General features: G+C 36.8%; 106 protein-coding genes, 1 other RNA gene and 1 other annotated feature (1 of these 108 cut by a window edge). Of the genes, 60 read left to right on the top strand and 47 right to left on the bottom strand.

Features of this window, described 5'->3' with window-relative positions:
- Together BM260_RS06190 and BM260_RS06185 are read right to left on the bottom strand one after the other, a co-directional pair.
- Window positions 1-953, bottom strand: partial view of a solute symporter family protein gene (locus BM260_RS06190; RefSeq protein ID WP_093536165.1) — the 5' portion only. Its footprint begins 571 nt before the window's first position; the window shows 953 of its 1524 coding nt (coding positions 1-953); the start codon lies at window positions 951-953; its stop codon lies beyond the left edge, outside the window.
- The gene (locus tag BM260_RS06185) at window positions 950-1333 is read right to left on the bottom strand and encodes a DUF485 domain-containing protein (protein ID WP_093536163.1); all 384 of its coding nucleotides are present in this window, start codon (window positions 1331-1333) and stop codon (window positions 950-952) included. Before BM260_RS06185 ends, BM260_RS06190 begins: the two co-directional genes overlap by 4 nt.
- Window positions 1334-1595: 262 nt before the next feature.
- Here BM260_RS06185 and BM260_RS06180 point away from each other — a divergent pair, with 262 nt between their 5' ends.
- Together BM260_RS06180 and BM260_RS06175 are read left to right on the top strand one after the other, a co-directional pair.
- Complete coding sequence (locus tag BM260_RS06180) at window positions 1596-5414, top strand: DEAD/DEAH box helicase (protein ID WP_093536161.1); 3819 nt, start codon at window positions 1596-1598, stop codon at window positions 5412-5414.
- A 26-nt stretch (window positions 5415-5440) separates the two neighbouring features.
- Entirely contained in the window at window positions 5441-6205 is a 765-nt protein-coding gene (locus BM260_RS06175; protein ID WP_093536159.1) for a hypothetical protein, read from the top strand.
- 130 nt (window positions 6206-6335) lie between these two features.
- Here BM260_RS06175 and BM260_RS06170 read toward each other — a convergent pair whose 3' ends face one another.
- Window positions 6336-7133 carry a S1C family serine protease gene (locus BM260_RS06170; RefSeq protein WP_093536158.1) on the bottom strand — a complete coding sequence of 266 codons (798 nt, stop codon included), beginning with the start codon at window positions 7131-7133 and terminating at the stop codon, window positions 6336-6338.
- Window positions 7134-7216: 83 nt separating this feature from the next.
- On the opposite strand from BM260_RS06170, the gene ssrS reads away from it, so the two are divergent.
- The 5 genes from ssrS (at window position 7217) to BM260_RS06145 (ending at window position 11187) form a co-directional block, all read left to right on the top strand.
- Window positions 7217-7411, top strand: a non-coding RNA gene (ssrS, locus tag BM260_RS06165) — 6S RNA.
- Window positions 7412-8032: 621 nt separating this feature from the next.
- A complete protein-coding gene (locus BM260_RS06160) occupies window positions 8033-8638 on the top strand; it encodes an NADPH-dependent FMN reductase (RefSeq protein WP_093536156.1) in 606 nt (201 codons plus the stop codon).
- Window positions 8639-8799: 161 nt separating this feature from the next.
- On the top strand, window positions 8800-9405 hold the full coding sequence (locus BM260_RS06155) for a flavin reductase family protein (protein WP_093536154.1): 606 nt from the start codon (window positions 8800-8802) through the stop codon (window positions 9403-9405).
- A gap of 180 nt (window positions 9406-9585) precedes the next feature.
- Entirely contained in the window at window positions 9586-9987 is a 402-nt protein-coding gene (locus BM260_RS06150) for a MarR family transcriptional regulator (RefSeq protein ID WP_093536152.1), read from the top strand.
- Between the two features lie 9 nt (window positions 9988-9996).
- The gene (locus tag BM260_RS06145) at window positions 9997-11187 is read left to right on the top strand and encodes an MFS transporter (RefSeq protein ID WP_093536150.1); all 1191 of its coding nucleotides are present in this window, start codon (window positions 9997-9999) and stop codon (window positions 11185-11187) included.
- A gap of 77 nt (window positions 11188-11264) precedes the next feature.
- Here the strand turns inward: BM260_RS06145 and BM260_RS06140 are convergent, their stop codons facing one another.
- Window positions 11265-11651: an SLAP domain-containing protein gene (locus BM260_RS06140; RefSeq protein WP_175496214.1), complete on the bottom strand. Its 387-nt coding sequence runs from the start codon at window positions 11649-11651 to the stop codon at window positions 11265-11267.
- 700 nt (window positions 11652-12351) lie between these two features.
- Here BM260_RS06140 and BM260_RS06135 point away from each other — a divergent pair.
- Both BM260_RS06135 and BM260_RS18645 read left to right on the top strand, forming a co-directional pair.
- Window positions 12352-16797: a S8 family peptidase gene (locus tag BM260_RS06135; protein WP_093536146.1), complete on the top strand. Its 4446-nt coding sequence runs from the start codon at window positions 12352-12354 to the stop codon at window positions 16795-16797.
- Window positions 16798-16925: 128 nt separating this feature from the next.
- A complete protein-coding gene (locus BM260_RS18645; protein ID WP_245762647.1) occupies window positions 16926-18389 on the top strand; it encodes a hypothetical protein in 1464 nt (487 codons plus the stop codon).
- Between the two features lie 87 nt (window positions 18390-18476).
- Here BM260_RS18645 and BM260_RS06125 read toward each other — a convergent pair whose 3' ends face one another.
- From BM260_RS06125 to exaC, 5 genes are all read right to left on the bottom strand, one after another.
- Window positions 18477-19211 carry a glucose 1-dehydrogenase gene (locus tag BM260_RS06125; protein WP_093536144.1) on the bottom strand — a complete coding sequence of 245 codons (735 nt, stop codon included), beginning with the start codon at window positions 19209-19211 and terminating at the stop codon, window positions 18477-18479.
- Window positions 19212-19322: 111 nt separating this feature from the next.
- On the bottom strand, window positions 19323-19952 hold the full coding sequence (locus BM260_RS06120; RefSeq protein WP_093536142.1) for a TetR/AcrR family transcriptional regulator: 630 nt from the start codon (window positions 19950-19952) through the stop codon (window positions 19323-19325).
- Between the two features lie 299 nt (window positions 19953-20251).
- Window positions 20252-20752: a staygreen family protein gene (locus tag BM260_RS06115; protein WP_245762646.1), complete on the bottom strand. Its 501-nt coding sequence runs from the start codon at window positions 20750-20752 to the stop codon at window positions 20252-20254.
- 237 nt (window positions 20753-20989) lie between these two features.
- Window positions 20990-21322 (bottom strand): DUF779 domain-containing protein, encoded by a 333-nt coding sequence (locus BM260_RS06110; RefSeq protein ID WP_093536138.1) that lies wholly within the window; start codon window positions 21320-21322, stop codon window positions 20990-20992.
- A 1-nt stretch (window position 21323) separates the two neighbouring features.
- Window positions 21324-22844: an acetaldehyde dehydrogenase ExaC gene (gene exaC / locus BM260_RS06105; RefSeq protein WP_093536136.1), complete on the bottom strand. Its 1521-nt coding sequence runs from the start codon at window positions 22842-22844 to the stop codon at window positions 21324-21326.
- 419 nt (window positions 22845-23263) lie between these two features.
- Here exaC and BM260_RS06100 point away from each other — a divergent pair, with 419 nt between their 5' ends.
- Entirely contained in the window at window positions 23264-23497 is a 234-nt protein-coding gene (locus tag BM260_RS06100) for a hypothetical protein (RefSeq protein WP_093536134.1), read from the top strand.
- A gap of 91 nt (window positions 23498-23588) precedes the next feature.
- On the opposite strand, the gene qoxD is transcribed toward BM260_RS06100, so the two are convergent.
- From qoxD to BM260_RS06070, 6 genes are all read right to left on the bottom strand, one after another.
- Window positions 23589-23870: a cytochrome aa3 quinol oxidase subunit IV gene (gene qoxD / locus BM260_RS06095; RefSeq protein WP_093536132.1), complete on the bottom strand. Its 282-nt coding sequence runs from the start codon at window positions 23868-23870 to the stop codon at window positions 23589-23591.
- 1 nt (window position 23871) lies between these two features.
- Window positions 23872-24468, bottom strand: a complete 597-nt coding sequence (gene qoxC, locus BM260_RS06090) for a cytochrome aa3 quinol oxidase subunit III (protein ID WP_093536130.1) — start codon at window positions 24466-24468, stop codon at window positions 23872-23874.
- Window positions 24465-26414: a cytochrome aa3 quinol oxidase subunit I gene (qoxB, locus tag BM260_RS06085; RefSeq protein WP_093536128.1), complete on the bottom strand. Its 1950-nt coding sequence runs from the start codon at window positions 26412-26414 to the stop codon at window positions 24465-24467. The genes qoxC and qoxB overlap by 4 nt, the downstream gene beginning before the upstream one ends.
- Before the next feature lie 46 nt (window positions 26415-26460).
- Entirely contained in the window at window positions 26461-27378 is a 918-nt protein-coding gene (gene qoxA, locus BM260_RS06080) for a cytochrome aa3 quinol oxidase subunit II (protein WP_093536126.1), read from the bottom strand.
- 258 nt (window positions 27379-27636) lie between these two features.
- Window positions 27637-27942, bottom strand: a complete 306-nt coding sequence (locus tag BM260_RS06075; RefSeq protein WP_093536124.1) for a YunC family protein — start codon at window positions 27940-27942, stop codon at window positions 27637-27639.
- Between the two features lie 396 nt (window positions 27943-28338).
- Window positions 28339-28560, bottom strand: a complete 222-nt coding sequence (locus BM260_RS06070; protein ID WP_093536122.1) for a hypothetical protein — start codon at window positions 28558-28560, stop codon at window positions 28339-28341.
- Window positions 28561-28706: 146 nt separating this feature from the next.
- Between BM260_RS06070 and BM260_RS06065 the strand changes: the two genes are divergently transcribed.
- The 5 genes from BM260_RS06065 (at window position 28707) to BM260_RS06045 (ending at window position 33451) form a co-directional block, all read left to right on the top strand.
- Entirely contained in the window at window positions 28707-28964 is a 258-nt protein-coding gene (locus BM260_RS06065) for a hypothetical protein (protein WP_093536120.1), read from the top strand.
- 177 nt (window positions 28965-29141) lie between these two features.
- A complete protein-coding gene (locus BM260_RS06060) occupies window positions 29142-30104 on the top strand; it encodes an MBL fold metallo-hydrolase (protein WP_093536118.1) in 963 nt (320 codons plus the stop codon).
- A 61-nt stretch (window positions 30105-30165) separates the two neighbouring features.
- Window positions 30166-32205, top strand: a complete 2040-nt coding sequence (locus BM260_RS06055; RefSeq protein WP_093536116.1) for a Na+/H+ antiporter — start codon at window positions 30166-30168, stop codon at window positions 32203-32205.
- Between the two features lie 145 nt (window positions 32206-32350).
- Window positions 32351-33145 (top strand): VLRF1 family aeRF1-type release factor, encoded by a 795-nt coding sequence (locus BM260_RS06050; RefSeq protein WP_093536114.1) that lies wholly within the window; start codon window positions 32351-32353, stop codon window positions 33143-33145.
- Window positions 33146-33244: 99 nt separating this feature from the next.
- Entirely contained in the window at window positions 33245-33451 is a 207-nt protein-coding gene (locus BM260_RS06045) for an alpha/beta-type small acid-soluble spore protein (RefSeq protein WP_093536112.1), read from the top strand.
- Window positions 33452-33547: 96 nt separating this feature from the next.
- On the opposite strand, the gene BM260_RS06040 is transcribed toward BM260_RS06045, so the two are convergent.
- The 5 genes from BM260_RS06040 to hutU form a co-directional block, all read right to left on the bottom strand.
- The gene (locus BM260_RS06040) at window positions 33548-33682 is read right to left on the bottom strand and encodes a sporulation histidine kinase inhibitor Sda (protein ID WP_093536110.1); all 135 of its coding nucleotides are present in this window, start codon (window positions 33680-33682) and stop codon (window positions 33548-33550) included.
- 737 nt (window positions 33683-34419) lie between these two features.
- The gene (locus tag BM260_RS18380; RefSeq protein ID WP_175496213.1) at window positions 34420-34593 is read right to left on the bottom strand and encodes a hypothetical protein; all 174 of its coding nucleotides are present in this window, start codon (window positions 34591-34593) and stop codon (window positions 34420-34422) included.
- 121 nt (window positions 34594-34714) lie between these two features.
- Window positions 34715-36223, bottom strand: a complete 1509-nt coding sequence (hutH, locus tag BM260_RS06035; protein WP_093536108.1) for a histidine ammonia-lyase — start codon at window positions 36221-36223, stop codon at window positions 34715-34717.
- Between the two features lie 39 nt (window positions 36224-36262).
- Entirely contained in the window at window positions 36263-37522 is a 1260-nt protein-coding gene (gene hutI, locus BM260_RS06030) for an imidazolonepropionase (protein WP_093536106.1), read from the bottom strand.
- Between the two features lie 5 nt (window positions 37523-37527).
- Entirely contained in the window at window positions 37528-39195 is a 1668-nt protein-coding gene (hutU, locus tag BM260_RS06025) for a urocanate hydratase (RefSeq protein WP_093536104.1), read from the bottom strand.
- Between the two features lie 196 nt (window positions 39196-39391).
- Here hutU and BM260_RS06020 point away from each other — a divergent pair, with 196 nt between their 5' ends.
- The 4 genes from BM260_RS06020 to BM260_RS06005 all read left to right on the top strand — a co-directional run bounded on the left by BM260_RS06020 (window position 39392) and on the right by BM260_RS06005 (window position 45667).
- Window positions 39392-40276 (top strand): DUF4349 domain-containing protein, encoded by an 885-nt coding sequence (locus tag BM260_RS06020; protein WP_093536102.1) that lies wholly within the window; start codon window positions 39392-39394, stop codon window positions 40274-40276.
- 158 nt (window positions 40277-40434) lie between these two features.
- Window positions 40435-42330, top strand: a complete 1896-nt coding sequence (locus BM260_RS06015; RefSeq protein ID WP_093536100.1) for a PrkA family serine protein kinase — start codon at window positions 40435-40437, stop codon at window positions 42328-42330.
- 785 nt (window positions 42331-43115) lie between these two features.
- The gene (yhbH, locus tag BM260_RS06010) at window positions 43116-44273 is read left to right on the top strand and encodes a sporulation protein YhbH (protein ID WP_093536098.1); all 1158 of its coding nucleotides are present in this window, start codon (window positions 43116-43118) and stop codon (window positions 44271-44273) included.
- Window positions 44273-45667: a SpoVR family protein gene (locus tag BM260_RS06005; RefSeq protein ID WP_093536096.1), complete on the top strand. Its 1395-nt coding sequence runs from the start codon at window positions 44273-44275 to the stop codon at window positions 45665-45667. The genes yhbH and BM260_RS06005 overlap by 1 nt, the downstream gene beginning before the upstream one ends.
- 309 nt (window positions 45668-45976) lie before the next feature.
- On the opposite strand, the gene BM260_RS06000 is transcribed toward BM260_RS06005, so the two are convergent.
- Window positions 45977-46348 carry a winged helix-turn-helix transcriptional regulator gene (locus BM260_RS06000; protein WP_093536094.1) on the bottom strand — a complete coding sequence of 124 codons (372 nt, stop codon included), beginning with the start codon at window positions 46346-46348 and terminating at the stop codon, window positions 45977-45979.
- A 183-nt stretch (window positions 46349-46531) separates the two neighbouring features.
- Between BM260_RS06000 and BM260_RS05995 the strand changes: the two genes are divergently transcribed.
- On the top strand, window positions 46532-47716 hold the full coding sequence (locus BM260_RS05995) for an MFS transporter (RefSeq protein WP_093536092.1): 1185 nt from the start codon (window positions 46532-46534) through the stop codon (window positions 47714-47716).
- Between the two features lie 25 nt (window positions 47717-47741).
- Window positions 47742-48581 carry an aldo/keto reductase gene (locus tag BM260_RS05990; RefSeq protein WP_093536090.1) on the top strand — a complete coding sequence of 280 codons (840 nt, stop codon included), beginning with the start codon at window positions 47742-47744 and terminating at the stop codon, window positions 48579-48581.
- A 149-nt stretch (window positions 48582-48730) separates the two neighbouring features.
- Here the strand turns inward: BM260_RS05990 and BM260_RS05985 are convergent, their stop codons facing one another.
- Together BM260_RS05985 and BM260_RS05980 are read right to left on the bottom strand one after the other, a co-directional pair.
- Window positions 48731-48847 (bottom strand): YjcZ family sporulation protein, encoded by a 117-nt coding sequence (locus tag BM260_RS05985; protein WP_093536088.1) that lies wholly within the window; start codon window positions 48845-48847, stop codon window positions 48731-48733.
- Window positions 48848-49318: 471 nt separating this feature from the next.
- The gene (locus BM260_RS05980; protein ID WP_093536086.1) at window positions 49319-50197 is read right to left on the bottom strand and encodes an SDR family oxidoreductase; all 879 of its coding nucleotides are present in this window, start codon (window positions 50195-50197) and stop codon (window positions 49319-49321) included.
- Between the two features lie 159 nt (window positions 50198-50356).
- Here BM260_RS05980 and BM260_RS05975 point away from each other — a divergent pair, with 159 nt between their 5' ends.
- From BM260_RS05975 to BM260_RS05960, 5 genes are all read left to right on the top strand, one after another.
- Window positions 50357-51106: a gamma-glutamyl-gamma-aminobutyrate hydrolase family protein gene (locus tag BM260_RS05975; protein WP_093536084.1), complete on the top strand. Its 750-nt coding sequence runs from the start codon at window positions 50357-50359 to the stop codon at window positions 51104-51106.
- Window positions 51107-51135: 29 nt separating this feature from the next.
- A complete protein-coding gene (locus BM260_RS05970; protein WP_093536082.1) occupies window positions 51136-52224 on the top strand; it encodes a threonine aldolase family protein in 1089 nt (362 codons plus the stop codon).
- A 52-nt stretch (window positions 52225-52276) separates the two neighbouring features.
- Window positions 52277-52453 (top strand): hypothetical protein, encoded by a 177-nt coding sequence (locus BM260_RS18375; protein ID WP_175496212.1) that lies wholly within the window; start codon window positions 52277-52279, stop codon window positions 52451-52453.
- Between the two features lie 162 nt (window positions 52454-52615).
- On the top strand, window positions 52616-53488 hold the full coding sequence (locus tag BM260_RS05965) for a patatin-like phospholipase family protein (RefSeq protein ID WP_093536080.1): 873 nt from the start codon (window positions 52616-52618) through the stop codon (window positions 53486-53488).
- A gap of 78 nt (window positions 53489-53566) precedes the next feature.
- The gene (locus BM260_RS05960) at window positions 53567-53986 is read left to right on the top strand and encodes a pyridoxamine 5'-phosphate oxidase family protein (protein ID WP_093536078.1); all 420 of its coding nucleotides are present in this window, start codon (window positions 53567-53569) and stop codon (window positions 53984-53986) included.
- Between the two features lie 95 nt (window positions 53987-54081).
- Here the strand turns inward: BM260_RS05960 and BM260_RS05955 are convergent, their stop codons facing one another.
- A complete protein-coding gene (locus BM260_RS05955; RefSeq protein ID WP_093536076.1) occupies window positions 54082-54897 on the bottom strand; it encodes an EcsC family protein in 816 nt (271 codons plus the stop codon).
- A gap of 257 nt (window positions 54898-55154) precedes the next feature.
- On the opposite strand from BM260_RS05955, the gene BM260_RS05950 reads away from it, so the two are divergent.
- The 6 genes from BM260_RS05950 to ptsP all read left to right on the top strand — a co-directional run bounded on the left by BM260_RS05950 (window position 55155) and on the right by ptsP (window position 62450).
- Entirely contained in the window at window positions 55155-56579 is a 1425-nt protein-coding gene (locus BM260_RS05950; protein WP_093536074.1) for a PTS mannitol transporter subunit IICB, read from the top strand.
- Between the two features lie 138 nt (window positions 56580-56717).
- Window positions 56718-58820, top strand: a complete 2103-nt coding sequence (locus tag BM260_RS05945) for a BglG family transcription antiterminator (protein WP_245762645.1) — start codon at window positions 56718-56720, stop codon at window positions 58818-58820.
- A 15-nt stretch (window positions 58821-58835) separates the two neighbouring features.
- A complete protein-coding gene (locus BM260_RS05940; RefSeq protein ID WP_093536072.1) occupies window positions 58836-59273 on the top strand; it encodes a PTS sugar transporter subunit IIA in 438 nt (145 codons plus the stop codon).
- A gap of 1 nt (window position 59274) precedes the next feature.
- Window positions 59275-60441, top strand: a complete 1167-nt coding sequence (locus BM260_RS05935; RefSeq protein WP_093536070.1) for a mannitol-1-phosphate 5-dehydrogenase — start codon at window positions 59275-59277, stop codon at window positions 60439-60441.
- Window positions 60442-60465: 24 nt separating this feature from the next.
- On the top strand, window positions 60466-60729 hold the full coding sequence (locus tag BM260_RS05930; RefSeq protein ID WP_093536068.1) for a phosphocarrier protein HPr: 264 nt from the start codon (window positions 60466-60468) through the stop codon (window positions 60727-60729).
- A gap of 2 nt (window positions 60730-60731) precedes the next feature.
- Entirely contained in the window at window positions 60732-62450 is a 1719-nt protein-coding gene (ptsP, locus tag BM260_RS05925) for a phosphoenolpyruvate--protein phosphotransferase (protein ID WP_093536066.1), read from the top strand.
- A gap of 55 nt (window positions 62451-62505) precedes the next feature.
- Here ptsP and BM260_RS18175 read toward each other — a convergent pair whose 3' ends face one another.
- Window positions 62506-62661 carry a YfhD family protein gene (locus tag BM260_RS18175; protein WP_139219902.1) on the bottom strand — a complete coding sequence of 52 codons (156 nt, stop codon included), beginning with the start codon at window positions 62659-62661 and terminating at the stop codon, window positions 62506-62508.
- Window positions 62662-62868: 207 nt separating this feature from the next.
- Entirely contained in the window at window positions 62869-63300 is a 432-nt protein-coding gene (locus BM260_RS05920) for a hypothetical protein (RefSeq protein ID WP_093536064.1), read from the bottom strand.
- A 210-nt stretch (window positions 63301-63510) separates the two neighbouring features.
- Here BM260_RS05920 and BM260_RS05915 point away from each other — a divergent pair, with 210 nt between their 5' ends.
- Both BM260_RS05915 and BM260_RS05910 read left to right on the top strand, forming a co-directional pair.
- Window positions 63511-64497, top strand: a complete 987-nt coding sequence (locus tag BM260_RS05915; protein ID WP_093536062.1) for an SEC-C domain-containing protein — start codon at window positions 63511-63513, stop codon at window positions 64495-64497.
- A 185-nt stretch (window positions 64498-64682) separates the two neighbouring features.
- Entirely contained in the window at window positions 64683-66767 is a 2085-nt protein-coding gene (locus tag BM260_RS05910; protein WP_245762644.1) for a methyl-accepting chemotaxis protein, read from the top strand.
- A gap of 188 nt (window positions 66768-66955) precedes the next feature.
- Here BM260_RS05910 and BM260_RS05905 read toward each other — a convergent pair whose 3' ends face one another.
- On the bottom strand, window positions 66956-67150 hold the full coding sequence (locus BM260_RS05905; protein WP_093536058.1) for a hypothetical protein: 195 nt from the start codon (window positions 67148-67150) through the stop codon (window positions 66956-66958).
- 137 nt (window positions 67151-67287) lie between these two features.
- Here BM260_RS05905 and BM260_RS05900 point away from each other — a divergent pair, with 137 nt between their 5' ends.
- From BM260_RS05900 to BM260_RS05875, 6 genes are all read left to right on the top strand, one after another.
- On the top strand, window positions 67288-67515 hold the full coding sequence (locus BM260_RS05900; RefSeq protein ID WP_093536056.1) for a hypothetical protein: 228 nt from the start codon (window positions 67288-67290) through the stop codon (window positions 67513-67515).
- Window positions 67516-67601: 86 nt separating this feature from the next.
- A complete protein-coding gene (locus tag BM260_RS05895; protein ID WP_093536054.1) occupies window positions 67602-68039 on the top strand; it encodes a YusW family protein in 438 nt (145 codons plus the stop codon).
- 869 nt (window positions 68040-68908) lie between these two features.
- Complete coding sequence (locus BM260_RS05890) at window positions 68909-69754, top strand: general stress protein (protein WP_093536052.1); 846 nt, start codon at window positions 68909-68911, stop codon at window positions 69752-69754.
- A gap of 99 nt (window positions 69755-69853) precedes the next feature.
- Entirely contained in the window at window positions 69854-70771 is a 918-nt protein-coding gene (locus BM260_RS05885) for an exonuclease domain-containing protein (RefSeq protein WP_093536050.1), read from the top strand.
- A 71-nt stretch (window positions 70772-70842) separates the two neighbouring features.
- Window positions 70843-71691, top strand: coding sequence for an MBL fold metallo-hydrolase (locus BM260_RS05880; protein ID WP_093536718.1), 849 nt, complete (start codon window positions 70843-70845; stop codon window positions 71689-71691).
- A gap of 102 nt (window positions 71692-71793) precedes the next feature.
- Window positions 71794-72639 (top strand): DUF1028 domain-containing protein, encoded by an 846-nt coding sequence (locus BM260_RS05875; protein ID WP_093536048.1) that lies wholly within the window; start codon window positions 71794-71796, stop codon window positions 72637-72639.
- A 100-nt stretch (window positions 72640-72739) separates the two neighbouring features.
- On the opposite strand, the gene BM260_RS05870 is transcribed toward BM260_RS05875, so the two are convergent.
- The 7 genes from BM260_RS05870 to BM260_RS05840 form a co-directional block, all read right to left on the bottom strand.
- Window positions 72740-76459, bottom strand: coding sequence for a DUF6359 domain-containing protein (locus tag BM260_RS05870; RefSeq protein WP_093536046.1), 3720 nt, complete (start codon window positions 76457-76459; stop codon window positions 72740-72742).
- Between the two features lie 365 nt (window positions 76460-76824).
- A complete protein-coding gene (locus tag BM260_RS05865; protein WP_093536043.1) occupies window positions 76825-77739 on the bottom strand; it encodes a hydroxymethylglutaryl-CoA lyase in 915 nt (304 codons plus the stop codon).
- A gap of 18 nt (window positions 77740-77757) precedes the next feature.
- Window positions 77758-79113 carry a tripartite tricarboxylate transporter permease gene (locus BM260_RS05860; RefSeq protein WP_093536041.1) on the bottom strand — a complete coding sequence of 452 codons (1356 nt, stop codon included), beginning with the start codon at window positions 79111-79113 and terminating at the stop codon, window positions 77758-77760.
- Entirely contained in the window at window positions 79110-79556 is a 447-nt protein-coding gene (locus tag BM260_RS05855; protein WP_093536039.1) for a hypothetical protein, read from the bottom strand. The genes BM260_RS05860 and BM260_RS05855 overlap by 4 nt, the downstream gene beginning before the upstream one ends.
- A 1-nt stretch (window position 79557) precedes the next feature.
- The gene (locus BM260_RS05850) at window positions 79558-80826 is read right to left on the bottom strand and encodes a hydroxymethylglutaryl-CoA reductase, degradative (protein ID WP_093536037.1); all 1269 of its coding nucleotides are present in this window, start codon (window positions 80824-80826) and stop codon (window positions 79558-79560) included.
- 199 nt (window positions 80827-81025) lie between these two features.
- The gene (locus BM260_RS05845; protein WP_245762666.1) at window positions 81026-81571 is read right to left on the bottom strand and encodes a helix-turn-helix domain-containing protein; all 546 of its coding nucleotides are present in this window, start codon (window positions 81569-81571) and stop codon (window positions 81026-81028) included.
- A 269-nt stretch (window positions 81572-81840) separates the two neighbouring features.
- Window positions 81841-82338: a TspO/MBR family protein gene (locus BM260_RS05840; RefSeq protein ID WP_093536033.1), complete on the bottom strand. Its 498-nt coding sequence runs from the start codon at window positions 82336-82338 to the stop codon at window positions 81841-81843.
- A 134-nt stretch (window positions 82339-82472) separates the two neighbouring features.
- On the opposite strand from BM260_RS05840, the gene BM260_RS05835 reads away from it, so the two are divergent.
- Window positions 82473-83861: a bifunctional metallophosphatase/5'-nucleotidase gene (locus BM260_RS05835; protein ID WP_093536031.1), complete on the top strand. Its 1389-nt coding sequence runs from the start codon at window positions 82473-82475 to the stop codon at window positions 83859-83861.
- Between the two features lie 29 nt (window positions 83862-83890).
- Window positions 83891-84916 carry a DmpA family aminopeptidase gene (locus BM260_RS05830; protein WP_093536716.1) on the top strand — a complete coding sequence of 342 codons (1026 nt, stop codon included), beginning with the start codon at window positions 83891-83893 and terminating at the stop codon, window positions 84914-84916.
- A gap of 177 nt (window positions 84917-85093) precedes the next feature.
- On the opposite strand, the gene BM260_RS05825 is transcribed toward BM260_RS05830, so the two are convergent.
- Together BM260_RS05825 and BM260_RS05820 are read right to left on the bottom strand one after the other, a co-directional pair.
- A complete protein-coding gene (locus tag BM260_RS05825) occupies window positions 85094-87232 on the bottom strand; it encodes a type IA DNA topoisomerase (RefSeq protein ID WP_093536029.1) in 2139 nt (712 codons plus the stop codon).
- 443 nt (window positions 87233-87675) lie between these two features.
- A complete protein-coding gene (locus BM260_RS05820; RefSeq protein WP_093536027.1) occupies window positions 87676-88350 on the bottom strand; it encodes a Crp/Fnr family transcriptional regulator in 675 nt (224 codons plus the stop codon).
- 297 nt (window positions 88351-88647) lie between these two features.
- Between BM260_RS05820 and BM260_RS05815 the strand changes: the two genes are divergently transcribed.
- The 8 genes from BM260_RS05815 (at window position 88648) to BM260_RS05780 (ending at window position 95076) form a co-directional block, all read left to right on the top strand.
- Window positions 88648-89928: an SLC13 family permease gene (locus BM260_RS05815; protein ID WP_093536025.1), complete on the top strand. Its 1281-nt coding sequence runs from the start codon at window positions 88648-88650 to the stop codon at window positions 89926-89928.
- 61 nt (window positions 89929-89989) lie between these two features.
- On the top strand, window positions 89990-90877 hold the full coding sequence (locus BM260_RS05810; protein WP_093536023.1) for a DUF6282 family protein: 888 nt from the start codon (window positions 89990-89992) through the stop codon (window positions 90875-90877).
- A 51-nt stretch (window positions 90878-90928) separates the two neighbouring features.
- Complete coding sequence (locus BM260_RS05805) at window positions 90929-91312, top strand: cupin domain-containing protein (RefSeq protein ID WP_093536021.1); 384 nt, start codon at window positions 90929-90931, stop codon at window positions 91310-91312.
- Window positions 91313-91366: 54 nt separating this feature from the next.
- Window positions 91367-92140 (top strand): HpcH/HpaI aldolase family protein, encoded by a 774-nt coding sequence (locus BM260_RS05800; RefSeq protein WP_093536019.1) that lies wholly within the window; start codon window positions 91367-91369, stop codon window positions 92138-92140.
- 194 nt (window positions 92141-92334) lie between these two features.
- Complete coding sequence (locus BM260_RS05795; RefSeq protein ID WP_093536017.1) at window positions 92335-93105, top strand: isocitrate lyase/PEP mutase family protein; 771 nt, start codon at window positions 92335-92337, stop codon at window positions 93103-93105.
- Window positions 93106-93126: 21 nt separating this feature from the next.
- Window positions 93127-93699 carry a bifunctional transcriptional activator/DNA repair enzyme AdaA gene (locus tag BM260_RS05790; protein WP_093536015.1) on the top strand — a complete coding sequence of 191 codons (573 nt, stop codon included), beginning with the start codon at window positions 93127-93129 and terminating at the stop codon, window positions 93697-93699.
- Window positions 93699-94607, top strand: a complete 909-nt coding sequence (locus BM260_RS05785) for a DNA-3-methyladenine glycosylase family protein (protein ID WP_093536013.1) — start codon at window positions 93699-93701, stop codon at window positions 94605-94607. Before BM260_RS05790 ends, BM260_RS05785 begins: the two co-directional genes overlap by 1 nt.
- The gene (locus BM260_RS05780; protein WP_093536011.1) at window positions 94600-95076 is read left to right on the top strand and encodes a methylated-DNA--[protein]-cysteine S-methyltransferase; all 477 of its coding nucleotides are present in this window, start codon (window positions 94600-94602) and stop codon (window positions 95074-95076) included. Before BM260_RS05785 ends, BM260_RS05780 begins: the two co-directional genes overlap by 8 nt.
- A gap of 249 nt (window positions 95077-95325) precedes the next feature.
- Here the strand turns inward: BM260_RS05780 and BM260_RS05775 are convergent, their stop codons facing one another.
- The gene (locus BM260_RS05775; RefSeq protein WP_093536009.1) at window positions 95326-95646 is read right to left on the bottom strand and encodes a general stress protein; all 321 of its coding nucleotides are present in this window, start codon (window positions 95644-95646) and stop codon (window positions 95326-95328) included.
- Window positions 95647-95800: 154 nt separating this feature from the next.
- Between BM260_RS05775 and BM260_RS05770 the strand changes: the two genes are divergently transcribed.
- Together BM260_RS05770 and BM260_RS05765 are read left to right on the top strand one after the other, a co-directional pair.
- Window positions 95801-96298, top strand: coding sequence for a flavin reductase family protein (locus tag BM260_RS05770; protein WP_093536007.1), 498 nt, complete (start codon window positions 95801-95803; stop codon window positions 96296-96298).
- Window positions 96299-96756: 458 nt separating this feature from the next.
- Window positions 96757-97005 carry a hypothetical protein gene (locus BM260_RS05765; RefSeq protein WP_093536005.1) on the top strand — a complete coding sequence of 83 codons (249 nt, stop codon included), beginning with the start codon at window positions 96757-96759 and terminating at the stop codon, window positions 97003-97005.
- Window positions 97006-97201: 196 nt separating this feature from the next.
- Here the strand turns inward: BM260_RS05765 and BM260_RS05760 are convergent, their stop codons facing one another.
- The 3 genes from BM260_RS05760 to BM260_RS05750 form a co-directional block, all read right to left on the bottom strand.
- The gene (locus BM260_RS05760) at window positions 97202-97933 is read right to left on the bottom strand and encodes a metallophosphoesterase family protein (protein WP_093536003.1); all 732 of its coding nucleotides are present in this window, start codon (window positions 97931-97933) and stop codon (window positions 97202-97204) included.
- A 24-nt stretch (window positions 97934-97957) separates the two neighbouring features.
- Window positions 97958-98647 (bottom strand): TVP38/TMEM64 family protein, encoded by a 690-nt coding sequence (locus tag BM260_RS05755; protein WP_093536001.1) that lies wholly within the window; start codon window positions 98645-98647, stop codon window positions 97958-97960.
- Window positions 98648-98782: 135 nt separating this feature from the next.
- Entirely contained in the window at window positions 98783-99985 is a 1203-nt protein-coding gene (locus tag BM260_RS05750) for an MFS transporter (protein WP_093535999.1), read from the bottom strand.
- A 62-nt stretch (window positions 99986-100047) separates the two neighbouring features.
- Window positions 100048-100308: a binding site (T-box leader), on the bottom strand.
- A 122-nt stretch (window positions 100309-100430) separates the two neighbouring features.
- Between BM260_RS05750 and BM260_RS05745 the strand changes: the two genes are divergently transcribed.
- A complete protein-coding gene (locus BM260_RS05745; protein ID WP_093536714.1) occupies window positions 100431-101678 on the top strand; it encodes an erythromycin esterase family protein in 1248 nt (415 codons plus the stop codon).
- Window positions 101679-101728: 50 nt separating this feature from the next.
- Here BM260_RS05745 and BM260_RS05740 read toward each other — a convergent pair whose 3' ends face one another.
- The gene (locus BM260_RS05740) at window positions 101729-102394 is read right to left on the bottom strand and encodes a DUF1129 family protein (RefSeq protein WP_175496211.1); all 666 of its coding nucleotides are present in this window, start codon (window positions 102392-102394) and stop codon (window positions 101729-101731) included.
- Window positions 102381-102725, bottom strand: a complete 345-nt coding sequence (locus tag BM260_RS05735; protein ID WP_093535995.1) for a PadR family transcriptional regulator — start codon at window positions 102723-102725, stop codon at window positions 102381-102383. The genes BM260_RS05740 and BM260_RS05735 overlap by 14 nt, the downstream gene beginning before the upstream one ends.
- Before the next feature lie 215 nt (window positions 102726-102940).
- Here BM260_RS05735 and dacB point away from each other — a divergent pair, with 215 nt between their 5' ends.
- The gene (gene dacB, locus BM260_RS05730) at window positions 102941-104422 is read left to right on the top strand and encodes a D-alanyl-D-alanine carboxypeptidase/D-alanyl-D-alanine endopeptidase (RefSeq protein WP_093535993.1); all 1482 of its coding nucleotides are present in this window, start codon (window positions 102941-102943) and stop codon (window positions 104420-104422) included.
- Between the two features lie 146 nt (window positions 104423-104568).
- On the opposite strand, the gene BM260_RS05725 is transcribed toward dacB, so the two are convergent.
- Window positions 104569-105342 carry an SDR family NAD(P)-dependent oxidoreductase gene (locus BM260_RS05725; RefSeq protein WP_093535991.1) on the bottom strand — a complete coding sequence of 258 codons (774 nt, stop codon included), beginning with the start codon at window positions 105340-105342 and terminating at the stop codon, window positions 104569-104571.
- 225 nt (window positions 105343-105567) lie between these two features.
- On the opposite strand from BM260_RS05725, the gene BM260_RS05720 reads away from it, so the two are divergent.
- Both BM260_RS05720 and BM260_RS05715 read left to right on the top strand, forming a co-directional pair.
- Window positions 105568-106146, top strand: coding sequence for a TetR/AcrR family transcriptional regulator (locus BM260_RS05720; protein WP_175496210.1), 579 nt, complete (start codon window positions 105568-105570; stop codon window positions 106144-106146).
- Window positions 106147-106214: 68 nt separating this feature from the next.
- Window positions 106215-108341 carry an MMPL family transporter gene (locus BM260_RS05715; RefSeq protein ID WP_245762643.1) on the top strand — a complete coding sequence of 709 codons (2127 nt, stop codon included), beginning with the start codon at window positions 106215-106217 and terminating at the stop codon, window positions 108339-108341.
- Window positions 108342-108393: 52 nt separating this feature from the next.
- Here the strand turns inward: BM260_RS05715 and BM260_RS05710 are convergent, their stop codons facing one another.
- The 3 genes from BM260_RS05710 to BM260_RS05695 all read right to left on the bottom strand — a co-directional run bounded on the left by BM260_RS05710 (window position 108394) and on the right by BM260_RS05695 (window position 110471).
- The gene (locus BM260_RS05710; protein ID WP_093535987.1) at window positions 108394-108963 is read right to left on the bottom strand and encodes a manganese catalase family protein; all 570 of its coding nucleotides are present in this window, start codon (window positions 108961-108963) and stop codon (window positions 108394-108396) included.
- 15 nt (window positions 108964-108978) lie between these two features.
- Complete coding sequence (locus BM260_RS05705) at window positions 108979-109245, bottom strand: spore coat protein CotJB (RefSeq protein WP_093535985.1); 267 nt, start codon at window positions 109243-109245, stop codon at window positions 108979-108981.
- A gap of 338 nt (window positions 109246-109583) precedes the next feature.
- Window positions 109584-110471 carry an AEC family transporter gene (locus tag BM260_RS05695; RefSeq protein ID WP_322788065.1) on the bottom strand — a complete coding sequence of 296 codons (888 nt, stop codon included), beginning with the start codon at window positions 110469-110471 and terminating at the stop codon, window positions 109584-109586.
- Window positions 110472-110664: 193 nt separating this feature from the next.
- Here BM260_RS05695 and BM260_RS05690 point away from each other — a divergent pair, with 193 nt between their 5' ends.
- The 4 genes from BM260_RS05690 (at window position 110665) to BM260_RS05675 (ending at window position 114929) form a co-directional block, all read left to right on the top strand.
- Entirely contained in the window at window positions 110665-111231 is a 567-nt protein-coding gene (locus BM260_RS05690; protein WP_093535979.1) for an NADPH-dependent FMN reductase, read from the top strand.
- Window positions 111232-111339: 108 nt separating this feature from the next.
- Window positions 111340-112110 (top strand): 3-hydroxyacyl-CoA dehydrogenase, encoded by a 771-nt coding sequence (locus BM260_RS05685; protein WP_093535977.1) that lies wholly within the window; start codon window positions 111340-111342, stop codon window positions 112108-112110.
- Between the two features lie 507 nt (window positions 112111-112617).
- Window positions 112618-113769, top strand: a complete 1152-nt coding sequence (locus BM260_RS05680) for a thiolase family protein (RefSeq protein WP_093535975.1) — start codon at window positions 112618-112620, stop codon at window positions 113767-113769.
- Window positions 113770-113780: 11 nt separating this feature from the next.
- Window positions 113781-114929 carry an acyl-CoA dehydrogenase family protein gene (locus BM260_RS05675; protein WP_093535973.1) on the top strand — a complete coding sequence of 383 codons (1149 nt, stop codon included), beginning with the start codon at window positions 113781-113783 and terminating at the stop codon, window positions 114927-114929.
- Window positions 114930-115012: 83 nt separating this feature from the next.
- On the opposite strand, the gene BM260_RS05670 is transcribed toward BM260_RS05675, so the two are convergent.
- The gene (locus tag BM260_RS05670; RefSeq protein WP_093535971.1) at window positions 115013-115318 is read right to left on the bottom strand and encodes a hypothetical protein; all 306 of its coding nucleotides are present in this window, start codon (window positions 115316-115318) and stop codon (window positions 115013-115015) included.
- Between the last annotated feature and the right edge of the window lie 25 nt (window positions 115319-115343).

Below are 115343 nucleotides of genomic sequence, written 5' to 3'. Positions count from 1 at the left end.
CCACCTAAAGCCTGTGCTAATAAAGGAGCAGCCATATTTCCAGCCGGATTAGCTGCTATGATTGCATCAGAACCTACAAATGCAGCAGCACCAAATCCTAAGAAAATAGTTAATACATAGAAGATCCCTACAATCCAAGTAGCGTAAACAACGGAGCTACGAGCCGTTTTTGCATCTTTTACAGTAAAGAAACGCATTAGAATATGTGGTAAACCAGCAGTTCCTAGCACTAATGCAATCATCATAGATATCGTATCTAGTCCGTTTGTATATTTCACACCAGGATGTAAATATGCTTCACCATTAGCGGTTATGGATTTCATTTCTGTAAACATGCCTAGAATATTAAAGTTGAATTTCCACAATACTAGGACGGAAATAAGCACAGTACCGACCATCAACAAGGCAGCTTTTATGATTTGTACCCAGCTAGTTGCAGCCATTCCACCCCATAGTACATAAATAGTCATCATGACACCGACTAAAAGAACAGCAACCCAATAATCGATTCCTAATAATAATTGAATAAGTGCACCTGCACCTACAAGCTGTGCAATCATATAAAACAAAACAATAGTTAATGTACTTATAGCAGCCGCTGCACGAATTTTCTTTTGATCGAACCTAGCAGTAATCATATCTGCAAGAGTATATTTCCCGAGATTTCGTAGTGGCTCAGCTACAATATATAACACAACCAAGTAAGCTACTAAATAACCAATGCTGTAAAAGAAACCATCAAAACCGAAAAGTGCGATTGCGCCTGCGATACCTAAGAAAGAAGCAGCGGATAAGTAATCTCCAGCAATCGCAATTCCATTTTGCCAGCCAGTTAATCCGCCACCAGCTGTATAAAATTCACTGGCTGAGTTTGTACGCTTGGAGGCTATATATGTAACAAATAAAGTTAGTCCAACTATTGCTACAAAAAATGCCAATCCTATTACATTCATTTATAGTCACCAGCCTTTTCTTTTTCAAAAATAATCTCTGCTTCTTTATCAAAATCATTGGCACGGCGGACATAAACCATGCATAATACCCATGTCATTACAAAGAGTGAAAGGGCATAAATCCAAACCCAAGCGATATCACCAAATGCATTATTATTTAAAATAGTCGTATAAGAAGTCAAAATGGGAAGCAAAATATAACTCAGTAAGAAAAATATTGTTATTGGTAAAATAAATTTGTTTTTCTTTCTTTTCAGGGATTTGAACTCTGTACTTTCTGCAATCGCAGAATAATTAGGCGGACCCCCTTTTTGGGGTGTTGTTTTCTTTTTATCTAGAGGTTTCGTCTTATTTAAAGCAGTTTCGGTCTTAATCGCCATGCACGTTCCTCCTAAATTATATTCAATTTTTAGAATTTTCTATCTAAAAACTGTAAATCTATCATAATAAAGATTAATAGAGTAAGCAATTATTAATTCACAAAATATTCATATTTATGCCGTAACTCCTATTGATATTATTTAAAAATAGTATTAGCGAAAGATAGATAAGTCGGATTATGCAATTTCTCAGCTAAAAATGATAACATAGATAAGTTGAATAAATTACGTATTTACTTACGATAAAGAAGGAGGTTTGTTCATGAGCCAATCAGCAACCTTAGTTAAGACATTGCGCTGTAATTTAATGATTACTAATAAAGCGCGCAAAGGAATTCAGGAATGGTCAACTGATGAACATGCCTTTTTTAACATACAGAGTTCTTTTGAAGTACATATTGAAAAGCGCCCAGTAAATAATCATGGAAATACATCACTGTCCATATATTTTGATAATGTAGCAAACAATAAGCTCGCTGAAAAAATGGATAACCGTGTAGTAGTGATGGAGTGTATCCTGCAAAAAGACGGTTTACTTGCAACGGGTCTTTATGTGAGAGGTCCGAAGGTTCCTGTTCGTACTAATCGCCGTCTCCCGGTCAATTTAACATTTGTTACTGCTAAAAATAATGGTGCAGGCATGCCGCTAGCATTGCATACAAAAATTCAAGAACTCCCTGTAGCAGAAGAGCGTTCAGAGTATGTAAAAAAACGAATTTCTAGTTGGGAAGGTTATTTGAAGATTCAAGAGCGTAATGCAGATATTGCGGATATAACTAGTCCATACTCTAAACTTATCTTCAATGCAGATTTTAGTCGTATGAGCTTGCAAGGCTGTACGATGAATGCGAACGAATGGAAAAACTTAAGAGGTCTTAGTGTAACGTTAAAAGGTTTCCAAAATGACGTAGGCGATATATTGAAATCAGATCGAGCAAAACAAACAATTGAAATAGAAATCAAGCCAAAATATAGAGAACTTGCAAGGAAAAATCAATGGAATCCCAAATCGAAAGAGGCAGTTTTTAGTAATTTCGCCTCACTCAGTCAAATTAGACGTCTACGGAAGGGATTTGAAGATTTACAAAATGGGTTAGCTGCCAATCCAAATCTCGAGAAAATTTTATTCGAAGATCGGCCAACCATTCGTGTGAATGCAAAGCGTAAAGAATTAGAATTCCATAACCAGCTAAACGAATTCCAACAAGAAGCGGTAATTGGTGCGATGTCAGCGGAAGATTTATATGTGATTCAAGGTCCGCCTGGCACTGGAAAAACAACGGTCATCTCTGAAATATGTCAACAAAATGCAAAGGCCGGGTTACGTACTCTTGTAGCGTCTCAATCTAATTTAGCAGTAGACAATGCACTTAGTAGATTACTTTCAAACAAAGAAATTCGTATTCTGCGATTCGGTAGGACAGAAAGTATTGAAGAAGAGGGCAAAAGGTTTATCGAAGAAAACGTGGGGCAGTATTGGAAAGAACAAACTTTATCTGCCTTACAAAAAGAGTTGGATGAACACTCTTTAAGAGAAGGTCAGCTCCTTAAACAAATAGCTGGATGTAAGCTTCAAATTGAGGAACTTAGTAAAGAACAAATTTTATTGAAAAAAGCTATTGAACATAAAGCAGAAGCAAAAGTGGAGTATGAGTTAGGAATAGAAGAGATTAAAAAGTTAAAAAAAGCATTGGTTTTATTAAAAAAAGATCATGAAGAGCTAGAATCGAGATTATATGAAGTACGAGTAAAGTCGGAAGCTTTAGCGCATGAAGTAAATACTATGGAGCAATTCCTTGTGTCTAATCCGACAAAGCAAGAACTTGTCACCGAAATAGACTCTCTTATGGTAGAGATAAAGGGAATTCAAAATCACCTTGTATATAAGGACACGATAGCGTCCCTGCAACAAACAGAAACAAATGTAGAAACATATAGAGAGAAGTATCAAACCGTACTGACAAAGTTAAATCATCTTGAAACGTTAAAGACTGATATAGATTCTATCAAGAAGATAGATCAGCTAAAAAGTACAATGAAAGAGTATGGAATAGAACTTTCTTCGCAACTACAGCAACAGATGGCTGAATTAGATGAGCTAATAGACAAAATTAAAGCATTCAATGATTGGCAAGATTTAAACTCTCGCTTACACGCTGCTATAGATTATGTAGAAAAGTTACTTCTCAAGTATAAATTCCCTGTTGAAAATGTAAAAAATAACATGGGAAGAAGCGGTATTTTGTTTGATACTGAATATACGGTAAAAGAAATTCATCAGTTTATGAATCGGATGAAGCACATTATGACGGGTGATGATGAACTAACAACCGAAAAGTTAGCTATATTACTGGAAGGATTATATGTAAGAGAAAAATTTGTGATAAAGCAGAAATCAATGATTCAGTTAGTAAAAAATAGTTCCATTACTAAGTTTCAAACGATTAAGTCACAAGTGCTCAGTGATAGCAATAGAGAGTTTATATCACTTCAACATCTTCAAACTGATATAGCTAATAAGACCATAAATGAAAAGAAACAACTAGAGTTTCTTCAAAAGACAGTGAATGAGCTAAAGACGGAGATCGATACAACCAATCTACTCTTGATACACTCGGATTTAAGAGGCAGGAAATCGGAAATCGAGGTCTCTCTTGCCAAATTGAAGAAAACGAAAGAAACGGTTATAAGTTATATGGAACAACTGGAAATGAAAAAGAATCATTTTCAACAGCTAACCAAGGAACTAGAGGGAAAACAAGCTATTCTCCAAGACAACGATCAAAAAATTAAACAAGTGAATGCAGATGGTTTAGAGCAAGAGCGCAAACTAAAAGCTTTAGATGAAATTATACTTCAAAACCCTGAACATGCATTCGACAAAGTAGGGGAAACGATAAAAGAAACTAAAGAAGAAATAGTAAAGCTTCAACTAGAGAAGGATCGCCTTCCAATTACGCAAACAGTGCAAAAAGACTGGCACTCACTATTAAAGGATGCAAATGACCACGATTTAGATGAAATTCGTAAGTTATATGTTCGTCATGCCAATGTTATTGGAACAACATGTGTTGCATCTGCGCGTAAAGAATTTATGGAAAACTACCCTGTTTTTGATGTAGTTATAATAGATGAAGTTTCTAAAGCAACTCCACCTGAATTGCTTTTACCAATGTTAAAAGGCAAGAAAGTTATTCTAGTTGGTGATCATCATCAGCTACCACCTCTTGTTGGAGAGGATACTCTAGATGAAACACTACAGGCTATACTAGAAGAAAGTGAAAATCTAGAGGAAAAGGATGAGTTAAAAAAACTTTTAAAGGAATCATTATTTGAACGGTTATTCAAAAATTTACCTAAGACGAGTAAAACGATGCTAGCAATCCAGTATAGAATGCATGAAAGTATAATGCAGACAATCACTCCGTTTTATGAGGAAGAGAATTATCGACTCCAATGTGGGTTGGTTGATTCAGATTCTGCCCGAGACCACCTACTTGAATCGCGCTACGTGAATAGAAAAGACCATCTGTTATGGATAGATATGCCCAACCAAAAACCGTATTTTGAAGAGCGTATGAAGGATGGGAAAAGTCGTTTTAACCAAGCGGAGTTAGATACTATTCGTGACGTACTAATAGATTTAAATGAGGCTACGGCAATTGCTAAAAAAGAAGGAAGAATGAATCCTGATGAACGTAAAAGTATTGGGGTCATTAGTTTTTACGGAGAGCAGGTCAAGCGAATTGATCGACTTATTCAACAGCAGGTTAACTTAACTCATTTGACCTTTCGAACTGGAACTGTAGATAAGTTTCAAGGGATGGAGATGGATGTCATCTTACTAAGTATGGTAAGGAACAATCAAGAAAAGAGTGGAGACATTGGATTTGCTAATGACTACCGTCGCTTAAATGTGGCATTATCAAGAGCAAGAGAGCTGCTTGTTTTAGTAGGAAGCTCCGATATGTTCACTAAACGAGCAAAACAAAAAACTTCTAGAGAAATGTATGGTCGCTTGCTTCAAATTGTAAAAGATAAGAACGGATGGACTAACTTTCAAGGTGCCAGAAAGAAATAATGTTTAGGTTATAGGAGTATATTAAAATGATTGAACTAGAAAAACGCCTCAAAAAAGAGTTACTACAAAATGTTCAAGCTAAAGTAGTTTCATCCACAGCGTGGACGATTCCACTTCATACAATTGAAGTGGAATATAAACCTGTAAAACGTATAAAAATGGATGTTCTAATGAAAATGATGTTGATAACATGTCAAAAAGCAAAAGTAACAAGTGCTATGCAAATTAGTGAGTTACTACTTGTGGAGCAGTTATTTATGGAAGATTTGATCAACATTATGAAGAGAACTCAATTAATAGAAATAAAAAATCAAGTTTATACGTTAACTGAAAAAGGGATTAAACAACTCAACGATGGAATATTTGAAGAAGAACTAGATGCCCAAAGCCAGAATTTACTTTATAGCCCAAGCCACTCTACTTTTTTACAGGGAGAAATAAAACCGGCATTGGACGGCGAAGAAACGTTGAATCTTTTCCGATATGCCTCGGAGGAAAAAGTAAGATTTAAATGGGCAGAAGACGTACTAGTTGATGCACTTCAAGCAAATGGAATGGAAAAAGTGGATGGAGATCTTCAAACCGTTGTATCTGAAATTGTATCCAACACGGAACTATATGTAGATGATGTTCCTTGCTTTGAATTTATTTTATACAATCCATCAGAGGATCTTCTATACGCGAGAGTCTGGAATACATTTCTTGAACAATGGGATGAAACACTCGAAAATGAGCTGAATGAAAAAGAACGAGTTATTTGGCGAGAGAAATTTTTAAATGTGGGTACGTGATTATTTTTATGTGAGAGAGATTCATTGCTATACAAGAGAGAAATTAGCACGAACAAGAGGCATTTATTCCTATACGAGAGCAACAGGAAAAGCCCGATTAGCGAACCAATGCTAATCGGGCTTTCTGTAATCATTTCTGGGTATTATAATACTCTTTAATCGGTATAAAAAGTCCGACTTTACCATACTCATCATGATCTAGTGTAGCAAATACAACGCCAATTACTTTCCCTTTGTCATCCAATACAGGGCTGCCACTATTTCCTCTATACACTGGAGCTTCCATCATCATTACAGGGACTTCCCAATCACTTAACTGATAAAAATCGATTAATGTTCCTTCATTCGCAATACCTGTAAATTTAAGTGGATTGCCGATAAAGGTAATAGGATCACCAAATGAGTAAGATGGTTTTTCTGCAAGCTCTAAATAAGGGAGGTCTTTTTCATCTACTTGTAGAATTGCGAGATCTATAGATGGATAGGTTTGTATAACATCTGCTTTAAAACGTCCCGCTTCTGGAAACCCGACTATTACGCTTTTATTGTCATCGACTACATGATAATTGGTGAGAATTTGTCCTTCCTTTGAAATAGAGAATCCAGTTCCCTTGCTATCATTCGTTAAAACAACAACAACGGCTTCCTTATATCGTGCAATATCTTCCTGTGCTGATAACTTAGCGGAAGTTTTGATAAATTCAATGGCTGGAATGGAATAGATCTGAAAAATGATTGCAAATGTATTGACGAATAAGACAACAGCCATTGTCCAGAATATCCATTTTGGAAAAGGTCGCTTCGGTTTTGGTCTTGTTTTTTGTAACGCTTCTTTTTCTAATGCTTCTCTTTGTGCTTCTAGAACTAGTATCTGTAATTCTTCATCAGTAATGTCTTCGAATTCTTTCTCAATTGATTCCTTGTCCACATCATCACATCCTCTGTAGCTCTTTTTACATTATACCAAATCATTTCCATTGAAATTTAATCGAGAAGAGTATATTATATAAACATAAGCTGCATTGTACGTATGGATATTAAGTTTTAACCTTTAAGCTGTAATAGGGAGTTTTATATAGAGCTGGAATGACACGCCTTGTTCTCTTTTAGACAATAAGGACATGCAGGATAGTATCTGCGAACACCCACTTTGAGGAGTGGTGGTTTAAAACTTTCTAATGAATGTACGGCAAAGGCGGCTTACTTAAAAAGTCTAATATAGCAACACTAATAGAGCACCCTTGCCAGGAATGGTAAGGGTGTTTTTTTGTGGATTTTAAAATGGGGTTGTTCTGGGGTTGAAAATTCAAATAAACCATCAAGTTAAGGGAAGAAGAAAAGCGGTTTTACGCAGGATTGGTAGATATGTGTCCAGTCGATATATGGACTTACTAAAATAACGCTAAAACACTCATTCGACAATCACGGAGGAGTGTTTTTTATAGAAGGATAGCAACTATAAGCATCTAAACCCACGCAAGTGTGCTTGAAAGCTCCTATCATAGCCAAAAGAAACCTTGCACAGAGCGGTACGTTTAGGTAGGTTGGGAAAACTTTAACAAACCTTAATGAGCAGTTCAAAACACTTCATTTGACAATAATTTTCGATTTATGATATCATTATCTCGAATTAAAGATTTATTAATTAGAGATATAAAAGTCAAAATCAAATAGAGGATCTTTTTCTTAATTATCTCTACTTTTGATTATTTTAAGAAACTATAGGGAAAAGTAAAGCTATTACTTAGAAAAATATTCACTAAATATATGGTGAATAAAAACGGTATTAGTTTAGTAATACTTGCTACTAAGGTGGTGAAAAATAAATTGGGTTTTTTAAGTAAACTATTTGGAACGCAGGAACCACAACAAGAGGAGGAAAAAACAATGACAAAATTAAATATAGGTATCATTTTAGGATCAACACGTGAGGGACGCGTTAGTCCACAAGTAGGGGCATGGGTAAAAGAATTAGCTGATAAACGTGGAGATGCAAACTATACAATTATTGATATTGCAGAATATAAACTACCACTTTTAGGTGAAGCAGGCGGCGATGCATCAGGTGCAGCAGCATGGTCAGAAATTATTGCAAAACAAGACGGATTCGTATTTATCGTTCAAGAATACAATCACTCAATCACAGGAGCACTTAAAAATGCTTTAGATTATTTACGTGAAGAGTGGAATAACAAAGCAGCAGGGATCGTATCTTATGGTTCAGTTGGGGGAGCTCGTGCAACTGAACATTTACGTGGCATTTTAAGTGAATTATTAGTAGCGCATGTACGTGTACATCCAGCATTATCATTATTTACAGATTTTGAAAATGGTACAGACTTCAAACCAGCTGCGGTACAAGCAGATTCAGTAAACCAAATGCTAGATCAAGTTATCCCTTGGACAACAGCATTAAATACAATTCGTAAATAATTATTGTAAAACGATAAATCATAAAATGTACATGTTCGCATGTGCATTTTATAATTTACCAAATAAATTTTGTGCAAAACGATATCAAATAGATTGAAAGTTTTGCTCAGAACTTATTCCCATTAAGTGCTTGCAACCAGCTAATAGAGGAGTTGAAACTATTGATTTCGATTGATCCCAAACAAAATAGTGAGCGAGAGAATTATAAACTTTTAATAGGTTCTATTATTCCTAGGCCCATTGCTTTCGTTACTACACAATCTGGTGGTGGAATTGTTAATGGAGCACCATTTAGTTATTTCAATATTGTTTCGTCCAACCCGCCGATGGTGTCATTAGCTATCCAAAGACCAAGTGGTCGAGTAAAAGATACTGCTCGCAATATTTATGATAACCAACAATTTGTTGTCCATATTGTCGATGATGAGAATGTAGCGAAAATCAATGAAACAGCAGCTTCATTGCCTGCTTCAGAAAGTGAAATTGAATTAGCGAATCTAACTTTGGTAGCAAGCGATAATGTTAAGGTACCGGGCATAATGGAAGCAAAGGTTCGAATGGAGTGCAGGCTAATACAAGCAATTCCTCTAGGTGGAGAAGAACCTAGTAGTGATTTATTCATAGGGGAAGTAGTTCAGTTTCATATTGATGAAGGAATATATGAAGATGGAAAGGTAGATCCCAAAAGTTTAAATGCTGTCAGTCGTTTAGCAGGAACTAACTATGCGACAATTGGTAAAATATTTTCTCTTGAAAGACCTAAATAGTGAATTTCCTTATGTACTGTAATAACACTCTTGCCAATGATGGTGAGAGTGTTTTTTATATGAATCGACCAGCTGTTGAATGAATTATTAAATACTTTACAAATGCAGTAAAATGATATTTAATTAATTAGGCTAACTAACTAGTTTTATAATATGAAGGAGGATACTCATCTGAACTCGATGTTTGCTAAATTTAAAATACTGCAAAGACCCTATGCGAATGGTTTACAGCAAGTGTTAGGCCCATATCAAATGTCGGAAGCCCAATGGGGATTAATAAGATATATTTCTGAGGTTGGACCTGCGACAAATTCAGAAATCGCCCTCTACTGGAGTGTCGAGAAGCCATCTGTAACAGCGCTTGCTCAGAAACTTATTGACCAACATCTAATATATGTTGTTTACGGTACCGATAAACGAAAAAAAGTGATGCATTTAACAGAGGAAGGCATAGTTAAATATCAGCAATTAAAGAAAGTAGTACATGCTTTTCAAGCTTCCCTTTTAGTAGATATCACGGAGGAAGAGTGTGAGGTAGTGGAAAAGGTATTAGAAAAATTGCAGCAAAATTTTAGGAAGTAGTGGTAGTTTATGAACAAGGAAAAACTTTGGACAAAGGATTTTATAATCGTTTCAACTATAAATTTTTTAGCGACATTAGTATATTTTTTACTACTTGTAACAATCGCATCTTATGCAAAATCGGAATTTGAGGCATCCACCAGTACGGCAGGCTTAGTATCTAGTATTTTTATTATAGGTTCATTAATAGGGAGACTTGGTGCTGGACGTTTCATCGGAATAAAAGGACCGACTAATATATTGTGGGTAGGTCTATCTTTCTTTACTATTACTTCCTTATTTTACTTTTTAGCAAACAGTATCCCGCTACTATTAGTTAACCGTTTAGCACAAGGGGTTGCCGTTGGAATTATAGGTACAGCTACCGGTACCATTGTGGCTCATATATTGCCGAGAGCCCGTAAAGGAGAAGGAATTGGCTATTTTAGTCTAAGCGCTGTACTAGCTACTGCGATTGGTCCTTTTATAGGGATTCTACTATTGAAGATGGAAAATGGATTCACAATCATGTTCACGATGAACCTTGCTTTGTCTATCCTCTGTATATTATTTTTGGCAGCTGTGAAACTAAAATTAGCTCCAATTAAACAACCAGAGAAAACAGAAGTTAAAAGCTCCATTTTATCTCAATTTATAGAACCGAAGGCAGTGCCTATTTCATTTGTGGCATTAATTATTGGGTTTAGTTATTCGGGGGTTATGACATTTTTGTCATTCTATGCAGAGTCCATTAATCTAGTTAGTGTTGCTAGTTATTTCTTTTTAGTGTATGCAATTGTTATAATTATTTCTCGTCCCTTTACAGGTAAACTAATGGATACTAAAGGTGCGAACATAATCGTATACCCATGTATTGTTCTATTTGCTATTGGCATGCTGTTGTTTAGCCAGGCTTCAGCAGGGTGGATGTTACTCCTTGCAGCCGCATTTATAGGTATTGGTTATGGTAACTTTAATTCTGTGGCGCAAACAATAGCGGTTAAAGTAACAGAGCCCCATCGTTTTGGTTTGGCTACTGCAACTTATTTTATTTTATTTGATATTGGTTTAGGGGTAGGACCATATATTTTAGGTTTTATTGTACCTAACACTGGATACCGTACAATCTTTGTAGCAATGGTTGCGGTGATTGTTATTTGTATTCCCGTTTACTATTTATTACACGGAAGAAAAGATAGAGAATTGATGAAGATAGTATAAGTTTTTGTTACAAAAAGCATTAACTAGAAAACGCCTAACGTACAATTCGTTAGGCGTTTCGCTATTTTTTAATATACTCAATCGTTTAGTTTACATTCTAACTTTCCATTTCCATGGATTTTTTTCAGTAGTAAACTTTCAATAGGAAAGATAAATGTCCAAGGCATGCTGTTTCTTGGTTTAATAACTACCTGAGGAATAGTGAAAATATGTTCTGCAACAACTGTTTCGTTTTCCTGGTAGGTAAGTTTTTGATGTCGAAAAGTATGTGGTGTATCTGTAAAGTTGTGAATAAGAACAGTGATCAATACCTCACCTTTATAATTCATGGCTTCCCAAATGGGTACCAATTGTATACTCTCTTCACCTATTTTACTGCTAACTTGAAAAATATCGGTTATCAGTTTTCTATCATTGATAGCAATGGCCTTCTCCCATGATGCCTCAAATTGTAAACTTTGCAAATTCAAAACTCCTCCATTTAATATCATCTTCCTTAACCATACCAATAAATTTAATAGAATAATATCGTTCATTTTGAGCTGAAATAACCTCATAGTTATTCGACAATTTGGCAACTTTAATTAGTGTTATAACTTAAGGACTACTAGTTTATAGTGGTTTATGAGTATATTGTACTTTCAAATTAAATGTATTCAATAAAAAACGAAAAACACTGTAGATGTTGGTTTAAATGACGGTTATATAAAATAATAATGATAATAAAGACCTATTATTAAACAATGTTAGAAATGAGGGGACTTGCCCATTTTTTGCGACCGGGTACAATTGTTTATTTATTTAAAATGAAAAAAAAGTGGCGTAAAAAAACAAAAAGTTACCAATTCAATCGCCATATGGTTAAAAGTGGATTATAAAAGTGTTTTTTAGAATATTAAACTTGCAAAGTAATTACTATTAGCCTAGTGAAAAAATACTAAAAATAGTTTATTTTTATCATTTTGCAATATTCGGATTATTTATGTCAGAATTCGACATTATTTAAGTTTGTATTACTTTATTGTTGTATATACACCAAGAGAAATTTATATTGTCACCATTGATTCTATTTACCAAAATTTATTGGGAAGGAGGAGAGGGTGTTTTTTTGTGGGCTTTTGTTAGTTCAGTTGGTAAAAAAATCTTAATAAAATTCAGGGAGGAATGAAGTTGAGGAAGAAAAAGAGTCAAACTAAAGTTCTTAGTGTTGTTGCTAGTGTACTAATGACGTTTTCACTTGTTGCACCAAATGTAGTTAGTGCTGAAACGGCAAGCAAACTTCATCAATCGTTCAGGGATTCAAATTCCAATTCTATTTCTGCGAAGGACAAGCTAAACAGTCGATTACTTGAAAGTTTCAAAAGCGATGACAAAGTTACATTTCTAATAAAATTCAAGGAAAAATCAGATTCTTTACAAGTTGCTAGGGAAGCTAAGGAAAGAGCGGAAAAAGCAAATTTATCATCACATAATACCAAGCTTATTCAACGATCGGCAGTTGTATCAGAATTGAAGTCTACTTCCTTAGAATCTCAGCAAACTGTTACAGAATTTCTGGAGCAAGAAGTTGCTAAGGGAAATGCAAAGGATGTTGAGTCATACTATATAGTAAACGGAATGTCTGTTACAGCAACTCAGGAAGTTGCTGAAAAATTGGCTACATTCCAAGAAGTAGAAAAAATCTTACCAAATGAAACTCGTCAGTTATTTACTACAAAAACAGAGAACGCAGTCGTTCCAAAGGCAGAAACGGCTAATATAGAGTGGAATGTAGAGCGTGTTAAAGCTCCAGAAGTTTGGGAGATGGGCATAGACGGAGCAGGAACTGTTGTAGCTAGTATTGATACAGGTGTGCAATGGGACCATCCTGCGTTGAAAGAAAAATATCGTGGCTTCAACAAGGCAAGTGGAGCAGTTTCTCATGACTTCAACTGGTTTGATGCAACAGCAGGTCGCGCTACTCCATATGATGACCAAGGGCATGGGACTCATGTGACAGGAACTATGGTTGGTAGTGAACCTAATGGTGCGAACCAAATTGGGGTAGCTCCAGGAGCAAAATATATCGCTGTTAAAGCATTTACTGCAAGTGGTGGATCAGATACTGATTTACTCGAAGCAGCGGAGTGGATTCTAGCTCCAACAGATGCAGCAGGCAATACACGAGTGGATATGGCTCCAGATGTAGTGAATAACTCATGGGGTGGCGGAGCAGGACTTGATGAATGGTACCGTGATGTCGTGATCAATTGGCGTGCAGCAGAAATTTTCCCGGAATTTTCTGCGGGTAATACTACTCTAACAAATCCTGGTGGAGCAGGTTCTGTAGCAGCACCTGCAAACTATCCAGAATCATTTGCAACAGGAGCGACTGATATTAATAATGCAGTAGCAAATTTCTCGTTACGTGGACCTTCTCCGTATGCAGAGATTAAACCAGATGTCTCTGCACCTGGTGTAAATATTCGTTCATCTGTACCAGGTGGGGTTTATGAAGGTGGATGGAATGGTACATCGATGGCAGGACCAGCAGTAGCCGGTGTAGCAGCTTTGCTTAGACAAGTGGATGCTGACATAACTGTGAATGAGATGGAAGAGATTCTGCTTAATACAGCAAACCCATTAACAGATTCTGTATATACAGCAGTTCCGAATCATGGATACGGATATGGATTAGTAGATGCATATGAAGCAGTAGGATCTATTATTACAGGTCTTGGAACATTAAAAGGACAGGTTTCAAAAGAAGGCGATGATACAGAGGGTCCAGTATTTGAACATACTGCTCCGGCTGAGACGTATGAGGGAATGGCTTTACCTCTAACAATATCAGTTACTGATAATATCAGTGTTTCATCAGTTAACTTAAACTATAAAGATGGAAGCGGCGCATGGCAATCAATTGAAGCGGGGCGCACATCTGGAGACTATACGGATGGTGAATACACTGTAGTAGTACCTGGAGAAGTTATAACAGGGGAAACATTTACGTACAAATGGACGATAAATGATTTCGGTAACAATGAGGTAGTTAGTGAAGAATATGGAATCCAAGTTAACCCTGGTATAACAGTTGGTTATTCCCAAGATTTTGAAGCTACACCTGTTGGTTGGACTTCTTTTGGGGAGAAGAATAGCTGGGAATGGGGTATTCCAACAGTAGGTCCTGATGGAGCTTCATCGGGAGAAAAAGTGTACGCTACTAACTTAGACGGAGCATATGAGAGTTCTATGAATGCTACACTCGTTATGCCTCCAGTAGATTTACCAGAAGGAAACTCATACCTACAATTCAAACAATGGCACGAGTTTGAACAATCTTCAGCAGGAAGAGCTTGGGATTATGGTCATGTGTTTATCTCTACAGATCAAGTTGAATGGACACAACTTTTAATGATCCAAGGTACATCTAATGGTTGGATCGACGCAGAGGTTGACTTGACAGACTATGCAGGTCAGCGAGTATACATTGGTTTTAACGCTTTCTCAGACGGAAGTGTTGTAAAAAATGGTTGGTATTTAGATGATGTTGTTTTACAGGATACTTCTCAAACAGGAAAAGTATCAAAAGGTGCAAATAAAGGTAATAACGGCAATAAAGCAGGTAATAGTGGAAATAAAGCAAACAAAGATAATAATAAAGAAACGGATAAAAAATCTTTGAAAGAAGCAATTGACCCTAAAACGATTAAACCTATAGTGCCTACTAAAATAGCACCACCAGTAGTAGAGACAATTGTTAATCCGACACTTCTACCATTAGGTGCTCAAGTAAGCGTCTTAGAATCTGGTCGCTCGGTTTATTCGAACCCGGCAGATGGTACGTATTCGCTTATGCATGGCGCAGGGACATTTACAGCTAAAGCAGAGTCTTACGGATTTGAATCTGAAGAAAAATCTGTAACGATCGAAGCAGATGGCACTTCAACTGCTAACTTTACTTTATCGGAAATTGAAGAAAATACGATAAGTGGCGTAATCACTGATCAATCGACGGGAGAGGGAATTGAAGGAGCAACGATTATCCTTGTAGAAGATGCAAACGTAACTCCAGTAGTAACAGATGCATCTGGTAATTACTCTCTAACTGCTTACGAAGGAGACTACACAATAAAGATAATTGCTCGTGGGTACCATAGCCAAGAAGTTTCAATTACAATTGGTCCTGATGCAACTACACAAAATGTGGCTCTAGAACCCTTCTACACATATCCTGGTGGAGAAATTGGATATGATGACGGAACAGCAGAAAATGCCCGCGCTTTCAATGCAGCAGGAAATGCTTGGGCTGTGAAGATGTCAATGCCTGAAGGGAAAGAGAACGGGATTGTGACAGATGGTGTTTTCCGATTCTGGGATACAGCATGGCCAAACCCAGGTGGAACGGCATTTGCAGTAGAAGTTTGGGATGCTACTGGGGTAGATGGTACACCAGGGAAAAAACTAGCAGGTCCTATAGATGCAACAGCACTTCGTAATGGTGAGTGGACTGTAGTAGATCTTACAGAACATAATATTACGGTAAATGGTGACTTCTTCATGGTGTACGTTCAAACTTTTGCAAATCCAAATACACCTGGTCTTGCAACAGACGAAAATGGAGTAAATGCAGGAAGAAGTTATCAAGGAGTATCTGGAGCATGGTCCCCTTCTCCAGCAGAAGAAGGGAATTATATGATTCGTGCCCGTGTTAGTTATGAAGTTGTTGGTCCAATTATTACATCACCAGAGACTGGTTTAGTAACAAATGAAACGCAGTTTACTGTACAAGGAACTGCTTCACCAACAACTACAATTGAGTTAACACAAAACGGAGAAGATGCAGGCTCAGTAATTGTTGACGAGGCTGGTAAATTCTCTATAGAAACGGAACTGACGGAAGGATCAAATGAATTTGTAGCAGTTTCAGTACTAGATGGTCGAGTAACTGGTCAATCTGAGCCTGCCACTGTTGTTCTTGATACACTAAAACCTGTATTGACTATCGATAGCCCGATTGACGGAGAAAAAACGAATCGTGAAACTGTAACAGTACAAGGTACTATTGCGGATGAGAACCTAGATTTCGTTCATGTTAACGGTCAAGCTGCGGCGGTTTCGAATGGAAAATACTCTAAACGGATTCTTCTAGATGAAGGTGTCAATGAAATTCTAGTAGAGGCTAGTGACAAAGCGGGGAATAGTGAAAAGAAAAAAGTCACTGTTACAGCAGACTATAATGCCCCAGAAATTACAAATCTGAAGCCAGAAAATGATCTTTATTTGGCAACAGGTAGAAGCGTTAAAATTGAATTTGACAGCAGCCCTGGATTAAAACCTTCGTTTGTGATCCATATGCCATTAACTAATGTAGGACAAGTGACTAATGCAACTGAGCTACCTATGATGGAGCAAGGCAATGGACATTACGTTGGATATTGGACAGTGCCTGCGGATACTGTTGCGAATGGAGCAGTTGTCGAAGTGAAAGTGGTAGATGAATTCGCAAATGAAACAAGACAAAAAGCGACAGGTAAACTATTTGTCAATGTTCCTGCACCTGCGGGACAGTCCCAAGAAACTGAGACAGAAGTAAAGAAAGATGAACCGGTTCAAGATTCAAAAGAATAAATTTAGCAAAGGTGCCAAAGGGGAAAGTTCCTCTTTGGCATCTTTTTGCTTAGTAAAAGATACTTGTCTTTTCACTGATGGAAGGTTTTACTTTTCTTTTGCATATGATGGCTTAAAGGGGTGTAAAAGTGAAGGATTTTGTTAATGTGTTGTTAAATTTTCTACCACCCACCGCATCTATCCTTGAGTTGTCCGGACTGCCTAATAGTCCCGCGGTGTTGTTGGCTGATATCGATAATGACCAAATCAATGAATTAATTGGTGCCTATAAGTATAAAGATCAAAATTACTTAGTGATTTTAAAAAATGTGGATAACCAGTGGCTACCTTTAATACATATAAAAGGAAGTGGATATGGTATTTCAAGTTTAATGGCGGCACCGATTACAACTAATTGGGTGAATACACTTATTGTTGGCTGGCAAATAGGTAGCGAATGGTCCAAGTTAGATTTACTACAATGGATGGATGGAGGCATTATTCAATTGCCCACTTCGAATATAGCTTATAGTAAGTTAGAAGTAGAAGACATGCCTGGTCTATACGGTCCTGATGGTCAATATGAACTTGCGATATGGATACATGATACAGGCGAAGCCTACAAAGTAGATGTATATCGTTTTGAAGAAAACCAACTAGTTTTAGCTAAGGATGTATATCCATATTATTTTAAAAGGGTAGAAAGTTATTATGAAAGACTACTAAAATCTAATGATTTCTCCTACTATTGGTATTATTTAGCGGAAGCTCAAAAGAAGTCAGGGGATTTCGAGCAGTTTATGATTTCTATTGATAAGGCTCTATCTTTCAGTGAGCCGTACCCTTCACTCGAGTCTTTGTTAAATATGAGGAAGCAAGTGTTAGAGCATATGCAAAATAGTAGGAATAATAATGATGAAATTATTGTGTATTCTAGAGGGGACTTAACTGGGAATGGATTTTTGGACACTGTTTACTTAACTGGAGAAAAAACGGAAGGAAGCCCCTTTTGGCAGAACATCACTTTGAACGTTTTGTATCAACATGAAAATACGTTAGAAAGAATTTATTTAAATCAAAATGTTGGGTATAACCCCACCATTTTTCTTGGAGATTTTACTGGTGATCAAGTGGATGACATTTTAGTTGTTATTGATACTGGAGGAAGTGGAGGGACAATTTATGCATATGTCTTTTCTTTTACGGATGGGAGTATGCAACAAGTATTTGACGTAGAAGATTTTAACGAAACCTCCAAGTTTCAAGTGCTTTATGAAAATTACTACAAAGTTAAAGTAATTAGCTCTAATCCAAACAAGCAATACGTATTAGATTTAGCATATAAAGGAGAAGAATATTTATCGGAAATCTATGATGGAAATGGAATTTTAAAGGAACCAATTGAGGGGTGGGTTGACCCTGTTGGTGGATTGTACCCGATCGACTTTGCCAGGGACGGTACGTATGAACTGATGGCTTTTCAAGAAATTGCAGGAAGATACCATGCTGATGCAATTGGATATGTTCAAACAGTATTAAAATGGGATGGACAAAAATTTATAGTGGAGAGGCAGAATGTTGCCATCTTTGGAGAGAACTTGTCTATCAAATAGTGAAAGTAAATATAATAAAGGTCGATTTTCTAAGTTAATAGAAAATCGACCTTTACAAAATTTATATGAATTTTTCAGATGCTAATATTATTGTGCAGTTAATCCGCCGTCAATAATGAATTCTGACCCTGTTGAGTAGCTAGACTCATCAGAAGCTAAGAATAGTACCATGTTTGAAACTTCTTCTGGTTGCGCCACGCGTTTTAAAGGAATGTGTTTAGCAAATTCTTCTACAGCTGCTTTTGTATCTTCTTGAACAACCATAGGTGTAGCGATAACTCCTGGATGTACAGAGTTTACGCGGATTCCCATTGGGGCTAAGTTTATCGCAGCTGCTTTCGTCATACCACGAACTGCAAATTTTGTATCAGTGTAACCTACAGCACCGGCAACTAAACCATTCATTGAAGATATGTTGATGATTGAACCTCCACCAGTTTTCATCATTGAAGTTGCTGCAGTTTTCATACCCAAGAATACTGAGACTTGGTTAATGTCTACGATACGACGATATTCCTCAACTGTAATATCAAGCATATTTTTCGCCATTGTAATACCAGCGTTGTTTACTAATACGTTTACTGGACCGAAAGCTTCTTCCGTTTTTGCAATAACTGTTGTCCAATCTTCTTCTGATGTTACATTATGTTTAATGAAAAGGGCATTTTCACCTAATTCGGTAGCAAGTGCATTTCCTTTTTCCTCATTTAAATCTGTTAAAACAACCTTTGCACCATGCTCAATGAATAATTTTGCATGTGCTGCACCCATGCCTTGTGCTGCTCCTGTAATAACTGCTACTTTACCTGATAAACGACTCATATAAAATGCCTCCTAAGATAGATTGATATAATGTGATAGTTGACTATCATGTTTTACACTTTCTAGTAAACAGTTTTTTTATGACAATGTCAATCAATCCGTCCGTTTTAGTTATGCCTCAATATAGCGTAAAAATACATCCTTCATCATTGCAAGCTGCTTGTCCGAAGAAAGCAATGACGAAAGACTGGTACCATGCTTCGTTAAGCTAGATTTAAACGAAAATAAGCTGAAATTTTGCACCATTGTCAAGATAAATACATCCAAATCCACGTCCGATCTTAATGAGCCATCTCGCTGCCCCTGTTCACCTAATGTGAATAAAATGCCGGCTAATCTGCCTCTTGCAGATAAGTACTCCGCGTATTGCTCTGGCGATTCCTCTGCAATTTTCTCATATAAATCATAGGACTCGAAAAATTTTGCTAAGCGCAATTGTGGGTCGTTTGTCATTTCAATATAATAATCCAAAATTTGATCGATCTTTTCATATGCCGTCACAGTCTGCTCGATAATCTTTCCAATATCCGAGGCCATTTCATCTGTAATCGCATTCGTTGCCGCAATCATTAAATACTCTTTTTTGGGAAAATAGCGAAATAACGTCGCAATCCCTATATTAGCGGCTGTAGCCACATCTTGCATTTGTATTGTTTTTACACCGTGTTCCAAAAATAATTCCTTTGCAATCTGAATAATGTTTTGACGGCGTTGTTGTTTCTGTTGTTCTCGTTTACTCATATTCGTCACTCCACCTGTTCTTCATCCATTGATTGTAACATGTTTGATAGCTATCAACTTATATTCGTATCGTAGTATAGCATCAAGAAATTGCTGAAATGCAGTCATTAATATTGGATTTTTTATAGCCTAAAACTTTGGATAATACTATATGAAGGAAGTTTGTTACATTGATTGAAATATATCATTTATGTATTCAATGGCAAACAGTATTACAAATAGGGGAAGTTTATATAAATGAATAAGAGAGGAGGTGCCTATAAAATTTGGTCATCTCCTCTTTTTATTTCAATTATTCATTAAAATTGGTTTGCAAAAGTACCCCAATTTTCTACCTTGTTTAAGGGAGGGAATATGGATTGGAAGTGAACTATTATGGAGGAATTATTTAACGTAGGATATGAATGGAAAAGCCTCCTATCTCCATATCTGATTGCTTGAATGGCGAATGGTAATTCACGTCTGTATATGTCATTTCGTTTTGCTGCAACAGTCTGAGTAAATTGTCCATCTATATCCAAATCCACATATACATTATATACATAGGAACCTCCATGTTTAGTCCATTTACCGAGTACTTCATCTCTCATAAAGGTAATTTTATCGCGGGAAAATTTTAATCCAATTGTTAAAAAAAGGTCCGCAGTTATATCAGAATATGTCAGTGTGTGCCTCCTAAGATTTATGGGACCTGTAGAGGTAACTCCATCTCTGAACTCAACATAAAGTTTATCGGGGTTAAAAAGACTCAAGCAACCACTTCCTAATACTTTTTTCTTGATATTATGATATTTCTTCATCGTTAATACGTGGATATTTTTTTGTGTCATTGAACGTGGGGCATAATGAAGTTACTTGGCGGTAACAAAAGTAGCAGGAGCTACGAACTAAAGCATCGTTAAGTGATGAACTTGTAGTAAAGACATGGACCTTTTAGAAACATTTAAAATACACTTATGCAATTCAGGTGAAATATATCCTTTCATAAGAAAAACACACCGCATGGCGGTGTGTTTTTTCTTAGAGATAGTACTCTCTTATTTATTTTCCATTATTTTAGAGCGAATAATGAAGGACATATCATTTGAGCTTTCTAGTGAAAACGAATTTCCCATACCATTTTGCACGTCAATGACAATTTGGAGATGTTGCCAGTAAGAAGAGTTTGAAGCATGCATAAAATATGGTACGTTCATAACTTCACCTATTTTTTCATCTCGGCTACCAAGATAAAAGTCACCCTCTGTCATACAGATTGGTGAAGTCCCATCACAGCAACCTTCTGAATGAACAAATATAAGTTTGCCATGTTGTTTCTGTAGTTGCGTAATTAAGTCTTGAGCTGCAGTTGTCGCAATGACTTTTTCCATTTTAGAAGAAGCCCATTGATCCTTTATTGTAACCAACTAAAATACATTTAGTTTGTTGGTAATGAGATAGCATCATTAAGTGGTTTTCACGGCCGATACCGGATTGTTTGTAACCACCGAATGCAGCATGTGCAGGGTATTGGTGGTATGTGTTAGTCCAAACGCGACCAGCCTGTACAGCGCGACCTGCACGATAAGCAGTTTCGCCACTACGTGACCATACACCAGCGCCTAAGCCGTATACTGTATCATTTGCAATTTCCATTGCATCGTCAAAGTCTTTGAATGTTGTCACAGCTAGAACTGGACCAAATATTTCTTCTTGGAAGATACGCATTTTGTTATTACCTTTGAATACAGTCGGTGCTACATAGTAACCTTCTGCTTGATCGCCGTCTAATTTGTTTTGGTAACCGCCGATTAGTAATTCTGCGCCTTCTTGTTGACCAATTTCAATATAAGAAAGGATTTTATCCATTTGTTGTTTAGAAGCTTGTGCACCCATCATTGTTTCAGTGTCTAGTGGGTTACCAATTTTGATTGCTTTTACGCGTTCTAATACTTTTTCCATGAATTTTTCGTAGATGGATTCATGTATTAATGCACGTGAAGGAGCTGTACAAATTTCACCTGAGTTAAGAGCGAATAATACGAAGCCTTCAATTGCTTTGTCTAAGTACTCATCATCTGCATCCATTACGTCTTGGAAGAAGATATTTGGTGATTTACCACCAAGCTCTAACGTTACAGGAATGATATTTTCTGTTGCATATTGCATAATAGAGCGTCCTACAGCAGTTGAGCCAGTGAATGCAATTTTAGCAATACGTGGATTTGATGCAAGTGGTTTCCCAACTTCTAAACCTGTTCCTTGAACGATGTTGAATACACCTTTTGGTAAAAGATCTTGGATTAACTCGATTAATACACACATAGAAGCTGGTGTTTGTTCAGCAGGCTTCATTACGATACAGTTCCCTGCAGCTAAAGCCGGTGCGATTTTCCATGCAGCCATAAGTAATGGGAAGTTCCAAGGAATAATTTGACCAACTACTCCTAGTGGTTCGCTGTAGTGATATGCTACAGTATCGCCGTCGATTTCACTAATACCGCCTTCTTGTGCACGAATAACTCCTGCGAAATAACGGAAGTGATCAACTATTAAAGGAACGTCAGCATTTAATGTTTCACGTACAGCTTTACCATTGTCCCAAGTTTCAGCAACAGCAATTGTTTCAAGGTTTGCTTCAATACGATCTGCAATTTTATTTAAAATTTGTGAACGGTAAGAAACAGTAGTTTTACCCCAAGCATCTTTTGCAGCGTGTGCAGCATCTAGTGCTAGCTCAACATCCTCTGCAGTAGAGCGTGGTACTGATGTAAATACTTTGCCCGTTACTGGAGATATAACTTCAAGGTATTGTCCTTTAACTGGAGCAACCCATTCTCCACCAATGAAATTTTGATATTGTTCTTTAAAGTTTACTAAAGAACCTTCAGTATTTGGATTTGCATATATCATAATATAGTGCCTCCTAAGATGTGTTTTTGTCATGTAATTAACACGTAGTTAGCTAAAAGAAATTCACTACTATATTAGTATACTACTATATTTTTTTAAGAGCCTCTTTTTCAATTTTCGATAAATAGACACATCTAAATAATCTGAGTTAGCCATTTATATTAAAAGTGAATAATTAGTTATGCCGGTGAGCGTTCTTCTCGCCACACTGGTGAACACCAGAAGTTTAGAGTTATGAGCCCGAGCAAGTGGTCTATCCGCTCGCAAGCGAGGTACATACGCCCATCCCTGGGTCCTATCCGCCCATAGCTTTTTTAAAGTGAATTCTTTATACTTATTTTCCGTTCACAAAAATGACAAAAATAATTGACAACTTTGTGAACGTATTGGATAATATAAGTATAAAGGGGTGTTACAATATGGAATCTTACGTAAAAATGTTGCACGCTACTAAATTGGTCGGAGCTACTTTACTTACAATCGGAATTGCTATTTTTATATATGGATCATTAATAAGTGAGTTTAGTACAGTTATGGGCATTGGAATTGGCGTTGTCATGGGAGCAGTTTTTATCTTTTTAATCGGAATGATATTAGTGGCTTCTGAAGAAATGATTTTGAATTCGAGTAAATATAAAAAAGAGAGCGTTTAGTATAACGCTCTCTTTTGTTTTAATTAGTAAGCTACAAAAAAGGGGGATCCAGACTCTAGAGTCTAGATCCTCCTTTTTACTTTTCAAATACTTACATATCCCAAACCAATACAAGTAGCGTACCGAAGATAGTGAATAAAGCGATGATCAAAGCATAGTAAATATTAATGTAAATTGATCCTTTATCCTTGGTTTCTCCAGCATGCATGAAGACAACGACCTGTAATCCTGCTTGAACGAAAGCAGTTATTAGTAGCACAGTCATGCCCATAGTGTAGGACATGTCAGTAAAGTAAACCAAAAGTGCAACTGCAGTCAGTACGATTGAAAATGCAAAGCCCATTACTTGTTTAACAGGGAATAATTCTTTCATATTACATCATTCCTTTCAAGTAGATGAAGCTGAAGATGAAGATCCAAATGATATCAAGGAAATGCCAGTATAGAGAGAAAATAAATGATTTGTTGGCTGTTTCGGGAGTTAAGCCACGTTTTTTAATCTGGATTAGTATAAATAATCCCCAGAATAATCCCAAAGTTACATGTAAACCATGTGTTCCCAGAGTTGTTAGTAGAGCTGCAGTGAATGCACTAGTTTGAAGCCCAGCCCCAACATGTACATAATGGGTGAACTCATAAATCTCTACTCCTAGGAAAGCAGCTCCTAATATCAATGTAATGATAAAGAATCCCATTGTTGCTTTTTTCTTATTTAACCGCATAGCGTGAATACCAAGACCAATAGTAAAACTACTAGTCAAAAGTAAAATAGTTTCGATTAATACTGGTGTAATTTCAAAAATTTCAGCACCGGATGGTCCATTACCAATACGATTTTCTAATGTGAAATATGCAGTGAAGAGTGTTGCGAATAGCATAATTTCAGCACCGATGAAGATCCAAAATCCTAGTATTTTCAGGTTATTTTCTTCCGTACTATATTCAAGTGGAAGCGAGTTATCTACCTTCATTTTTTAGCACCTCGCAATCTTGTTTCCGTTTCTTTAATTTCTTCTACAGATATATATCTTCCGTGATCTTGCTCGAATGAACGGTAAACTAAACAAGCTAATATACCGATTAAGGAGACAATTACCACTGGCCATATACTAAATACCATAGCGAACCCAAATACAAAGAACATACAACTCATGATAAATGGTAAACCACTATTATTTGGCATATGAATCTTTTCTATCTCGCCTTTAAATAACTCATGACCGTTTTTCTTAGAATCCCAGAATGCTTGTGTAGAAGCAACCTGTGGTGTAATTGCAAAGTTATACTCTGGTATTGGGGTATGCGTCGACCATTCAAGTGAACGTGCATCCCAAGGATCATTACCGATATCTCTAGGTGAATAACGAATACTATAGTAAATATTATAAACAAGTAGAACAAAGGCAATTGCCATAATTGCAGCACCGCCAAATGAAACCATGTTCAGTAGACTAAAACCAGTCGATTCAGAGTACGTATACATACGACGTGCCTGACCATCTAAGCCAGTAATATACATTGGTATAAAGGCTAATACAAAGCCAATTGTAAGTAACCAAGCAGTCCATTTACCAAGTCTCTCATTCAACATAAAGCCAAAGATTTTTGGCCAATAGAATGTCATACCAGCCAGCATAGCGTAAACTACTCCAGGAATAATTACGTTATGGAAGTGGGCCACTAAGAACATCGTATTGTGATATTGATAGTCAGCTGCTGACATCGCAAGCATTACACCGGTAACTCCCCCTAATGTGAAGAGTGGAATAAAGAGCACCGAATAGAGCATTGGTGTTGTAAATTCGATTTTCCCTTTCCATAAGGTGAATAACCAGTTAAATATTTTAACACCGGTTGGAATAGCAATCGCCATCGTTGTAATAGAGAATATACTGTTTGCAAATGGTCCTTGACCCATTGTAAAGAAATGGTGAGCCCAAACGACGAAAGAAAGGACTGAAATAACGACCATTGATGCAACCATCGATTTATATCCGTACAGGTTACGTCGTGCAAATGTTGGAATGATTTCACTGTAAAGACCAAATGCAGGCAATATTAAAATGTATACCTCCGGATGACCCCAAACCCAGAATAGGTTAGCCCAAAGCATATCCATACCACCATTATCGGTAGTGAAGAAATTTGTGCCAAACAATCTATCCATCGTTCCCATTGCTAATAATACTGTTAAGACAGGGAAAGCAAAAACGATAATAACGTTTGCTATGAAAGCTGACCATGTGAACATTGGCATCTTCATAAGAGTCATGCCGGGTGCTCTCATTTTTAATATCGTTGTTATAAAGTTAATACCAGTCATTAGTGTACCGATACCAGCTATTTGAATAGCAATCATGTAATAGTTCGTCCCAACAGACGTACTAAACTCATTACCTGCTAGTGGGAAGTAGGATGTCCATCCTGCATCAGGTGAACCACCTATTATAAATGACAGGTTGAATAATCCCATACCCATAAAGAATAACCAAAAACTTAACGCATTTAAGCGTGGAAATGCAACATCTCGTGCTCCAATTTGTAGTGGAACAAGAAAGTTAAAGAAAAATATAATGAACGGCATAGCCATAAATAGGATCATTACAATTCCGTGCGTTGTGAAGACCTCATTATAATGTTGTGAATCTAAAAATGTATTTTCAGGCATAGAAAGTTGATAACGCATCATAATTCCATCTACGCCACCGCGGAATAGCATAAGTAATGCGGTTAATAAATACATGATACCAATTCGTTTATGGTCAACAGTAGTTATCCATTCACGCCATAGGTATCCCCATTTCTTGAAGTAGGTTATTCCTACAACAATCGCAAGCATAGTTAGTCCGATACCAACCATGGAAGCGTATATTAAAAAGCTTGGATGTGGTACTGCAAAACGATCAAAGAAATCCATACTTTTTGTAACTCCTTTCAAAAAAATAGTGTGTATTCATCGAGCATTAATGATTTGAATGATCTTGTGTTTCGTGTTCCTCATGGTGTTCGGAATCTACATCTTCTTCTGCATCCGTATCAGTAGAACCGTGATTATGTTCTGGAGGAGGAGCAAATTCTAAATGTGTTCCCGTATAAGTAGAACGTCCAAGATGCCCGGGTTCTAATAACTCTTCAAATTTTTCTTCTGTAAGAGGTGAAGCCGTTGCGTGTACTTCTTCTACCCATTCCATATACTCTTTAGGGGACATTGCAGTAACTTCAAATGTATTTTCTGCAAATCCAGCTCCACTAAAGTTTGCATTTCTACCCATAAATTCACCAGGTTGATCTGCAGCTAAGTGTAAAGTTGTAACCATGTCAGACATAGCGTATTTTTGACCGCCTAGCTGTGGAATCCAAAAGCTTGTGATTGGGCCATATGAATATAGTTTAAATTCAATAGCACGATCTTCAGGAATATATAAATAGTTAACTGTTTCAATATTTTCTTCTGGATAACTAAAATGCCATTTCCAGTTAGATGAAGAAGCATAAATAACTAAAGGCTCTTGATCTTCGTATCCCGCTGGAGTTGCTTCGACTTCATAGTTACTTTTCACAGAAACAATAGAAAGGAAGATAACGATAATAATAGGAATACCAATACAAATTGCTTCGACTATTGGGCTTCCTTCGATATGTGGTGGCTCGTAATCTTTTGGTTGTTTAGAAGCGCGGTATTTCAGTAAGACAAAAACTAGAATAGCTAAGACCACAATGACGATGCCTAACATAAGCCAAATTGATAGCATAATATCGTCAGCCTGTGTTTTTGCTTGAGGACCTTTTGGATCTAAGACTAATAATGGTTCACAACCTGTTAGCACGGTGGTAATAGTGATAACCATGGTTAAAAGAAGCCATTTCATTTTTAATTTCATTCTTCTACCCCTTCCAAAAATATTTATATAAACGAATAGAAAACAGATATGGTCTCTGTATGCCTCTATCTTATTACCAGTACTGCTAAAAACAAAATGATAAAATCCAACTTCACAAAACGTTCATTAAGATGTGAACAAATTAAAGTAAATTGGTAACGTAATTGTGAAGTGTGCGGAGATATAAGGAAATAGAGGAAAAGTGAGCATACTAAAAGGCGACAGAACAACTATATGTTGTTCTGTCGCCTTTACTTTTTACTCTATCATTTTTAAAAGGGCTTCTCTTCCAATCATGCCCGGAGTAATACCGAGTTCTTCTGCTTCATAGGTAATGGATTCGAGTGGTGCATCTAGAAGCTGGGTAATTGTTTTTACTCCAACAGCTCTTCCGGCAATAACCTTTCTATCCTTTAACTTTTCATTTAGCAGTGCAACGTCTAAGGCGCCACACATTATATATCCTTTGTCATTCGTGACAACGAGTAAGTTGGTTTTCGGCAGTTCCACAGAAATCGATAGAAACGTGTGTCCCTCGATATTAATTGGTTCTAGGTTAATCATGAACTAAGCAGTCCTCCTTTTACTATCTCTACAATTTATGTAAACGATAGAAAAAGCGTGTTTATTTTCGGTTCTTCTTAAAGAAAGCATATTAGAATGGACCGTATACTGGGTTAATGTTACTGAAAAGAATGAGTAATACTATTGCCATTCGGCCGCACTTTCATATTTTGAAGTGAGTACCGTAACGTCAATAGGGGGAAGAGCGTGACTCCACTCCTAAATGAGATACTTTAAGGGACAGGCTAAAGTAGACGTTCAAAGAAAAAGGGGAGAGGGCTATGACATTCACCGTCTCCCTTTCACTCTGTTCTGTCCAAAGCCATCGAAAATAATGGATGTATGAAACCGATGCCAACTGCTATATATATTCCATATCTAGTTGGTTACACTGTGTCATAGGTAACCTTTTAAGCCTGTTTTTTCTGCTGATTTTATTTCTTTTTCCAATTCTTCTATGCTTTCAGCACGATGTTCATTTTTCTTTTTAATGGCAGCCACATCTTCCTTCGGTGCATATTCCATTGCTATTTCGGCTGCTTCCATATGTCTGATTGTTTTCTTAAGCCTTTCTTCACTATTCGCCCGATCATTAGGACCACGTTTGGTTTTAGGCATATCTTTTCCTCCTTTAAATTGATGCTATCAAAAGATAGTGTTCCCGAACCTAACAAGACTATGAACTACCAAGTTAATCCACGAGTGAATAAATACAGGTTGAAGTTGCCATAGTAATCCTTAAGGCAAATGAAGGAGGACTTTAAATGGATCACACGCAAATGAGTTGGAAAGAAGATAATGTTATTGCACGTTTACACAATTCTGTGGATAATGTGACGCTTGCTGTTGGTCAAGCTTTGACTAATCCTACAGATCGGTCTATCCAAAATGCGGAGGACATGATTGAACGTGCCAATAAGTCGATTGCAATGGCATTAGAAAGTAGAGGGAATTTAGAGCCAATCAGTACGCTTCAGGAACAGCTACATCAAAATGTAGAGAAACTCCATACGTTACACTAATAAGTGGGATTTTTTAAATGCTAACCTACCGTCTTATCCAGGCAGTAGGTTTTTTTCTTAAGACCATGTTGATGTTATATTGTCGAAGTATTAAAGTCATTAATCTGACAGATAAATGTTAATATAATAGAAGGAAGTTATATTCTAAATATTCATGTAATTAAAGGGGAGAATACAATGACAAATAATTATCCGAAAAAGTTAAATGAGAGAATCTATTTAATCGATGGATTTGATATGGGAGAGTCAGAACGTACCGGTACATATGTCATCGATGAACTGGAACTTACTATTGTAGAAACTGGACCAAGCCCATCTGTAAAGTATGTGAAAAGTGGCTTAGAGTTATTAGGATTTTCATTAGACCAAGTGAAATACATAATCGTTACACATATCCATCTGGATCATGCTGGAGGAGCAGGCCTTTTAATGGAGGAATGTCCAAATGCTCAACTTGTGGTTCACCCAAAAGGAGTAAGACATCTGGCAGAACCAACGAGGCTAATAGCTGGAGCAAAGGCCGTATATGGGACTAAATTTGAGGAATTATTCAATCCAATTATTCCAATTCCCCAAGAGCGTATGGTTATAAAAAATGATGGGGATATATTGAAAATAGGAGATACGTGTATATTGAAATTTTTTGATACTCCTGGACATGCAAATCATCATTTCTCTATCTATGATCCTGTTAGCAATGGAATGTTTACGGGGGACACAGTTGGCGTTCGCTATGAGCAATTGGTATCAGATGGAGTTGACTTCTTCTTGCCATCGACTTCACCAAACCAATTTAATCCAGTCGCTATGCAAAGAGCAATAGAGCTTTTTGCACAAATGAATCTTCAATCTATTTATTATGGGCATTATGGAATGACTAATTCTCCTGAAGAAGCACTTTCTCAAGTATCGATGTGGTTAAATATATTTATGGCAGAAGCAGAAACTGTCTATGAGGAAGATAAAGGATATGAAGAACTAGCGAGTAGATTAGAAAAGTTAGTAAAAAAGCATCTAGGCAATGAAGGAATTTCTGAAAATCATGAAGTATTTAGATTAATTCAATTAGATCTGGAAGTAAGTTCCATGGGAATAATTGATTATTTGACGAAACAAGATAAGGCTAAAGCCGATTATTGAATTTGTATTTACGGAATAATCCCTATAGAATTGATATATATAAAGAAAAAGGGGACATTTGGTGGAATTTTTTTTAATTATCTTATTGTTGTTAGGCATTATTGGATTATCCAATTTTATTAATCACTTTTTTCCATTTATACCGGTACCACTAATTCAAATTGCGCTTGGAGTTTCGCTTGCTGCTGTTCCTTTAGGCATACATATTGAGTTAGAACCGGAGCTATTTTTTGTTCTATTTATTGCTCCATTACTGTTCTATGATGGAAAAAATGTATCGAGACATGAGTTATGGAAGTTACGCAAACCAATTTTCATGTTGGCGCTTGGACTTGTGTTCTTAACTGTGTTAGTCATAGGGTATTTAATACACTGGCTTATACCATCGATTCCATTATCTGCGGCATTTGCATTAGCAGCTATTTTATCTCCAACAGATGTTGTGGCAGTAGGCGCCATTTCTAGTCGGGTGAAAATTCCAAAAACAATTACGCATATCCTTGAAGGCGAAGGCCTTATGAATGATGCATCTGGACTAGTAGCATTTAAATTTGCGGTCGCAGCTACTGTAACAGGCGTTTTCTCGCTAGCAGAAGCAAGTGTGAGTTTTGTGGTAATAGCATTAGGTGGATTTCTTGGAGGTGCACTACTAGCCTATATAATCATTCGTTTGAAAGTGTTTATACGACGTTTGGGTATGGAAGATGTAACGCTGCATATGCTTATTCAACTGTTAACGCCTTTCGTTATTTTTTATATAATAGAGCATGTTAATCTTTCAGGAATTCTTTCAGTTGTAGCAGCTGGTATTGTACATGCCATATTCAAAGATCGTGAACAGTCACCAGCTATACAATTACAATTAGTCTCGAAAAGTACTTGGACGATTCTTATATTTATATTAAATGGACTTGTATTCGTGCTACTTGGATTACAAATTCCAAGTGTTTCTCAAGAAATATTTGATAGCCCGTTATTTGATAATTATCAGGTAATTATGTATATCTTCATTATAACTGCGGCTCTTCTAATACTTCGTTGGCTTTGGATTTATATAGCTTGGTGGATTGGTTGGTTTATGAAGGAGAAAAATCTAACTAAACCTTCTCTTCGTTACGTAGCTATTACAACTATTGCAGGAGTACGAGGTGCAGTTACTTTGGCCGGAGCTTTTACAATTCCGTATTTCCTAGCCAATGGTGATGTTTTTCCACAGCGTGCATTGATCATTTTCATAGCAGCAGGAGTCATTTTAGTAACACTAGTACTGGCAAGTATTGTCCTTCCTTTACTAGCGAAGTCAGAAAAAGCTGGTACGGAGGAAGCTAAAGAAGAGATGGAAAGATTGGCTATACTTCAAACAGCTGAGAGAGCGATTGATACATTGCGTGATCTGACAACCGAAGAAAATCATGGAGCAGCAGTCTCGATTATTGCTCAATACAATGAAATAAGAAATCAGCTTTTGTTTGTAAGTGAAGATGAAGCAGACCGTATAAAAGAACTAGAAACATACACTCGAATGAAAGTGTTAGAAGTCGAAAGTGATTTTATCGAAAAGTTAAAAACAAATAATAAAATTGATCGTGAATCACTAAACTTAATAGAAGAGCATATTCATCGTATGCGGGTGGCTGTGACTAATCGCTTATTATATCGTGGGTTACTTGTTTGGACCGTGATTAAAAGAGGATATTATAACATTTTAAAGATATTCACTAATAAAAAACGTGATTCCATTAAAATTCGTTTAGAAAAAGGACATGAAGTAGTAAGTTTTAAAGTGAAAATGGCAAAAGCTGCTATTAAGTACTTGAGAGAAACCATGACCCCAGAAAACGAGGTAGTTCATGTACAACTTATTGGAGAGTATAATGAAATGATAGTTAAATTTAAGCTAGCCAATAAATTGACTGATTCTGGTCATTATATAAGTGTACAAAGAGAGCTGCGTGATAAAGCTTTTCAGGCGGAACGAGATGAAATTCAACGCTTATATCAAAGTGGTGAAATAACTTTAGAAATAACTAGGAAAATGCGAAGACATATCAATATACGTGAAGCCTATTGGATGGAAGAAAATAGTATTCATACGCATTAATGAAAAACGTACTGACTAAACATAGTCGGTGCGTTTTTTTGTTACAGAAGTAAATTTATTTAACAAAATTTAATCATTATTTTTCCCGTGTAATCCTTTCTTGAAAGGTGATACTACGAAGAGTAAGACGAAGGAGGAAGGTAGAATGACGATAAACAAAGAAATTGAAGCGTTGAAAGCATACACCAGTATGGATCGAAGTGTTTTAAGTATTTATTTGAATACCAATCCTGCTGATCCTGAACAACTAAATGGTGCTTGGGCAATTCATCTGAAAAGTGGCTTAAAGCGTATCGGAGAGTATATAGAAGCTTCAGGTGATGAAAAAGAACTAAAAGCATTTAATAAGGTAAAGGAAAAAGTAAAAAATGAGATGGAAAAAAACTCACTAGAGTTACGTAAAGGCGCCGTCATTTTTGCCAGTGCAAATGAGGATTTATGGTCTGTTCATTATGTGCAGGTACCTGTAAAAACAAATTTCTATTGGGAAGACCATCCTGTTACAGAGCAATTGGAGTATATGTACAAAGCATATCCAGAAGCGGGTATAATCATGCCAAGCTTTGGGGAAGTTCGAATTTTAGACACAGCATTGGGATTTGTTCGTGATGATGTAACGTTCAAATATGACCCAGTTTCCGAAACATGGAATGAAAAGGTCAAAATAGATAGTAGAGGAAGGCGAGCCGTTGCTGATAGCAAAACTGCTGTATTAGATACACATTACAGAGTTAATGCAAGTACATTTTATAAAGGGATGAGGACAACCGTTGAACAGTTAAGGAAAAAAAGAGGTTGGCGAGAATATCATGTAGCGGGAGAAGCAGAAATGGCGAATGCATTTACAGATACACTAAGGGATTCTCCAGCAAGTTGCGTTTACAAAAATTTAAATAATAGTAAAGCAAACGAAGTGATCAATCAAATCCTTGAAAAGTAGCCAACAACAATTGAAAGATATTACCAAAATATCCTGTTGAATTTTCTAGTATAAATGATGAAAAAAAACACAATATAAGCTTACAAGGAGGTGAACAACATGCCAAACAGTAATTCAAATCAACTTCTAGTACCCGGCGTAAAACAAGCCCTTGATCAAATGAAATATGAGATCGCACAAGAATTCGGTGTTCAACTTGGAGGAGAAGCTTCAGCGCGTGCTAACGGTTCCGTTGGCGGAGAAATAACTAAGCGTTTAGTAGCTCAAGCCCAATCACAAATGAGTGGAAATCAATTTAGCAAATAATAACAATTAGGTCGGTGGAGAAATCCACCGACTTTTTTGTTGATCATTAAAGCTAAGGGATTCCGAAGTTTTTAACGATGAACACTTTACCTGTAATTAACTAGCATTTTGTATGGACAAACAACGGCGAGCTATTTCGGATTCTAACAGTTCCAGAAAATCTGGATTTAGTTTTAGTTTTTTTGCTGTTAAATAAGACTCGATTAGAAGATCATCAGACATTTTACTCATAACCCCTCGCACCTCCGTTTTATATTTATTATGTAATTTGCTTAACAACAATTAGAGATTAACACCATCATTTATTAATCCGTCAAAGCGATTAAGCTTTTATCTTTCACAAGACTAATTTAACAAACATTTCACTTGAGAACAACTGTTCTGTTATCCACAACGAAAAGTGGGTAATATGTTAGTAAGTTGTTAGTAATGTTAAAAAACCTATATATACCAGTGTGAATTTTGTGTATAAAGTTATGCACAATTTTGAAAAAATCGAATTTTGTCGAAACATTTTCCTTAAAAATCATTAGAAACGAGGTTCTAAAACATTTTTCTATGAAAAAAATCGAATTATTTTATGTTTTGTCTAAATAAATCCAAGTTCGGGTACCGTTAGTATATAAAAGAGGCAAAAATATTAATTATTTAAATTTTATCCACATCTTACAGTGGATAAGTTGTGAGTTACTAACAAATTAATGTCAAAATTGTTGTTATAACAACCTATTGGTTGTGCATAACTTTATCCACAGTCACTTTTTCGAACTGATGTCGAATAATAGGTGTAATAGGACAATCCAATAGCGACATATTTTGGTGTAAATCAATAAAAGGAAGTGAACAGGATATCCAATAAAAAGTGTAAAAAATGTAACAAACTAAATGGGAAAGGAACTTGTCCGTGTAAATAAAAAGGTCATGGCCCCCACAATAATTGTGGGGGTCATGATTTTTCCTAATAATATTTACTCACCGTCTTTATCTTCCTCTTCTAGTTCTTGTTCTACATCTTCTTCCATATTGTCATCTACATCGGATTCATTATCTCCATCACCACATCCAGCTAATAAACCAACAGATAGGAATGCTGCTGCACCTATCTTCCACCATTTTTGTCCTGCTATAGATTGTTCAGTCATGTTAAACTCCTCCATTTTCTGATTATTTGTTTATTAATAAGTACTTACCCCAAAAGTATTCTGTTATAAACATTTTATAAGAGGTGTTTTTACATTTTATAAAAAAAACTACCTCTTCGTGTTAAGAAGAGGTAGTAAACGCACGAGAAGTTTCCTTTTTTAAATACATATGCATTGTTTCTATATCCACACTAAAAATACGATCTTCTGTAATGGAGGGAACAATACTACGTATTGATTGCCATTTGTTTTGTAAAGCAGGGGACATGAGGATATTTCCTCTATATTCCACTCCTTGTGCCGCACAAATTGCCTCAATTGCTATGACCCTACGGCAATTCTGGATAATTTGATGAGCGTGTCTTGCCCCAATAGTTCCCATACTTACATGATCTTCCTGATTTGCGGAAGAGGGAATAGAATCGACGGAGGCAGGATGAGCCAGGGTTTTGTTTTCAGAAACGAGACTTGCTGCTGCATATTGCAAAATCATGGCCCCAGATTGTAATCCAGGTTCTGGACTTAAAAAAGGTGGTAGTCCTTCGTTTAAATAGGGATTTACTAAGCGTTCGATTCTACGTTCAGATACATTTGCAAGTTCAGCCATTGCTACTTTTAAGAAATCCATGGCAAATGCAATAGGTTGGCCGTGGAAGTTCCCTCCGGAAATAATTACTTCTCCATCCTCTAGGATTAACGGGTTATCAGTAGCTGCGTTCATTTCTATTTCAAGTTTTTCTTTTACATAAGCAAGGACCTGCCAGCTAGCTCCATGAATTTGAGGTATACATCTTATGGAGTAAGCATCTTGCACACGTTTTTCTCCTTGTTTAGTTACAAGTTGGCTGCCTTTGAGCCACTGGAGCATTCTTTTAGCAACTTCCACCTGTTCTGGATAACCTCGCGCTTCATGGATATCTGGGTGAAAAGCATCTGTAATGCCGTATAAAGCTTCCATTGTCATAGCAGCAATCCATTCGCTCTGATAGGCAAGTGTTTCCGATTCTAACCAATTGATAACGCCCTGGGCAGTCATTGCTTGCGTTCCATTGATCAACGCAAGACCTTCTTTAGCTTCTAGTACAATGGGTGATAAACCATGCTTTTCCCAAACTAGATGAGAGGGGATATGATTGTTACCATCCCAGACAAAGCCTTCTCCTATTAAAACAAGTGCTAGGTGCGAAAGGGGAGCTAAATCACCAGATGCCCCAAGTGAACCTTGTTGAGGAATTACAGGATGTATTTGATAGTTAACCATGTATGCTAGTCGTTCTAATACTTCTAAACGAATACCTGAAAAGCCTTTTAGTAATGCATTTAAGCGAAGTACTACCATTGCGCGTGAAACTATTTCTTCAAATGGTTCTCCCATTCCACACGCATGAGAACGAATAAGATGAAGTTGCAGGGCATGAACATCAGAATCGTTTATACTTACATCACTAAATTTACCAAAACCGGTGTTTATGCCATATACAGTTTGGCCAGTTTCTACAATCCGTTCAACAACTTTTCGGCTTTTCACAACATTTTCTTTTGCACTATTATCTATTATAATTTGTTCATTTTGATATAAAATTGCTCTCATATGTTCTAGAGTAAGACCATTTCCTTTTAAGTTTATCAAGACTCATCACGTTCTTTCCAAGTTGAATTTGTGTCATCCTTAACCGACCACTTTCACTCCTTTTTTCCAAACACTATTTACATGATTTACCCCAAATAAATACTGTAATTGCTGATAATTTGACACGTTCCAGAGCACAATGTCGGCTTGTTTTCCTACTTCTAACGAGCCAACTTTATCTTCTATTTCTATAGCGCAGGCCGCATTATAGGTGGCTGCACACAAGCTCTCTGCAGGAGTAAGCCGCATCGAAATGCAAGCTAAGTTCATTACAAGGGGCATGGACGTGGTAGGAGATGATCCAGGATTGCAGTCTGTTGAAATCGCTACAGGTACGCCAGCATCAATCATTTCTCGGCCCCTTGCAGCAGTCTCTCGTAAATATAATGCTGTTGCAGGCAATAGACAGGCGATAACTCCTTTTTTAGCCATTGCAGCAATTCCCATATCCGATACTTTCAATAAGTGCTCTGCTGAAATAGCACCCACCTCAGCTGCAAGTTCGGCTCCACCATATGATTCAATCTCATCTGCATGAATCTTAGGGGTTAACCCGAGAGTTTTCCCCGCCTCTAAAATTCGTTTTGATTGCTCCGGGGTAAAGACACCTACTTCACAGAAGACATCATTAAATTTAGCGAGTTTGTCATGGGCTACTCTAGGGAGCATTTCATTGACAACTAAGTCGACATATTGGTCTTCCTTTCCTTTAAAGTCAGAAGGGACAGCATGCGCTCCCATAAAAGTGGGAACAATATCTATTGGGTGTTCTTGTTGTAATCTACGCATAACACGAAGTTGTTTTATCTCTGTCTCTAGATTCAATCCATAACCACTTTTTCCTTCTATAGAAGTAACGCCATGAGCTAAAAAGGAGTCTAATCTTTTCTCTGTTTGTACAAAAATCTTTTCTTCCGTTGCTTCTCTAGTCATGCGGCTAGTCGCATGAATACCTCCACCAGCATTCATAATGTCCATATACGTTGCGCCTTCTAAACGCAACTCAAACTCCCGCTCACGACTTCCTCCATAAACGACATGTGTATGCGGATCAACGAGCCCAGGTGTGACAAGCTTTCCGGATGCATCAATAATTTCTGCTGAATCTATTCGATCTGCGTATTTTATTTGAAGCTCATCTGTTGTGCCAATAGCTTGAATTATTTCATTTTCCAACCATATACTTCCATCCTCAATGATGGAGAGCTCACTCATAGCCTCTTTGGTTCTTGGACCTCTATGTTCACTAGCCAGAGTAACTAACTGAGAGGCGTGTTTTATCCAAACTGCTTTACTCATTTGTTTTAGTCCTCCTTTTTCATCATTGGAATATGGATGTCTTTAGCACGAGCTGTTTTTTCTGCAAGCTCATAGCCAGCGTCAAAATGACGAACTATACCCATACCTGGATCTGAAGTGAGTACACGTTCTAATCTTGCTTCCGCTTCCTTTGTTCCGTCGGCAACTATGACCATACCAGCATGAATGGAATACCCCATTCCAACACCACCTCCATGATGCACGGAAACCCATGTTGCTCCACCGACTGCATTGATCATCGCATTTAGTATTGGCCAGTCGGCAACTGCATCTGATCCATCTTTCATCGCTTCAGTTTCACGATTTGGGGAGGCAACAGATCCTGAATCTAGATGATCTCTTCCTATTACAATTGGTGCACTTAATTCACCAGAAGCGACCATATCATTGATGATTTTACCGAAGCGAGCGCGTTCGCCGTAGCCTAACCAACATATACGAGAAGGTAAGCCTTGGAATTGAATTTTTTCACGCGCCATTTTAATCCAATTGCATAAGTGAGTATTATAGCTAAACTCACGTAAGATTACTTCGTCTGTTTTATATATGTCTTCAGGATCCCCAGATAATGCGACCCATCTAAATGGGCCTTTGCCTTCACAAAACTGTGGTCGGATGTATGCAGGAACAAATCCTGGGAAGCAAAAAGCCCGATCAAAGCCTTCATCCTTCGCAACTTGTCGTATGTTATTTCCATAATCGAATGTAACTGCACCTTTATCCATTAACTCGACCATTGCACGTACATGCGTAGTCATAGAAGTTTTGGAGAGGCTTATATATTCGTTAGGATTATTCTGGCGTAAATCCCTTGCTTCCTCTAGAGAAGTTTGAGAAGGGATGTAGCCATTTAAAGGATCATGAGCTGAAGTTTGATCAGTCAAAATATCTGGTGTAAAACCACGAGCTATCAGTTCAGGTAAAATATCGGCTGCATTTCCAACCAACCCTATAGAAAGAGGTTTCCCAGCCATTTTTGCTTCTTCCGCTAACTGAATAGCCTCGTCTAATGTATGCGCTTTCAAATCTGTGTAATGAGTTTCAATGCGTCTATCTATTCTTGTTTCATCTACTTCTATTGCAATGCATACGCCACCATTCATCGTAACTGCTAATGGCTGTGCAGCACCCATACCGCCTAACCCAGCAGTAAGTGTAATCGTATTTTTTAACGTTCCATTAAAATGTTGTTTAGCAAGTTCAGCAAACGTTTCGTAAGTCCCTTGTACGATTCCTTGAGAACCAATATAAATCCAACTGCCGGCAGTCATCTGTCCATACATCATTAACCCTTTTTTATCGAGCTCATGGAAATGCTCCCATGTAGCGTATGCTGGCACTAAGTTGGAGTTGGCTATTAATACACGTGGTGCATCCATGTGAGATTTAAAAACCGCTACTGGTTTCCCAGACTGGACAAGCAAAGTTTCATCATTTTCTAATTCCTTTAACGAGTGAACTATTGCGTCAAAAGCTTCCCAATTCCGAGCTGCCTTTCCGATCCCACCATAAACAACTAAGTCATCAGGATGCTCTGCTACCTCTGCATCTAAATTGTTCATAAGCATGCGAAGAGCTGCTTCTTGCAGCCAACCTTTCGTATTCAACTTGGTTCCTCTATAACGAATTACCTTATCGTTTGCTGTACCCATTTAAATACCTCCTCAATTCTTACTCCTATTCTATCTAAATATTTAAACTATTTAAGGGGTTTTGTGAAAAAATCGAAAATTTCTCCTCTGCTAACTGGGTACTTTACTAGTGTGCTAGTGTATTGAGAAGTTGGTATGAAACTCTTTTACACATAATTCGTCTGATTATTCAGATATATATAAGGGGGTAATTATATTGAAAAAAGCTTGGTTATTGTTGGTTACCATAAGTCTTTTCGTTATATTAACAGCCTGTAGTAGTAGCGATGAAGAGTTAGCTAAAATGAGTACAGAAGATAGAGCATCGGATTCGGCAGAATTTGAAACTAAAGAAGAGCAAAGTGTTGATGCGGAGAGGGAACAGGAAAGTGTAGCTGAAGAAACTGCGGCACCTAGCACTCGAATGATTATCCATCAGGCTAGAATTAGCACGAATGTAAAGGATTTAAAGAAGGCTCAGCATAATATGGAGCAAAGGGTGAAGGATTATGGAGGCTATATTGTAGAGTCCAACGTGTATTTGGAATCGGATGAAACAAGTTCAGGGAAAATGATAGTGCGAATTCCAGAGAAGCATTTTGAAACGTTTTTGTCTGAAGCGGAAGTAGAGGCATCTAAAGTTTTAGAAAAAAACGTCACTGGTCAGGATGTAACTGAGCAATATGTAGATCTAAGTTCTCGCGTGAAATCGAAACGTGCAGTGGAAGAACGTTTACTAGCATTTATGAAAGATGCAGAAAAAACAGAGGATTTACTAAAAATTTCTAGCGACCTTGCAAAGGTCCAAGAAGAAATAGAGGTATTAGTAGGGAAAATAAAATATTTGGAGAACCAAACATCTTTTTCCACTATCGAACTAACTATGTTTGAAAATCGAGTCATCATTCCAGAAATAGAAAACAAAGATCTGAACACATGGGAAAAAACGAAAAAACAATTTATAACAAGTACCAATGCACTGTTATCAATAGGCTCAGGAATAATCGTATTTATAGTAGGTAACTTACCAGTGTTAATACTTGTAACAATTATTGCAGTTGCAGTTTTTTGGATTATTAAGAAAAGGAAAATAAAAGAATAATAATTTTAATCGCTATTCTAACGGTGAGCATATCGTAAAACAATGAACAAAGCATCTCTTGATTTTCAAAGAGATGCTTTATTCGTGTAAAGAAAAAGGTATCATAATTTCTAAAACTTCATACTATGTATAAATAACTCCCATGAATGGAGGGAAACATGGACATTTTAAACAAGGTAAGAAATTATCGAGAAGAAGAGAACCAGCTCAAGTGGGAAGGTACGTTTAAAGAATTTTTAGCGATTGTGAAGGAACGTCCAGAGGTTGCCCAAACGGCGCATGCACGAGTTTATAGCATGATTAAAAATGCAGGTGTAACGGAACTAGATAACAAAAAAGAATTCAATTTTTTTGGAAATGAAATATTTGGAGTAGAAGATTCACTAGAGCGATTAGTAGAAGAATACTTTCATCCCGCTGCCAAAAGACTAGATGTTAGAAAACGAATTTTATTATTAATGGGTCCAGTAAGTGGTGGGAAATCTACTATTGTAACGCTTCTAAAAAGAGGATTTGAACAATACTCTCGTACTGATGAAGGTGCGGTTTACGCTATAAAAGGCTGTCCAATGCATGAGGATCCATTGCATTTAATCCCGCAGCATTTACGAAAAGACTTTTTTGATGAATATGGAATACGTATTGAAGGTAGTTTGTCACCATTAAACTCCATGAGGCTCGAAAGTGAGTACGGCGGGCGTGTAGAAGATGTCCTGGTGGAGCGCATTTTCTTCTCTGAGGATAAACGAGTAGGAATTGGTACGTTCACTCCTTCCGATCCTAAATCTCAAGATATAGCGGATTTAACGGGATCGATTGATTTTTCAACAATAGCAGAATATGGCTCAGAATCAGATCCTCGTGCATACCGCTTTGACGGAGAGTTGAATAAGGCGAACCGTGGAATGATGGAATTTCAAGAAATGCTCAAATTGGACGAAAAATTTCTATGGCACTTATTATCATTAACACAAGAAGGAAATTTTAAGGCAGGACGTTTTGCGTTAATCAGTGCAGATGAATTGATCGTAGCCCATACGAATGAAACGGAGTACCGTTCATTTATAGCCAATAAAAAGAATGAAGCATTGCATTCAAGAATTATTGTCATGCCGATTCCTTATAACCTAAAGGTCAGCCAGGAAGAGCGCATATATGAAAAGATGATTAGAGAAAGCGATATGACACATGTTCATATTGCGCCACATGCATTAAGAGCAGCAGCAATTTTTTCTATACTGACGAGACTGGAGATTCCGAAAAAAACAGGAATAGATATAGTCAAAAAAATGCGTCTATATGATGGAGAAAATGTGGAAGGATTTAACGACATTGATGTGGAAGAATTGAAGAAAGAATCGCAAAATGAAGGGATGAACGGTATTGATCCACGGTACGTGATCAACCGTATTTCATCTGCCATAATACGAAAAGAAATTCCATCGATTAATGCGCTAGATGTGTTGCGTTCTTTAAAAGAGGGGCTTGATCAACATGCATCGATCTCTGATGAAGACAAAGAAAAATATATGAATTATATAGCAATTGCTCGAAAAGAATACGATGAAATTGCTAAGAAAGAAGTACAGAAAGCATTTGTGTACTCGTATGAAGAGTCTGCCATTACACTGATGAATAATTATTTAGATAACGTAGAAGCATTTTGCAATAAAAACAAAATGAGAGATCCATTGACAGGGGAAGAGATGAACCCGGATGAGAAGCTGATGCGCTCCATTGAGGAACAAATCGGCATTTCCGAAAATGCGAAAAAAGCATTCCGCGAAGAAATCCTTATCCGATTATCGGCATACGCAAGAAAAGGGAAGCGTTTTGAATATAATTCGCACGAGCGTCTACGTGAAGCTATTCAAAAGAAATTATTTGCGGATTTAAAGGATGTTGTAAAAATTACTACTTCATCAAAAACACCAGATGAAGCCCATCTAAAGAAAGTAAATGAAGTAGTGGCAAGATTAATAGATGAACATGGATACAATTCCAATTCAGCTAATGAGCTATTGAAATATGTTGGTAGTTTGCTTAATCGATAGGCGCAGGTGAAGGACGAATAATATAACTAAAATTAATAAGAAAATAGTTTTTAAAAGAATAGGATTTTTCTCTTTCTAGTGATACTACTGATTTCCGTTTCAGGTGGACGCTTTCCGCGGGCTTGGCTTCAGCCTCCTCGTCGCAAGCTCCTGCGGGGTCTTCAGCTCAAGCTTATCCCGCTGGAGTCCCCACCTTCCACTACAATCAATATAAAGTGTAGTACTACACTTTAAGATTTAGCAAAGCATATCGCTGAGATAACAAGATTAATCAAAATTATTATAGGGATAAAAACTGTCTGCCCAATTAGGAATACTATTTTATAATGAAAGATGAAATTGGATTTTCTTTTTTCTGAGTCCATTTTATCCTTACTTATTTGAAGCGAAAACATATATATAGGTGGTTTTATATCGAACTATCCTATTATATAAAGTGGACGTAGTTGATTGGAGCGCAGAGCGGCGACTCCAGTGGGACAGCGCGAGCTGAAGACCCTGGACTGAGCGTAAGCGAGGGAAGCGGCTGAAGTCGTGCCCACGGAAAGCGTCCGCTCGGAGCAGAAATCAACGGCATATCTACGTTGCTGTTATTAAAGAATCGGACGTCTTCTACCCAATTTCTTATCTTTTGAAAGAGGCAATTCCATCACCGGCTTTTCGGTATATGGATGCCTTTTTTCTTATCTCTCAAAAACTAACTTAAACTGCTACATTTTTCGTTTTCATCTGCAATAAGAATGACAAACGGGCATATGATAAAAAATAGGTAGGTGTTGAGAAAAATGGAGAACAAAGAAACTAAACAATTTGTCGTCTCTCAGGAAAACTGGTCTTTACATCGAAAAGGACACCAAGACCAACAACGCCATATGGAGAAAGTGAAGGAAGCAATTCAAAACAATTTGCCTGATCTGATCAGTGAAGAAAATATCATCATGTCTAATGGACGAGAAGTCATCAAAATTCCGATTCGCTCACTAGATGAATATAAAATCCGCTATAACTATGATTCATCGAAGCATGTGGGGCAAGGTGATGGGGAAAGCCAAGTAGGAGACGTTATTGCTAAAGGTTCAGGTGATGAAGAGGGAAAAGCAGGTCAAGGGAAACAAGCTGGTGACCAGGCAGGTCAAGACTATTATGAAGCAGAGATATCCATTGCAGAAATAGAGCAGGAACTTTTCAACCAAATGGAGCTACCTAATTTAGAACAAAAGGAACAGACAGAAATAACAACAGAACATATTACATTTAACGATATACGAAAAAAAGGCCTAATGGGGAATATAGACAAAAAGCGAACGATTATATCTGCTATTAAGCGAAATGCAATGAAAGGGAAGGCAGAAATAATGCCTATTCATCAAGATGACTTGCGTTTTAAAACTTGGGATGAAGTAGTAAAACCTGAGTCGAAAGCAGTTGTATTAGCAATGATGGATACAAGTGGATCGATGGGCAACTTTGAAAAGTATTGTGCTAGAAGCTTTTTTTTCTGGATGACAAGGTTTTTACGCTCCCAATATGAAACAGTGGAAATTGAATTTATTGCCCATCATACAGAAGCAAAGGTTGTAACAGAGGAAGCATTTTTTTCTAAAGGAGAAAGCGGAGGGACAATTTGCTCTTCTGCTTATATGAAGGCACTAGAGCTTATAAAAGAGAAGTATAGTCCATCTAAATATAATATTTACCCTGTCCATTTTTCTGATGGAGAAAATATGACAAGTGATAATATGAGATGCATTGAACTAGTGAATGAACTGATGGAGGTTTCTAGTATCTTTGGCTATGGCGAAGTAAATGCGCATAGCAGATATTCTACGTTAATGAACACCTATAAAAAGATTGAAAGTCCTAAGTTTAGATACTATGTGTTGAAGGAAAATCAAGATGTTTACGAAGCGCTGAAGCATATTTTTCAAAAGGGAGCCAAGTAATGGAGAAAAAACTACAACATGCTATTGCGGAAATTACCGAAATTGCCACTGCATTTGGCCTTGATACGTATCCAATGAGATATGAGATTTGCCCAGCAGATATTATTTATACTTTCGGCGCGTACGGCATGCCCACACGTTTTGCCCATTGGAGTTTTGGTAAACAATTTCATAAGATGAAAATGCAATATGATTTTGGGCTTAGCCAAATTTATGAGTTAGTCATTAATTCGGATCCTTGCTATGCGTTCTTATTGGACACAAATAGCCTCATACAAAATAAGCTCATCATTGCACATGTACTTGCTCACTGTGACTTTTTTAAACATAATGTACGTTTTTCTAATACACGAAGAGACATGGTAGAGAGCATGACGGCAACTGCGGAACGTATTGCTGAGTATGAGAGACTGTATGGAAAAGATGAAGTAGAAAGTTTTTTAGATGCGGTATTAGCAATTCAGGAGCATATTGACCCTTCTATTATGAGACCTAAATTGCCAGTTTATGAGGATGAAGAAGAAGTCGATGTCATACGAAAAACAGATTATGATGATTTGTGGAAGTTGGATCATAGAGAAGATAAATCAAAATTGGTACTTCCGTATCGTAAAAAGTTCCCTCCGAAACCTGAAAAAGACTTGCTGTTGTTTATTGAGGAATATAGCAGTGAGTTAGAAGATTGGCAACGAGATATTTTAACGATGATGCGGGAGGAAATGCTCTACTTCTGGCCGCAACTAGAAACAAAGATTATGAACGAAGGCTGGGCTTCCTATTGGCATCAACGGATATTAAGAGAAATGGATTTAACGAGCGATGAAACAATAGAGTTCGCAAAGTTAAATGCAAATGTAGTGCAACCTTCCAAAACCGGCATTAACCCATATTATTTAGGTGTGAAAATTTTTGAAGATATAGAAAATAGATATAATAATCCAACAGCAGAAATGAAAGATTTAGGAATTAAAGCTAATTCGGGTAGGGAGAAAATGTTTGAAGTAAGAGAAATAGAATCGGACATATCTTTTATCCGAAATTACTTAACGAAGGATTTAGTGAAGCAGGAAGATTTATATTTATTTGAAAAAAAGAATGGGAACTATGAAATAACGGATAAGGATTATGAAAATGTACGTGATCAGCTTGTCTCCATGCGAGTGAATGGAAGCTTTCCATATATCGTAGTAGAAAATGGGGACTATATGAGGCTAGGAGAGTTGTATTTGCGTCATGGATTTGAAGGGACGGAACTCGATCCACATTATTTAGAAAACGTTCTGCCATATATTTACCAATTATGGGGGCGAACAATTCATATGGAAACAGTAGTAGATGAAAAACAGGTATTGTATACTTTTGATGGGAAAAAAGTTTCGAAAATGAACATGTGATAAAACGAGGTCCTATTGACATAGGATCTCGTTTTTTATGGCACGAGAAAATATAAAATGTAAGCACTCAAATAGACTGCGCAAAAGTACCAAGGCAGTATCTCTTCCAATACCAAGGTGCGTGTGCAGTTGATCCTAGGTCTGGGCGAATTCCTGTCGTTGGAGAGAAACTCAATTCAGCTTAGTGTAGAGAGATTCCGTTCTGCTCGACTAGTAAAAAATAGACATCAAAAAATGAGCCTGGAGAAACACTCCGGCCCATTTTTTTCTTTGAATTTTAAATTGGTCTTTCTACTTTTACATAGTCTTTTATTTTAAGCTTTCGTTCAAGATGCTATCTTCTAAAACGGAAAATTTATCCCCGTATACTTTTGTAATATGTTCTTCTCCCCATGAACAAAGGGCACTGAGTATACTTTCAAGACTTGTACCATACTCGCTCAATTCATATTCTACTTTTGGAGGGACTTGGTTATAGACGATTCTATTAATAACGCCATCACTCTCTAACTCTCTAAGTTGCTGCGTTAACATTTTTTGAGTTATATCAGGCATAAGCCGCTTTAATTCACTTGTCCGCTTTTTTCCGTGGGTTAAATGACACAATATGACGCATTTCCACTTGCCGCCAATGACCTCCAATGTAGCTTCCACTGATATATTATATTTTTTTTGTTTCATACTATTTCTCCTTTAGATAGGAACAAAAAAGTTCCTATAGTACTTTATAGTGCCTATATTACTTTAAAGTGCGTACTTTCCTTTTAAAACTCTATGAATCATAATAACATTTGCCGGTAGATTTACAATATAGTTTGGTCTCGCGGAATTTATTTATTCCGCATGAAGAAAGGTTGAGAAATAATGACTTTAGATAAAAACAGAAGTATGTTTGCATTATTGGCATTAGCAGTAAGTGCATTTGCAATAGGAACGACTGAATTTATCAGTGTCGGGTTATTGCCATTAATATCTAAAGACTTGGATATATCTTTGACAACTGCGGGGCTGACAGTTTCACTGTATGCCCTCGGAGTAACAGTGGGTGCACCAGTTTTAACAGCACTTACTTCAAGGATGCCTCGCAAATCCTTACTTCTTTGGATAATGATTGTGTTCATTATAGGTAATGGAATAGCCGCTAGTGCTACAAGTGTAACAGTGCTATTAATTGCACGTATCATATCTGCATTTTCACATGGTGTTTTTATGTCCATCGGCTCAACGATAGCTGCCGATCTAGTACCAGAGGATAAGAGAGCTAGTGCAATTTCTATTATGTTTACAGGATTAACAGTCGCAACCATTACAGGAGTGCCTTTTGGTACATTTCTTGGACAGCAGTTAGGTTGGCGCTTTGCCTTTATAGCAATTGTCGTAATAGGAATCATTGGGTTTATAGCAAATAGTATACTTATTCCTTCTGATTTACGAAAAGGTACAAGAACATCAATACAAGATCATGTAAAGCTAATAACAAATAGTAGATTATTATTAATCTTTCTAATTACAGCACTTGGTTATGGGGGGACATTTGTCGTATTCACGTATTTATCTCCATTGCTTCAGTCTGTAACAGGATTTAAACAAGGGACAATCGCCGTAATATTACTTGTTTACGGGGTTGCAATCGCAGTTGGGAATATGATTGGCGGAAAACTAGCCAATAAAAACCCAATCGGCTCACTCTTTTATATGTTTATTATTCAAGCGATTATACTACTTCTATTAACATTTACAGCCCCTTTTAAGGTTGTAGGATTAATAACGATTATTTTAATGGGAGTTTTTGCATTTATGAATGTTCCAGGCCTGCAGGTGTATGTTGTCATGTTAGCTGAGCGCTATGTTCCTAGTGCAGTTGATGTTGCTTCAGCTATGAATATTGCTGCTTTTAATGCCGGCATTGCAATTGGGTCTTATTTAGGGGGAATTGTCGCAGATTCTATTGGCCTTATCCATACTGCTTGGATTGGATCGATAATGGTTATGATTGCAGCAATATTAACTGGTATTAGTAGAATGTTGGAGAGAAAAGAGCAAATATAATAATTAACAGACGGAGGAATTCAAAATGGAAAATTTACAATCTATAAAAACATTACACAATGGGGTAGAAATGCCACTATTAGGGCTTGGCGTATTTAGAGTAGAGGATGGACAGGAGTTAATAGATGCAGTGAAAATCGCTATAAAAAATGGGTACCGTAGCATCGATACAGCAGCCATCTATGGAAATGAAGTAGGAGTAGGTAAAGGAATCCGAAAAGGGATAGAAGATGGAAATATTGCTAGAGAGGATCTTTTTATTACTTCAAAAGTATGGAATTCTGAGCTGGGCTATGAGGAAACAATTGCAGCCTATGAAGATAGTTTAACTAAACTTGGACTAGAATATTTAGATTTATACTTAATTCATTGGCCAGTGGAAGGGAAGTATAAAGCGGCTTGGAAAGCTCTAGAAACACTCTACAAAGAGGGACGTGTGAAAGCGATTGGTGTAAGTAATTTTCAAATCCATCACCTAGAAGAGTTAATGAAGGATGCGGAAATTAATCCAATGATTAACCAAGTAGAATATCATCCGCGTTTAACACAAAAAGAATTACACAATTTCTGTAGGGAGCATCAGATTCAATTAGAGGCGTGGTCACCACTAATGGCAGGGCAGTTACTCGACAATGAAGAACTTCAAGAAATAGCATCTAAATATGGGAAATCAGTAGCACAAATTATCGTGCGCTGGGACCTTCAAAATAATGTAATTACAATTCCAAAGTCTACGAAAGAACAACGCATAATAGACAATGCGAATGTATTTGACTTTAAATTAACAAAAGAGGACATGAAGCAGATTGATCTATTGAATAAAAATCACCGTGTTGGACCAGATCCAGATAACTTTGATTTTTAATTACTATAAAAACTAAACTCACAAAAAATAACCGAGATTCTTGAAGAATCTCGGTTATTTATAAATGCAATATTTAGACTGCACAGATTGTTTAAGAATCTGATTTACAATTTACTAAGATTGCCGGGTATGATTACCGGTATTTTAAATTAGTAACCGCCATCAACAAAAGCAGCGCCAACAATAATAAGTAAAATAAATAAAACAACAATCAGTGTAAAACCAGAACCGTATCCATATCCTCCAGCACTATCATTTCCAGACATATATTCATTCCTCTTTTCCTAGTAATACTATTAGAGTATTAATAAGTCTTAACATGAACAGGGCAACAAGGTAAAAATAATTGGTGCAAATAAAATAAATCAAAAATAATTGTTTAGGATATGAAAAATGCTCAGAGAAAACTCTGAGCATTTCAGTTTGACGACAAAGGTATTTTTATAAACCCTTATGAATAGTAATAAATATTCATAAGGGTTTTATTCATCCTATTAAAAGTAAGATATTGCATACTCTATTGGAACTGTTTATAAGGCAAGGTCCACCACGAAGACTCCTGTGGGAATAGCTTGAGCTGAAGACCTCGCAGGAAAGACATTGGTCGAACTTTGTTTGACCAATGTCTTTGCGACGAGTAACCGCAGGAGCATATGTTTTTAGTAGTGACGAGGAGGCTGAAGCCAAGCCCACGGAAAGCGAAGTGGTGGGCATTGCCGAGTTTAATGATTTTGCAATTAAGAACCTACAAAGTCCCCACCATCTACGTGAATCGTTTGACCAGTCATATAACTGGAATCAGTGGAAGCTAAAAATACATACGCTGGTGCGTTTTCAGAAGGTTGTCCACGACGACCGATTGGCGTACTAGCTCCATGCTGTTTCACTTTTTCTTTATCAAATGTTGCGGGAATAAGTGGTGTCCAAATTGGACCAGGTGCCACGGCGTTTACCCTAATTCCTTTTTCGATTAAGTTCAATGCCAACGAACGAGTAAAGGATGTAATAGCCCCCTTAGTAGAAGAATAATCGATTAACTCAGGGGAACCGTTGTAGGCTGTGATAGAGGAGGTATTAATAATCGTATCGCCTTTCTTCATATGCGGTAGCGCAGCCTGAGATAAATAAAACATCGAGTATATATTAGTAGAAAAAGTTTCCTGTAATTGATCTGGTGTAATAGCTAGAAAATCCTTTGTAGGGAATTGCTTACCTGCATTATTAACTAGTACATTCAGTTGTCCGAATTCCTGAATCACTTGCTCCACTGCCTGTTGACAGTTTTCATCATCACTTAAGTCCGTTTTGATCGCTAATGCTTTTCCGCCGTACTTTTCTATAAGTTTTATTGTTTTTTCTGCATCTGGTTGCTCATCTGCATCTAAATAGACGATAGCGACATTCGCGCCTTCTTTGGCAAATGCAATAGAAGCTGCACGTCCTATTCCACTATCCCCACCTGTAACTAAGGCAACCTTCCCGGTCAATTTCCCGGATCCTTTATAATTTTGGTCATCATAAATAGGTTCAGGAGTCATTTCTTCTTCAATACCTGGTTGCTGTTGTTGTGTTTGTCCTTTAACTTCTTTGTCTATTTTTTCGTATTTATCTGCCATGAAAATTTCCTCCTTAAACTTGGTTGATTTATTTATTCCCTAGATAAATAAAAACAAACGTATAAACTAAATATTTGTCGGAATAGTCGGTTACGTTTTTCCGGATTAATAAACGGGTATGTAAAAAGAAAACACTTAAAAAGAGAAGAGAGAATATATATGAAACCAATAATAGGAATTACAACAGAAGTACTAGAAGATGGCTGTTATTATATGCCTCCAGTCTATGCAAATGCAATTATACAAGCTGGTGGGATACCTATACTTATTCCTTTAGTACCGGAGGATGATATAGAAGAACTTAGTAGAAGATTAGATGGCCTTTTTGTTACAGGAGGCGAGGATATTGATCCAAGTTATTATAATGAAAATCCTCATGTACATTTAAAACAAATTACACCTGAATTGGATGAAATGGAGTATAAACTTATTAAAAAAATGTTGGATTTAGACAAACCTTATATTGGGGTATGTCGCGGTTTGCATATGTTGAATATTGTCCAAGGTGGTTCACTGTATCAGTCCATTCATTCACAGCGAGAAGAGCCGGTCATGCAGCATTTACAAAAGGCAGTTCGGACGCATAGATCACATCCTGTAACACTGAAAAAAGATAGTCGAATATATGACTTATTACAGGAAGAAGAATTTAGAGTGAATTCGTTCCATCATCAAGCAGTCAACAAAGTGGGTCAAGGATTGGAAGTTATTGCGAGAGCAACGGACGGGATTGTTGAATGTGTAGAAAGTAAGAATCATAGTTTCGTATTTGGCTTCCAATGGCATCCAGAAGAGTTTGCGGTTGACGGGGACGAGCCATCAAAACGCATTTTTAAAGCGTATATAAATGCAGCGATTGAACACAGAATAAGTAATGCTAATAATATTCCTGCTGTAGTGCTAAAATAAATAGACAATTGAGTTTCAGGAGGGGAAATATGACTGAAAGCATGTCGTTAGTGGAAGCATTTAAGCAAACGCAGTATCAAATAGCCGGAAATGGAAGAAGAAATATACAAATTCTAAAAGAAGCCTTTGAACACATAGATGACCAACAAGACAGTGATATGTACGGAAATGGTGAAATTATTGAGATGTTTCAAAAGAAAATGGCTACATATTTAGGGAAAGAGTCAGCCGTATTCTTCCCAAGTGGCACAATGGCTCAACAAGTAGCTCTACGAATTTGGTGCGATGAAAAGGGTATTAAGAGAGTAGCATACCATCCACTAAGTCATTTAGAAATTCATGAAGCAGATGGACTAAAGGAAATGCATCATATTGATACATTATTATTAGGTGATGAATCTGGCTTAATGGAATTAGAAGATGTTCTAAATTTAGATCAAGAAATAGCTTGTCTATTATTAGAACTTCCCCAACGAGAGATTGGGGGTCAGCTTCCTGACTACCAAACCATTGTTGAAATCTCCGAGTATTGCCAAGCAAAGGGAATTCGATTGCATTTAGATGGAGCAAGACTTTTTGAAATCCTCCCGTACTATCAGAAATCTGCGGCAGAGGTTTGTGGACTTTTTGATAGTGTATATATTTCATTTTATAAAGGAATTGGAGGAATAGCTGGAGCTATCCTTGCTGGAAATCAGGAGTTTACCCAACAATCGAAAGTCTGGAAACGACGACATGGTGGAGACTTAATAAGTTTATATCCGTACATTATAAGTGCAAATCACTATTTTGATCAGAGAATATCAAAAATGGAGCAGTATTATGAAAATGCAAAAGAGTTAGCAAGACTATTTAACTCATGCCCTTTCATACAAACTAAACCAGCTGTTCCCCAATCTAATATGTTTCATGTTCACATTACTAGATCAAAAGAACAAGTAGAGGCAATATTTAAAGAGGTTTACTATGAAACAGGTATAGGGTTGACTAGCTATCTCAGAGAAGAAAACCAATCAAGCGTTAGTTTCGAGGTTAGTGTCGGAGATCAATACAACTCCATCCCAAAAGATAAAGTACAGAAAGCATTTCAATCCCTACAAGTTAAGCTGACCGAATAAATGAATAAAACCTCCTAACTTACACAAGTTATTTTCATGGAGGTGAAATTTCATGACGAAGAAAAATAATAAAAACAACAAGAGTAATTCATTAGACCGAGAAGAATATGGTTTCGGTTATGACGTCAGTCCAGATGATTTAGAGGTATACGTACAAAATAATAATAGACAGAAAAAGAAAAACAATGAAATCAAAGATCAAGCTAATAACAAGCAAGAGAATAAATAACATATTACTAATCAACATACCCATTTACAAGACAGTTATTGTTTTGGAATGGGCTTTTTTTTGAAGTTTCAACACCTACTTTCGCCATAAAATGCTCGGAGGTTCTAATTCTCTCCTTTTTTTCTTACATTGTAACAATGGGTAGAAAAAGGAGGACGTTCATTGTTAATAGATGGTGTTTTTTCAGGAGGTGGATTAAAGGGATATGCACTAGTTGGTGCTTACCAAGTAATAGAAGAAAAAGGATATCAATTTAAGCGAGTAGCCGGTACGAGTGCAGGTGCTATCCTTGCTTGTTTTATTGCTGCTGGTTTTACAAGCAAAGAAATAGAAGAGTTATTAAGTGAACTAGACACATTAACCCTTTTAGATCCTCGAAAAACTATTCTACCAATTCCCTTCATGAAGTGGATAAATCTCTACTGGAGACTGGGATTATATCAAGGGAAAGCGCTTGAAAACTGGTTTTTAGAAAAGCTGGCTTTAAAGGGAGTATATACTTTTTCTGATATTGAGGCAGGTTCGCTGAAGTTAGTTGCCTCTGATCTTACGAACGGCAAAATAATGGTACTTCCTGATGATTTAGAGAGTTACGGGATATCAGCAGCTAGTTTTCCAATAGCACGGGCCCTACGCATGAGCTGTGGAATTCCATTTTTCTTTGAACCCGTCAAATTAAAAGTGACGTCGACTGATACGATAATTGTGGACGGTGGTGTATTAAGTAATTTTCCTATGTGGATTTTTGATAATGGAAACAAAGAGAGACCGATTTTGGGCTTAAAACTTAGTAGTAATTCAGAAGAGATGGAACCTCATAAAATAACAAACGGCTTAAACTTATTTGAAGCATTATTTTCTACTATGAAAAATGCCCATGATGAAAGATATATCTCCAGAAAAATTGAGAAAAACATAATATTTATTCCGGTAGAGGATTATAAAGCAACACAGTTTGATCTGAGCGAAGATATGAAAAACGAGTTACTGGAAAAGGGCAGAAGCCGTGCCAATCAATTTTTGAAAATGTGGTAGGTAATTTCGGGGTGAATGTTTAATTCCATCAGTCAAAGGAATAATAGAACAGAGAATACACTGAAGGAGAGGATATTCATGGCAAAGAACGCAAAAGAGGAAGCACTAAAAATCTTAGATAAAAATATGATTGGTACAATGGCAACAGTTCAACACAACAAACCACATTCTCGTTACATGACATTTTTTAACGAGGAATTCACTCTCTATGCAGCAACAAGTAAAAAAACACATAAAGCAGAGGAACTACAGCAAAACCCGAATACGCATATCTTGTTAGGTTATGATGGGCATGGATTAGGAGATAGCTTTTTAGAAATTGAAGGAACGGTTATCGAATCAGATGATGAAGCGATGAAAGAAAAAGTGTGGAACAAAGCTCTTAAAGGCTGGTTCGAAGGCCCAGAGGATCCGGACCTTTTAATCTTAAAAGTTACACCTACCCAAATGCGATTAATGAATACAAGAGGAGAAGAACCTCAAGTTATCGAACTTTAATGTTCCTCTTTATTTTCACGGAGACCTTTTTGATGTTAAAAAAGGTCTCTTTTTATGCGATTTAAACTGATGGGTAAAATAGTAGTAACAAAAGTTTAGCTTAATAAGTTGCTAGTATTATCTTTGTTTAATCTTTCCACAATTCTTCGTTTTCGATAAAGCATCATTCCAGCTTCACCTATATCATTTATCGCGGAACGATTAATAAATGCTCCAAAAACTAAGCCAGCAATTGGAATCATCTGAAACATTTTTTTCCATCCGAATTGATCTCTATAGGATAATACAACCTCACGCCAGCCTTGCACCTCCGATAAAACCTCCCGTTTTGTTTCTTCGTCTTGACTATCAAACTTAGAAAGCTGAGCCAAGATAACTTGTTTGCCAACAATGTCGGAAGAAATAAATTGAAGTGATTTAATAATGAACAACCGTTCCTTCTTATCATTCGGGTCATAGCCATAACAAATGGCAATATCCTGCAATGTTTTTAGTTGTAAACCTAACAGGAAAGGAATATCAAGTGACAATGTAAAAATACCTCCAATACCTGTTCCAGCACCTTGAATGGCAGCTATATTTTTTCTGTTTTTTGTTATACCTTTTACAGCCTTGTCCATTGTTGAAACAGGCAATCTGTTTACGTCCTCAACGCTATCAATACCCATATTTGGATAATAGGACTTGATCTTGGAAGTTGAACTCAAATAACTGCCGCCCGTTTGGATATATTGGCCAAGCTCATCAAGTAAAGTACCCATTTTTGTTTGTATAAATTTTGGAGTCCACTTGTCCATTATTTTAAAAGGTAATCGTCCAATTTTTTCCCAAAACCATAAATCGCCTTGATCCTTTTCCCAGGCCTCTATTCTTAAAAGCTCAGATTGTAACCAATCCTTTGAATCTATCATTACTATCACCTCGTTTATAATACGTCCGTTCAACAAAATAGTTTCAATTCAAGGTAGTTTAGGTTTTAATATAGGAAAAACAAAACAGTCTTTAGAGAAATCAGTGGTTTTAGATAATATGACAACCAATCAACTTCGATTTTGGCATCATTAAAGACGACATGATAGCGTTTTCATTTTATTGAATATTAAATGTAAACGCTTTAATATGAGAGACAACAAGAAACTTTAATAAAATCAAGGGGAGGATTGCTAAAATGAACACAGAACAGACAGGATTCAAGGTTAAAGTCCAGCGTTTTGGTAGTTTTTTAAGTGGGATGATTATGCCGAATATCGGCGCATTCATCGCATGGGGTCTTATAACAGCATTATTTATACCAACAGGATGGTGGCCTCGTGAAGATTTTGCAGAGCTAGTCGGTCCTATGATCAATTACTTATTACCAATCTTAATTGGGTTTACGGGTGGTCGTCTCGTTCACGGTATTCGAGGTGGTGTAGTTGGTGCAACTGTAACGATGGGAGTAATCGTTGGAGCAGAAATCCCAATGTTCCTTGGTGCGATGATAGTTGGTCCACTAGGTGGTTGGGTTATCAAGCAGTTTGATAAACTAGTAGAGGGTAAAATAAAAGCTGGTTTTGAAATGCTCGTAAATAACTTTTCAGCAGGTATTATTGGTGGATTCCTAACATTAGTTGCATACAAATTGATAGGGCCAGCAGTTAATGCATTAACAGATTTTCTTGCAGCTGGAGTTCAATTCATATTTGATGCAGGTCTCTTACCACTTGCAAGTATTTTCATAGAACCAGCCAAAGTATTATTCTTAAATAATGCAATTAATCATGGGATATTAGGTCCTTTAGGAATTGAGCAGGCTGCAGATGCAGGTAAGTCAATTCTATTCTTATTGGAGTCAAATCCAGGACCTGGTCTTGGAATTTTACTTGCTTTCATGTTCTTTGGAAAAGGAGCAGCGAAACAAACTGCACCTGGAGCAGTAATTATTCACTTCCTAGGTGGAATTCATGAAATTTACTTCCCTTATATTTTGATGAAGCCATTCCTACTTGTAGCAGCTATTGCCGGTGGAGCTTCTGGTATCTTTACACTGCAATTATTCAATGCAGGTCTAGTGGCAGCACCTTCACCAGGAAGTATATTCTCTATATTAGCGTTAACTCCAAAAGGAAGTCATATAGGAGTTATATTAGCCGTAGTAGTCGCAACTGCCGTATCCTTCCTAATCGCATCTCTTATTCTTAAAACGTCTAAAGATATAGCGGAGGAAGATTTAGTTAAAGCAACAGAAAAAACTTCTTCACTAAAAGGGTCAGAAAGTAGAGCAGCAGAATTTATAAAACCAACGACAACAGTTGACTCTATGCAAGAAACTTCCCTTGCAAATGTAAAACATATTATATTTGCGTGTGATGCGGGAATGGGCTCCAGTGCAATGGGAGCATCTATCTTAAGAAATAAAATGAAAAAAGAGGGACTTGATGTATCGGTAACAAATACTGCTATTAGCAACCTTCCAGCAGATGCAAAAGTAGTTATTACGCATAAGGATTTGACGAGTCGTGCAAAAGATCAAGTGCCAAATGCATACCATATTTCTGTAGAAAATTTCTTAAATAGTCCAAAATATGATGAACTAATTGAACAACTAAAATAAGAAAAGCGAAAGTGCTAGAGTCCTAAACAGATTCTAAGTAATGCATATACTTTCTTGTTAAAATAGAGACACATCCGAGACTCGGCCTATTTCATAGGCTGAGTTTTGCCAATGATTTGGATCGTTAGGAATGAGGTGTTGACAATATTTATTTCGAGCAGAGAAAAGATGATTATGGAAGCTTTGATAATAGAAAAGGAAGAAATAACGATTAAAGAATTATCTAAAAGAATAGATGTGAGTTCTCGAACTATTCAACGAGATTTAAATAATATCCAAACTATTTTAGACTCCTATCAACTTGAACTAGTTAGAAAATCAGGAGTCGGTGTACAGATTATAGGGGATGAACAAAGAAAGCATGAATTGGTTCAACAGCTTAAAAAGTTCACACAAAGAGAATATACACTGGAGGAAAGACTGACATTAATCCTATGTATTTTGTATGAATCAACTGAGCCTGTAAAGCTCTATTCACTCTCAAAAGATTTGGGCGTTTCCATTTCAACAGTCAGTGCCGATCTGATGAAACTAGAGGAACAATTACAGCCTATTCAACTTTCAATCTTGAAGAAAAGAGGATATGGAGTTGAACTATCAGGAACGGAAAAGGCAAAACGTAGAGCAATTAGTTATGCACTTTCGAAAACCTTGAAGGAAGAGGGATTATTTTCATTAATAAAAGAAAAGATTCATCAAAAATCAAGCAAGTATGAAGATCCAATTTCTGAAAGACTAATGCACCTTGTCGACCGAGAAAAGTTAGGGATGATTGAAGAGGCGATGAAGGACCTTTATCCAGACTTCTCTTTGTCGATGACAGATAGTGCGTATGTTGCGTTAATCGTTCACCTTGCACTCGCTATTGAACGTATTTTGCAAGGAGAAAACATTACGATCGATGAAGCGTATTTAAAGCAGATTTCGCTTGAGCCAGAATATCCTATAGCCCAAAAAATTATCAGTATGTTAATGGACCGTTTCCAAGTGGATATCCCAGAAGCAGAAGTAGGCTATATAACAATGCATCTTCAAGGCTCCAAACTTCGTCAACAAGAAGGGGTTTTAGTGGAGTCTTCCAATTTAGAGTTATATAGACAGGCTAAGAGTTTGGTCAGGGAGGTGGAAAAGCAAACTAGCTTTTCTTTATCTGACAATGCTTCCCTTCTGGAAGGTCTCGTTACTCATTTAAAGCCTGCAATCTATCGTATAGAGCAAAATATGGGCATAGCTAATCCCTTACTAGATGAAATACAAACGAATTATAAGGATTTGTTTGAGCAAGTAAAAACGGCTACTCGTAAAGTTTTTCCAAAGCTCCAAGTTCCAAACGAAGAAATTGGATACTTAGTAATGCATTTTGGATCTGCCTTAATTGGGGTATTAGGAAAGGGAGACCTAAAGGCATATATTATTTGTTCTAGTGGAATTGGAACCTCTAAATTACTAGCTTCACGATTACTTCGAGAAATTCAAGAAATTTCAGAGGTAGCTAATATTTCTGTATTTGACCTAAACAAGCTTGCCACTACTATAACGGATAGGGATCTTATCGTTTCCACCATCTACTTGCAGGATTTTCAAAGGGAGTATATTATGGTTAACCCTTTTTTAACAACAGAAGAGATTAACCAAGTCCAGCTATATGCAAGAAGGAAAATGCTCATACAAAAACCTTCTCCACTCGCAAAAGAAAGTAATCCAAATGCAGATGTACTAACAGAAAAAATAGCAAAGGTACACGAATACTCAGGTGTAATGTTAAACGTATTAACTAATTTTCAACTTACTTTGCTAAAAGACCAAACTACCGTAAAGCAATACATGCAGCAGATATGTGAGAACTTGGAGTCTAGACAAGTCATTACAGAAACAGAAATAGTAGTAGAAGCTTTACTCGAGAGAGAAAAAAATGGTGGTATTGGGATTCCAGGAACTAAACTTGCACTCTATCATACGCGCCATGAGAACGTACAAAAGCCATCGTTCACTATTCACAAACTTGACCACGTTATTTGTATAAAAGGCATGGATGGTAGTGATGTAGAAGTGGACACACTACTTGTATTATTAGCACCTAAATCATTTCTCACAGCAGGGTTAGAGGTTCTAAGTTTGATCAGTACTTTAATCATTCAGAATGAACAAAATATCCACTTGTTTGAAACAGGGGAAGAAGCTCAAATTCATTCATTTTTAGCAGAAGAATTTGAAGTATTTATTAAAGAAAATATAAACTAATGGAGGCGTAATACAATGACATTACCAATTTTATCAGCAGAAAATATTTTACTTAATCAACAAATAGCTACTAAGGAAGAAGCAATCCGACTAGCGGGTCAAATGTTAGTAGACAAAGGTTATGTGGAGTCTGGTTATATAGAAAAAATGTTAGAAAGAGAAGAAATGACCTCCACTTTTATGGGCAATTTCGTAGCAATTCCACATGGTACTGATGATGCAAAAAAAGAAGTGAAGGAAACCGGCATTACTATTATTCAAGTTCCAAATGGAGTAGATTTTGGAGATGGTAATATTGTGAAATTGATTTTTGGTATTGCTGGTAAAGGCAATGATCACTTGGATATACTATCTAATATTGCAATTACTGTATCAGAAGAAGAGAATGTAGAGAAGATAGTTAAAGCAACTTCACCTAACGATATTTTGTCCTTTTTTGAAGGAGTGAACTAATATGAATGCTGTTCATTTTGGAGCAGGTAATATTGGTAGAGGATTTATCGGTTTATTATTGCACCAATCGGGATATAAAACATGTTTTGTAGATGTAAATGCAGAAATCGTTAATTTATTGAATGAGAAGAAACAGTATACTGTAAAGCTTGCGGAGGCATCTGGGAAAGAGTTAACCGTTGAAAATGTATATGCGATTAACAGTTTAAAGGATCCAGAACTTGTCGTAGACGAGGTAGCAAATGCAGATGTTATTACCGCTGCAGTAGGACCAAATATACTTCCCCTAATCGCGGGATTATTAGCTACTGGATTGAAAAAACGTCTAGAACAATCGAAAAAGCCACTAACGATTATTGCATGCGAAAATATGATTGGTGGAAGTGCCTTTTTAAAAGAAAAGATATACGAAGAGCTGACGAATGAGGAGAAAACTCAATTTGACATGTATTATAGCTTTCCAAATGCAGCGGTAGATCGAATTGTCCCCAACCAGACTAATATTGATAAATTAGCAGTAACAGTGGAACCGTTTTACGAGTGGGTTGTAGATGAGTCTGAGATTAAAGGAGCTACTCCCCCAATACATGGAGTAACATTTGTTCAAGATTTAGAACCTTTTATAGAACGTAAATTGTTTACTGTTAATACAGGTCACGCAGTTGTTGCCTATTTTGGTTATTTGGCAGGGATTCGTAACATGCATGAAGCTCTTGAAAATAGTGAAATTAGAGAAATGGTTGAGCAAGTACTAAAGGAGACTGGTCGATATCTGACTGCAACTTACTCGTTTGATGAAAAAATACATGCTGACTACGTACAAAAAATCATAAATCGTTTTGCTAATCCATATATTTCAGATGATACTACAAGAGTAGGACGCTCACCGATGCGTAAACTTAAAAAAAATGATCGACTTGTCCGTCCTGCGACCAAATATGTAGAAATGTTTAGTGAGAATCCTTTATACTTAACTAGAGGAATAGCAGCAGCTTTACACTATGACTTTAAAGAAGATCCAGAAGCAAACGAAATACAATTGATGATTGAACAAAAAGGATTACAGTTTACGATTGAAAGAACGACAGGTATTGAACCAGGTACAGGTTTATTTGAAAAGATTCAAAAGCAATATGAAGAAATTGCAATAAAGAAAAGCAAAAAATAAAACAATTAAAGGGAGAAGATTATTATGACAAATCATACGTATACAGTAGTGGCAGAATCAGGAATTCATGCAAGACCAGCAACAGGACTTGTTCAAACAGCTTCAAAATTTGTTTCAGATGTATTTATGGAGTATAAAGGGAAAAAGGTTAACCTTAAATCGATTCTTGGCGTTATGTCACTTGGTGTTGGTCAAGGCGGAAGTATTTCTATATTTGCAGAAGGTACTGATCAACAAGAAGCACTAGAAGCAATTGAAAGCTTTCTAAAAACTGAAGGGATTATTTAATCATGACAGAAATATTAAAAGGAATTGCTGCATCCAGTGGTATAGCCATTGGAAAAGCATTCCTGATGACAGAACCAGATTTAACGGTGACAAAAAGTACAGTAACGAATAAAGAAGAAGAAATTACTCGATTTCATGAGGCTGTAAATGCTGCCAAATTAGAGCTTCAAAAGATACGTGACCGTGCTGAGGTTGACTTAGGGACAGAAAACGCCGCAATTTTTGATGCGCATTTACTTGTACTAAGTGACCCAGAGTTACTAGGTGCAGTAGAAAGTAAAGTAAATGACGAAGCAGTAAATGCAGAAACTGCTTTACAAGAAACGGCAGATACATTAATTGTCATGTTTGAACAGCTGGATAACGAATATATGCGTGAGCGAGCAGCGGATATACGGGATGTAACGAAACGAGTAATTGCAAGGTTATTAGAGGTTGAGGTCCCGAATATTGGATTAATAGATGAAGAAGTTATTATCATTTCCAAAGATTTGGCACCTTCAGATACTGCTCAACTGAATAGAGCATTTGCTAAAGGATTTACAACTGACATGGGAGGTCGCACTTCTCACTCAGCCATTATGGCTCGGTCATTAGAGATTCCTGCCGTTGTTGGTACAAAAAACGCTACATCTGCAATTAAACAAGGTGATTTAATCGTTGTGGACGGAGATAATGGGGAAGTCCTTATAAATCCTCCTACCGATGTTGTAGAGAGCTATGTAGAAAAAAGAAATGAACAAGAAGCAGAGAAGAAGCAACTCTCCTTGCTAAAGAATAAGAAAACTATCACATTAGATGGTATACAAGTGGAAGTTGCTGCAAACATCGGAACTCCCAAAGACGTCGAAAGCGTCCTTGAAAACGGTGGTGAAGGAGTAGGGCTATATCGTACCGAGTTTTTGTATATGGAACGAGATACTTTACCAACAGAGGAAGAACAATTCCAAGCATATAAGCAAGTGCTTGAAAAAATGGGTGATAAGCCCGTTGTTGTTCGAACATTAGATATTGGAGGAGACAAGCAACTTCCATATTTAAATCTTCCAGAAGAGATGAATCCATTCCTTGGCTTCCGAGCAATTCGACTGTGCTTAGAGGAACAAACAATTTTTAGAACTCAACTACGTGCATTATTACGGGCAAGTACCTTTGGTAATCTTAAAATAATGTTTCCAATGATTGCGACTCTAGAAGAGTTTAGAGAAGCAAAAAAATTATTACTAGAAGAGAAAGAACAGCTTCAACAGGAAGGTACACTTGTATCAGAGCAAATAGAAATTGGTATTATGGTAGAAATACCTTCGACTGCCATATTAGCAGATCAATTTGCTAAAGAAGTGGACTTTTTCAGTATCGGAACCAATGATTTAATCCAATATACAATGGCTGCAGACCGAATGAACGAGTCTGTTGCTTATTTATACCAACCTTATCATCCAGCTATTTTACGTTTAGTTAAAATGGTAATCGATGCTTCGCATGCTCAAGGAAAGTGGACAGGTATGTGTGGTGAAATGGCAGGAGATACAATTGCCATTCCATTATTGATTGGTTTAGGGTTAGATGAGTTCTCCATGAGTGCTCCTTCCATGCTAAAAGCAAGAAATCAGATCAATCAGCTTACACAGCTAGAGATGAAACAGATAACGGAAAAGGCACTATCTATGCAAACTTCCGAGCAAGTGAAGCAATATGTAAAAGAAACCTTGAAGTTTTAGTATTTTCAAATAAAAGCACTAGGAAACCCACCTATAGAAGTGGGTTTCCTGGTGCTTATTTTCTTTTGACCTTCGGAGCAGTTTTATTTAGTTCTTCAAATTCCTTGGCAAATTCTTCTTGAATTTCGTTTGGTTTGATTTTAAGGTTTTTAGGCGTTTGAGGTAATGAATCTTTGTTGTTACTTCTACCTTTTTTATCGTCTCTTCCCATGTAAAAACTCCTCTCCATTTGTTCGATCTAACTTAATATGGCTAATTTCAAACGATTTACACGGGAGTTGGAAAAATATTAGTTTAGTATACAGAAAGAACTTCATTAAAAAACGTTGTTAGTTATACACGAAAAAGTATCGTAAGCTCGATAGCAAAACAAAAAACTCAAGTACATGGACTGAATTCTCCAAGTACTTGAGTTTTTTTACTTTTTATTGAAAAAGGTAGTTAGTTGTTGCTTCGTTGGGGCTTGAATTTTATAAGTTAACTCACGATCACCGCTATTTTCTATACGCGGAATGATGGACTCTATTACATTAAATTTCCAAAAAGACGGTTTACTTTTTGTACTCTTTTCCGTATCCTTTGTCATCATTTTACGTTGAAACGGGTGCAACTTAGCCATCAAAAACTTTTCTTTTATACGGATTAATAAGTATCCCTCGTCTGTTTCAGGATTGAACTTTTTCATTAGGGATTCACCTAACTCAAACGTATTCGATTTGTTTTGAACAGATGGTGATAGAACTAAAATATTCCCTTTACGGAACAATGCTGTATTCGACACTTGCTTGAGACCTAAATCGTTAATAAGAAAATCTAAGTTCACTTGAGACGCTTCACTAGCAACTGACATATTCCATACCTCCTCGACATTTACAGACTCCTATGTTAAGTATACCCTATTTTGCGGAGGAAATCTTAGTTACACACAGATTTGCTAGATATTTTTTGAAATATTTATAAAAATGTTATTTGTTTTCCTATCTATTTTAGACTAAACCTTAAATTTTGCTTGATTTCATGTTAAAATAAGCACTTACCAAAAGAGAAGGAAGTGTTATATATGGTAGGTCGAAATGATCCTTGTCCATGTGGTAGTGGAAAAAAATATAAAAAGTGCTGCGAGTCGAAGCAGAATGATTCTATAGAAGAGGTACAAACAGAGGAATTGGAAAGAATATTACAATCCTTTTATGATCACTATCCAGAACGTAAGGATATGGAAGATTATGCGGATCTTGTGAGTGCTTGGAGCAAAGTAATAGGTGATTATTTAGACTTAGAAATGATTGAAGCTATTGTAATGGACGAGTTCTTTTTCCATTACAAGCAGGAAATATGGTTAGATTATCTTAAAAAGCAGAAGAAAATAATGGTACGACCTTCTACACTAAGTGTATTAAACCAGTGGAACGAGCCGCAGGTTTTTGTAGGGAAAGTGATTGAAGTAAAAGAGCACTATATGACGGTTTCACACATACTCACAAAAGAAAGCATTCAACTTAGACGAGAAAGTGATAAGCCGGTGCCTGTTGGAGTTCATGTGTACTGCTTCATCTTGCCGGATAGCTCTGCCGAAGAAAATCATTATTTAGCTATTTCTAGCTTAGTTTTCTTCCCTGTCGATCACCAGAACGTTTTTGATAGTGTAGAAAAACAATTTGAAAAACAAGAAAAACTTTCTGCCTCGGCCTTTTTAAAGGAACTGGGAGCAACTCTGTGGAAACTACTTGGACAAAATGGCTATGAAGGCGGAGAGTATACAAACTTTGAAGTGGGAGTATTACAGGTTGCAATCGATTTCTTAGAGAAAAATAATCGAGAGTATGGTAACTTTATTGAAATAGTTGAGGACTATTTAGTGGAGCAACAGCCAAATGCACGTAAAGAAGTAGCGATTGCTGCTGGAGCCATTCGATTTGGTCAGGAAAATGGGTTATTTGAACCGTTTGATATGACGATTAAAGAGATTGCAGAGGCTTTTGATGTTTCCACCTCTTCTTTAAACAAGTACTATAATGATTTAACAGCGTATTATCAAGCAAAATAGTTTAAAAATAAAAGGTCACCGTCTATTGAATTTTAATAAGCGGTGATCTTTTAACATTCTCAGGAAATTCTGATTATTAATTTTTATAGGTCTCTTGTGCTATATTTAATATTGGGTCTTTTGGTTCGTTTTAAAGGTATGCTACTTACGACTTAATATATAAATTAACAAGGAGAGATGAAGAAGTGAAAAGTATTTCGAAAAAATTGTCCGTTATAATAGTTGGACTTTTTTTAGTGTTATTCCTAATTTATTCAACAGTTACAAGTACGATTCTATATAACCAAAGTATAAAAGATGCGGAAAGTTCGACTTTAGTAGATGCTAAACTTGCGGCCTCTTTAATAGGTGATCGTTTTCAAGAAATAAATGAAATGTTATATAATACGAAAAATTTAATAGAACTATCAGAAAGAAACAACCGACTTGAGGGAGAAGAATTAGTACAAATTCTACAAACAAATTTAGAAAGTAATGATAATGTTTTTGGTGTTTCATTACTATTAGAGAGCGGAGTTGCCAAAGGCGAGACATACCAAGCTGATCTCATGGATAGTTCAAATCGATTTATTCCCTATTTATTTAGAAGTGGAACATCTATTGTGACGGAGAAACTTATGAATTATGAAGACAAAGATGCAGCTTGGTACACTGTTCCTAAAAATGAAAAACGTGCTATCTTATCAGAGCCATATATGTACGAAACAGCAGGAAAATCGGTCCCGATGACTACTATAGCCATGCCTTTACTAACAAAGGAGGGTACTTTCTTTGGTGTGATAACAGCAGACATAACAATCGAATTCTTAGAAGAGGTAGTGGCAACGATTGCTCCACCAGGTGGTTATGCAGGTATTATTACAGATGAAGGTACATTAATAGTAAATAGTATTAATGACAAGATGAATTGGTCTAATATGCAAGATGCAATAGATTGGTCAGGAGTAAAGAAGAATATCGTTAGTGAACATGAAGGAAGTTTGTATGTAGACTCAAAATCATTAAAGGAAGAAGCTTTTAACGCTTTTGCTCCAATGCTCTTAGAAGGTGCAGATGAAATTTGGTCTGTTCAATTGGTTTTACCAAAGTCTAAAATACTAGAAACCTTCACTGAAATATTGCTTGTTAATATAATAGGTGCCATTATTATGGTCGTATTGATGGCGGCAGTGTCCGTTTGGTTTATCTTTAGACAGTTAAGACCATTGAAATTTCTACGAGAGTCTATCGAACTGGCTGCAGTTGGGGATTTAACAAAAAAAGTAGACAGTGTATATATTAAACCAGATGAAATAGGAGCTGTTGCATCGGCTTATAATAATATGTTAGTTAAAACGAACGATGCGATACACACGGTATTAGATTCCTCTACACTTTTATATAAAACTTCTAATAATGTACATGAGGTGTTTGATGAAGTAGTAGCTTCTAGTGATGAAATTACTTTAGCTACTAATGAAATTGCAGAAGGAGCTGCTATGCAATCAGAAGATACAGAAGAAACAAATGATCTGATGATACAGCTTTCAGATAAAATAGAATCATTAAAAATGATTTCCTCTCAAATGGATGAATTATCTTTGAAAAATAAAGTATCAACCGAAAATGGTATAAAAGAAGTGGTCAGACTAGGAGAACAGAATGCACAGACAAATGAAATTAATAGTAAGGTGCAATCTCAAATCGAAACATTGGTCTCGAATATTAGCAATATCAACCAAGTGATTGGATCTATTCAAGGTTTAACGGAGCAAACGAATCTACTTGCTTTAAATGCAAGTATTGAAGCGGCTCGTGCCGGTGAACATGGAAAGGGGTTTGCAGTAGTTGCAGAGGAAGTTAGAAAACTTGCAGAGCAATCTAAGCGAGAAACAGAAGTGATTAATCAGATTGTGCAAGGAATTATGCTAGAATCTAAGCAAACCGTTTCAATTATTTCTGAAAATGCGAAGATGATGCAAGCACAAAATCAATCAGTACGTAGTACCGAAAAAGCATTTAATAATAATAAAGTATTAACTGCAGAGATTGAGTTAGGGATCAAGCAATTAGTAGAAGAAATCAGTAGTATGTTAGAAAACAAAAATAATGTGATTATGGCAATACAAAATATATCGGCTGTATCTGAGGAAACTGCAGCCTCAGCGGAACAAGTAAGTGCATCTGCAAATGATCAACAAACGGAGTTAGAGAGAGTAGGAAACTCTATTACTCATATGAATACGATCGTTGAGGAATTACAAGAAGTAGTAAATCGATTTAAATTATAGAACACGATATAGGGGTACAGAGAAAATGTCTACTCTTTTTATTGTTTATGAAGTTATACAATCTTAGTGCACAACAGCTATGTGTGGAATTTGCAAAAGAAGGACAAATTGAAAGCCGACTTTCTATTGGAAGGTCGGCTTTCAGCATCAAATTTAATTGTAGCGAACGTAAGATTTCTATTAAAGGTCTAACTAAATAGTCCACCTAAAATACCCTTGTCTTTGGAAGAGTTACTAGTTGTTTGATTTGTTTTGGTTCCTCGAATAGGAGTATTCGTAAAACTTTCGAATTGTTTTGCTATTTTGTCCCGTGATCCTTTATTTCTCATCAAAAATGCAGCTCCAAGACCTAAAGCGGTGATTGCCATTTTGTTTTTATTCATAAGTTCGTTTCCTCCTCAAATTATTTTGTTATAAATTGTTTTCCCATATTTTTTGAAGTTAAACAAACAAGGTAAGATGTTTAGTAATTGAAAATAAGGATAAACAATTTAAAACACATTAAAGAGGAGTGGAAGAAATGACGAAAAAGCATCCAACAGATAAAGAGAAACAAGATATTTCCGGACGTATTATGGATAATCCGGATCTATTAAATACCGAAAAAGAAAGTATATTCGATACAGATGAAGATATGAAAACAGTGGATCCTATACCGGTAGAAGAGTTGAATGAAAAGGTAAAAGATGAAAAAAATAAACGAAATACTAAATCAACATCGGCCAGTGAGGAACGTTTTCCTGGATAATTACTCGTGAGTAGTTTATTTCTTAGGAAAATGGAGATAACTCTAAATAGAAACCAATTTCATACGAAAATGAAGGAGTGCTTAAAATGAAAGTAAAAAAATATTCATTACTTGGTAGTGTAATTATGTCATCTGTATTAATATTAGGGGCTTGTGGGGACAAGGAAGAAGTTAGTGAAGCACCTGACAAAGAGACCGCTCAAAGTGAATTTGGTTTTCAGTCATTTGATTTAGATATAGACACGGTAGATCAGAAGGATGCCGTTGATGCTTCTTTTGATATTGATGTCTCCGAAACAGAAGCGGAGTATACAAACCAAATAGAGTCAAAAAAACTTTCTGGTGACGAGGCTTATGCAGAGTTAGAGCCAATCTTTAAAGAACTTGCACTAACAAAAGATATGAGCAAAGAAGAAGTGATTGAAAAGGTTACTAAAGCATTTGGAGTAGAGGATTATAAAGAGTTTGAGCTAGAAATAGAATTCTCTGATGGAGATACACAAGAGTTTAGCGATATAAAATAGAATTTAAAAGCCTTGAGCGACGATGAATATCGTTCCTCAAGGCTTTTTTTGACAAGATTAGAAAGTATATAAAAAAAACAGCATGAACACTGGATTTGCAGAACATTTAAGAATGAATAATACTACTGATTTCCTCTACATGTGGAGAACAAAGGCTTAGAGCGCCACGTCTTGTGGCAATGCCTTTGTGACCAAGTCTCCGTGGGCACGGCTTCAATCTCCTCGTCACTACAAAAACATATGCTCCTGCGGTGCTTTCAGCTCGCGTTGTTCCCATCGATGTCGCCTATTTCACTACAATCAATTAAGTGAGTACTACTGCACGATAAGATTGTCTTTTTAATTAGCGATACTATTCTGCAAAGAGGGAGGAAGAAAAAGGATTCGCTATAATCCAGTGGAGTTAAAGAGAAATAGTAAGTCATACCTAAATAAAGAAGCGAACGAGCGAAAGAAATTGCATCTTCGTGAGCTTCTACAGAAATAGGAGATTTTCTTTTTTCTAGTTATCCAAAAACGAACTAACCTGTTTTTAAGTTGTATAAGGAAGATGGGCAGTTAAAAGCCATAAAAATACCGAGAAAAAGAGGCTAGTCATGACTAGCCTCTTTAAAAATCAAACGGGTAATCTTATAGCAATACGGCTGTCCAACGCTCTTTGAAAACGATATAAACAGGTTTTGACGTACAAGGGCCTCATATTTTGCTCGGTTTTTCCTATAATATTTATCACTTCTATCAATAACTTTATGTACTTGAATAATTACTGTTACATTACAAATCGATTAACATTAGCTGCATTGTGTTTAAGTTATAACTTAAGAAGGGTAAGGAAAGAATAACACAATAAATTTTGAGGAGGCAACACCATGAACATTGAATCGAATAGACGAATTGAAATTGCTCGTACCGAAGAAGAAATGTATGATAAATTGGAAGCCCTACAAAATCAAGGTTATGCAGAAAGCGATATACATGTAATTTCAACTGAAAATGCTCATTTAAATACACTTAGTCGTCACTCAGAAGTTTCTACACATGAGGCTGGAACATTTATGGATAAGTTCAAATCTTGGTTTACTGGAGAAGATGCAGTAGCGGAAGGTTTACGTAAATTAGATCTAAGTGAAGAAGAAAGAACAAAATATGCTGAAGAAGTGGCAAGAGGAAGTATTGTTCTCTACACAGATGTTTTAACACATAATGATGAACCAATGGTATACGGTACTCATGAGAATGAATTTGAGCAAGAGTATACAGATACAGTAGGTACAGATGTTGTACAAAACCGTTTCATGGAAAACGAAGAGCCGATTAGTGAATATGCTAAAGAGCAAGGTTTTACACCTTCTAACAATGATTTTGTAAACGAAACTGATGGGCGCTTTGATGAACCACAGGACCGCTTTGCACGTGGAGAAACTTTTGCCACTGACCCATACTTAGCAAGAGAAGAAAATCATATTGGTCACTCTATGCAGGAAGATAAAGAAGTAAGAGAGTCTCGTCCGACTATTGACGAGAGCATTACAATCGAAGAAAAATCATACGGTGCTCACTCACCAGGAGCAGATCCGAATCTAGGTCCAGCGGCTTATGGGAGTGAATTAGTGGAAGAGGAAGAAGAGGAAAGACTTTCTCATGATCAACACGAAGAAAAGTTGGAATTTCAAAAGAAACTAGATGATATCCCTCCAACTAATAGACTGTATTAATTTTAAGATAACGGATAGAGCCTCTCTAATTGGAGAGGTTCTTCTTTGTATTCTATTATGAGATAATGAGAGACGATCTAACTAAATGAGGTGAAGTAAATGGACTTTATAGCTATCGATTTTGAAACAGCCAATAATCTTCGTTCTAGTGTATGTTCAGTAGGAATCGTACAAGTAAAGAACGGGAAAATATATAGAGAAATACAATCCTTAATAAATCCGTTAAGTGAATTCCATTATTATAATACAAAAATTCATGGAATTACTGAACATATGGTGCATGGAGCACCAACCTTTGAGGAATTTTGGCCGAACATGAAAGATCTTATTGAAGGTCAAGTTATTATTGCACACAATGCAAGTTTTGATATGGGTGTTTTACAAGAATGTTTGCGTCAATTCCATGAACCATCTCCACATTTTGAATATGGATGTTCTTTTCGAATTGCCAAAAAAGTGTGGCCGCAATTATACAATCATAAGCTATCGACTGTATCGAATTATTTGGGTATTAGTTTGAGACATCACGATGCTTTAGAGGATGCTCGCGCTGCTGCTATTATTACATTAGAAGCCCTGCAGAGAACTCAGACAAGTACAGTGAAACAACTGGCCAAACTACATAATGTGACGATAAAGTCATCCATTCAAGCTAAAAAGCAACCGGCCCAACGCAAAAATAAAGCAGACATGACAATCGAGTTTTTAGAATCGGAAGATGCAGAACTAAATTCTAAGCATCCATTTTACGAAGCGCAAATTGTTTTCACCGGAAGAATGCACTCTATGACCAGAACGAAAGCAGCACAACTTGCAGTGAATTGTGGAGCAGTTTGTAAAGGGGCGGTGGATCATCAAACAAATTACTTAGTAGTGGGAGATAATGACTTAGCCAAATACTTACAGGGTATAAAAAGCACCAAAATGCAAAAGGTAGAAGGGATGATTCAACAAGGACTTCCAATTGAAATAGTTGGAGAACAAGATTTTTTAAGATTAGTTAGGTATTCAGTTTAAAGAGCTGGCTAAAAGTATAAATAAGCTATTCCGGTGAAATGCTAATGGCAGTTAAGGAAAGGGTGAATTACTTGGACAATTCAATATCATACGGTGACGATTACAAATATATACCAGCAACTTCGGTAGGAAGTGGTATAGGAATCGAGATATTACCGGACATTTATTGCCATACCATTCAAATCGTTAATATTTGTTTAGTTGGCGAACCTAATTCTGAGGACTTTGTATTAGTAGATGCAGGTATGCCTTACTCATCGGATGAAATTATTTCTGCAGTAGAAGAACGATATGGTGTTAACAAAAAGCCAAAAGCAATTATCTTAACCCATGGACATTTTGATCATGTTGGGGCAATAGTTGAATTAGTAAATAAGTGGAATGTCCCTGTCTATGCTCATGAACTAGAATTACCTTTTTTAACAGGTAAAGAAAGCTATCCAAAACCTGATCCAACAGTAGAAGGAGGATCTGTAGCCAAAATGTCTTTCCTATTCCCTGTGGATGCTATAAATCTAGGAGACCATGTTGAAGTGCTTCCAGCAGATGGAACAGTTCCTTTTATGGATGATTTTCAATGGATTCATACGCCAGGTCATACCCCGGGTCACATCTCCTTATTTAGAGAGAAAGACGGGGTATTAATAGTGGGAGATGCATTTGTTACAGTGAAACAAGAGTATTTGTATAAGGTGTTCACGCAGGAACAGGAAATAAGTGGTCCTCCAAGATATCTCACGCCTGACTGGGAAAAAGCTAGGGAATCGGTAATCAAGCTTTCGAACTTAAAACCTAAAGTAGCAATAACTGGACATGGTTTACCTATGAAGGGAGATTTACTTACTAGCAATTTACACTTGCTAGTCACGGATTTTGACTCGATAGCATTGCCGCGCCATGGAAAATATGTAAAAGAATAATGACAGTGAAAATAGAAGATCTCATTCATATAATGGGATCTCTTTTAATTGTCAGAATAAAAAGTTAAAATATAAATAGATTGAGTGAAAAGGGGTATGCAAATGACATTTTCCATTGTTGGCTTCGATCCGCAAACAAAAGAATTAGGAGTTGCCGTTGCTTCCAAGTTTTTGTGTGTGGGAGCAGTTGTCCCATTTGCAAAAGCGGGTGTAGGAGCAATTGCGACCCAGTCTTGGGCTAATTTAGATTATGGCATCGATGGCTTGGACATGCTACAAGATGGCATGTCACCGGAAGAAGTTCTAAAAGAGTTGGTAGCGAATGATGAAAAGTCAGGCGCTAGACAAGTTGGTATAGTGGATGCAAGTGGTCGTAGTGCCATATATACTGGAGAAGATTGTATTGAATGGGCAGGAGGATTTGCAGGAACACACTTTGCAATTCAAGGGAACATATTGGTCAATGAAGATACAGTTCAGGCGATGAAGACAGTTTTCCTCCAACATGAGGGAGCTTTTGCGGAACGCCTATTAGCTGCATTACAAGCTGGAGAAAGTGCAGGAGGAGATAAAAGAGGTAAACAGTCTGCTGCTTTGTTAATAGTAAAAGAAAATGGTAGTTATGGAGGCTACACGGACCGGTATATCGATCTTCGAGTGGATGATCATGCTGATCCCGTGAAAGAATTAGCAAGGCTCTTAAAGCTACATCAACTATATTTTACAGAAACAGTTCCAGAGGATATTGTGGCTATTGAAGGAATGTTAGCAAATGAGATTCAAAATATGTTATATGAAAATGGTTTTTTAGACAGGGATCTTACGGAAATGGATGACTTATTGGATGCTATTCATTCTTATCACCTAATTGAAAATTTTGATGAACGAGTGCAAGAAAGAGGTTATATCGATACTAAAGTTATAGAATTCATGCGTATTAATAAGTAGGAATACAAAAATGGTGGTGTAAAAAGACTATCAAACCTTATATAATTTGAAAAAGAAAACGAGGGTCATAACGTTTGTTATGACCCTCGTTATTTAATATCTACTTAATCTTTTTGAACTTCCACTTTTTAGACTTTTGGTCGTAGTAAGCGGCTTCCTTAGTTCCTTTTTTCCCTTCAGTAGTGATGATAAAATAATCAGTAAATCCTTTTGTGATTTTTTGGTTACTGCTATCAAGGAAATTCATATCTTTAAGTTTCAAGTCGTCCTTAACTTTATGATTATTTTTTTCCTTTAGTAACCCTGGTGGTACATGGTAATCCAAGTGCAAAGTAAATTGCCCACTTGCTGCAAGTACATCAAAGTTCTTTGCAGTTATCGAGAATGTCCCATTCATAAGATTAATAACAACGTCTTTATTTGTAGCGTTAATCTTGCTTGAAGCTGCTTCTGTAAAACGGATTTTAACATCTCCAGCATTATGCATCACAGAGCCATCCACCGTAATAATACTTTTTGAAGTATCTACTTTATCTTCAGTAATAATAGTTTCTCCATTATTTGCCGTATGGACAGTTACTTTAATCGTTACTGAATTGTCACCATACGTTGCTGTAATAATTGTTGTCCCACTTGACTTAGCGGTAATTTCACCTTTGTTTACGGAAATAATTTTGCTATTAAAACCGCTATAGTTAGCTTTTTGTGTAACATCCTCAGTTGTATTTGAGCCCTCAGTTGTTTCAGTTAGCTTAATATTAGCTTTTTTGCCTTTTTCTAATTCAAATGCTGTTTTATTTGCTGTAAGAGTCTTAGTAACCGGCTCGTTCAAATCCACTTGAATAAGAACTGGGTCATGGTCGGAAGCACGTCCATGAATGTCCATATAGTTAGCATTAATGTGAATCATATCTACTTCAGTTTTATTTGCTAGATTATTTGTAACTAGAACATGGTCAAGTACTTGGTTATTCCCTTGGTAGAAATAGGAGAAACGCTCACCCACAGGTACTTTTTCTACCATATTTGTTAAGATGTCACCTTTTAGTGCAGCAAGTGTTGGGGTGAATTCGAAATCATTCATATCTCCAGCAACGATTACATTTAAATCTGGATTCTTTTCTATACCAGATTGGATAAATTGGTTAATCATCGTAGCTAACTCAATTCTTTCTGCCTCAGAGCCAAGGAATGGAGGTTGGTTTTTTCCGTATAATGGCTGGTCTCCACCTTTAGAATTTAAATGAGCACCAATTACTACTACTTTCTCTCCTTGGAACTCAAATTGTGCAGCTAATGGCTTACGTGTATTTTTTTGTGGTAAGTCAAGAATTCTGCCAGGATTCAAAGTGAGGTTTCCAGCTTCGTCCCATGCTACTTTATCAGTGGAACCTCCTTTTACTCCTTCGGAAAGGGATACGCGATTAGGGTTGTACAAGTAACCAACACGAATATTCCCACCAGGTTGTCCACCATCTTGGTCGTACTCCGGTGCTATATCGGTCCAAGCGTAAGCTGGTCCACCAGCAGCTACAATTGCTGTGATTAACCTTTGATAGCTTGCCGAGGCATCTGTATTTCCAGATGCGGTAGGGCCATCGTTATCTTGAACTTCTACAAGAGTGATAATATCAGGTGATTTCATGTTCTCCACAAAAGACTTGGCAATTCTCGCTACTTTTTCATCAGGGGTGTTTTCAGTGTTTGTTGAAAAGTTTTCAACATTGTATGCTGCAACAGTTAATTTATCTTCGTTAGGTTCGATATTTGTCACTACATTTGGTTTTTCAACTCGAGTAATTGGAGGTAGAGTAGACTCCTCAGCCCAAAGCTTGAAATTACCAAAGCCGAAGCCCATCACTCCCACAATGTCCCCAGTATAATAATCACCTGATTTAGCATCATATTTTTCATTTCCTGTTAATACTAATATTCTCTCAGGATTATAGTCATTTGCAGAAATGTTTACTCCGCCTAATACATTGAACTGTGTGTTCGTAGAATTTCCTGCAATTACAGGTATTTCTCCATATTCTTGCGGTCCAATAACTTTTGCATCTGGTACAGCTATACGCATCAATTCAATGGATTCCCAAAAATCTATTCCATCTTCTAATGGATCGAACGTAGTTAAACTATCATTATCAATTATTTCGGTTGGAGGAAAAATATCTTCACCAATTACTAAAGGTTCGGGTAATTCTGCTGTTCCAGATTTGGTAGCCGAAGTTGCACGAATTCTAGTAATAGGAAGATCATTTGCTTTCATATCTGAATAGCCCTCGTAGTACCATTCCTCCACGGATCCTGCTACTGTAACTAAGTCTCCAACTGCTAAACCATTAGAAGCCTTATTGACGATTAATGCTTCTGATGTAGTATTGTCATCATCGGCATTAACATCTTGAATGACAAAGTTTGCTGAATTGTAGAGATGAGTTACAACACCAGTAATCTCTTGAACTGTTGCACCTTCATAATTTGAGAAGTGGGATAGTCCCTGAATATCACGAATTGATAGGTTATTTGTTTTTAACACATCAAATGTAAAAGAAAATACTTCTGATGTTGTATCGGTAACAGCTATGGCCTTAATCGTCGTATTCGTTAATAAAGTAATTGGTCCAGTATATAGCATGCTTTCAGTAGAAGGTGTTGACCCATCTAGTGTGTAATAGATGGCTGCACCATCGATTGGAGTAAATAAAGAAATTTCAGTTCCTTCTGATATTGTCCCAGGGAATATATCCGTGTAGACTGCAGGTTTATTCACTAAGTTAAAGCTGTCTAAACCGAGTGTTTTTACTTGATAAGTTGTATTGAATTTAGACGCGATACCAGAAACATTAACTAAATCGCCTGCTTTATAGCGTTGAACAAACGTATTGTAGTCAAGACCATTTCTATTGTCATTTCGAATAACAACAGACTCTCCATTTTCGTGTGTTGCAGTAAATTCGAATGTTCCATAGTCATTGATTTTAGTCAAATTATTAATTATTACATTATTCAAATTTACTCGTTCACCTTGAGTCTCTTCATTGACTCCCGCTGGTGTAATCATTTGTTCTAGTGGTAATTCATTGCTTGAGGAAACTTTTGATATTTTAGTAGGTTGAATTTGTAATTCTCCACTGTATGGACTAACTTTACCTTCCAGCTCAATGACATCACCAGGATTTACATCTGCCGAAGAGGTAAATACATAAATACCTGCCGACGTGTCTTGAAGATAGAAGGCATTGCCGCCCCAATACCCCATCCCAGTAGTGACAGTTCCGGTGATTTTAACTAATTTGTCCGGGTTAGTAATTACTCGAGCTGCAGCAATATTTTCCAACACCTCTACTTCTGGAGATTCAGGTGGAGTTTCTCCATCAGAGATTATCGTGTAAGCAGTTGGACTTTTTAGACCTGGAACAGAAAAGTAAGCTTCTAATGATCCAGTTACCGTTACTTCTGCTTTTAAGTTTTCAGGATGATCTTTTAGATTCAGTGCTGTTCGAAGTGCTCCAGTCGGTAATTGAACCGGTAAAATATTAGATGGATTTGTTTCATTTGGTGAATCTGCTAATCCAATATTTGTAGCTACTGTAAAAGGAGCTTCCTGATCATAGGAAGTTCCAGAATTAGCAGTTCCCACGATATATCCTTGAACTGTCGCGGTCCCTGTGTTATTTGAAATTGCTTCTGAGACGCTAATAGGTTCTGCAGCTTGAACACTAGGTGCAATTATAAATGGGACAAACATGGAAACTAATAATATGAGGGAAACGGCAACCTTATTACAAGCATGATTCCAAAGACTCTTTTTTATCATTTTATCCACTCCTAAACAAATTTATATTTCGGATAGATTATAGCAAAAGAAAATGACAGGTTTGAGGGAAAATTGTAAAAATTAGAATATCTCCTTAAAAACAGGTAAGAAGTAGTTGGAGTAATTTATTCTCTGATAAAAAATAACTAATAACTATTGAATATAAAGAACTGGAAAAATAAAATTTATGTCGTTGCAAAGTTGCGTGTAAATTTAAGGTGTTTGGTAATTATATAATTGCTATAAACTAGAAAAATGATGAAAGTTAAGGGGAGTGTAGCAGGTATTAGTAAGGAAGAAAAAAGTACCAAGTATCAGCCATTTGATACTTGGTACTAGAAATTAGTCAATTTATTCTCTTTTCATTATTTATGTTGAGATTCATAGTATTTCACACTATAGCTATCTAAAGGTTTTTGAAGTTTACTTTGTATATACAGTGCGGCTGCGTTGAGTTTTTTTTGATCTATATTTGTTTCAATACCCATATTTGTGAGCATATAATTTAAGTCATCAGTTGCCAAGTTGCCTGATGCTCCTGGAGCATAAGGACATCCACCTAAACCACCCAGAGAGCTATCGAATTTAGAAATACCCATTTCCAATGAAGCCAGTGCATTTGCTAAAGCAGTTCCTCGGGTATTATGAAAATGCATTGCAATACTATCTGCGGGGTATCGTTTAAGAAGTTGCTCTAAAACTTGCTTCACTTGAACGGGATTAGCAATCCCAATTGTGTCACCTAATGATAATTCATTTATACCCATTTCAAATAGGGAATCTGCTAATCGTATTACCTGATCAGTTTCTATATTTCCTTCATAAGGGCAACCGAAAACTGTGGAAATATATCCTCGAATTGTTTTCTTATTGGAAATACTTTCTTTAACAACTTCCGATAAGACAATCTCTGTTTCTGAAATAGTTTTATTAATATTTTTCTTATTATGAGTCTCACTTGCAGAGATGAAAACAGCGACTTCATCAATACCACTCTCTAAGGCGCGGAATAACCCTTTTGTATTTGGAACAAGGGCAGCATAAGTGACGTCTGGATTTTTCTTAATATGTTTTGCAACATACTCTGCATCCGAAAGTGCAGGAATCCAAGTAGGATTTACAAAAGAAGTTACTTCTATATAATTTAAACCTGAATTAGATAAGTGATCTATCCATTGTATTTTCTCATCTGTTGGAATAAATTTGCTTTCATTTTGTAATCCATCACGTGGTCCTACTTCTCTAATGCTTACACTTTTAGGAAACCTGGGTGTTGTCATATTAAAAACTCCTTTTACTTATATTCCGAAGAGCGTCATCATAATCCAAGTTGACGCATAGAAAATCATAAATTGTACACCAGCGCCAATTCCAAGAATGCGATTTAGAAGACCACCAACTGCTGCCACTGTGAACGTAAGTACAATACCAACAAGTTGTGCTTCGTGGAAGGCAAGTAAACAAGCAAGTCCAATGAACATAGCAACAATAGCTTCTTGACTTACAAGCTTCATCACTAGTACAGAAGCTTTTCTTGCATAGTTCATAGAAAAAGGATAGGCGATTAACGAAGCGATAATGAGTCCAATTGCACCGTAAAGGAAAAACTCCCATGAAGTTAGGTAGGTATGCAAATTATTTATAGGGTCAACAGTGAATACTGGTGGTGCATTAAATAATGGTGACCCTGGACCAAGAGCAACAGGACTTAGTGGAATCCCAAAAGCTATTAATGGGATGATTACTTCTGCGATATACGTAGACTCTGTTACCCCATTCATTACTGCTAAACTAGTAGTAGACTTCTTATAGGCACCTTTTGTACGGGAACCGACAATTTCACCCATTAGGGAAGTCATTCCTACAGGACTAAAAACAAAAGTAAGAGAAGAAATAAAAGTTGTAATGGAAGTGAATACTTGTTGTCTTCCAGTTAAAATTTTTAAAGGGTTCGGAAAGTATCCTTTCCACGTTTTTGTTTCAGGAGCCAGATGATATTCTTTAGCTTTATCTCTTTCAATAGTCTTTCTAGCGCTAGAGGAGGTCGCGAATAAAAGATCACAAAAAATTGGACCTATAGCAATTCCTAAAAAGAAACTGATAGATAAATGCTTATCGAGTATGCTAAAACTCACTAAATCTAAACTTTTAATAAAGAAAGCGAATGGAATAATCATTAAAATACTTACCCATTTACCTTTAGAGAAAAAGGCGATTAGAATAGCAGCTAGTGTAAAAATTATTCCTGTTGATGACTTGAAGAAGTCAGCGAATTGACCCAAAAACTGGCCTAATAGAACAGCAGTTGGTAAAGCAATGAATGCACCAATAATTCCACCTGAAATCATTTTCCTAAGTGCTATATGTGGCATACCCATTCTTCTTAAAGTGTTCGCATGATCTATTAATGGAACAGCTGTAGTATCACCGGGTATACCCATTAATGCAGTTGGTACGGCATGTGTAAGATGTTTTGCTAGAACTGCTGCCATAAAAAATGAAAAAACTGCAGCTGGAGGTGCACCAAGAAGGATTACTAACAAAGTAAGTGGGACCATAATAGCTGTCTCATCAGTACCAGATATCAATCCTATTAAAGAGAAGACAATTGCACCAAGTAATGCAAATAAAATAGCTGTAATTAGTAAACTCATTTCTTCTGCTCCTCTCTAAGTGCAAGAAAACTATTTAAAACTCCGAATTCTTCCAATTCTTTCTTAGTGATTGGATCATTTTCGATTAGTTCTAATTCTTCTAGAGGATCTAATTGTAAATCTTCAAAAACTTGTTTCATACTTTCAGAAGAAGTTTCTTCTTCAACTAATATTCTTTTTGGTTTAAAAAGAATGGAACAAAGTACTAAAGAGAAAACACTACCTAAAATCCCAATAAGCAATGAGTAAGAAGCTACCATACTTTCACTAGCGATAGAAGGGAGTAACCAAAGGCCAATATTGTAACCTCCTAAACTAATGCCTACGCTTATTAAAACCGCAAAAAGTAATTGATTTGGTAGAATTGTATCTCCAAGTATTTCTAAATATGTTTTTGTTTTTTTATTCAAATCAGTAGTTGGTGATTTATGGTTATCTGCCATCCTATTCACCTCTTTGAGTTGCTTTCGTTATTTCTAAGATACGGTCATATCTAAGGTCTTTCTCTTTGACAGCTTGTGCGACGATTCTATCTATATCTGATTTTTTTGCGCCAGCCATTACCGCTAAGTTTCTAGCATGTAAAGACATGTGACCTCTTTGAATACCTTCAGCAGATAAGGCCCGTAATGCTGCAGCATTCTGTGCTAGTCCTGCAGCTGCTATACAACCTGCAAGTTCTTCAGCAGAGCTAGCTCCCATTACTTTAAGGGCAGCTTGTGCCACCGGATGTGTTTTCGTTGCACCACCAACAATCCCAACAGCCATTGGTAACTCAATAGAACCGGATAAGTTGCCATCCGCATTTATTTCCCATTTTGTTAAAGATTTATATTGTCCAGATATAGAAGCATAGGCATGTGCTCCAGCTTCTACTGCACGAGTATCGTTTCCAGTTGCCAAGACTACAGCAGAAATTCCATTCATTATTCCTTTGTTGTGTGTAGTTGCTCGATAAGGATCATAATCTGCAAATTCGAAAGCGCTTACAATGTTATCCACAACCTCTTTGCCACCAAGTGCCTCTGTTGAAAAAATTGCTCTTGCGCGAACAAGTCTAAGGTCTGCTAAATTAGATATTATTTTTAATACAACCTTACCACCAGTAATTGTCTCAATAGTTGGAGAGACTGCTTCTGCCATTGTGTTAACAGCATTTGCACCCATTGCATCTTTTGTATCTACAATTAGATGAATTACTAACATTATTTGAGAGTTGGTTGGAATAATATGAACTTCTATATCCTTAGCCCCTCCACCCAATGAAACCAATGTTGGATCTTGGACATTACAATAAGCTAAAATTTCATCTTTATGTTCAAAGATTTTGGCTTTTGCAGCATAAGGATCTGCTACATTTAATACCTGAATTTGACCACGCATGATTGTTCCACTCATTGACGTGAAAAAACCACCATGGTCATAACTTGCTTTTGCTGCATTACTAGCAGCAGCTACAACAGAAGGTTCTTCCGTAGCCATTGGGATAAACATATCTTTTCCATTAATTTTAAAGTTGGTTGCAATCCCAAGTGGAATTCCTATTTGTCCAATTACGTTTTCTATCATTGAGTCTGCTAAATCCATCGAAAGTGGATTCTCCCCAGATAAATGCTTTAACTGATCATCTGTTAAATTGCGACCTTCCGTAACAATATCAAATCTTTCTTTAGGTGATAAACGATAAAATCCTGGAACTCTTGTGTTTGACATGACATACACCCCTTATTTTTGTGTAATAGCATTCAACCTAGTTGAATGCTATTACACAAAAATACATTAATAATTATTACTTGTAAATACCAAATCTAAAATTTATTCAGAAATCGAAGTAAATTCAAAAAATAGAGAAATAATTATTAATGAGGACTAGTAAGTATGAGAAAGGTAAAAATACGGGCAGTTCCATAAATTAAAGTGGGGTATTTTGTATAAAAAATGTCAGTACTTTTGCTTCCTTGTTCTTATCTGCAGAAATAAAAATATGAGGAGTGTTTCCTTCGAAATAAGCACTATCACCCTGTTCCAAGTAATGTAACTCCCCATCATAATAAAGGTTGATCGATCCGTTTAGAATATAAATAAACTCGTCTTCACTATGGGTAAATGGCGTTACATATTCAGCTTCAGGTAGGACGGTGACTATTACTGGTTCTACTTTACTAAAGCGAGGACGATTTGCGAGCGCTTCATAAGTATAGCCAATGTCTTTATTTCCGATTTTTAATTTTTTATCCTTGCTTTTCACTATGGATAATTTATTGTGAAGATTGGACTCTAAGAACCAAGACAAGGGAGTATCTAGCTCTTGTGCTATTTTTGATAGAGTTGCCACAGCAGGGGCGGCTTGTCCATTTTCTATTTTTGAAATATGACTTTTCGTAAGACTGCATCTTTCGGCTAGTTCTTGTTGAGTTAAAGTATTATTTAACCTAGCTTCCTTAACCTTTTTTCCAATAGTATGTTGAAGATAAATGGGACTCTCCTCCTAAATAATTTAAAACCTATAATAATCATATAATACATTAATTACTCTCATTTGTAATTCTTTCATCGGTAAATTTACAGCTAGATTATTGTGTGAATTTGTTCATTTACTGTAAAGAATTAAAATTTATCATATTAGTTCTTAGACTATTTAAGTAGTACAGAAATATTGAGGGGAAGAAGGTAAGGGTCCTGATTTTAGCCGGGACCCATACATAGAATTCATGCATACTAAAGAATTTATTTATTCAATTTCCATACGGAATAATTCAGACCAAGTGCAAAGGTAACCCATCCTACATAAGGCATCATTAAAACTCCTGCAGTATTGTCCAATTTCTGAAACTCATACGCAGTTAACGCAATGGATGCTAGCATAAGGCTGATTTCTACAAGTGCAGTTCCTCGTAAGCCCCAACGGAAAAATAGGAATGACCATAAAAAATTTAAACCTAATTGTAAGTCGTATAGGGGGATAGCTGGTGTGTCCGTTCTCATATCTTTCACCTTTTGGTCTACACGATATTTAGCAATTCCCATTGTTGCGTAAAGAGTGGTCCATACAATCGGAAAGACTGCCCCAGGGGGTGAAAATGATGGCTGTTTTAGTTTTTTATATTTTTCTTGGGCATTTTTATTGGCAATCCAACCTGTGATAGAGCCACCAACCACCGGTATAAGAATACTAAGTGCTAATTTCTTTTTGTTTATCCGACCATTCACTTGTAGTAATTCCATTTTACAACCTCCTAGTTCTATTTATTATTTCATTCCCTAAACACTCCGGAATAATCTATATTGGTAAAAATAAATAATTAGAAAAATTAGAATATGGTATAATTATCAAGGGAAATCTGACTAGGGGTGTATAAATGAGACTTAAAATTATTCATACTAATGATGTACATAGTAATTTCGAGAACTATAAAAAAGTAGTTACGTTAATAAATCAACATAAAGATGAGAATACAATTGTTTTAGATGGCGGAGATTTTGCTGATTTTAAAAGCATTGAGCTCCAAGGAACTAAAGGTATGGCAGCTATAGAGTTATTAGAAGCTGGTAGCTACGATGCGATTACAATAGGTAACAATGAGATGTTCAATGGAATAGATACTCTAGAGAATATGGCGAGTAATAGTCCTATTCCTTTTATAAGTAATAACTTGTATAAAAAAGATCGTTCTCATATAAGTGGTGTTAAATCTAGTATTATTTTAGAAAAAAACAGGCTTCGAATTCTCCTTACGGGATCTTCTCCCGATATGGGAGTATTTAATGAAGGATTAGGTATTTATATGACTGATTACACGAATGCTATAAAAGAAGAAATAACCAATAATGAAGGTAATTATGACATATGTATATTACTCAGCCATGTAGGTACTTTTGCAGATGAACTGCTTGCTAAAGAGATTAAAGAGATTGATATTATTGTTTCTGCACATGATCATAAATTATTTGAACAGGCACAGGTTATTAATAAGACATTTATGAATAGTGCAGGGAATTATGGAGAACATATAGGTATTATGGAAATAGAAATAGACGGTGGAACAGTACATCTTCTCCATTCACAGACTATCTCTACAAAGGATATACAAGAGAGTGAACAGATAGACTCTATTTTAAGGTTAAATAAAGAAAGAGCTGTAAAAGTTTTAAGTGAACCTTTGTATTCACTAGAACATTCTTTATGGCATGACGTAGTGGAAGAGAACCCTATTTCTAACCTAATAGCTGACGGATTGAAGGATATGTTAGGTACAGAAATTGGTCTTATTAATAGTGGTATTTGTAATGCGGGAATATTTCATGAAATGACAGAAAAAAAACTTATAGAGATATGTCCTTCTCCGTTAAATCCAACTTCCTTTGAAATTCAAGGTAAGTATCTAAAAGAAGCTTTAGAGCAATCGTTAGATTCTCAAGTATGTCTGGCAGATGGAAGAGGTCCAGGATTTAGAGGACGATTTGTCGGGAGGCTGCATGCATCAGGACTTCAAATAGAACATGATGGGGAGCAAATTCATTCAATCTATGTAAATGACGAAATATTAGAAGATGATAAATGGTATTTAGTAGGTAGCTCTGATTATTTACAAAGAGGTTCTGGATATCCCTGTCTTGCGAACAATCGAAATGAAAAATACTTAGCAGAAGAAATAAAAGATGTTCTTCGTTTATATGGTGAAAAATTAGACTTTTGCGAGGAGTCTTTTAGTCATAAATGGAAAGAAGTCTCTAAAATAAGGGGATAGAAAACGTGGAGCCTAAAAAAATTAGACAAATGGGAGTGACAATAGGAAGACTCCCTGTTGGGAAAAAGAACTGCATAACAGATGTACAAGATGTTAAAGTCGGACATATTACATTAGATAGCTCACTTGGAGGAGGAGAATATGCCTGTACAGGAGTCACAGCAATCTTGCCTCATGGGGGTAATTTATTTCAACAGAAAGTAGTTGGGGCGAGTTACATTCTAAATGGTTTTGGAAAAACCACAGGACTTATACAAGTGAACGAACTTGGCTTAATTGAATCACCTATCATGCTGACGAATACATTTGGTATTCCAGCGGTTGCGCAGGGAACTTTAGAGTATATGCTAGAAAGAAATCCTACAATAGGGGATTCTACTGGGACTATTAATATAGTGGTAGGAGAGTGCAATGACAGTAGGTTAAATTCAATTCGAAAGCTACCTATTGAACCGAAGCATGCGATTGAGTGTATTCAAAATGCTTCGTCAGAAACTTCACCTGAAGGAGCTGTTGGTGCAGGTAAAGGGATGATTTGCTTTGGTTATAAAGGGGGCATTGGTTCCTCTTCACGTATTGTTCAAGTTAGTGATACAGTCTATACTATCGGTTGTATGGTCCTTAGTAACTTCGGAAGAAAAGAGGAATTCCAAGCTTCACGGTATTTGGTGAATGAAAATGTGAATGTTCCAAACTTTCCTGAGCCTGCTGATGGTTCAATCATGATTGTATTGGCAACAGACGCACCTTTAAGCAATAGACAACTTACTCGACTTGCTAAGCGATGTGGGGTAGGGCTTGGTAGAACTGGTAGTCATTTTAGTAATGGTAGTGGTGATATCGTCATAGCTTTTTCGACTGCTCATAAAATTCAACACAGTTTGGAAGAAAGTGTGGAGACAAGGCAGCAATTAAGAGATGATCATCCCATTATGAATGACTTATTCCAAGGAGTGGCAGAGGTTACGGAAGAGGCGATTTTAAATTCTTTGTCACAGGCCGAAACCACAACAGGGAGAAATGGAACTGTCGTATATCCGTACCCGTTTGAATGAATAAAGGCTGATCTTCGTTATGAAGATCAGCCTTTTCAATAGTAGTGACTTCTCAAACCAGGTATTTGATAATAATCGATCGACCACAGGTCAAAATCGATTGATGTCCCTAAATAATCGATCGATCAACGCCGATAATCTATTGATGCCTCCGAAAAATCGATCGACCACTAAAAATTAGTCTTTTTTAAACTCTAATTTTATCTTACCTTCAACAAAAGTTAAGCTCGCATCAAACTTTTGACCGTTTTCAGCTTCAAATCCCTTGATCACGTTTGTTTTTCCTTTAGTGCAAAGCAGTTTTATTTGGCTAGCGGTTATTTTTTTCTTTAAAAAGTAGCCATTAAAGGTCTGGGTGCAACCATTTTTGTATTCTGTACATCCGTAAAAGCTCTTATGTGCAATGATGGACCCTTTTTGACATTTAGGACATGTTACTATTGGATCTCTCTTAAATTTAGAGTCATACTTTGAAGCCCGAGGCGCTAGCTTTATATTAATCTGCTTTGTTTTTAATTGGTTTGGAACCTCGTCCATCAAGCTTTGGATAAACTTAGCGATACTACCTAGAAAACGATCCATCGAGCCTTCTCCGTTTCCAATTTTACGTAAATAGGTTTCCCATTTAGCGGTCATAGATGGACTAGCGAGAAGATTACCTTCAATAGCCTGACAGAGGACGCGTCCTTTATCGGTTATAGAAACTATATTTTTCGTTACACTAATATAGCCATGGCGTTTTATCGTTTCTATAATTCCGCTTCGAGTTGCTTCTGTACCGAGACCTTCCACTTCTTTTAAGATTTCAGTTTCCATTTTATCCTCTACAAGCTTCCCACAGGTTTTCATCATGGCAATAAGCTGGCCTTCCGTATATGGCTTCGGAGGCAGCGTTTTCCCTTCTTTTATACCAATATTACTTTCTACCTTTTCCTGTACCTGTAGAGGTGGGAGAGGTTGTTCTTCTTTATCCTTAGTTGAGCGAGAGAATAATGCTTTCCATCCTTGATCTCGTTCCGTTTTTCCAGTTGTGAAAAAGGCTAAACCATTCACCTCTGTTGTAACCTTTGTTTCTGTATATAAGTAATCGGTATGAAACATACCCAATGTAGTACGGACAATCTCTTCATAGAGATTTCGCTCAATATTTGAAAGTCCTGCTAATTTTGCAGGTGTCGGGAGCTTCTTCGTTGGAATAATAGCATAATGCTCCTGAACTTTCGAGCTATCGACATATCGTTTTTTAGGAGCTAGTGAAGCTACTTCAAAAGGATGTCCAATGATTTGTTGATAAGCAGAAACCTGAGCCGCTATATAGGAAAATTCGTTTGGCGTAATATGTCTTGCATCAGTTCTCGGATAAGAAACTAACTTTTTCTCATAAAGACCCTGCATTGTCTTCAGTACATCTGCAGGACTCGTTTTCCATAATCGATTGGCGGTAGCCTGTAGTGTCGACAATGAATGAAGCTGAGGTGGTGGTATCCGCTTATCGACTTTTTCTATTGAACTAATTACTCCAGGAGAGTTAGGTTGAATATTATGTTGGGAAAGGAGTTCTCGAATCTTTTCTCTGTTGGAATCTTTCGCTTTTGCTTTCCCTTTATATTCCCCCTTTTCTGCCTGGAAAGTTGCCTCTATCTCATAAAAAGGCTCCGATACAAATTGTTCGATTTCTCTTTGACGTTGATATATCAAAAATATAGTCGGTGATTGAACCCGTCCTATAGGAAATACCTCTTTAATACCTTGTTGCTGCAACAGAAGTGAATATAATCTGGATCCATTCATGCCTACTAACCAGTCACTAATTTGACGAGCCTTGGCCTCATCGTATAATAAAAGATCTTTACGATTATCTTGTAAATTACTAAAACCCTTCAGTACTTCATCTACTTCCAATGAATTAATCCATAAGCGTTTAATCAATTGTCCACGGGCACCACTTTGATTGTATATACTATAGAAAATATTGGACCCTTCACGGTCTACGTCACAAGCATTAATAACAGTATCAGTAGATTTAAGTAATTTTTTTACTACGGAAAATTGCTTGAATTTCCCTTTGGCAACTTGAAATTCATAGCTATCTGGCAAAATAGGCAAACTAGCTAATGACCATTTATTCCATTTTGGATCATATGCTTTTGGTTCTTTAAGTTCAACGAGATGACCAATTCCCCATGTAATATAGGCTCCCTCTGGAAAAATAGGGCATGGATTGATTTCTATGTATCCTTCGTGACGTTTTACTTTAAAAGCATCTGCATATGCCTTTGCCTGACTAGGCTTTTCAGCAAGAATTACTGGCTTCATGACAAGACCTCTTTCACTGGTAAAAATGATAGTTCTACTATTATCGCATAGATTTAGAAGCATTTCTAATCCATGGTTAGGATGAAAGGTAAATGTAAACTATGTGGATTTTCTTTGTTTTCCGAGTAATTTAGAGTATATATACGGGGCGCAGTCTTTTTTTATGCAGGAAATGTAAACATGAGCGGGAGGTACTGATTTTATATTGCAGTCAAATAAAAGGAGTGTAAAAAGTGTAAACGTGTGGATTTGATACCTGGAGATATAGATATATAACATTCAAAGATGTATTTAAAGATTAGAATACTACTGATAACATGAAAACTAATTTAGAAATTATTTTCGCAGGGAAGAACAATCTCACTATTAGGATTCACTGGAAATGAAGAACTGAACTTCTTAAAATATGATGGTGCTTTGTAAACTGAATTTTGGTTACTGAATCAGTAAACAAAATCCAGATTACAGTTGAGTTTGAGGGCTTCTGGATCTAATACTTCAATGCAATTTCGAGATGTTTTAATGATTCTCTGGTCACGTAATTTTTTTAGGGAACGGGCAACCTCTAGCCTTGTTTCTCCAATAATCTCACCTATTTCTCGCTGGGTAAGGTTTATACCTATCTTGTTTAAGTAGTGGTTGTACATGTAAACGATATTGCAGGTCTTAACAAAGGCTGAATCATAGCTGAGGGTAACCGACTCATGCATAAATAGATTAGAGTGCATAATGACATAATCTAGCATAGTGATGCTAAGATCGGGATTCTCCTTCAGTGCTTGATAGAAATCCTTTGGTCGGATGCGAATCGTATTAATATCGGTGATTGCAGTTATCATAAAGAAATCAACATCAATATGGAATTTACCATTAATAGGTCTGCTTAAGGAGTAGGGGCAAATGGAACCTTCCCCGTGAAAGCAAATCGTCTTGCTGTCGCCTTCAATGTGGTTGACTGATAATTTAAAGATTCCACTTTCTACATAGTACAAGTATAAAGTATCAAGATTATTCGTTATGACACTGCCTTTCTCCAGTAAGTACTTCTCCCCAATTTCTAATAAGAGAGGCTTAAATTCTGTAAACTGATCCTCGAAAAAAAGATTATTTTTTCCCACAATGTTCAATTCCCCCTCTATAAATTTTTCTATGCAAATTGCAGTAATGACAATTGTTTATTACAAAGGAACCTATAAAAACGATACTCATTTCATTCATTATACTAATTTTGCTCTCCAATATCTCTTTACTTTCGTAATTTATAGAATTAATAAAAAACAGATGTATCAAATGATATAGAAAACGCTTTCACGGTTTTGGTAATCTATAATTACTAAAACAGTTGAAGATAGCAAATGAAGGTTGCTTCACTTATATTGGCTAACTGCTAAAAAAGTATAGGAAGAAGGGATCAAATGGCAGTAATTTCTTTATTATCCCTAATTATTGTAATCGCAGTGGGAGTATACACGAAAAAAAATATAGGAATTATCTCCCTTGCAGTTGCAATAGTACTAGGAATGATAGGCGGGTTGTCTAGCAGTGAGGTTATCAGCGGTTTTCCTACGAGTCTATTTCTGAATTTGTTTGGGATGTTTTTCTTCTTTGCGATTGCACAAAATAATGGATCCTTGGAGCTTCTATCCAAGAAATTGTTTGTATCATTTGACCGTTATGCTATTGTGTATCCTCTTATAGTTTTTTTGGTAAGCGCTCTCATAACAATTGTCGATCCAGGTGGTTTGACTGGTTATGTGGTGTTACCTGCAATTACGATGAGTGTTGGTTACCAGATGGGCTACAATCCGATTATGATTGGCGTTCTGACCATCTTTGGAGCCAACGCTACGCTTATGACACCAGTCGGGGTATTTGGGAATACTGCGAACTTGATTGTCAATGATGCTGGCTTCCCTAATTATGCAACTCAAATTCTACTAAATGGTACAATCCTGTTCTCTATCGCCGGGATTTTAGTTTATATAGGGTTTCGCGGATGGAAGAGAAAACAACACTCTGAGGATATGTTGTCATTGGAAGATAATGCAGCACCAATATACCTTCCAGCTTTCAATGGTCAACAAAAATTAACCTTACTGATGCTGATATTGATGATTCTCTCCATTATGTTTTTAAATACCCATGCAGGACTTACAGCATTAGTTTTTAGTATAGTCTTGCTTTTGGCTAAGGCTGCCGATGAAAAAGATGCTTTTGTCGGTGTACCTTGGGAAACAATATTCCTATGTATAGGAATTGGGAACCTCCTTAGTGTTATTGATTCGATGGGAGGCTTAACACTTTTAAGTAGTTTGTTATCTTCCATTTCTACAGAATGGACGGTGGCACCTTTACTAGGCATCACTTCGTCGATCATGTCCTTTTTCTCACTAGCAATTGCGGGACCTATTCCGACTTTAATTCCCTCAATTCAAGTGTTGAATTTTTCGACCGGTAATTCGTTTATGGATATTGAATTGATAAGTACAGTTATTAATGGTGGATTCACTGCTGCCATTAGTCCTTTGTCACTAGGTGGAGCAATGGTCCTGGCTGCTTATGGAACATTATTCAAACCTAGCGCTGAAGAAAGAACGAGAGTCTTTAATAAGTTGTTCCTAGTGGCAATAGTGATTTCTATTATCGCTGGAATCTTGGCAAATGCCGGTATATATAGCATAACTACTAGCTTGTAGTCTTGTTAGCTCAATAGGAAAAAGGATTTTTCTTAACTATATAATCCGAGGAGGAATAGAAATGAATAGAAGTATATTAAATGGTATGTATGATGTGCATGTACACTGTGGGCCATCCACAGCAAACAGAGCAGTGGATGCAGCAGAGATGCTGAAGTTGGCGGAAGAAGCCGGCTATGCAGGATTCGTAGTAAAGGATCACTATATTCCAGCACTTTTGGGAACGAAAATGGTAGAGAAGCATTTAGGAAATGGCACCTGTAAGGTTTACGGATGCCTTGTTCTGAATAATGCAGTTGGTGGCCTTAATGTCGATGCTGTGGATAAGGCCAGACAAATGGGCACGGCAATGGTTTACCTACCAACCGTTTCTTCTAAAACCCATATCGACGGACACAAGGAATCTGGATTTGTTGGCGGAGCAGGTACTTCGGATGTAGAGGAAGAACCGATAGTTATTGCCGATGAAAATGGAACTCTTAATCCTAAGGTTGTAGAAGTAATTCAGTACTTGGCTAAGCATGATATGGTATTGGCAACCGGACATGGCAATGAAATCGAAGTGGAAGCTACAGTCAAAAAGGCATTTGAACTGGGGATGAAACGTGTCTTGGTAACACACCCGCATTATCAGGTTGGAGCAAGCATTGATGATATGAAGAGATGGGCGGACATGGGTGCTTATATTGAGATTAACGCCTGTGTGTTTAAAGATAGTGGATCGAAAGTGGAAGCAGTAGTAGATCTGTCCGTGGCGAAAGAGATGATAGATGCCTGTGGTGTGGACAGTATAATTATTGATACAGATTACGGTCAGGCCGCTAATGGCTCGCCGGTAGAAGGAATGTATAATTTCGTCAATGCTTTAGAAAAACAGTTTGGAATCACCGAAGAAGAAATTAACATCATGACTAAAAAGAATCCGAAAAAATTGTTCCATTTCCAATAAAGACAAAAAGTAACTTGGTAAAATAATAATTTAAAACAGGAGGAACTATAAATGACAAAAATTGATTACGGTAATCTGGACAATCTACCTTGGCAATTTGTAAGAGAAGGCATCACGCGGAAGGTATTCGGAATGGGTGCAGAACATATCAACGCCACAATCAATAAAGTTGAAAATGGGAATGAGAAGAACCCGCATACCCATGAAGAAAATGAGCAGATTGCGCTTATTTTAGAAGGTGAATGTGACTATTATGTAGATGGTGTGCCTTACCGCATGACCAAAGGATCTTGGATTACAGTTCCGGCCGGTGTGGAGCATTATATTTCTGTCTACGACAGCCCTGTACCGGTGCTCAACATGGATATTTTCTATCCTTTAAGAGAAGAGTACAATGAATCCTACGGTAAATTCATAGAAAACTACCGTAAGTAAATACGAATCTATGCTTGGCTGAATATCTACAGTGGTTAAAAGGAGAGAGTTTTCATGAAGATGCGTAATTTGGTCAAAGAGAAGCTAGAGGGGAAAGGGCATGTTTTAGGTGCGTTCGTTGCTTCAAGCTCACCGACTAATGTAGAGATTTTAGGACTTAATGATTTCGATTTTGTCCTTATTGATATGGAGCATGCTCAAACCGATATGGAAACCACAGTGAATATGATACGAGCTGCGGAACTGTATGATATGGCACCGCTCGCTCGCGTTTATGATCCAAATGATGGTCCTATGATGTCCAGAATGCTGGATGTGGGTATTCATGGTCTGATGATCCCCATGGTGGAAACTAAAGAGCAAGCACAATATATTATTGAAAATATGAAGCTTGCACCTCTTGGAAAAAGAGGGATAGGCGCCGGGCGTGGACCAAGATGGGGTTGGTATGAGGATTATAACAAAGGTGAAGTGAACGATAATACCTACGTCATTATGCAGTGTGAAACTCTAAAGGCTGTCGGAAATATTGAAGAGATTTGTCAGACACCAGGTCTCGATTGTATCTTTATTGGAACTGCTGATTTGTCACAGGATATGGGTTGTTTTGGTGACAATAACAACAATGAGTTACAAGTTGTGATCAATAAGGTACTGGATACCTGTAAGAAGTACAATATTGTACCCGGCATCGTTGCTGGAACGGCGGAAGACGCGGTAAAACGAATTCAACAAGGTTTCCAATTTGTTACTATCATGAATGACCTTGGATTTTTCAGAAGCCAAACTAAAAATGAAATCGATACAGTTAGAAAAAAACTTCATTGATATATTCAGTCCAATCCCTAAATGTCCTTTCAGGTTTTGGAAGAAAAGAAAATTAAAATGCTGGTACCCATCGAATTTAGAATCGTATGGGTCCTGGCATTTTTTACTTTGTCGACCATAAGCGCAAGAATGAGGACGAAGTAGGCGCAAACTCCTTGTAAAATGAATGTAAACAACCATTAGGAGGAGTTAGAATGAATCTCATTCAGGAATTTAATAAATTACATTCATCAGAAGAAATATTATTTTTAGGTAATGCATGGGATCTGTTATCCGCTTTAACTTTAGAAAAGGTAGGTTTTAAAGCAATTGGTACAACAAGTTGGGGAATTGCGAACTCATTTGGATATGCTGACGGAGAATTAATTGATTTTGAAAGACATCTTGGAGTTATTAAAACGATTACAGCAAATGTGAAAATACCTGTTACTGCAGATATTGAGGCAGGCTATGGAGAAGATAAGGAAACAATTATTGAAAATGTTTTAAGGACGGCAGATGTTGGGGTTGCTGGCATTAATATTGAGGACTCACTCAAGAAACAAATGGGGCTCAGAACAATGAATGAACATTGTACTCTTTTATCAGCAATCAGAATGGCATTAGATAATCATGGCTATCAAGATTTTTATATTAATGCTAGAACTGATACATACTTTCAAACAGAAAACCCTTTCTATGAAACAGTAAATCGTGCAAAGGCCTATGTTGAGAGTGGAGCTAGTGGAATATTTGTCCCTGGAATGATCGACTATGACGAGATTAAAGAAATCACAATGACCATACATGCTCCAATAAATGTATTGTCTTTACCGCAACTTACAAATTGTCATGTACTGCAGGAATTGGGAGTGCAACGTTTTAGCTTTGGTAATGCCCTATCTGATAAAATCATTTCCTTTTTAGACAGCAATGCTGCACAATTAATGGAGCTACAAGATACTTCATTGTTATATGATTACTGACCTAGAAAGGTGTGGAATTCAATGGAGGATATACTTAATCTTTCTTTTGATGAAATGTGGGATAAGGTCATGGCTTGCGATCAAAAGTATGATGGATTATTTTTTACGGCAGTAAAAACCACTAAAATATACTGTCGGCCATCGTGCAAATCTAGAAAGCCGAAAAAAATAAATGTAGATTTCTATTATGACATCAATAAAGTTGAACATGCTGGTTTTCGTGCTTGTAAAAGATGTCAGCCAGAAGTTGACCATTCCCCGCGTACTGAACTAGTCAGAAATGTAACCACCTTTTTAATTAATCATTATAAAGAAAAGTTGGTATTACAGGACATTGCCAATAGCGTCGGTGTTAGTCCTTTTTATCTGGAGCGTTTGTTTAAGCAGGAAACGTTAGAAACTCCGCGTACTTACTTGGAGAAAATAAGAATTGATAAAGCAGCCTATCTTCTTTGCAGTGCAAATCTATCAAATCTTGAGATTTGCTATAAAGTTGGATTTCAAAGTCCTTCAAGTTTTTATAAAGCGTTTCGTCGTTTGATGAATTGTTCACCAAGTGAATATCGAATTCCTGCGAAAAAGGAGCTACTGTAATGCAATGGAGCAATCACGGAACGTTTATTGAGATATATCCACCGAAGGAATTCAATTTTGATGAATGCCTAGTGTTCTTGGGTAGGTCCCAAGAAGAAGTGTTACATCAAATTAGAGATGAGTTACTATATAAGCTGATTAAAGTAAATGGAGAATTAATCTTGTGTAGAATCGGGTTCGCTCAACATGTAATTCATGTAGATTTTCCCTCACAACCATTGTCTATCACCAGTCATGAAGAAATAGCATCGTATATTTGGGAATGGTTTGATTTGGATCAAGACTTGAGCCTTTTTTATGAGGTAGCTAAACAAGACAAGATATTACAACAAATTCACAAGAGATATTACGGGTTACGGATGATATGTATACCAGACTTATTTGAGGCGTTGACTTGGGCAATAATGGGGCAGCAAATAAATTTGACCTTTGCGTACAAATTAAAGCAACGTTTTGTTGAACACTTTGGGGAGTGCCTTACCTTTGAAGGGAATACTTTTTGGCTATATCCAACATATGAAAGAATTGCGACTCTAAGCGTAGAGGAGTTAATAACACTACAATTTACTGTTCGGAAGGCTGAATATGTAATTGGAGTTGCAAAAGCTATGACAAATGGGGAATTAACAAAAGAAATGTTGCTGCAAGAACCAACGTATGAGCAAGCAAAAAAGTCGTTACTGGGGATAAGGGGAGTAGGACCATGGACAGCGGATTATGCGCTGATGAAATGCTTACATCAATCATCTGCCTTTCCGATAGCAGATGTCGGACTTCATAATGCTTTAAAGGTTCCATTAGGGCTTAATCGTAAACCGACAATAGAGGAAATTAAAGACATAGCAACAAATTGGCAAGGTTGGCAAGCGTATGCCACCTTTTATCTATGGAGGTCTTTATATGAATAAATTAGATTACAAATCTCCAATTGGCATAGTAGAAATAGTGGGAACAGAGGAAGTAGTTAGTTCTATTATGTTTATTGAGGGCGATGAAGTGAGTAATACAGTAAACTCTGAAACCCCACAGGTTTTAGTGGATTGTTCTATTCAACTGGACGAATACTTTAAGGGTGAGCGTCATGTATTTTCATTTCCTTATAACTTTGAGGGTACAGAATTTCAAAAAAAGGTATGGAACGCTTTGACAACTATTCCATACGCTGAAACCGGGTCCTATAAAGATATTGCCACTGCCATTAAAAATGAAAAAGCTGTTAGAGCAGTAGGAACCGCCAATGGTAAAAATAGATTAAGTATTATCATTCCATGCCATCGAATTATCGGATCAAATGGAAGACTAACAGGCTATGCAGGTGGTTTGTGGAGAAAAGATTGGTTACTTCAGCATGAGAGGTCTTTTAAAAGGGAAGAGTAAACCGAAGGATATTACAGTGAAGCTTTATGAATTTCATTGAAAATGCACGACATGCTTTGGGTAAGAAAAAATATTTGCTCTATTAGTCAATTGGAAAGTCTGAAGCTTAAGTCATGAATTCGATACATAATACATTAACGGCATATATCGCTTGATCCATTTACAAGTGTTCATCACCAGAACGCCAATTAGTGAATAAAATAATTAAAAAACCCATTCCTATGAAGGAATGGGATATACTTCGATTATTTAATTATGAGCAATGATTACTAGTTTACCTTCATCTAATTCTTTTTCAGCTGCTTCTGCTTCTTGTTTAGAAATACCGGCAGCTTCCATTTTGTTACGAAGCTCGTCTCCACGAGAAGTGAACATGTTTTTAAATGATTGTAAAAAGCCTTGTTCTTTCATCCCAACATCCGAAGTGTCTAACGCATCATTGATATCGTCGGCTCTTTCTTTAAAATGGGCGAAAATATGAATATTGTCTCGAACGTATCCTTGTGTTTCAAGTTTTTCAATTTCTTGTTTTGCTTGAACTGCATTTTCAACTGTTAGTTTGACTGTCATGTATAATTCCTCCATTTTTATTAGTAATGTGTTCTAGTATATATTTACCCGATAATAGGGAGTTTAAACAAAATAGCTTAGAATGAATCCAAATGTGTGAAAGAAATGTATGGTTTTGATATGCTTAAAAGAAAAAGAGAATGGATGTTATAAGATGGACAATAAAATAGATCAAGTAGCTAGCTTTAAAGCAGCAATGGGAAATTATCCTACAGGAGTTACAGTAGTGACAGCTTTTAATAGTAATGGGAAGCCAATGGGATTGACTGTAAATTCTTTTGCCTCAGTTTCGTTAGATCCATTATTAATATTATGGTCTATTGATAAGCGAGTATACTCATATGAAGAGTTTTTAAAAGTAGATAAGTTTACGGTAAATATTCTAGCTGCTGACCAAGGAGATATATGTAATTTATTTGCTAGTAAAGTGGAGGATAGATTTGCAGAGTGTGAATGGAACAAATCAGAATTGAATTTGCCCGTGCTTTCTAACTCGTTAGCAACACTAGAATGTAAAGTATTTAACAAAGTAGAAGCTGGTGACCATACAATTATGATAGGCGAGGTTCTTCATATTCAAAATGCAGCAAAAGAGCCTTTACTGTACCACCGCAGAAATATTGGTGCGATACCGACAGAATTTTATAAATGATTATAGACAAAAAGGATATCCAGATGGATGTCCTTTTTATGTTATAGCTTGAAAATCCAAAAATATTATTGCTCAAGAAGGGGTTATTTAGCCTTTGTCCAAAACAAATGTTCCTAGGAATCTTCTTTAGCCTGCAAAATCCCGAAGCTGTCAGTAAAAGTAAAGGTTGTACAATGTTGCATAGTGGTGGAAATCTCTAATATTCACGTAGTTAGAGGTTTAGTTTTGGGAGCAGATGGAGAGTATTTACTTAAAGGGATATTCTCCGAAAATGTTGTTGGTGGATATATAGTGTAACGTTATTTGACTGTTTATATTCTCGAAGAACTAGTTGATGTAGGAGATTAACTGCTGCCTTTTTAAGTAAAAATAGTGCAGTGAGTGATTTTAGATGAAAGAAGGACAGAGAGTTCCATTTTCTGTCCTTTTTCATTTAATTTAATGGAAGGGGATTTTATATGGGTAAGGAATCAATGGTGTCTTTAACAATACACCATTATATTTGGATCATTCTCTTTTGCATTTTCGGTATATTATTTGCTATTTATATATTAATCGCAACAGGGAATAACCCACCACTCGTTGTATTTATTTTATCTGCTATTGGGACAGGAGGGACTGGTGCTATTATAGGTGGAATTATAGGGAATAGTCTTGTCAATTTTCACAAAGCATTATTCAAGGTGCAAGGACAAAAGAAACGTTAAAATATATTGGGATCTTAATAAGGGGGGTATAGGTAGAGGCTAAAAAAATCCTAATGGAAAATCAATTGATCGTATTTAGCTAACAAATTTCGTTACGCAAGTGAATACAAGTAAAGAAATCAGTAGTGTAAGTATATGACAGAGAGTAAGTAAAAAATCTCTCCAAAGTGTAGTACTTGGGAGAGATTTGGATACATCAAATATAAAAAAGCTTAAACAGTATTTCTCTTTGTGGTACTTGAAGTGTTTCAAACTTTTGTAGAAAAGCTTCTTTGTCATAAGTGACGTGACGGATGGTTACAATTGGTTTGCTTGAAGTAAATTCTAATACTGCATATGGTGCGGTATTTCCTTTAGACACTCCAAGAGCTCCTGGATTCAGCATTATCTTGTTGTCCATTTGGAATAAATGCTCGGGATGATTATGCCCAAAGCAAATGATATCCGCCGGGTATTCACTGAACATACTCCACGTATTTTCTAATGTAGGTTTTAAAATAGGATGAAAAGGCTCTTCTCTTATATGAGCTTCTAAGAGATGTGGCTCGATATGATAGTGAATTCCCAAAAGCCGTGTACCATTAACTTCTTTCGTTATAACTCGTGGGAGTTGCTCTAGTCGTTGGACATTTTGATGGGATAGTTGATTTGCAATCCACTCATGATGTTCACGTGTATGCTTGTAGCTCTCGGGATGTCCCTCCCCTGAAATAAGGGATAGTATTGCTTCATCATGATTTCCGGTAATCATTCGAACATCGGAGCGGTCAAATAGTATATTTAGAACTTCGTTCGTATCTGGTCCCATAGCAATCATATCCCCCAGACACCATATTTCCTGCACATCTGTTTTAGTATCTAGTTCGTTTAATACTGCTCGTAATGCAAGTTCATTTCCATGTATATCCGTTAAAATAGCTACTTTCAAAAAATCACTCCTACAACTTATAACTTATTCTGCCGGCTCCGTTTTTTCTTTCTCTTTCTTTTTATGGTGTTTCAAATATTTCACTAAATAATAAATAAGGATAGTCGCAAAAATAACACCGAAAATGACATACTCATCTACATCCGATGAAAGTATTCCAGCGGGAATCAATGCAAGAACAAAGAAATATAAGAAGTTCCCAATTGCAGTAGCTATTGTGAAAGGTATTACACGAATTGTACTTAGTCCAGACAAAATATTTATAAGACTAGTTGGGATAAATGGAAAGAGCCTACCTTGAAGTACGTAGGCAAAACCATTTGCATCTACCTTATCTATTAAACCTTTGTTGAACTTCTCGATAATAATTTCTTGGAAAACATAGCGAACCCCATATAACACAATAACGGATGCAATAATACTCGTAAACCAACTCCACAAAAAGCCATTTATAAATCCGAACAATGTGATATTGATCGTAATCACGAGAATAAGTGGAAATATAGTAAATGAATTTTGTATGATCATGACTAGTGCCATAAAAAATAGTGCATAGCCGATATTTCTTTCTAGAAAGAGTTGGACCTCATCTATATCTCCTTGTAATAAGGACGTCACAATATCTTTGTTTAATAAGACGAAAACTGAAACTAATAGCAAGGCGCCCCAAATAATCCATTGTCTTTTTGTAAGATGTTGAATTTTATTCTTCATTTGTTAACGTCACCTGGTCCTTCACACATTTATTGTCCAATCGTACCACGGTTTAAGGTTACTAAAAAACTTTTAAGGTCTATTCTTATAAAGATATTCAAATGAATTTTGTAAAGACCAAAAAGTTGAATACTATTAGGCTAATTTACTCCTAACTTTACTAGCTGAAAGTAAGGTTAAGTAAAGAGCTGTAGTAAACATTAGAGTAGAACATCCTATCACAACCTCTTTTACAGAAAACCACTGAGAGGCTAATCCTACTAAAAGAATAGTGATGACTTGTATAAAACTCGCAAGCATCTCATAAATACTTGAGATTCTTCCCATCATATCGGTAGGGATATTCGATTGAATGTATGTCATAAATCCCGTATTAGAAATAGATAGAAAAAATGAAAGTACAAAAAATCCGATGCTAGCTAACAAATAGGTTGTAGAAAAACTGTAGATTATATAACCAATGGAGACAAATAGTGTTCCTATACTCATTAACAGTTTAGCGGGAAAGAATCTTACTAGCACATTAGTGCAGATTGCACCTGTTAAAAATCCGATACCAGCGATAGTGACAAGGGAACCATAGGCAGTATTGGAGAGATTGAGAATCTTCTTGGCAAATGTTACTTCCATGGAATCTAATGCTGCAGTAAGTAGCATTACCATTTGAAACATCATATATAAGACGAAAAATGGGATAGCCTTTTTACTAAAACGTACAACTAAACTCCAGTCATTTCGGATATTTAACCAAGTAATTCTTGAATTTTCATGAGAAGCTGAAGACATTTGCTTAGGCAAAAGAAGTGCAAGAGCGGCACATAATAGAAAAATAAAGACATTTACAAATAATGCCTCCTTGAGGGAACCAATCATAAATAAAATCCCCGCAATTAATGGACCAGTTACAAATGCACCAGAATGGACAAAGCTAAGGATTGCATTAAATCGATGTCTTATACTTTCAGGTAGTAAAAGCGTCATATAAGTGAAGGAGGCTGGCTCAAAAATTGCACCAGCCATTTGTATGAAAAACACTAGTGTAAAAATAATGAAGACGGAATTAGAAAAAGGGATGAAGAAGATTAATATTGCTCTAAATAGGTCCAAGTAGACCATAATATGTTTAGTAGAAACACGGTCAATTATACTTCCAGCCCAAGGTCCTACTAACAACTGTGTGATAGGTTTGATAATATATAAAGTGGCAACTGCTAAAGCAGATCCTGTTATTTCTAATACCATTAAGTTAATTGCTAATAGGTATATCCATCCTCCAATATTGGCAACTCCAACGGAACTCAAATATAAAATTGGGAACTTCCATTTAAATGAGTACATTTTAAAACCTCCGACATATTTAAATTTGGTCAATAAAAAAACCCCACCCCCAAGACTGTTGTCTTAGGGACGAGATTAATATGTCGTGGTACCACCCTAGTTTGCCCTAATGTCGCCATTAGTGACCTTTTCAAGTACGGCATGTATACATGCTTATACTCTAGCTCGATAACAGGAGCAACTGTCACATAATACCTTGTTCTGTACAAGTCCTATGTGAAGCTCAGAGGCTTGTTTCGGTAACTTCATTCTTACCCATTCACAGCTACTAGGGCTCTCTTTGAAGATATTCGATTACCTACTCTTCTCTTCATAGCTTTTTAATTTTTCTTATCATACCATATCCACTTCTAAATACTAGTTGTTTTTTATCTTTTGCAATAACTTTTTATCAGTATAAAGGATACTGGCGTAACGCAAACTTCTATGAAAAGGAGTGTTTACGATAACATCACATACAGAAGCTATTAAAAAGTTTGCATTGCCATTTAATACTTCAGGGGATTTCACTCCTCTTTTAACAGCTATAGGAGAGTCTAGAGTTGTATTACTCGGAGAAGCTAGTCATGGAACTTCAGAATTTTATAAAGTTCGAGCAGAGTTAACAAAGCGACTGATTGAAGAAAAGGGATTTACTCTAATTTCGGTAGAAGGAGATTGGCCATCTACTCAGCGAGTAAATAGATTTATAAAAGGATACGATACAGACCTCAACAAACAAAATGTACTAAATGTATTCGAACGCTGGCCTACTTGGATGTGGGCAAATGAAGAGATTTCGGAATTAATTATGTGGTTAGAAAAACATAATAAGCAACTAAAAGATAACAGGAAAATAGGATTCTACGGAATTGATGTGTATAGTTTATGGGAATCTTTAGATGAAGTGATAAACTATTTGCGGAAAACAAATCCGGAGGGAACTGATATGGCTTTTGCAAAAAAAGCAATATCCTGTTTTGAGCCTTTTAACCGTCATCCCGAAACGTATGCATTTTCCTCTATTCACATCTCGGATGCTTGTGTGGAGGAAGTAACGAAGTTAGTTTCATCTATTCGCACAAATGAAAAGCAGTATGAAGATAAGGAAGAAGCACATTTAAATTTAAAGATAAATGCATTAGTAGCGCAAAATGCAGAAGAATATTACAGAGCGATGATTCGCAGTGATGAACTTTCATGGAATGTTCGTGATGAGCATATGGTCGAAGCGATTAACGAAATAATGGATTATCATGGGAAAGATTCGAAAATAATAATTTGGGCACATAATACTCATATTGGAGATGCATCGGCAACAGATATGAAAAAAGAAGGTCTGACAAACGTAGGAGAAATTCTTCGTATGCAGAACAAGCGTGAAAATGTGTTTTCGGTTGGATTTGGTACTCATAGTGGCGAGGTTATTGCGGCAGATGAGTGGGGAACTACTCCTAAGAGAATGATTGTGCCTCCAGCAAGAAAAGATTCCTGGGAAGATATGCTGCATGGTGTAGAAGCTTCTGATAAGCTTCTGATTTTTGACGAGGTGAATCGAACATTCTTTAATGATTGGGTGGGGCATCGGGCTATTGGTGTCGTCTATAATCCAGACTTCGAAGCCTATGGAAATTACGTTCCTTCTAGAATTGGGAGCAGATACGATGCTTTTATTTATATAAATAAAACGAATGCTATATCACCCATTGACTAAATATTGAGTGCAGATGGAGAGGGAGTAATTTCTCCATCTGTCTATGTTACTTAAATTCTAGATTTCTTCATGATCCATGAAGTCAGTAACAATATAGCGCCTATACCAAGTGAAGACTGCCACGGTAATATAAAGGATGGACCTATCTCTTTTACAAAAAAACTGATGATCAAAATAACTAAGAATCCTCCTGCCCCATATAAACCAGCCCTAATCATCATCTTTTTATCAGTAGCATTTTCATCAAAAGATCTTTGACTTATTAAACCGAATATCATTTTTACTCCTAAAGCTGTCATAACCATTATCAATAGGATGAGAAGTAGGGAAGAGATGATATATACTTCTTCAGAAGCTTTAGTACCAATTATAGGAATAATTATGCTTCTCATTATTAAAAACCATCCAACCAAGTTTATAGCTATTTCACTTACGAATATGAAGCTCTTGCGTTTATTTTCACGCGGTAAATGACTAATAATCTCATCTGCATAACCCTTAGGATCATTGCCAAAGATTTCTTGCGCTGTTTTACCATCTTGTTGACCTTCCGTAAGATGATCTAACATCTCCATCAAAACTTCCTCTGATTGTTGCTCTGATAAGGTTAGCTTCGTTCGAATATAAAGTAATAAGTTCGTGTAATATTTCTCGTTTTCCTCCGTCAATAGTGCTCTTTTTTTGTTATTTTGTTCGATTAACTCACGTGCTTTCAAATGGTTCATCCCCTTTCGATAATAGAGCATTAATAGGTACTGATAATTGGTTCCATTCTATAGAAATTGTTTCAAGAGTTTCTTGTCCGGCTGAAGTCAATGAATAATATTTGCGATTGGGTCCAGATTCAGAAGGTCTCATTTCACCAACAATAAGCTTGTTTTTTTGAAGTCTTAATAAAACAGGGTAAATCGTGCCTTCGCTTACATCCTCTAAACCGACTTTTTGGAGTTTTTTAGAAAGTTCATAACCGTAGACTGGTTCTTTTTCGATAACGGCAAGTACACAGCCATCAAGTATTCCTTTGAGTAGTTGACTTCTAATGGACATTTTTTTCTCCCTTCCACTAACTTGCATAACAAAGTAGTTGTATAAAGAAATGCTACCTTGCTTTGCAAAGTAGCTAAGGTAAGTATAAAATTAATTTGTAGTAATGTCTACTAGGTAAATGGTCCACTTTCTTGTAAGGATTAAAAAAGTTCCTTATTATCTGACAATTACGTGTTAAACTAACAGTAACTAAATGACGAATTAGGAGGAATAGAGTGAGGATTTGGAGAAAGCTATTAGTTTCTGTTGTATCAATTGTGATGATTAGTGGATCTGTTTTTATTTCTACAAGTGAAAATAATACCGTTGAGGCAGCTACTTCGTATAGTAGTTTAAAAACTAAACTCAATACTATTATGGCTGATAATCGCATGAAAAGTGCCTCTACAAGTGTCACGGTAAGGAATGCTGCTACTGGAGAAATTGTGTATGAACATTACGGAGACAAAAGGATTACTCCTGCTTCCACAATGAAATTATTAACTGGGGCAGCTGCACTGGAAACACTTGGTGAGAAGTATCGTTTCTCTACGACGGTTTTGACGGAAGGTAAAGTAGAAAAGGGTATATTAAAAGGAAATCTCTATTTAAAAGGTCAAGGGGATCCAACATTATTAAAAACACATTTAGATAATTTTGCAGCAACATTGGCAAGACAAGGTATCAAAAAGGTTAATGGGAATTTAGTCGGAGATGATACTTGGTATGACAAAGTTCGACTTTCTGCAGGTATTTTAGCTGAGGACGAGCCATATTACTATGCTGCACCTATCTCGGCGTTAACGCTTTCGCCAAACGGGGATTATGATGCAGGATCGGTTATTGTTACAGCAAAACCAAGTAAGAATGGTAGAGCAACAAGTATTACATTAACACCTGCAACAGGTGTTTTACAAGTAGTCAATAACTCCAAAACAGTACCTAAAGGATATAAAAACACATTAAAGGTAACTCGTAAAGTGGGAACTAATAAAGTAATTATTACTGGAAACTCTCCATTAGGAACTTCCGGTATAAAAGAATGGATTTCTGTTACGGATCCAACAGCCTACTCATTAGATGTATTTAAAAAGTCATTAGCAGAAAAAGGTATTACATTCACTGCTGCTTCAAAAGTTGTGCAGGGTAAAGTGCCAGTAAATGCAAAAGCTCTTGCTTCAAGGAAATCCATGGAACTAAAGGATTTAATGATTCCATTTATGAAACTAAGTAATAACACACATGCAGAAGTATTGGCAAAGGAAATGGGAAAAGTAATACATGATGAAGGAAGCTGGAAGGCAGGCCTTCTTGTTATGAATGAATACGCATTATCGATTGGGCTGGATGCTTCCAAATGGACTTTTGAAGATGCCTCCGGAATGTCCTATTCCAATAAAGTTACTTCTAGCCAACTTTCGAAACTTTTGTACTTAGTACGCTTGGAGCCTTGGTATCCTATCTATAGTAAAAGTCTACCAGTGGCGGGATCTTCCGATAGATTAATTGGTGGTACGCTTAAAAACAGATTAAAAGCAAGCCCTGCTAGAGGTAATGTAACGGCCAAAACAGGTAGTCTAAAAAACATAAAATCTCTCGCTGGCTATGCAAAAACTAAAAGTGGTGAAACACTTATATTCACGGTGTTAACAGAAAAAAATAAGTCAAGTACAATTCCAGTAATCGATCAAATCGCCACAACAATTGCTAATTATTAATGATAAAAGCGCCACCCTTTCAAAATAAAGGGTGGCGCTTTTAGTATGGGGTTAATAATATTTTATAGATGTAGGGTTGGTACCGATTATATTATTAATACGAAAAAACCAAATAGGTGTTAGAACTCCCATCTAAGGGATGTGTCTTATTGATTTAATTGTCCACCGTCGACTGTGTAGATGGATTGAGTAACATAGGAAGCCTCATCAGATAATAAGAAAGATACCACATTTGCAACTTCTTCAGCTTCGCCGTAGCGTCCCATTGGAACGGCTGAAGCGAATGCTTTTGTAGCTGCTTCACCTTGGCCAGGTAGAGTATTCTCTTCAATTTGACGCATCATGCGTGTATTGATGATTCCCGGAGCAACGGCATTTACACGTATACCGAAGGGTGCTGCTTCAAGAGCTGCTACACGGGTGATACCAATCAATGCATGTTTCGACATGATATAACCAACCATACCTGGAGAAGCCATTAGTCCTGCTCCGCTTGCTGTGTTAACGACAGCACCAAATCCTTGTTTTTTCAACACTGGTAACACATATTTCAAGCCTAGGAAGGCTCCTTTTATATTGACATTGTAAACCAAATCAAATGTTTCAATTGGATAGTCTTCGATTTGTTTAGTTGTACCTTCAATACCTGCGTTATTAAAGAAACCATCAATTTGACCAAATTTAAGAACTGTGGCATCTACATAAGCCTTGACTTCCTCTTCTTTTGCCACATTGGCTTGAAGTGCAATTGCACGAGTTTCATCTAAGCCTAAATCAACGATTACTTGTTGAACAGCTTCTAAGTTTAAATCGACAAGAGCAAGTTTTGCTCCCTCATCAGCAAATTTTTTAGCCGTTACTTTTCCAATTCCACCTGCTGCACCTGTTACGATTATTACCTTATTTTCAAATTTACCCATTAAAAACACTCCCTTTTTAAATAAAATACTTTGAATGCGAGATAAAAACATCTCGCATTCAAGATAGTATAGTGGTCAAAAATTGTCAATTAACTCGATTTCACACTGTTCTTTAAATATTTTTAACTCTGAGTTAATAAAAAGATAAATTTAGTTCACTAAGGTAAGTATGGTTTAAATTTGTACATCTATGTACTATACTATTTGTGTAGTGAGGTGAGTTATGTGGCGCGTGAACGTAAGTTTACTGATGAAGAGTTATTTAAAGCAACGAAGTTATTGCTAATTGGGGATGGTTACGATGCTTTCACATTTAGTAAGCTAGCTTCGATGATGGAAGTTTCTCGTGGAAGTATATATAAATATTATGAAAACAAAGATGAATTAATCTTAGAGTTTCTCATGTATGAAATGAATCGATTTCTTCAAGAATTTAATGAACTTGATAAAAATGGGGATTTCCAAACACAGTTTTCTATAGTTATTGATTTTATTTTTAAGCATAGTGAAATTCATCAAATACTGGAGATTATTACCCAAATCCCTAAAAAATCTCCCAATCAAGTCATTTCATCCAGTCAGGCACAGTTAACTGGATACTACAGGGATATGTATAAACAGTTTCAAGGTTTAATTGAGCAAGGGAAGAATGAGCAGGTGATTAAGAGACATCTATCGGATGCTATAATTCTGGGAATGATATTTCAAACTATTGCTATTCCCAATCATTTTGGTATACCACGTGACGAATGGGTAGCTTCTATTAAAGAGATTTTAAGTGAAGGTATGTTTCAGCGCGATTGATTGACATACAAGTCACTTTTACACATAATGTAAATGACAGGTATGTTTTTTTATCCAAAGTGACACTGATGTCACTTAAATTTAAAAAGAAAGAAGTGGACTTATTGAAAAAGGTACTAGGTAGAGTAACTGATTTTATTGCAACTCGAAAAGGTATGTGGATTACTTTAGGTATTTGGATAGCAATTACTGTAGTTCTTACAATAGTTGCACCAGGTGCAGGCGATCATAAAGTTTCTAGTGTAGCCTCATTACCTGAGGATGCCAAGTCGGTTATTGCACAGGAAAATATTGACGAGCATTTTAAAGATGCAGAAAGTTTACCGGGAATTTTAGTTCTACAGTCTAAAGAGGAAATAGACATGGAAGTTCTTGTAGCAGCTTTAGATAAGGTTGCCGCTGCAAATATAAACGGTTTGAAGGAAATGATTCCTTTAAGTAGTTTGCCACCTCAAGCACTCGCAGGATTTTTCTCAGCAGATAAGAAAACATCTGTTATTCCACTAAGTTTTATCACTTCTTTGGAAACCTCTGAATTAGAAGAAAGCCTGGATCAGGTGAGTGAAATTGTGACCGAGGAAACCGGTTCGACAGTATATATGACTGGACCAGCTGGAATTGCTGTAGATACCACAAATCTATTTGAACGTGCTGATCTTGTTTTAATATTATCGACAGTAGGCATTATTTTAATTCTTTTAATTGTCATCTATCGTTCTCCATTATTAGCACTAATTCCGCTTTTAGCAGCAGGTATTGTGTATCAAGTAGTAAACCAGTTGCTTGGGATTCTAGGAGCTAACGGATTAGATTTAGCAAGTCAGTCATTATCAATCATGTCCATCTTATTGTTTGCGGCAACAATTGATTATTCATTGTTTGTATTTTCTCGTTACAGAGAAGAGTTAAAGAATTATGAGACTAAATTTGACGCTATGAAGTACGCAATGCGTGAGACAGGAATTCCTGTATTTTTTGCAGGTGGTACAGTTTTAGCTGCAATGCTAGTATTATTCTTTGCATCATTCGGAGATTATCGTAATTTCGCACCAATTTTTGGAACAACAATGCTTGTTATTATGCTTGCCGCTGTCACATTAATCCCAGCATTATTTACACTTTTCGGCCGAAAATCATTTTGGCCACGTATTCCAAAGTACGGGGAGACAGAAGTAAAAGCAAACTCTCTATGGAGCAAAATTGCATCATTTGTTGTCCATAAACCTATAGTTGCTGCCGTTTCTATATTAGTTATTTTAATCGTTTCGGCATTAAATCTGTTCAATTTAAATTATGAATTTGATACGATGAAATCTTTCCCTGATGATATGCCATCCCGGGAAGGGTATGAAATTATAGAGAATGAATTTGCAAAAGGGGATTTAGCTCCTACAACGGTATTATTTGAATCTGAAAGTGAAATTACGGAAGAAACACAAGCTAGTCTAATCGAGCAGTTATTACAGCAAGATTTAGTTAGTACTGTTAGAGGTACGGGGATTTCAGAAGATGGACTTGCAGCACAATTCCAATTAACATTTGAGGAAAGTCCATATTCAACAGAGTCGATGGATGCTCTTGAAAAAATGATAGAGGATGAGGAAAGTATTGTTAAAGATAGCAATGCTGAGGGTGATTTATACTTTGCAGGTGAAACAGCTTCACAAGTAGATGATCGTTCAGTAAATAGTCGCGATCTAATCCTTATCGTTGTACTGGAAACAATATTAATCTTTATTTTATTAATCGTGTTAACGAAATCTGTCAAAATGCCAATATACATGATGGGAACTATTCTATTGTCGTTCCTGGCAGCACTTGGTCTAGGTATGTTCTTATCGAATTTATTCTTCGATATCGATACGATTAGTAATCGTGTTCCGTTGTATTCGTTCGTGTTCTTAGTAGCACTAGGAATCGATTATAATATTATTCTTATTTCTAGGTATTTGGAAGAACGAGAAAAACATCCTGTGAAAAAGGCTGTAGAAATTGCAGTATCTCACACAGGTGGAGTTATTTCATCTGCAGGGATACTACTTGCAGCAACGTTTGCTGTATTGATGACGCAGCCAATCCAACTGTTATTCGTTTTTGGATTTATCGTAGCTGTAGGAATTATTTTGGACACATTCTTAATACGCGGTATTCTATTACCTGCATTGATTGTCCTATTTGAAAAAGATAAAAAATAATATAACCGCATGGTCTTTTAGAATAATTCTAAGAGGACCATGCGGTTTTTTTTTAGAAGACTTTCTTTCTATCCCTTTCATCTTTTAGTAATTCAACTGCCTCACGAAAACGAAGTGAATGAATATTTTCTCGTTCTCTTAAGAAACGTAAAGCATCATTGATACCGGGATCATCTGATATATCGATTAACCATTGATAGGTGGCACGTGCTTTTTCTTCTGCAGCAATATCCTCATATAAATCTGCAATAGGGTCTCCTTTAGATTGAATATACGTAGCTGTAAAAGGAACACCCCCAGCATTCTCATAAAATAGGGAGTGTCCGTGATTAACGAAATGTGCACCTAAACCAGCTTTTTCTAATTGTTCAGGGGTAGCATCCTTTGTCAATTTATAAATCATCGTAGCAAGCATTTCAAGATGTGAGAATTCTTCGGTGGAAATATCTGTAAGGAGTCCGATTACTTTATCCGGAACGGTATAACGCTGATTCATATATCTAAGAGCAGCCGCTAGTTCTCCATCAGCACCTCCATATTGTTCCATCAGATATCTAGCGAGCATCGGATTGCAAGTGGTTACCTCAACTGGATAAAGTAACTTTTTTTCATAAACCCACATCTAATTTCTCCTCTCTCATAATTGCCATGGCCAAGGATCTTGGTTCCAACGCCAACCTAATTCAAGCGCTTGCCTTGAGGGGATGGATTTAAGTGATAATGGACCAAACTTATTTTCGTATTGTTTGCGTGCGACTGCAGCATTTTTAATAGCTTCTCTCCATTTTTCTAAAGCATCTTCATCATTAGGATGTGTATCCGTGTATAATGTCCATTCAACCACAACGAAATCCATTTGTTGTACTGTTTTTAACAGTCTCATTCTTTCATCAAAAACATTCATGAAATTCCTTCCTCTCGGGAAAAGCCATCCACAAATTTGGGCCAAAGAGAACCTTGCATTAGTGCTTCCTCTGGAGAATTTTGAGGTAGACCTGGTTGTTGGAAGTTAGTGAAAATTTGTGGTGGTAACACAAAATACTTTATGGTAATAGGGGGACATGGATCTCGTGGTGAAACGAAAGGCTTATAACTTCCTCGGTAACTTGGATTTTGCAAATGCAATCACTCCTTCTATTCATCCTATGGAGCTAGAGCTTGTCTAATTCTTAAATATAAAAAATCCTTAAAAGTTTAGAAAAACTAATAAGGATTCGTTAATGATAAATTCTCTATTACACTCTAAGATATCCCTAAGAAAAATAGAACTAGCGGAATAGAAATAATGCTGATAAGTGTGGTAACAAGAGTTGTAAATGAAACGAGATCGGGTTCCGTATTAAATTGCAATGCGAGCATCGTGGTATTAGCAGCGGTTGGCATAGCTGCTAGTATAATCGCAACTTGCTTAACCGTATCATTAACTGGCAGGAAGTATAAAATTCCAACAGCAAGTAAGGGAGAAATAATTATCCGAATAACAGAAACTGCGGCTACATACCGATAGGCAACCTTTTTACGAGAAATGACGGCTAATTGCATCCCGAGAACGAGCATTACGGTTGGTATCGAGGCATCTGCTACAAGCCCGACTCCTTCCATTACTGCCTGTGGCACAGTCAATTGTGTTTCTTGTAAAAGAATTCCAAGTGCAGCTGCATAAACGACTGGCATTCTAATAACTCGGTGCAGTGATTGTTGCCATGTTGCTTTCTCCCCTCCACCAAGAGACGCAAAAAATATACCAAATGTATTGATAAACAAACCATGTAAAACCATAATCATTACGGCATAGTCAAAACCGGTAGTCCCTAAAGCAAATAACACTACTGGAGCTCCATAATTTCCACTATTCATAAACATGCCACCTAAAATCATCGCAGAAAGCTGCGACCGCGATGATTTCATAAGAGTTCCAGTAACCCAAGTAATTATTAGTAATATAAAAGCTAAAACTAGGCAAAATATTACGATATAAAAATATTCCAGCGTTAAGGCATTTGTATAAAATGTTCGGAAAGCTAAAAATGGAGACATTAGGTATAGTGCGGCAGTTGAGATAGATTTAATATCAAAACCAATAAATTTTTGTCCAACAAATCCGATAAAGAAAATAATAAAAACCGGCAAAATAATCAACACCAGCTCCAATTCAACACCTTCAATCTAAATGGTCAATTTATAATTATTAAAACCACTATAGCATATTTTAAAAATATAGAATGATAGGTGTAGAAATTACTCAAATGGAAATGATATATATTATGTCAGTAGTGCAGAAGACTATCATTAATTGATAAAGAGTCTGAAGGAGGAAGAAATTATGGCAATAGAAAAACTTAAAATTGGCATTGTAGTAGGAAGCGTTAGAAAAGGGAGAAACGCGGAGGCCGTATCGAAATGGATGTATAATTTTGCTTGCAAACGACAGGATGCTGACTATGAATTAGTAGATTTGATAAATTATAGATTACCACTTCTTGGCCAAGAGATACATGCAGAACAGCAGGAAGAAGCAAACTCAGCCATAAGAAATTGGTCTCAGAAAATGGCTACATACGATGGCTATATTTTTATAACTCCTGAGTATAACCATTCAGTAGGCGGGGCTTTAAAAAATGCATTAGATTACTTAAAACCGGAATTAAACAATAAGGCGGCTAGTTTTGTAGGATACGGAAGTTTAGGAGGGGCACGTGCACATGAAAACATGCGTCTAATCTTAGGAGAACTACAGGTGGCAGATGTTCAAACCGCAGTGAACTTCTCGTTAATGACTGACTTTCAAAATATGACCTTATTCAAGCCTGCTGATTATCATGAAGGTAACGCAAATAAAATGCTAGATCAATTACTAGCGTGGAGTGGTGCTTTAAAAACACTACGGTAAACAAAAGGTAATGGAGTCCAAGGGAATAATACTTTTCCCTTGGACTTTTTACGTTATAATTAAAATGTATTATTGAAAATATTCGGATAATATAAAAGGGGTGTGGCAATGGATATTCATAACAGAGTAGCAATTGTAACAGGTGGAGCATCCGGATTGGGGCTTGCTACTGTTACACGTTTACTCGAAAAAGGGGCTAGGGTAGTAATTTTTGATTTAAATGAAGAATTAGCAAAAAAGGCCACTCAAGAATTCGGAGATAACGTCACATATCAAATAGTTAATGTGACCAACGAAGAATCTGTCATTAAGGCAGTACAGCATACGGTAGAAAAGTTAGGATCCATACATATTTGTGTGAATTGTGCAGGTATAGCTCCTCCACAAAAAGTAGTTGGAAAATCTGGAGTAATGCCTTTAGAAAATTTCAAAAAAGTTATAGATATTAATTTAATTGGAACGTTTAATACCTTAAGGTTAGCAGCTGCGGAAATGACCAAAAATGATATAAACGAGGAATCCACTGAACGAGGCGTTATTATCAATACAGCATCAGTTGCGGCATTTGAGGGTCAAATGGGTCAAGCAGCTTATAGTGCTAGCAAAGCCGGAATAGTAGGGATGACACTTCCAATTGCAAGAGATTTATCTTCATTTGGCATACGTATAAATGCAATTGCCCCAGGATTATTCCATACACCGATGGCAGAAAGTTTAGGAGAAAAGGTAATAGAAAAATTAGAGTCTCTAGTAGAATTTCCCAAAAGGTTAGGTAGACCAGAGGAGTTTGCTAATTTAGTAGTATTTATGATTGAAAACGAATATATCAATGGAGAAGTAATTAGATTAGACGGAGCAATCCGAATGCAACCGAGGTAAAAAGAAAAGCGAAAGCGCCTGTGGGGAAGGCAGTCTAAGTTCGCGACATCGTGTCGCAATGACTGCATGACCCGCATCGTGCGGGCCTAAAAGCGCTGGAAGGATTTCGAGTAAAGGCGTCCTTTGCCTTTATCGAAATACTGAAGCGACTCGAGAGGCTGGTGCCCAGAGCTGGACAGGAAGAAAAGCGAAAGCGCCTATGGGGAAGGCAGTCTAAGTTCGCGACATCGTGTCGCAATGACTGCATGACCCGTATCGTGCGGGCCTAAAAGCACTGGAAGGATTTCCGAAAAGGCGTCCTTTGCCTTTATCGAAATCCTGAAGTGACTCGAAGGGCTAGGCGCTGTAGCTAGACAAAAAGAAAAGCGAAAGCGCCTATGGGGAAGGCAGTCTAAGTTCGCGACATTGTGTCGCAACGACTGCATGACCCGCATCGTGCGGGCCTATAAGCGCTGGAAGGATTTCGAGTAAAGGTGCTGAAGTAGAAAAACGAAGGGTGGAAATGAGATGACAGAGGTTGTAATAGTAGATGGGGTAAGAACAGCAATAGGTAGAAGGAAAGGGGCATTTTCAGAATATCGTCCTGATGAACTTGCAGCTATTGTTTTAGATGAGTTAGTAAAGCGTGCAGGTGTGGATAAAGCAGATGTAGATGATGTCATTTTAGGGTGTGTGACACAAATAGGGGAACAAAGTGGGAATATCGCTCGAACATCAGCGTTAATTGCAGGTTTCCCAATACATGTACCAGGCGTTACTATTGATCGTCAATGTGGTTCGAGTCAGCAAGCAGTCCATTTTGGGGCGCAAGCAATTGCCTCGGGAGATATGGACATAGTCATAGCTGGAGGCGTAGAAAGCATGACACGGGAGCCTATGTTTTCAAATGTAGGAAATACAAAAGTAAGTCCTAAGCTTAGCGAGAAATATGAAATTATCAATCAAGGGCTATCTTCAGAGCGAATGGTAGAGAAATGGAATTTAACGCGTGAAGAGTTGGATAAGTATTCATCAGAAAGTCATATTAAGGCCTTCGAAGCAATAGAAAAAGGTCATTTTGAAAAAGAAATTATTCCAGTAGACGTTTTACAAGCAGATGGAACAATAACAAGCTGCAAAATTGACGAGGGTCCCCGTGCAGGCTCAACTGTTGAGGTATTAAGTGGATTGAAACCAGTATTTGATGAAAATGGTGTAATTACAGCGGGGAATGCCAGTCAAATGAGTGATGGAGCTTCTGCAGTTCTTCTGATGTCTCGTAAAAAGGCAGATGAGCTTGGCCTAAAACCTAAAGCTCGTATTATTGCTCGCAGTGTAACGGGGTCTGACCCGACGCTTATGTTAACTGGTCCTATTGAAGCGACCAAAAAAGTCCTTTTAAAAGCTGGTCTTTCAATTGAAGACATGGACACCTATGAAGTGAACGAAGCTTTTGCGCAAGTTCCACTAGTTTGGCTTCATGAAACGGGTGCCAACCCTGAAAAGTTAAATCCAGATGGAGGAGCTATAGCACTCGGTCATCCGTTAGGAGCTACAGGGACAAAGCTATTAGTTACGATGCTGCATAGGCTAGAACGCACTGGTGGACGCTATGGTCTACTAGCTATTTGCGAAGGTATGGGTATGGCGAATGCAACGATTATTGAAAGAATTGAATAGGGGGTCTAATAATGGGCAGATATAGATTTGAGACGGAAGAGCATGTGATATTCCGTAAATCTTTACAAAATTTCCTACAGAAAGAAGCTGTCCCCCATTATGATTCATGGGAAAAGGACAGATTAATTCCAAAGCAATTTTGGAGAAAATTAGGCGAGATGGGATATTTATGCCCACAAGTAGAGGAAGAGTATGGTGGGCTAGGTTTAGACTTTAGTTTTGGAGTAATTATTTCGGAGGAATTAGAAAGGGTTGGTTCAAGTCTAGTGGGGGTCGGATTGCATAATGATATTGTTGTGCCTTATATAGAGTCCTATGGTTCACAGGAGCAAAAAGAACGCTGGCTTCCAGGCTGTATAAATGCAGACTTTATCACTGCAATTGCGATGACCGAGCCAGGAGCTGGTTCAGACTTGGCTAATATTCAAACTACAGCAATCCGCGATGGAGACCATTATGTTTTAAATGGACAAAAGACATTCATCACTAATGGTATTAATGGCAACCTATTTTTAGTAGTAGTGAAGACGAATCCAAAAGCAGAACCGAAGCATCAGGGTATAAGTTTAGTGGTTGTAGAAGAGGGGGCTCCTGGGTTTTCCAAAGGGCGCAAGTTAGACAAGGTTGGTTTACATGCACAGGATACATCCGAATTGTACTTTGAGGACTGTCGTATTCCAGTTTCTAATTTAATCGGAGTAGAAGGAAAAGGCTTTGGTTACTTGATGGAGAAACTACAGCAGGAAAGATTAGTAGTAGCTATCTCTGCTCAAATTGCATCAGAGGACATGTTAGAAATGACAATGGACTATGTGAAGTCTCGTAAAGCTTTTGGAAAACCAATTGCGTCCTTCCAAAACACACAGTTCAAAATAGTAGAAATGGCTACCAAAATAGAACTTGGCAAATCGTTTTTGGAATCACTAATTGAGGATCATATTGCAGGGAAAGAAGTAGTTACTAAAGTATCGATGGCGAAGTATTGGCTAACCGAAACTGCCAGAGAAATTTCAATTGAATGTATGCAACTACATGGTGGGTACGGCTATATGGAAGAATACAAAATTGCACGAAGATATCGAGACATTCCAGTTGCATCTATTTACGCTGGAACAAATGAAATAATGAAGGTAATTATCTCAAAAAACTTAGGTTTATAGTTTAAAATAGTTAAGCTCGGCACATGAATTAATTTTCATTGTGCCGAGCTTTATTGTTTTTCTTCAATTAATTTAGTTATTAATTAGCTCCCAGCATGTCTCCATTGTGTAGGAGTATCTGCCTTAGGGCAATTTGGAAAAGTAGAACCCTCTGCTAGGTCTAACTCATCACCATCTTCATCTATATATCGGCCTGCTTCTGATACTGGTTCACCTGAATTATGGTGATGACCTTCAGCATGCTTCCAATAAGTAACTACTTCTGATTCTGGACAAGAAGGGAATTTATCACCCTTATTTAATCTTATAGTAGTTCCGGCTTCGCATGTATAGGCACCGGTTTCTTCTACTACTTCATCTGTTGCATGCTCGTACTGTTGACTACCCATGTTAAATTCCTCCTTCATGTTTATA

It is taken from the genome of Psychrobacillus psychrotolerans, from assembly GCF_900115805.1.
In the GTDB taxonomy this organism is placed as follows: Bacteria; Bacillota; Bacilli; order Bacillales_A; family Planococcaceae; genus Psychrobacillus; species Psychrobacillus psychrotolerans.
The sequence above is the reverse complement of the archived record's forward strand: the minus strand, read 5'-3'. Positions and strand labels throughout refer to the sequence as shown.

Excerpts from the sequence above, each read along its gene's own strand:
- BM260_RS05770 (WP_093536007.1), top strand. The coding sequence starts at position 95,801 with ATGGACAATAAAATAGATCAAGTAGCTAGCTTTAAAGCAGCAATGGGA.
- BM260_RS05870 (WP_093536046.1), bottom strand. The coding sequence starts at position 76,459 with ATGATAAAAAAGAGTCTTTGGAATCATGCTTGTAATAAGGTTGCCGTT.
- BM260_RS06110 (WP_093536138.1), bottom strand. The coding sequence starts at position 21,322 with ATGGAAAAAGTCATTGCGACAACTGCAGCTCAAGACTTAATTACGCAA.
- BM260_RS06115 (WP_245762646.1), bottom strand. The coding sequence starts at position 20,752 with ATGAAGAAATATCATAATATCAAGAAAAAAGTATTAGGAAGTGGTTGC.
- BM260_RS05995 (WP_093536092.1), top strand. The coding sequence starts at position 46,532 with ATGACTTTAGATAAAAACAGAAGTATGTTTGCATTATTGGCATTAGCA.
- BM260_RS05985 (WP_093536088.1), bottom strand. The coding sequence starts at position 48,847 with ATGTCTGGAAATGATAGTGCTGGAGGATATGGATACGGTTCTGGTTTT.
- BM260_RS05805 (WP_093536021.1), top strand. The coding sequence starts at position 90,929 with ATGACAAAAATTGATTACGGTAATCTGGACAATCTACCTTGGCAATTT.
- BM260_RS18375 (WP_175496212.1), top strand. The coding sequence starts at position 52,277 with ATGACGAAGAAAAATAATAAAAACAACAAGAGTAATTCATTAGACCGA.
- BM260_RS05840 (WP_093536033.1), bottom strand. The coding sequence starts at position 82,338 with ATGGAATTACTACAAGTGAATGGTCGGATAAACAAAAAGAAATTAGCA.
- BM260_RS05680 (WP_093535975.1), top strand. The coding sequence starts at position 112,618 with ATGACAGAGGTTGTAATAGTAGATGGGGTAAGAACAGCAATAGGTAGA.
- BM260_RS06065 (WP_093536120.1), top strand. The coding sequence starts at position 28,707 with ATGGATCACACGCAAATGAGTTGGAAAGAAGATAATGTTATTGCACGT.
- BM260_RS05950 (WP_093536074.1), top strand. The coding sequence starts at position 55,155 with ATGAACACAGAACAGACAGGATTCAAGGTTAAAGTCCAGCGTTTTGGT.
- BM260_RS05900 (WP_093536056.1), top strand. The coding sequence starts at position 67,288 with ATGACGAAAAAGCATCCAACAGATAAAGAGAAACAAGATATTTCCGGA.
- BM260_RS05975 (WP_093536084.1), top strand. The coding sequence starts at position 50,357 with ATGAAACCAATAATAGGAATTACAACAGAAGTACTAGAAGATGGCTGT.
- BM260_RS06100 (WP_093536134.1), top strand. The coding sequence starts at position 23,264 with ATGGAATCTTACGTAAAAATGTTGCACGCTACTAAATTGGTCGGAGCT.
- BM260_RS05685 (WP_093535977.1), top strand. The coding sequence starts at position 111,340 with ATGGATATTCATAACAGAGTAGCAATTGTAACAGGTGGAGCATCCGGA.
- BM260_RS05955 (WP_093536076.1), bottom strand. The coding sequence starts at position 54,897 with ATGATAGATTCAAAGGATTGGTTACAATCTGAGCTTTTAAGAATAGAG.
- BM260_RS06050 (WP_093536114.1), top strand. The coding sequence starts at position 32,351 with ATGACGATAAACAAAGAAATTGAAGCGTTGAAAGCATACACCAGTATG.
- BM260_RS05715 (WP_245762643.1), top strand. The coding sequence starts at position 106,215 with ATGTCACTTAAATTTAAAAAGAAAGAAGTGGACTTATTGAAAAAGGTA.
- BM260_RS05970 (WP_093536082.1), top strand. The coding sequence starts at position 51,136 with ATGACTGAAAGCATGTCGTTAGTGGAAGCATTTAAGCAAACGCAGTAT.
- BM260_RS06045 (WP_093536112.1), top strand. The coding sequence starts at position 33,245 with ATGCCAAACAGTAATTCAAATCAACTTCTAGTACCCGGCGTAAAACAA.
- exaC (WP_093536136.1), bottom strand. The coding sequence starts at position 22,844 with ATGATATATGCAAATCCAAATACTGAAGGTTCTTTAGTAAACTTTAAA.
- BM260_RS05755 (WP_093536001.1), bottom strand. The coding sequence starts at position 98,647 with ATGAAGAATAAAATTCAACATCTTACAAAAAGACAATGGATTATTTGG.
- BM260_RS06000 (WP_093536094.1), bottom strand. The coding sequence starts at position 46,348 with ATGAAACAAAAAAAATATAATATATCAGTGGAAGCTACATTGGAGGTC.
- BM260_RS06120 (WP_093536142.1), bottom strand. The coding sequence starts at position 19,952 with ATGAGTAAACGAGAACAACAGAAACAACAACGCCGTCAAAACATTATT.
- BM260_RS05875 (WP_093536048.1), top strand. The coding sequence starts at position 71,794 with ATGACATTTTCCATTGTTGGCTTCGATCCGCAAACAAAAGAATTAGGA.
- BM260_RS05990 (WP_093536090.1), top strand. The coding sequence starts at position 47,742 with ATGGAAAATTTACAATCTATAAAAACATTACACAATGGGGTAGAAATG.
- BM260_RS05765 (WP_093536005.1), top strand. The coding sequence starts at position 96,757 with ATGGGTAAGGAATCAATGGTGTCTTTAACAATACACCATTATATTTGG.
- BM260_RS05725 (WP_093535991.1), bottom strand. The coding sequence starts at position 105,342 with ATGGGTAAATTTGAAAATAAGGTAATAATCGTAACAGGTGCAGCAGGT.
- BM260_RS05935 (WP_093536070.1), top strand. The coding sequence starts at position 59,275 with ATGAATGCTGTTCATTTTGGAGCAGGTAATATTGGTAGAGGATTTATC.
- BM260_RS05855 (WP_093536039.1), bottom strand. The coding sequence starts at position 79,556 with ATGGCAGATAACCATAAATCACCAACTACTGATTTGAATAAAAAAACA.
- BM260_RS05785 (WP_093536013.1), top strand. The coding sequence starts at position 93,699 with ATGCAATGGAGCAATCACGGAACGTTTATTGAGATATATCCACCGAAG.
- yhbH (WP_093536098.1), top strand. The coding sequence starts at position 43,116 with ATGGAGAACAAAGAAACTAAACAATTTGTCGTCTCTCAGGAAAACTGG.
- BM260_RS18380 (WP_175496213.1), bottom strand. The coding sequence starts at position 34,593 with ATGACTGAACAATCTATAGCAGGACAAAAATGGTGGAAGATAGGTGCA.
- BM260_RS05915 (WP_093536062.1), top strand. The coding sequence starts at position 63,511 with ATGGTAGGTCGAAATGATCCTTGTCCATGTGGTAGTGGAAAAAAATAT.
- BM260_RS05705 (WP_093535985.1), bottom strand. The coding sequence starts at position 109,245 with ATGAATGTTTTTGATGAAAGAATGAGACTGTTAAAAACAGTACAACAA.
- BM260_RS06075 (WP_093536124.1), bottom strand. The coding sequence starts at position 27,942 with ATGATTAACCTAGAACCAATTAATATCGAGGGACACACGTTTCTATCG.
- BM260_RS05920 (WP_093536064.1), bottom strand. The coding sequence starts at position 63,300 with ATGTCAGTTGCTAGTGAAGCGTCTCAAGTGAACTTAGATTTTCTTATT.
- BM260_RS05735 (WP_093535995.1), bottom strand. The coding sequence starts at position 102,725 with ATGTCCATTAGAAGTCAACTACTCAAAGGAATACTTGATGGCTGTGTA.
- BM260_RS05690 (WP_093535979.1), top strand. The coding sequence starts at position 110,665 with ATGGCAATAGAAAAACTTAAAATTGGCATTGTAGTAGGAAGCGTTAGA.
- BM260_RS05865 (WP_093536043.1), bottom strand. The coding sequence starts at position 77,739 with ATGACAACACCCAGGTTTCCTAAAAGTGTAAGCATTAGAGAAGTAGGA.
- BM260_RS05780 (WP_093536011.1), top strand. The coding sequence starts at position 94,600 with ATGAATAAATTAGATTACAAATCTCCAATTGGCATAGTAGAAATAGTG.
- BM260_RS06180 (WP_093536161.1), top strand. The coding sequence starts at position 1,596 with ATGAGCCAATCAGCAACCTTAGTTAAGACATTGCGCTGTAATTTAATG.
- qoxC (WP_093536130.1), bottom strand. The coding sequence starts at position 24,468 with ATGAAGGTAGATAACTCGCTTCCACTTGAATATAGTACGGAAGAAAAT.
- BM260_RS05800 (WP_093536019.1), top strand. The coding sequence starts at position 91,367 with ATGAAGATGCGTAATTTGGTCAAAGAGAAGCTAGAGGGGAAAGGGCAT.
- BM260_RS05895 (WP_093536054.1), top strand. The coding sequence starts at position 67,602 with ATGAAAGTAAAAAAATATTCATTACTTGGTAGTGTAATTATGTCATCT.
- BM260_RS05830 (WP_093536716.1), top strand. The coding sequence starts at position 83,891 with ATGGGAGTGACAATAGGAAGACTCCCTGTTGGGAAAAAGAACTGCATA.
- BM260_RS06040 (WP_093536110.1), bottom strand. The coding sequence starts at position 33,682 with ATGAGTAAAATGTCTGATGATCTTCTAATCGAGTCTTATTTAACAGCA.
- BM260_RS05710 (WP_093535987.1), bottom strand. The coding sequence starts at position 108,963 with ATGTGGGTTTATGAAAAAAAGTTACTTTATCCAGTTGAGGTAACCACT.
- BM260_RS06135 (WP_093536146.1), top strand. The coding sequence starts at position 12,352 with ATGAAGTTGAGGAAGAAAAAGAGTCAAACTAAAGTTCTTAGTGTTGTT.
- BM260_RS06070 (WP_093536122.1), bottom strand. The coding sequence starts at position 28,560 with ATGCCTAAAACCAAACGTGGTCCTAATGATCGGGCGAATAGTGAAGAA.
- BM260_RS05980 (WP_093536086.1), bottom strand. The coding sequence starts at position 50,197 with ATGGCAGATAAATACGAAAAAATAGACAAAGAAGTTAAAGGACAAACA.
- BM260_RS06145 (WP_093536150.1), top strand. The coding sequence starts at position 9,997 with ATGAACAAGGAAAAACTTTGGACAAAGGATTTTATAATCGTTTCAACT.
- BM260_RS05835 (WP_093536031.1), top strand. The coding sequence starts at position 82,473 with ATGAGACTTAAAATTATTCATACTAATGATGTACATAGTAATTTCGAG.
- BM260_RS05930 (WP_093536068.1), top strand. The coding sequence starts at position 60,466 with ATGACAAATCATACGTATACAGTAGTGGCAGAATCAGGAATTCATGCA.
- qoxD (WP_093536132.1), bottom strand. The coding sequence starts at position 23,870 with ATGAAAGAATTATTCCCTGTTAAACAAGTAATGGGCTTTGCATTTTCA.
- BM260_RS05885 (WP_093536050.1), top strand. The coding sequence starts at position 69,854 with ATGGACTTTATAGCTATCGATTTTGAAACAGCCAATAATCTTCGTTCT.
- BM260_RS05790 (WP_093536015.1), top strand. The coding sequence starts at position 93,127 with ATGGAGGATATACTTAATCTTTCTTTTGATGAAATGTGGGATAAGGTC.
- BM260_RS06060 (WP_093536118.1), top strand. The coding sequence starts at position 29,142 with ATGACAAATAATTATCCGAAAAAGTTAAATGAGAGAATCTATTTAATC.
- BM260_RS05960 (WP_093536078.1), top strand. The coding sequence starts at position 53,567 with ATGGCAAAGAACGCAAAAGAGGAAGCACTAAAAATCTTAGATAAAAAT.
- BM260_RS05775 (WP_093536009.1), bottom strand. The coding sequence starts at position 95,646 with ATGACAGTCAAACTAACAGTTGAAAATGCAGTTCAAGCAAAACAAGAA.
- hutI (WP_093536106.1), bottom strand. The coding sequence starts at position 37,522 with ATGAGTAAAGCAGTTTGGATAAAACACGCCTCTCAGTTAGTTACTCTG.
- BM260_RS05850 (WP_093536037.1), bottom strand. The coding sequence starts at position 80,826 with ATGTCAAACACAAGAGTTCCAGGATTTTATCGTTTATCACCTAAAGAA.
- BM260_RS06185 (WP_093536163.1), bottom strand. The coding sequence starts at position 1,333 with ATGGCGATTAAGACCGAAACTGCTTTAAATAAGACGAAACCTCTAGAT.
- BM260_RS05940 (WP_093536072.1), top strand. The coding sequence starts at position 58,836 with ATGACATTACCAATTTTATCAGCAGAAAATATTTTACTTAATCAACAA.
- BM260_RS05795 (WP_093536017.1), top strand. The coding sequence starts at position 92,335 with ATGAATCTCATTCAGGAATTTAATAAATTACATTCATCAGAAGAAATA.
- BM260_RS05675 (WP_093535973.1), top strand. The coding sequence starts at position 113,781 with ATGGGCAGATATAGATTTGAGACGGAAGAGCATGTGATATTCCGTAAA.
- BM260_RS06175 (WP_093536159.1), top strand. The coding sequence starts at position 5,441 with ATGATTGAACTAGAAAAACGCCTCAAAAAAGAGTTACTACAAAATGTT.
- BM260_RS06015 (WP_093536100.1), top strand. The coding sequence starts at position 40,435 with ATGGACATTTTAAACAAGGTAAGAAATTATCGAGAAGAAGAGAACCAG.
- BM260_RS05810 (WP_093536023.1), top strand. The coding sequence starts at position 89,990 with ATGAATAGAAGTATATTAAATGGTATGTATGATGTGCATGTACACTGT.
- BM260_RS05890 (WP_093536052.1), top strand. The coding sequence starts at position 68,909 with ATGAACATTGAATCGAATAGACGAATTGAAATTGCTCGTACCGAAGAA.
- BM260_RS05670 (WP_093535971.1), bottom strand. The coding sequence starts at position 115,318 with ATGGGTAGTCAACAGTACGAGCATGCAACAGATGAAGTAGTAGAAGAA.
- BM260_RS06150 (WP_093536152.1), top strand. The coding sequence starts at position 9,586 with ATGTTTGCTAAATTTAAAATACTGCAAAGACCCTATGCGAATGGTTTA.
- qoxB (WP_093536128.1), bottom strand. The coding sequence starts at position 26,414 with ATGGATTTCTTTGATCGTTTTGCAGTACCACATCCAAGCTTTTTAATA.
- BM260_RS06005 (WP_093536096.1), top strand. The coding sequence starts at position 44,273 with ATGGAGAAAAAACTACAACATGCTATTGCGGAAATTACCGAAATTGCC.
- BM260_RS05750 (WP_093535999.1), bottom strand. The coding sequence starts at position 99,985 with ATGTACTCATTTAAATGGAAGTTCCCAATTTTATATTTGAGTTCCGTT.
- BM260_RS05860 (WP_093536041.1), bottom strand. The coding sequence starts at position 79,113 with ATGAGTTTACTAATTACAGCTATTTTATTTGCATTACTTGGTGCAATT.
- ptsP (WP_093536066.1), top strand. The coding sequence starts at position 60,732 with ATGACAGAAATATTAAAAGGAATTGCTGCATCCAGTGGTATAGCCATT.
- BM260_RS05815 (WP_093536025.1), top strand. The coding sequence starts at position 88,648 with ATGGCAGTAATTTCTTTATTATCCCTAATTATTGTAATCGCAGTGGGA.
- BM260_RS05905 (WP_093536058.1), bottom strand. The coding sequence starts at position 67,150 with ATGAATAAAAACAAAATGGCAATCACCGCTTTAGGTCTTGGAGCTGCA.
- qoxA (WP_093536126.1), bottom strand. The coding sequence starts at position 27,378 with ATGAAATTAAAAATGAAATGGCTTCTTTTAACCATGGTTATCACTATT.
- BM260_RS18175 (WP_139219902.1), bottom strand. The coding sequence starts at position 62,661 with ATGGGAAGAGACGATAAAAAAGGTAGAAGTAACAACAAAGATTCATTA.
- BM260_RS06125 (WP_093536144.1), bottom strand. The coding sequence starts at position 19,211 with ATGAGTCGTTTATCAGGTAAAGTAGCAGTTATTACAGGAGCAGCACAA.
- hutU (WP_093536104.1), bottom strand. The coding sequence starts at position 39,195 with ATGGGTACAGCAAACGATAAGGTAATTCGTTATAGAGGAACCAAGTTG.
- BM260_RS05825 (WP_093536029.1), bottom strand. The coding sequence starts at position 87,232 with ATGAAGCCAGTAATTCTTGCTGAAAAGCCTAGTCAGGCAAAGGCATAT.